This window comes from Streptomyces sp. NPDC051582 (assembly GCF_040681715.1).
Classification (GTDB): domain Bacteria; phylum Actinomycetota; class Actinomycetes; order Streptomycetales; family Streptomycetaceae; genus Streptomyces.
Genome location: NZ_JBFAZJ010000026.1, coordinates 56,283 through 137,833, shown reverse-complemented (window position 1 = coordinate 137,833; position 81,551 = coordinate 56,283). Strand labels below are relative to the sequence as shown.

The 81,551-nt window shown below is 71.9% G+C and carries 83 protein-coding genes and 4 tRNA genes (1 of these 87 only partly in view); 42 read left to right on the top strand and 45 right to left on the bottom strand.

Translation table 11 applies throughout. The annotated features are described in order from the left end of the window. Positions 1-91: 91 nt before the first annotated feature. Positions 92-607, bottom strand: a complete 516-nt coding sequence (locus AB0M92_RS29240) for a PadR family transcriptional regulator (RefSeq protein ID WP_366105300.1) — start codon at positions 605-607, stop codon at positions 92-94. A gap of 98 nt (positions 608-705) precedes the next feature. Between AB0M92_RS29240 and AB0M92_RS29235 the strand changes: the two genes are divergently transcribed. Further along, the gene (locus AB0M92_RS29235; protein WP_366105299.1) at positions 706-1,260 is read left to right on the top strand and encodes a hypothetical protein; all 555 of its coding nucleotides are present in this window, start codon (positions 706-708) and stop codon (positions 1,258-1,260) included. Positions 1,261-1,322: 62 nt separating this feature from the next. Then, entirely contained in the window at positions 1,323-1,727 is a 405-nt protein-coding gene (locus AB0M92_RS29230; RefSeq protein WP_366105298.1) for a helix-turn-helix transcriptional regulator, read from the top strand. A 50-nt stretch (positions 1,728-1,777) separates the two neighbouring features. On the opposite strand, the gene AB0M92_RS29225 is transcribed toward AB0M92_RS29230, so the two are convergent. Beyond that, positions 1,778-3,238, bottom strand: a complete 1,461-nt coding sequence (locus AB0M92_RS29225; RefSeq protein WP_366105297.1) for a helix-turn-helix domain-containing protein — start codon at positions 3,236-3,238, stop codon at positions 1,778-1,780. Positions 3,239-3,477: 239 nt separating this feature from the next. Between AB0M92_RS29225 and AB0M92_RS29220 the strand changes: the two genes are divergently transcribed. The 3 genes from AB0M92_RS29220 to AB0M92_RS29210 all read left to right on the top strand — a co-directional run bounded on the left by AB0M92_RS29220 (position 3,478) and on the right by AB0M92_RS29210 (position 7,633). Next, positions 3,478-4,317, top strand: coding sequence for an FAD binding domain-containing protein (locus tag AB0M92_RS29220; protein ID WP_366105296.1), 840 nt, complete (start codon positions 3,478-3,480; stop codon positions 4,315-4,317). Next, on the top strand, positions 4,314-7,106 hold the full coding sequence (locus AB0M92_RS29215; RefSeq protein ID WP_366105295.1) for a molybdopterin-dependent oxidoreductase: 2,793 nt from the start codon (positions 4,314-4,316) through the stop codon (positions 7,104-7,106). The genes AB0M92_RS29220 and AB0M92_RS29215 overlap by 4 nt, the downstream gene beginning before the upstream one ends. An 80-nt stretch (positions 7,107-7,186) precedes the next feature. Further along, a complete protein-coding gene (locus AB0M92_RS29210; RefSeq protein WP_366105294.1) occupies positions 7,187-7,633 on the top strand; it encodes a molybdopterin-dependent oxidoreductase in 447 nt (148 codons plus the stop codon). 58 nt (positions 7,634-7,691) lie between these two features. On the opposite strand, the gene AB0M92_RS29205 is transcribed toward AB0M92_RS29210, so the two are convergent. The 3 genes from AB0M92_RS29205 to AB0M92_RS29195 form a co-directional block, all read right to left on the bottom strand. Beyond that, positions 7,692-8,111: a TOBE domain-containing protein gene (locus AB0M92_RS29205; RefSeq protein ID WP_366105293.1), complete on the bottom strand. Its 420-nt coding sequence runs from the start codon at positions 8,109-8,111 to the stop codon at positions 7,692-7,694. A gap of 160 nt (positions 8,112-8,271) precedes the next feature. After that, positions 8,272-8,463: a DUF1059 domain-containing protein gene (locus tag AB0M92_RS29200; RefSeq protein WP_366105292.1), complete on the bottom strand. Its 192-nt coding sequence runs from the start codon at positions 8,461-8,463 to the stop codon at positions 8,272-8,274. A 113-nt stretch (positions 8,464-8,576) separates the two neighbouring features. Continuing rightward, on the bottom strand, positions 8,577-9,395 hold the full coding sequence (locus AB0M92_RS29195) for a VOC family protein (RefSeq protein WP_366105291.1): 819 nt from the start codon (positions 9,393-9,395) through the stop codon (positions 8,577-8,579). 105 nt (positions 9,396-9,500) lie between these two features. Here AB0M92_RS29195 and AB0M92_RS29190 point away from each other — a divergent pair, with 105 nt between their 5' ends. Continuing rightward, complete coding sequence (locus AB0M92_RS29190; protein ID WP_366105290.1) at positions 9,501-10,094, top strand: HhH-GPD-type base excision DNA repair protein; 594 nt, start codon at positions 9,501-9,503, stop codon at positions 10,092-10,094. Here the strand turns inward: AB0M92_RS29190 and opcA are convergent. After that, entirely contained in the window at positions 10,091-11,053 is a 963-nt protein-coding gene (gene opcA / locus AB0M92_RS29185) for a glucose-6-phosphate dehydrogenase assembly protein OpcA (RefSeq protein ID WP_366105289.1), read from the bottom strand. The genes AB0M92_RS29190 and opcA overlap by 4 nt on opposite strands. 93 nt (positions 11,054-11,146) lie before the next feature. Next, the gene (locus AB0M92_RS29180; protein WP_366105288.1) at positions 11,147-12,727 is read right to left on the bottom strand and encodes a helicase HerA-like domain-containing protein; all 1,581 of its coding nucleotides are present in this window, start codon (positions 12,725-12,727) and stop codon (positions 11,147-11,149) included. Between the two features lie 88 nt (positions 12,728-12,815). Here AB0M92_RS29180 and AB0M92_RS29175 point away from each other — a divergent pair, with 88 nt between their 5' ends. Together AB0M92_RS29175 and AB0M92_RS29170 are read left to right on the top strand one after the other, a co-directional pair. Further along, positions 12,816-13,115 carry a type II toxin-antitoxin system VapB family antitoxin gene (locus AB0M92_RS29175; protein ID WP_030160221.1) on the top strand — a complete coding sequence of 100 codons (300 nt, stop codon included), beginning with the start codon at positions 12,816-12,818 and terminating at the stop codon, positions 13,113-13,115. Positions 13,116-13,267: 152 nt separating this feature from the next. Then, positions 13,268-13,927, top strand: coding sequence for a LytR C-terminal domain-containing protein (locus tag AB0M92_RS29170; RefSeq protein WP_366105287.1), 660 nt, complete (start codon positions 13,268-13,270; stop codon positions 13,925-13,927). A gap of 70 nt (positions 13,928-13,997) precedes the next feature. Here AB0M92_RS29170 and upp read toward each other — a convergent pair whose 3' ends face one another. Continuing rightward, positions 13,998-14,633 carry a uracil phosphoribosyltransferase gene (gene upp / locus AB0M92_RS29165; protein WP_030160225.1) on the bottom strand — a complete coding sequence of 212 codons (636 nt, stop codon included), beginning with the start codon at positions 14,631-14,633 and terminating at the stop codon, positions 13,998-14,000. A gap of 212 nt (positions 14,634-14,845) precedes the next feature. Here upp and AB0M92_RS29160 point away from each other — a divergent pair, with 212 nt between their 5' ends. The 9 genes from AB0M92_RS29160 to AB0M92_RS29120 all read left to right on the top strand — a co-directional run bounded on the left by AB0M92_RS29160 (position 14,846) and on the right by AB0M92_RS29120 (position 20,825). Beyond that, a complete protein-coding gene (locus AB0M92_RS29160; protein WP_366105286.1) occupies positions 14,846-15,784 on the top strand; it encodes a universal stress protein in 939 nt (312 codons plus the stop codon). A 129-nt stretch (positions 15,785-15,913) separates the two neighbouring features. Next, complete coding sequence (locus tag AB0M92_RS29155; RefSeq protein WP_366105285.1) at positions 15,914-16,108, top strand: hypothetical protein; 195 nt, start codon at positions 15,914-15,916, stop codon at positions 16,106-16,108. A gap of 277 nt (positions 16,109-16,385) precedes the next feature. Continuing rightward, a complete protein-coding gene (locus AB0M92_RS29150; protein WP_366105284.1) occupies positions 16,386-16,931 on the top strand; it encodes a hypothetical protein in 546 nt (181 codons plus the stop codon). Beyond that, entirely contained in the window at positions 16,931-17,422 is a 492-nt protein-coding gene (tadA, locus tag AB0M92_RS29145; RefSeq protein WP_366105283.1) for a tRNA adenosine(34) deaminase TadA, read from the top strand. Before AB0M92_RS29150 ends, tadA begins: the two co-directional genes overlap by 1 nt. Positions 17,423-17,479: 57 nt before the next feature. After that, positions 17,480-17,564: transfer RNA gene (locus AB0M92_RS29140), tRNA-Ser, on the top strand. Between the two features lie 178 nt (positions 17,565-17,742). Continuing rightward, positions 17,743-18,030, top strand: a complete 288-nt coding sequence (locus AB0M92_RS29135; RefSeq protein ID WP_366105281.1) for a hypothetical protein — start codon at positions 17,743-17,745, stop codon at positions 18,028-18,030. A gap of 377 nt (positions 18,031-18,407) precedes the next feature. Further along, complete coding sequence (locus tag AB0M92_RS29130; protein WP_165937499.1) at positions 18,408-18,569, top strand: hypothetical protein; 162 nt, start codon at positions 18,408-18,410, stop codon at positions 18,567-18,569. A 333-nt stretch (positions 18,570-18,902) separates the two neighbouring features. Then, positions 18,903-19,739 carry an RNA polymerase sigma factor SigF gene (locus AB0M92_RS29125; protein ID WP_366105306.1) on the top strand — a complete coding sequence of 279 codons (837 nt, stop codon included), beginning with the start codon at positions 18,903-18,905 and terminating at the stop codon, positions 19,737-19,739. Positions 19,740-19,958: 219 nt separating this feature from the next. After that, positions 19,959-20,825, top strand: coding sequence for an RNA polymerase sigma factor SigF (locus AB0M92_RS29120; protein ID WP_366105280.1), 867 nt, complete (start codon positions 19,959-19,961; stop codon positions 20,823-20,825). Positions 20,826-20,970: 145 nt separating this feature from the next. Here the strand turns inward: AB0M92_RS29120 and AB0M92_RS29115 are convergent, their stop codons facing one another. Then, complete coding sequence (locus AB0M92_RS29115; RefSeq protein WP_366105279.1) at positions 20,971-21,378, bottom strand: hypothetical protein; 408 nt, start codon at positions 21,376-21,378, stop codon at positions 20,971-20,973. A gap of 1 nt (position 21,379) precedes the next feature. On the opposite strand from AB0M92_RS29115, the gene AB0M92_RS29110 reads away from it, so the two are divergent. Continuing rightward, positions 21,380-21,616 (top strand): hypothetical protein, encoded by a 237-nt coding sequence (locus tag AB0M92_RS29110; protein ID WP_366105278.1) that lies wholly within the window; start codon positions 21,380-21,382, stop codon positions 21,614-21,616. A gap of 79 nt (positions 21,617-21,695) precedes the next feature. Here the strand turns inward: AB0M92_RS29110 and AB0M92_RS29105 are convergent, their stop codons facing one another. Beyond that, a complete protein-coding gene (locus AB0M92_RS29105) occupies positions 21,696-21,935 on the bottom strand; it encodes a hypothetical protein (RefSeq protein ID WP_366105276.1) in 240 nt (79 codons plus the stop codon). Between the two features lie 202 nt (positions 21,936-22,137). Between AB0M92_RS29105 and AB0M92_RS29100 the strand changes: the two genes are divergently transcribed. After that, positions 22,138-22,572, top strand: a complete 435-nt coding sequence (locus AB0M92_RS29100; protein ID WP_366105275.1) for a MarR family winged helix-turn-helix transcriptional regulator — start codon at positions 22,138-22,140, stop codon at positions 22,570-22,572. A 13-nt stretch (positions 22,573-22,585) separates the two neighbouring features. Next, complete coding sequence (locus AB0M92_RS29095) at positions 22,586-24,229, top strand: MDR family MFS transporter (RefSeq protein ID WP_366105274.1); 1,644 nt, start codon at positions 22,586-22,588, stop codon at positions 24,227-24,229. Positions 24,230-24,298: 69 nt separating this feature from the next. Here AB0M92_RS29095 and AB0M92_RS29090 read toward each other — a convergent pair whose 3' ends face one another. The 12 genes from AB0M92_RS29090 to AB0M92_RS29035 all read right to left on the bottom strand — a co-directional run bounded on the left by AB0M92_RS29090 (position 24,299) and on the right by AB0M92_RS29035 (position 34,822). Beyond that, positions 24,299-24,985, bottom strand: coding sequence for a TetR/AcrR family transcriptional regulator (locus AB0M92_RS29090; RefSeq protein WP_366105273.1), 687 nt, complete (start codon positions 24,983-24,985; stop codon positions 24,299-24,301). A gap of 90 nt (positions 24,986-25,075) precedes the next feature. Further along, a complete protein-coding gene (locus AB0M92_RS29085; RefSeq protein WP_366105272.1) occupies positions 25,076-27,352 on the bottom strand; it encodes a glycosyltransferase family 39 protein in 2,277 nt (758 codons plus the stop codon). Then, complete coding sequence (locus AB0M92_RS29080) at positions 27,349-28,617, bottom strand: bifunctional glycosyltransferase family 2/GtrA family protein (protein ID WP_366105271.1); 1,269 nt, start codon at positions 28,615-28,617, stop codon at positions 27,349-27,351. Before AB0M92_RS29080 ends, AB0M92_RS29085 begins: the two co-directional genes overlap by 4 nt. A gap of 25 nt (positions 28,618-28,642) precedes the next feature. Next, positions 28,643-30,214: a HAMP domain-containing sensor histidine kinase gene (locus AB0M92_RS29075; RefSeq protein ID WP_366105305.1), complete on the bottom strand. Its 1,572-nt coding sequence runs from the start codon at positions 30,212-30,214 to the stop codon at positions 28,643-28,645. A 23-nt stretch (positions 30,215-30,237) separates the two neighbouring features. Continuing rightward, a complete protein-coding gene (locus AB0M92_RS29070; protein ID WP_048476651.1) occupies positions 30,238-31,005 on the bottom strand; it encodes a response regulator transcription factor in 768 nt (255 codons plus the stop codon). A gap of 101 nt (positions 31,006-31,106) precedes the next feature. Next, positions 31,107-31,985, bottom strand: coding sequence for an amidohydrolase family protein (locus AB0M92_RS29065; protein ID WP_366105270.1), 879 nt, complete (start codon positions 31,983-31,985; stop codon positions 31,107-31,109). Next, positions 31,969-32,307 (bottom strand): antibiotic biosynthesis monooxygenase, encoded by a 339-nt coding sequence (locus AB0M92_RS29060; RefSeq protein WP_366105269.1) that lies wholly within the window; start codon positions 32,305-32,307, stop codon positions 31,969-31,971. The genes AB0M92_RS29065 and AB0M92_RS29060 overlap by 17 nt, the downstream gene beginning before the upstream one ends. 116 nt (positions 32,308-32,423) lie before the next feature. Continuing rightward, positions 32,424-33,305 (bottom strand): DUF2797 domain-containing protein, encoded by an 882-nt coding sequence (locus AB0M92_RS29055; protein ID WP_366105268.1) that lies wholly within the window; start codon positions 33,303-33,305, stop codon positions 32,424-32,426. Further along, positions 33,302-33,736, bottom strand: a complete 435-nt coding sequence (locus tag AB0M92_RS29050; protein ID WP_366105267.1) for an Lrp/AsnC family transcriptional regulator — start codon at positions 33,734-33,736, stop codon at positions 33,302-33,304. The genes AB0M92_RS29055 and AB0M92_RS29050 overlap by 4 nt, the downstream gene beginning before the upstream one ends. A gap of 116 nt (positions 33,737-33,852) precedes the next feature. Continuing rightward, positions 33,853-34,218: a PH domain-containing protein gene (locus tag AB0M92_RS29045; protein ID WP_366105266.1), complete on the bottom strand. Its 366-nt coding sequence runs from the start codon at positions 34,216-34,218 to the stop codon at positions 33,853-33,855. Between the two features lie 187 nt (positions 34,219-34,405). Continuing rightward, positions 34,406-34,478: transfer RNA gene (locus AB0M92_RS29040), tRNA-Arg, on the bottom strand. Between the two features lie 253 nt (positions 34,479-34,731). Further along, positions 34,732-34,822: transfer RNA gene (locus tag AB0M92_RS29035), tRNA-Ser, on the bottom strand. 251 nt (positions 34,823-35,073) lie between these two features. Between AB0M92_RS29035 and AB0M92_RS29030 the strand changes: the two genes are divergently transcribed. The 3 genes from AB0M92_RS29030 to AB0M92_RS29020 all read left to right on the top strand — a co-directional run bounded on the left by AB0M92_RS29030 (position 35,074) and on the right by AB0M92_RS29020 (position 39,648). After that, a complete protein-coding gene (locus AB0M92_RS29030) occupies positions 35,074-35,511 on the top strand; it encodes an SSI family serine proteinase inhibitor (protein WP_366105265.1) in 438 nt (145 codons plus the stop codon). Between the two features lie 119 nt (positions 35,512-35,630). Next, the gene (locus AB0M92_RS29025) at positions 35,631-39,050 is read left to right on the top strand and encodes a PAS domain-containing protein (protein ID WP_366105264.1); all 3,420 of its coding nucleotides are present in this window, start codon (positions 35,631-35,633) and stop codon (positions 39,048-39,050) included. A 13-nt stretch (positions 39,051-39,063) separates the two neighbouring features. Then, positions 39,064-39,648 (top strand): antibiotic biosynthesis monooxygenase, encoded by a 585-nt coding sequence (locus AB0M92_RS29020; RefSeq protein ID WP_366105263.1) that lies wholly within the window; start codon positions 39,064-39,066, stop codon positions 39,646-39,648. An 18-nt stretch (positions 39,649-39,666) separates the two neighbouring features. Here the strand turns inward: AB0M92_RS29020 and AB0M92_RS29015 are convergent, their stop codons facing one another. From AB0M92_RS29015 to AB0M92_RS28975, 9 genes are all read right to left on the bottom strand, one after another. Continuing rightward, the gene (locus tag AB0M92_RS29015) at positions 39,667-41,328 is read right to left on the bottom strand and encodes a long-chain fatty acid--CoA ligase (protein WP_366105262.1); all 1,662 of its coding nucleotides are present in this window, start codon (positions 41,326-41,328) and stop codon (positions 39,667-39,669) included. A 161-nt stretch (positions 41,329-41,489) separates the two neighbouring features. After that, positions 41,490-42,023, bottom strand: coding sequence for a SigE family RNA polymerase sigma factor (locus AB0M92_RS29010; RefSeq protein ID WP_366105261.1), 534 nt, complete (start codon positions 42,021-42,023; stop codon positions 41,490-41,492). Between the two features lie 168 nt (positions 42,024-42,191). Then, positions 42,192-43,358, bottom strand: coding sequence for a lipid-transfer protein (locus tag AB0M92_RS29005; protein WP_366105260.1), 1,167 nt, complete (start codon positions 43,356-43,358; stop codon positions 42,192-42,194). Beyond that, entirely contained in the window at positions 43,355-43,738 is a 384-nt protein-coding gene (locus AB0M92_RS29000; protein WP_366105259.1) for a MaoC family dehydratase, read from the bottom strand. The genes AB0M92_RS29005 and AB0M92_RS29000 overlap by 4 nt, the downstream gene beginning before the upstream one ends. Further along, a complete protein-coding gene (locus AB0M92_RS28995) occupies positions 43,735-44,784 on the bottom strand; it encodes an acyl-CoA dehydrogenase family protein (protein ID WP_366105258.1) in 1,050 nt (349 codons plus the stop codon). The genes AB0M92_RS29000 and AB0M92_RS28995 overlap by 4 nt, the downstream gene beginning before the upstream one ends. Then, a complete protein-coding gene (locus AB0M92_RS28990) occupies positions 44,784-45,779 on the bottom strand; it encodes a bifunctional MaoC family dehydratase N-terminal/OB-fold nucleic acid binding domain-containing protein (protein WP_366105257.1) in 996 nt (331 codons plus the stop codon). The genes AB0M92_RS28995 and AB0M92_RS28990 overlap by 1 nt, the downstream gene beginning before the upstream one ends. Beyond that, a complete protein-coding gene (locus AB0M92_RS28985; RefSeq protein WP_366105256.1) occupies positions 45,776-46,927 on the bottom strand; it encodes an acyl-CoA dehydrogenase family protein in 1,152 nt (383 codons plus the stop codon). Before AB0M92_RS28985 ends, AB0M92_RS28990 begins: the two co-directional genes overlap by 4 nt. Before the next feature lie 203 nt (positions 46,928-47,130). Further along, positions 47,131-47,436: a hypothetical protein gene (locus AB0M92_RS28980; RefSeq protein ID WP_366105255.1), complete on the bottom strand. Its 306-nt coding sequence runs from the start codon at positions 47,434-47,436 to the stop codon at positions 47,131-47,133. A gap of 598 nt (positions 47,437-48,034) precedes the next feature. Then, a complete protein-coding gene (locus AB0M92_RS28975; protein ID WP_366105254.1) occupies positions 48,035-48,415 on the bottom strand; it encodes a DUF6344 domain-containing protein in 381 nt (126 codons plus the stop codon). Between the two features lie 143 nt (positions 48,416-48,558). Between AB0M92_RS28975 and AB0M92_RS28970 the strand changes: the two genes are divergently transcribed. Beyond that, entirely contained in the window at positions 48,559-49,152 is a 594-nt protein-coding gene (locus tag AB0M92_RS28970; RefSeq protein WP_366105253.1) for a GNAT family N-acetyltransferase, read from the top strand. Between the two features lie 24 nt (positions 49,153-49,176). On the opposite strand, the gene AB0M92_RS28965 is transcribed toward AB0M92_RS28970, so the two are convergent. The 6 genes from AB0M92_RS28965 to AB0M92_RS28940 form a co-directional block, all read right to left on the bottom strand. Next, positions 49,177-49,261, bottom strand: a tRNA-Ser gene (locus AB0M92_RS28965). Between the two features lie 39 nt (positions 49,262-49,300). After that, a complete protein-coding gene (locus AB0M92_RS28960) occupies positions 49,301-50,266 on the bottom strand; it encodes a peptidase (RefSeq protein WP_366105252.1) in 966 nt (321 codons plus the stop codon). A 179-nt stretch (positions 50,267-50,445) separates the two neighbouring features. Beyond that, positions 50,446-51,411, bottom strand: a complete 966-nt coding sequence (locus AB0M92_RS28955; RefSeq protein WP_366105251.1) for a putative sulfate exporter family transporter — start codon at positions 51,409-51,411, stop codon at positions 50,446-50,448. Between the two features lie 92 nt (positions 51,412-51,503). Beyond that, positions 51,504-52,058, bottom strand: a complete 555-nt coding sequence (locus AB0M92_RS28950; protein ID WP_366105250.1) for a cysteine dioxygenase family protein — start codon at positions 52,056-52,058, stop codon at positions 51,504-51,506. 98 nt (positions 52,059-52,156) lie between these two features. After that, complete coding sequence (locus tag AB0M92_RS28945; RefSeq protein WP_366105249.1) at positions 52,157-53,062, bottom strand: LysR family transcriptional regulator; 906 nt, start codon at positions 53,060-53,062, stop codon at positions 52,157-52,159. A gap of 117 nt (positions 53,063-53,179) precedes the next feature. Next, on the bottom strand, positions 53,180-54,631 hold the full coding sequence (locus AB0M92_RS28940; RefSeq protein WP_366105248.1) for a trypsin-like peptidase domain-containing protein: 1,452 nt from the start codon (positions 54,629-54,631) through the stop codon (positions 53,180-53,182). Between the two features lie 224 nt (positions 54,632-54,855). Here AB0M92_RS28940 and AB0M92_RS28935 point away from each other — a divergent pair, with 224 nt between their 5' ends. The 3 genes from AB0M92_RS28935 to AB0M92_RS28925 all read left to right on the top strand — a co-directional run bounded on the left by AB0M92_RS28935 (position 54,856) and on the right by AB0M92_RS28925 (position 57,533). After that, the gene (locus AB0M92_RS28935) at positions 54,856-55,653 is read left to right on the top strand and encodes a glycerophosphodiester phosphodiesterase (protein WP_366105247.1); all 798 of its coding nucleotides are present in this window, start codon (positions 54,856-54,858) and stop codon (positions 55,651-55,653) included. 85 nt (positions 55,654-55,738) lie between these two features. Then, entirely contained in the window at positions 55,739-56,341 is a 603-nt protein-coding gene (locus AB0M92_RS28930; RefSeq protein WP_366105246.1) for an ATP-binding protein, read from the top strand. A gap of 217 nt (positions 56,342-56,558) precedes the next feature. Continuing rightward, a complete protein-coding gene (locus AB0M92_RS28925; protein ID WP_366105245.1) occupies positions 56,559-57,533 on the top strand; it encodes a DUF5926 family protein in 975 nt (324 codons plus the stop codon). A gap of 181 nt (positions 57,534-57,714) precedes the next feature. Here the strand turns inward: AB0M92_RS28925 and AB0M92_RS28920 are convergent, their stop codons facing one another. After that, positions 57,715-58,332, bottom strand: coding sequence for a hypothetical protein (locus AB0M92_RS28920; RefSeq protein ID WP_366105244.1), 618 nt, complete (start codon positions 58,330-58,332; stop codon positions 57,715-57,717). Positions 58,333-58,446: 114 nt separating this feature from the next. Further along, positions 58,447-59,151, bottom strand: coding sequence for a bifunctional DNA primase/polymerase (locus tag AB0M92_RS28915; RefSeq protein ID WP_366105243.1), 705 nt, complete (start codon positions 59,149-59,151; stop codon positions 58,447-58,449). 408 nt (positions 59,152-59,559) lie between these two features. Between AB0M92_RS28915 and AB0M92_RS28910 the strand changes: the two genes are divergently transcribed. Beyond that, entirely contained in the window at positions 59,560-61,206 is a 1,647-nt protein-coding gene (locus tag AB0M92_RS28910; protein WP_366105242.1) for a PP2C family protein-serine/threonine phosphatase, read from the top strand. Between the two features lie 113 nt (positions 61,207-61,319). Continuing rightward, positions 61,320-62,786 carry an aminopeptidase P family protein gene (locus AB0M92_RS28905; RefSeq protein ID WP_366105241.1) on the top strand — a complete coding sequence of 489 codons (1,467 nt, stop codon included), beginning with the start codon at positions 61,320-61,322 and terminating at the stop codon, positions 62,784-62,786. Positions 62,787-62,885: 99 nt separating this feature from the next. On the opposite strand, the gene AB0M92_RS28900 is transcribed toward AB0M92_RS28905, so the two are convergent. Beyond that, positions 62,886-63,377, bottom strand: coding sequence for an ATP-binding protein (locus AB0M92_RS28900; RefSeq protein ID WP_366105240.1), 492 nt, complete (start codon positions 63,375-63,377; stop codon positions 62,886-62,888). Between the two features lie 217 nt (positions 63,378-63,594). Between AB0M92_RS28900 and AB0M92_RS28895 the strand changes: the two genes are divergently transcribed. The 9 genes from AB0M92_RS28895 (at position 63,595) to AB0M92_RS28855 (ending at position 73,345) form a co-directional block, all read left to right on the top strand. Next, entirely contained in the window at positions 63,595-64,410 is an 816-nt protein-coding gene (locus AB0M92_RS28895; RefSeq protein WP_366105239.1) for a hypothetical protein, read from the top strand. A 108-nt stretch (positions 64,411-64,518) separates the two neighbouring features. After that, positions 64,519-65,223, top strand: a complete 705-nt coding sequence (locus AB0M92_RS28890) for a YcnI family protein (protein WP_366105238.1) — start codon at positions 64,519-64,521, stop codon at positions 65,221-65,223. Positions 65,224-65,333: 110 nt separating this feature from the next. Continuing rightward, positions 65,334-65,987, top strand: a complete 654-nt coding sequence (locus tag AB0M92_RS28885) for an SCO family protein (protein ID WP_366105237.1) — start codon at positions 65,334-65,336, stop codon at positions 65,985-65,987. Next, a complete protein-coding gene (locus AB0M92_RS28880) occupies positions 65,984-66,469 on the top strand; it encodes a copper chaperone PCu(A)C (RefSeq protein ID WP_366105236.1) in 486 nt (161 codons plus the stop codon). The genes AB0M92_RS28885 and AB0M92_RS28880 overlap by 4 nt, the downstream gene beginning before the upstream one ends. A gap of 22 nt (positions 66,470-66,491) precedes the next feature. Further along, the gene (locus tag AB0M92_RS28875) at positions 66,492-68,474 is read left to right on the top strand and encodes a copper resistance protein CopC (RefSeq protein WP_366105235.1); all 1,983 of its coding nucleotides are present in this window, start codon (positions 66,492-66,494) and stop codon (positions 68,472-68,474) included. A 5-nt stretch (positions 68,475-68,479) separates the two neighbouring features. Continuing rightward, on the top strand, positions 68,480-69,754 hold the full coding sequence (efeB, locus tag AB0M92_RS28870; RefSeq protein WP_366105234.1) for an iron uptake transporter deferrochelatase/peroxidase subunit: 1,275 nt from the start codon (positions 68,480-68,482) through the stop codon (positions 69,752-69,754). Positions 69,755-69,796: 42 nt separating this feature from the next. Continuing rightward, complete coding sequence (pheA, locus tag AB0M92_RS28865; protein WP_366105233.1) at positions 69,797-70,732, top strand: prephenate dehydratase; 936 nt, start codon at positions 69,797-69,799, stop codon at positions 70,730-70,732. A gap of 526 nt (positions 70,733-71,258) precedes the next feature. Then, on the top strand, positions 71,259-72,536 hold the full coding sequence (serS, locus tag AB0M92_RS28860) for a serine--tRNA ligase (RefSeq protein ID WP_366105232.1): 1,278 nt from the start codon (positions 71,259-71,261) through the stop codon (positions 72,534-72,536). After that, positions 72,533-73,345 carry an HAD family hydrolase gene (locus AB0M92_RS28855; RefSeq protein ID WP_366105231.1) on the top strand — a complete coding sequence of 271 codons (813 nt, stop codon included), beginning with the start codon at positions 72,533-72,535 and terminating at the stop codon, positions 73,343-73,345. The genes serS and AB0M92_RS28855 overlap by 4 nt, the downstream gene beginning before the upstream one ends. Before the next feature lie 142 nt (positions 73,346-73,487). On the opposite strand, the gene AB0M92_RS28850 is transcribed toward AB0M92_RS28855, so the two are convergent. From AB0M92_RS28850 to AB0M92_RS28830, 5 genes are all read right to left on the bottom strand, one after another. Further along, the gene (locus tag AB0M92_RS28850; protein WP_366105230.1) at positions 73,488-74,156 is read right to left on the bottom strand and encodes a rhomboid-like protein; all 669 of its coding nucleotides are present in this window, start codon (positions 74,154-74,156) and stop codon (positions 73,488-73,490) included. 85 nt (positions 74,157-74,241) lie between these two features. Continuing rightward, on the bottom strand, positions 74,242-74,961 hold the full coding sequence (locus AB0M92_RS28845) for an ABC transporter permease subunit (RefSeq protein WP_366105229.1): 720 nt from the start codon (positions 74,959-74,961) through the stop codon (positions 74,242-74,244). 14 nt (positions 74,962-74,975) lie between these two features. Beyond that, on the bottom strand, positions 74,976-75,887 hold the full coding sequence (locus AB0M92_RS28840) for an ABC transporter ATP-binding protein (protein ID WP_366105228.1): 912 nt from the start codon (positions 75,885-75,887) through the stop codon (positions 74,976-74,978). Beyond that, complete coding sequence (locus AB0M92_RS28835; RefSeq protein WP_366105227.1) at positions 75,884-76,771, bottom strand: ABC transporter permease subunit; 888 nt, start codon at positions 76,769-76,771, stop codon at positions 75,884-75,886. The genes AB0M92_RS28840 and AB0M92_RS28835 overlap by 4 nt, the downstream gene beginning before the upstream one ends. Continuing rightward, positions 76,761-77,744: an ABC transporter ATP-binding protein gene (locus tag AB0M92_RS28830; protein WP_366105226.1), complete on the bottom strand. Its 984-nt coding sequence runs from the start codon at positions 77,742-77,744 to the stop codon at positions 76,761-76,763. Before AB0M92_RS28830 ends, AB0M92_RS28835 begins: the two co-directional genes overlap by 11 nt. Before the next feature lie 263 nt (positions 77,745-78,007). Between AB0M92_RS28830 and AB0M92_RS28825 the strand changes: the two genes are divergently transcribed. The 4 genes in view from AB0M92_RS28825 to AB0M92_RS28810 are tightly spaced (at most 10 nt apart) and all read left to right on the top strand, a layout consistent with a single transcriptional unit that may run on beyond the window. After that, positions 78,008-78,865, top strand: coding sequence for a M24 family metallopeptidase (locus tag AB0M92_RS28825; protein ID WP_366105225.1), 858 nt, complete (start codon positions 78,008-78,010; stop codon positions 78,863-78,865). 5 nt (positions 78,866-78,870) lie between these two features. Next, positions 78,871-80,679 (top strand): SDR family oxidoreductase, encoded by a 1,809-nt coding sequence (locus AB0M92_RS28820; RefSeq protein ID WP_366105304.1) that lies wholly within the window; start codon positions 78,871-78,873, stop codon positions 80,677-80,679. Further along, a complete protein-coding gene (locus tag AB0M92_RS28815) occupies positions 80,676-80,834 on the top strand; it encodes a hypothetical protein (protein WP_366105224.1) in 159 nt (52 codons plus the stop codon). Before AB0M92_RS28820 ends, AB0M92_RS28815 begins: the two co-directional genes overlap by 4 nt. 10 nt (positions 80,835-80,844) lie before the next feature. Next, on the top strand, positions 80,845-81,551 hold the 5' portion of the coding sequence (locus tag AB0M92_RS28810; RefSeq protein WP_366105223.1) for a MerR family transcriptional regulator. It continues 208 nt past the right edge of the window; the window shows 707 of its 915 coding nt (coding positions 1-707); the start codon lies at positions 80,845-80,847; its stop codon lies beyond the right edge, outside the window.

Here is an 81,551-nt window from a genome sequence, read left to right as displayed (position 1 = left end):
CAGCGCGAACCCCCGCTCTGCCGCGGGCGAACACCGCAATCTGAAACAGGGGACGCCTCACGTGGCGACCCACGACCTCAAAACCAGGTCACTAGGGGGTGATCTGGCCCGCCGCCCACTCGGCCCACTCCCGGCGCATGGCGTTGAACCGCAGGCCGTACTCCAGGGCGATCCTGCCGTGGACCGACAGCGGATCATCGCCCCAGTCGATGGACTTCTCCAGCTGCCGCAGGCCCTCGTACTCGTGCTGGGACATCTCCGTCAGCTCGGTGAGATAGCCCCGCGCCTGCTCCGGCGTGAGCACACCGAGGAAGAAGACCCTCAGCAGGATGTCGCTGCGGGTGTTGCGCTGCGGCTTGGTCCCGGTCAGCCAGTGGCGCAGCTCGGCCAGCCCCTCGTCGGTGAGGGTGTATTCCTTGCGCCCGCGCGGGCCCTGGGCCGAAACGCTGATCATCCCGGCGCCGGCGAGCTTGGACAGCTCTGTGTACATCTGGCTCTGGGTGGCGGGCCAGACGGTGGCCAGCGAGGTTTCGAAGCGCTTGAGCAGGTCGTATCCGCTGGCCGGGCGCTCTGACAGGAGTCCGAGAAGGGCGTGTCGAAGGCTCATGCCCCTTACTTTACCTTCCATTCTTGACATGTCACTTCTGGAACGTCTACTTTCGACATGTCAGAACAGGAACGTCAGTCATCAGCCGGGGGTTTCCGATGTCGTACGTACGCACCTTCCTTCCGTGGATCGTCTTCGCGGTGCTCCCGTCCGGCCAGTGGCAGTGGGCCGCGCTCGCCGGTCTCGTCGCCGCCGTGGCGGTCACCGTCCAGCAGCGCCGGGCCGGGGCCGGCTTCGACGCGCTGATCATCGAGATCGGCTCCGCGGTCTTCTTCGCGGCCCTGACGGCCATCGCCTTCGCCGACCCGCACTCGGGCGTCCACGGCTACTCGGCAGCCCTCTCCTCAACCACGCTGGCCCTCATCGCCGGGGGCTCCCTGCTCGTGGGCAAGCCGTTCACCCTGGGCATCGCCAAGCGCACCACCCCCCGCGAGGTCTGGGGCCTGCGGCCGTTCGTCCGCGCCAACACCGTCATCACGGGCGTGTGGACCGCGGCCTTCGCCGTCACCGCCGGCGCGCTCGCGGCCCTCGCCCACGCCGGTCACGGCCACTCCATGTCCGCCACGCTGGTCCAGGCCGCCGGTTTCGTCGTCCCGATGCTCTTCACCGTCCGCTACGTCGCCGCCGCGCAGGCCAAGGCCGGCGCGCGCTGAGCAACTGCCGCCGCCGGACCGCCGGTCGGGAGCCGACGGACCGGCGGGGGTAGGGTGCGGGCGTGTCGTCGTACTCCATCGGGCAGGCCGCGGGGCTGCTGGGCGTGAGCGCCGAAACCGTCCGCCGCTGGGCCGACGGTGGGCGGCTGCCCGTGCGCCGTACGGCCGACGGGGCCCGCTCCTTCGACGGGGCGACGCTCGCCGCCTTCGCCAAAGCGCGGGCCGGTGATCCGCGGCCGCAGCCCCCGGCGGGCAACGGAACGGCCACCTCCGTACGGAACTCCTTCGCCGGCATCGTCACCGCGGTCCGGCTCGACGACGTGGCGGCCCAGGTGGAGATCCAGTCGGGCCCGCACCGGGTGGTGTCCGTGGTGACGCGGGAGTCGGTCGAGGAACTCGGGATCGCGGTCGGGGTGAGCGTCATCGCGCGGGTGAAGTCCACCGAGGTGTACGTCGACCTCCCCTGACCGCCCACCGCCCACCGCCCGCCGCCCGCCGCCCGCCGCCCGCCCGTGCGCTACGTGCAGCGCAGCGCCGCGTAGAGGTCCAGCTTGTGGTCCAGGCGCGAGAGGTCCCGGCCCGTCAGGGACTCCACCCGCTCGATCCGGTAGTGCACCGTGTTCACGTGCAGGTGCAGGGCCTCCGCCGTGCGGGTCCAGGAGCAGTTGTTGGCCAGGAACACCTCCAGCGTCTCGCGCAGCATGCCGTCCCCGAGCGCCCCGAGCGTCCGCGTCGCGTAGACCGACCGGACCTCCCCCGGGACTCCCGCCAACAGGGCCGACAGGGTGTCCAGTTGCTCCACCCCGCGGACCGGGGTCGTCTCGTCCGCCGCCGTCAGGGCGAAGCGGGCCTGGCGCAGCGACGCGCGTAGTGCCTCGGCGCCCGAAGCCCGCGCACCCGCGCCCAGGCGGAGATCGGCTTCCGGAACCCGGCAGGCCTGGATCAGCGGCCAGACCGGGCGGAGCAGGCCCGGGACGTCGACCGCCGCGTCCTGGTCCTCGTACAGGACCGCGACCGAACGCCCCACCGCGTACGGGACACCGTGCAGATGGGCCAGCGCCTCGGCCAGGGCGTCGCCGTCCGTCGCCGCGAGCACCCGGTACGGGCCGCCCGCCGGGAGTCTCGCCGCGGCCAGCGCCTCCTCCAGCGCCGCCGGATCCGCGGCCTGCTCCTCCGCTTCGAGGAGTACGGCCAGCTCCCGGCCGGCGGCACGGGCCTGGTCGGCGCGCCGGGAGCGGCCGTCGCGGTACTGGGCGAAGACCTCGGCGATCTCGTGGAGCACGCGCGGGGGCGCGGCGTCCGCGTCCGGCACGTGCAGCAGCCAGGCGTCGTACGGGGTGCTCTCGGCCTCGATGCGCAGCGAGAGCCCCTCGCGCAGCGCGCCGGCGCCCGCCCGCCTGGCCGGTATCGCGGGCGCCGACGGGGTGCGGGCGACGGTGCGGCCGCTCGCGGTGAGCAGGTAGCAGGCGACCCTGCCCAGGTGCGCGCAGGCGCGGTCCAGCAACTCGGCGGGGCCCGCGTCGCCTTCGAGGAGGCGGCTGAGCTCGGCGCGCACGTTCTCGGGGAGGGCGAAGAGGCGGTTCGGGCGCCGGCTCAGGTCACCCCACTGGCGCAGGTAGACCGCCTCGGTGACCGCGCGGAAGCTGGTCTGCGCGGGTACGGCCACCAGCGGCACGCGGTGGGCGCGGCAGGCGGCCACCAGCTCGTCGGGGACCCGGCCGTGGGTCTCCTCGCCCGCGAGGAGGGCGGTGGCCCCGGCCTCGGCGAGCGCGGACACGAACCGGTCCGCCTTCACCAGGTCGCCGTCGGTCCACCACACCAGGCCGCTGAGCACGAGTTCGCCGGGGCCCAGGAAGCGGCGCGGGTCCTCCAGGTCGGTGGCGGTGACCCCGCTGACCTCCTGGCCGAGAAGGGCGTCCTCGCCCCAGAGCAGGGTGAGGCCGAGGTTGTCGGACTGAAGCAGGTCGAGGACGTGCATGGCGGGGACTCCTTGGGGTGGGTGGCAGCCCACGGTGGCCACATTCGCCAGGCGAATATGAGAAAGACCATCGTAAATGCAAGGGCAAGTGTCTCATCAGCCTCTTGGTTGATCATCCAGGGACGAGCGCCGGCGGACCGTCCCTTTCCGTGTCCGGCCACAGTCGTCCCGGCCCCGCCCCCGTTGGTTCACTGACTGGAAACGCACGGTCCTCGGACCAGAGAGGCTGGTGGCTCCCCTTGGATCTCAACACCGTGCTCGACGTGCGCGACGCACGCCGCCGCGAACCCTGGCGCCCCGGCGACGCGTGGCTCGGCGGCGGCACGTACCTCTTCTCCGAGCCCCAGCCGCACATCCGCCGCCTGGTCGACCTGTCGCGGATGGGCTGGCCGTCCCTGTCCTGGCAGCCCGACGGCGACCTCGACATCGCGGCCACCTGCACCATCACCGAGCTGTCCCGGTTCGGCCGGTCCCTGCCGGCGACCGCGGCGCCGCTGATCGAGCAGTGCTGCCGGGCCTTCCTGGCCAGTTTCAAGGTCTGGAACATGGCCACCGTCGGCGGGAACCTCTGCAACGGCCTGCCGGCCGGCCCGGTCATCTCCCTGGCCGCGGGCCTCGACGCCACCGTCCTCCTCCAGGGCCAGGACGGTGCCACCCGCCGCCTGCCCGTCACCGACTTCATCCGCGGGGCCGGGGTCAAGGACCTGCGCGAGGGCGAGCTGCTGCGTTCCGTCCGCGTCCCGGCCCGCTCGCTGACCTGCCGTACGGCTTTCCGGCAGGCCTCTCTCTACGGGCTCGGCCGCTCCGGCGCCCTCGTCGTCGGCACCCGCGACCCCCAGGACGGCTCGTTCGCCCTCATGGTCAGCGCCGCCACCACCCGCCCCTTCCGCTTCTGGTTCGCGCTGCCGCCCACCGCCGCCGAACTGCGCGAGGCGGTCGACACCGCCGTCCGGCCGGACGAGTGGTTCGACGACATCCACGGACTGCCCGACTGGCGGCGCCACATGGCCCTGCGTCTGGCCGAGGAGATCCGCCGCGAACTCGCGCCGGCGCCGCTGAAGGAGGAGGTTTCCCGATGAGCTACGAGATCGAGATCAACAGGGAGCGCTTCGACACCGAGCCCCGCGCCGGCCAGTGCCTGCGCACCTACCTGCGCGAGCGCGGCTGGTTCGGCGTGAAGAAGGGCTGCGACCAGGGCGACTGCGGGGCCTGCACCGTGCACGTCGACGGGCAGCCGGTGCACAGCTGCCTCTACCCGGCCGTCCGCGCCGAGGGCCGCTCGGTCACCACCGTCGAGGGCCTCGCCAGGCCCGGCGGCGAACTGCACCCGGCCCAGCAGCAGTTCCTCGACGCCCAGGGCTTCCAGTGCGGCTTCTGCACGGCCGGCTTCCTGATGACCACCGCCGCCCTCCAGGCCGAGGAGGGCACCGCCCACGACGACGGCAAGCTCCAGGACCTCCCGCGCGCCTTCAAGGGCAACATCTGCCGCTGTACGGGCTACCGCGCCATCGAGGACGCCGTACGCGGGGTGAAGCACACCGAAACCCCGGAACAGGGCGCGGCCGTCGGCAAGAGCCTCGGCGCCCCCGCCGGTCCCCTCGTCGTCACCGGCACCGCCCGCTACACCTTCGACGTCGAGGTGCCCGGGCTGCTCCACATGAAGCTGCTGCGCTCCCCGCACCCGCACGCCCGCATCGTCGACATCGACATCCGCGACGCCCTCCAGGTCCCGGGCGTGCACGCCGTCCTCACCCACCACGACGCCCCCGACCGCCTGTACTCGTCCGCCCGGCACGAGCACCCGACCGAGGACCCGATGGACACGCGCGTCCTGGACGACGTGGTGCGCTTCGTCGGGCAGCGGGTGGCGGCCGTCGTCGCCGACAGCGAGCAGGCCGCCGAGGAGGGCTGCCGCCGCGTGGTGGTCACGTACGAGGAGCTCCCGTACGTGATCGACCCGGAGGAGGCCATGCTCCCCGGTGCCCCCGTCCTGCACCCCAAGGGGCCCGAGTCGGGGATCTTCCGCGCCGAGAACAACGTGTGCGGCGAGGTCCACAACACGATCGGCGACATGGCGCAGGGGTACGCGCAGGCGGACGTCGTCTACGAGGAGACCTTCCAGACCCAGCGCGTGCAGCACGCCAGCCTGGAGACCCACGGCAGCGTCGCGTACTTCGAACCCAAGGAGGAGGGCGACGGCGAGCGCATCACCGTCCGCTCCTCCACCCAGGCCCCGTTCCTGACCCGGCGGGCGCTGTGCGCGCTCTACGACCTGAACGAGGACGAGGTCCGCGTCGTCGCGGGCCGCGTGGGCGGCGGGTTCGGTGGCAAGCAGGAAATGCTGACCGAGGACATCGTGGTCCTCGCCGCCCTGAAGCTGCGGCGGCCGGTGAAACTCGAATTCACCCGGGCCGAGCAGTTCTACGGTGCCACCACCCGCCACCCGTTCAAGATCACCATCAAGATCGGCGCCAAGGCGGACGGCACGCTCACCGCCCTGCGCATCCGGGTGCTCTCCAACACCGGCGCCTACGGCAACCACGGCCCGGCCGTCATGTTCCACAGCGTCGGCGAGTCCTTCGCCGTCTACAAGGCGCCGAACAAGGAGGTGGAGGCGTACTCCGTCTACACCAACGGCGTGCCGGCCGGCGCCTTCCGCGGCTACGGCCTCGGCCAGGTCCTGTTCGCCCTCGAATCGGTGATGGACGAGCTCGCCCGCAGGCTGGACATGGACCCGCTCGTCCTGCGCGAGAAGAACGTCATCGGCGCCGGCGACCACCTGGTGACCCCGATCGGCCACGAGGAGGACCTGTTCATCGCCTCCTACGGGATGAAGCAGTGCATGGACGTGGTGCGGAAGGCCGCCGCCGAGGACCGCAGCCACGAGGACGTCCCGCAGGGCTGGGTCACCGGGACGGGCTCGGCGGTCGCGATGATCGCGACCGGCCCGCCGGGCGGCCACTTCGCCGACGCCCGCGTCAGCCTGCTCCGCGATGGTACGTACGACATCGCCGTCGGCACGGCCGAGTTCGGCAACGGCACGACCACCGTCCACAAGCAGATCACCGCGGGCGCGCTGAACACCACGGTCGACCGGATCACGGTCCGCCAGTCCGACACCGACGTGGTCCGCCACGACACCGGCGCGTTCGGCTCGGCCGGCACGGTGGTGGCGGGCAAGGCGGTCATGCTGGCCGCCGACTCGCTCGCGGAACGCCTGCTGACCTTCGCTGCCCGGCACACGGGCGTGGCCCGGCACCTGTGCAGGCTCTCCGCCGAGTCCTTCGACTGCGCGGGCCGGATCGTCACGCTCAAGGAGCTGTACGAGGCCGCGTACGACAAGGGCAAGCTGGAGGAGATGGCCGCGGACGGGCACTGGGGCGGCTCCCCCCGCTCGGTCGCCTTCAACGCGCAGTGGTTCCGCCTCGCCGTCGACCCGGACACGGGGGAGATGAAGATCCTCCGGTCGGTCCACGCGGCGGACGCGGGCAAGGTCATGAACCCGATGCAGTGCCGCGGCCAGGTGGAGGGCGGCGTGGCCCAGGCGCTGGGCGCGACGCTGTTCGAGACCGTACGGGTGGACGAGCGCGGGGAGGTGACCACCGCGGCGTTCCGCCGCTACCGGCTCCCGCAGTACGCGGACGTCCCGCGCACGGAGGTGCACTTCATGGAGACCTCGGACGCGATCGGCCCGCTGGGCGCGAAGTCGATGAGCGAGAGCCCGTTCAACCCGGTGGCCCCGGCGTTCGCCAACGCGCTGCGGGATGCGACCGGGGTGCGGTTCACGGAGATGCCGGTGACACGCGACATCGTCTGGCGGAAGGTGAACCAGCGGTTGCGCGACCTGCAAGGGCAGAACACACGATGAAGCCACATCTGCGGGTTGTATCAAGCCATCAACCTTGCAGATGAGGTTCCGCAATCACGGCCCCCGGGCACAATCGCCACATGGCCAAACTCATGCTGCACGGAGATCTGGACCACCCGGCGACCCTGAGCGTCGCGGACCTGCGGGACTGGGCACAGCACCGGGCCGAGGTCACCTTCGACTGCGCGACGAACGGTCCGCAGCACCATGTCTTCGAAGGCGCGCTGCTGCGCGACGTGGTCTCGGACGCCGGGCCGTCCTTCGACGCTCGCCGGCGCAAGGACCGCAGCCGCTTCCTGCTGGCGGTCAGCGGCGGGGACGGGCACCACACCGTCTTGTCCTGGGCCGAACTAGACGCGGACTTCGGCAACAGTGCGGTGCTGCTGGCGACCCGCCTCGACGGAGAGGACCTCGACGAGGAGGGAGCGCAGCTGGTGGTCCCGTCCGACCGGTGCGGGGCGCGCTACGTCAGCGCCGTCACGCACGTGTGGTTCGGCTCGCTGTCGCCGCCGAACCTGGGCCTGTAGTCCCGGGCCCTGGACCTGGGCCCGCAGACCTGGGCCCGTGACCCGGGAGCCCGGGGCGTCAGACGGTCGCGAGCGAGATCTCGGTGGACTTGATCAGCGCGACGACGGAGGACCCGGCGGCCAGGCCGAGCGCCTCGACCGCGTCCTTGGTGATGGCGGCGGTCAGCCCGCCGCCGTTCACGTCCACCTTGACCGAGGCCATGGCGCCACCGGTGGCCACGTCCGAGACGGTGCCGGCCAGCTGGTTGCGGATGCTGAGGCCTTCGACGGCGCCGGTGGCCAGCGCCACCTCCGTGGCCTTGACGAGCGCCTTGACCGAGGAGCCCTCGGCGATGCCGAGGTCCTTGACGGCGTCGGCGGTGATGGCGGCGGTGATGTCCTGGCCGCCTTCCAGACGGACCTTGACCGTGGCCATGGCCTCGCCGGTGGTGACGGCGGTGACGGTACCGGCGATCTGGTTGCGGATGCTCAGGCTCATGGGTTGTCCGACCTCTTCGGTAGTGACTTCGCGCGGTCCGGGGGAACCGCACAAGATCGACCGTAATCACCCCGGTCCCGACGTGCGTTCGACCCATCGCATCCGCCAGCCGGAACCACCCGTGCGGCTCGCCTCTGCGGTTTCAGGGGTTTCAGAGGTTTCAGGCGTTCTGGGACACCTCCGGCTTCAGCATGCCGCGCAGCGCGTCGCGGAACTCCTGGCTGTCCTCTTCACCGTGCACGGCGACGGCGTGCTGGACCGCCGCCCCCATGACTTCGTCTTCCTCACCCGTGATGGTCAGGGTGCACCCGATCTCGCTGGGGTACTCCCTGCAGTCCATGACCTTGCGCATGACGCGCCTCCCGGTGGCGATGCCTGTGGATCCACTGACCACGATCCTCCGCATCGCCCCGGGGCGAAAGCCGGGCCGTCCTGCCAGCCGCCGCCCGGCCGCGGAGGGGACGGCTACGCGTCCGACATCTTCGGCATCTCGCCCGACGTGTTCTTCAGGTCGATGACCGCGAACGCCGCGCCCTGCTGGTCCGTCAGGGCCGCGAAGCGGCCGAAGGGGCTGTCCATCGGGCCGAAGTGGAGGGTGCCGCCGTGCTTCTTGGCCTTGGCCACGGCCTCGTCGCAGTCCGGGACCGCGAAGTAGACCTGGACGTACGGGGGGATCTCCGGCGGGAACTCCTCGCCCATCTTCATCCGGCCGAGGACCGGGTTCTCCTTGCCGCCGAGGCTGAAGATCTTGAAGTCCATCCCGGCCATCTCCGGGTCGTCACCGGGTTCGATCCTCTGGACCCCGTACGGGAAGACCTGCGAGAGGAACCCGTCCGCCTTGGCCGGGTCACGGGTGAAGACCTCCGCCCAGGCGTACGCGCCCGGCTCGCCGAGCTTCTCGAAGCCCCTGTGCTCGCCCGGCTGCCAGACGCCGAAGACCGCGCCGCTCGGCTCCTTGGCGATGGCCATGGTGCCGAAGGTGCCGACCTGCATCGGTTCCATCATCAGCTCGCCGCCGGCCGACTTGATCTTCTCGGCCGTGGCCGCCGCGTCGGGCGAGGCGAAGTACAGGCACCACTGCGACGGGGCCTCGGCGCCCGGCATCGGCGGTACGACGGCCGCCACGGCCTTGCCGCCGGAGTACGCCTGCGTGTAGTTGCCGTACTCGCTGGACGACTCGCCGAAGGTCCAGCCCAGTACGTCGGAGTAGAAGGTCTTGGCACCCTCCACGTCCTTGAACATCGCGTCCACCCAGCACGGAGCGCCTTCCGGGAACTCAGCCATGATCGATCGACTCCTGTTTCGTTTCGTCGCTTTTGCGCGGTTCTCACGCTAGGCCCGCGGTGCGCCGACCGCGCGGGGAGCGCCGCCGCGCGGGAGGCTGGATCCATGGACATCACGATGCGGCTGGCCCAGCAGCCGGAGGCCGACGAGCTCCTGGGCCGCAGCCCGCTCGCGGCGCTCGTCGGCATGCTGCTCGACCAGCAGGTGCCGATGGAGTGGGCGTTCTCGGGCCCGTACACGATCGCCCGGCGGATGGGGGCCGACGATCTGGACGCCCATGCCATCGCCGCATCGGACCCCGAGTCCTTCGCCGCCCTGCTCTCGCAGAAGCCGGCCGTGCACCGCTACCCGGGGTCCATGGCGAAGCGGGTGCAGCAGCTGTGCGCGTACCTGGTGGAGCACTACGACGGTGACGCCGAGGGCATCTGGCGCGGCGTACGGACCGGGGACGAGCTGCTGAAGCGGCTCAAGGAGCTGCCCGGGTTCGGCGAGCAGAAGGCCCAGATCTTCCTGGCGCTGCTGGGCAAGCAGCTCGGCGTACGCCCCAAGGGCTGGCGCGAGGCGGCCGGCGGCTACGGCCCGGCGAACGTCTACCGCTCGGCGGCGGACATCACCGGGCCGGAGTCCCTGGCGAAGGTGCGGGCGCACAAACAGGAGATGAAGGCGGCCGCCAAGGCCGCCAAGGCGGAGAAGGGCTAGGGGGTGGCCGCAGCCTCGGTGGCCGCCGCCTCGGTGGCCGCCGCCTCGGCCGGGCGCTTGCGCAGCGCCGACGCGTAGACCTCGTCCGCGTCGAGTCGGCGCAGCTCCTCCGCGATCAGCTCGGCCGTACTGCGGATCTTCAGGGCCACCTTCCGGTCGGGGCTGCCCGGCAGGATCAGCGTGGCCAGGGCCCCGTCCGGGCGGTCCACCGTGATCTCGCCCTCCCGGGTCGCCAGCCGGACCCGCGTGATCACCGGCCCGTCCGTCGCGACCCGCTCCACCGGCACCCCGAGGCGGTCCTCCAGCCAGCGGGCCAGCAGCTCGGCGCTCGGATTGCCGGCCTCGCTCTCCACCGCCCCGCCCTTCACCGGCAGCGGCTTCTGGTCCATCGCCGCGGCCAGCAGGGCCCGCCACGGCGTCAGCCGGGTCCAGGAGAGGTCGGTGTCACCGGGGGCGTACGCGGCGGCCCGCCGCTCCAGTACCGCCAGCGGGTCGGCGACGGCCTCGGCGTCCGTGATCCGGCGCTGCGCGAGCGCGCCGAGCGGATCCCGCGCCGGGTCGGCGGGGGCGTCGGCCGGCCACCACACCACCACCGGCGCGTCCGGCACCAGCAGCGGCAGGACCACCGAGCCCGCCTGCTCGGTCAGCGCCCCGTGCAGGCGCAGCAGCACGATCTCCCCGGTCCCCGCGTCGGAGCCGACCCGCAGTTCGGCGTCGAGCCGGGTCTGGCGGAGCTTGTGCGGGCCGCGCGAGGTGCGCTTGATGACCGCGATGATGCGGCAGGGGTGTTCGCGCGAGGCCTCCGAGGCCGCGCGGACGGCGTCGTACGCGTTCTCCTCGTCGGTGGCTACGACGAGCGTCAGCACCAGGCCCATCGTGGGGCTGCCCACGGCGCGGCGGGCGTCGAGCAGGGCCCGGTCGATCTTGCTGGACGTGGTGTCGGTGAGTTCGGTCCGCATGGGCCGCAGTCTGTCAGCGCCGAAGCCCCCGGCGGCACCCCGGCGGTGGCACCGGCCGCCGGAATCCGTCACGTACCGCCTCGCGGCCCCGTCTCATCTGCGCCGCTTCGCCGTCCCGAACACCGACCGCGAGATCTCCCGCCCCAGCTGGGTGCCGATCGACCGCGCCAGCGAACGGAACAGCCCGCTCCCCACCACCTGCTGGGCGAGCGAGGGGTCCGGCTTCGGCGCGCTGCGCGCCGTCTTCGCCGCTTCCTTGGCCTGCTTCTCGGCCTCCGCCTCCGCCGCGGCGGCCTCCGCCGCCGCCTCGGCCGCCACCTGCTCGGCGCTGATCTTCTCGTACGCCGACTCGCGGTCGACCGGCTCCGCGTACCGCGCGTAAAGGAGCGAGGACTTCACCGCCGCGTCCAGGACCGCCGCGTCGAGCGGACCCATCAGCGACTGCGGGGCGCGCAGCCGGGTCGCCGCGACCGGGGTCGGGGCGCCCTTCTCGCTGAGCACCGTGATCACCGCCTCGCCCGTACCGAGCCCGGTCAGCAGCTCCTCCAGGTCGTACGGGGAGTTCGGGAAGGTCTTCACCGTGGCCTTCAGCGCCTTCGCGTCGTCCGGGGTGAAGGCGCGCAGCGCGTGCTGCACCCGGTTGCCGAGCTGCGCGAGCACGTCCCCCGGCACGTCCTTGGGCGTCTGCGTCACGAAGAAGACGCCGATCCCCTTGGACCGGATCAGCCGCACGGTCTGGGTGATGGACTCCAGGAAGGCCTTCGACGCGCCGTTGAACAGCAGGTGGGCCTCGTCGAAGAAGAAGACCAGCTTCGGCCGCTCCAGGTCCCCGACTTCCGGCAGGTCGGTGTAGAGGTCCGCCAGCAGCCACATCAGGAAGGTGGAGAAGAGCTGCGGCTTGTCCTGGACCGCCGGGAGTTCCAGTACGGAGACCAGCCCGCGCCCGTCGGCTGCGGTCCGCAGGAATTCACTGGTGTCGAATTCGGGCTCGCCGAAGAACTCCGAGGCGCCCTGCTGCTCGAACGCGGTCAGGGACCGCAGGATCACCCCGGCCGTCACGGTGGACAGCCCGCCGATGCCCTTGAGTTCGGCCTTCCCCTGGTCGGAGACGAGGAAGGCGACGACCGCCCGCAGGTCCTTGAGGTCGATCAGCTCCAGTCCCTTGGCATCGGCGTAATGGAAGATCAGGCCGAGCGACTGCTCCTGGGTCTGGTTGAGCTGAAGCACCTTCGACATCAGCACCGGGCCGAATCCCGTCACCGTGGCCCGTACCGGAATGCCCGCTCCGATCCCGCCCAGCGAATAGAACTCGCTCGGGAATCCGGTGGCCTCCCACTGCTGGCCGACTTCCCCCGCCCGTTCCGCGACCTTCTCGTTGGCCGTGCCCGGCGCCGAGATCCCGGAGACGTCGCCCTTGACGTCGGCGAGGAACACCGGGACGCCGCCCGTCGACAGCTGCTCGGCGATGAGCTGGAGCGTCTTCGTCTTGCCGGTGCCGGTCGCGCCCGCGACCAGGCCGTGGCGGTTGAGCATCGACAGCGGGATGCGGATCTGGCGGTCCGGCAGACAGGCTCCGTCCCAGAGCAGGGCACCCAGTTCGAGCGCGGGTCCGGTGAAGGCGTAACCGGCGGCGATCTGGTCGGCCGGGGACGCGGGGTCGGTGCTCTCGCTCATACATCACTCCCGAAATAGCCCTGTCTGCCACTTTTGCACCGGCTTGGCAAGGCTGCGCCCGCAGGCACCGGCCCGGTAGGCTTTCCGTGTGATCTTCAAGCGCATCGGAAACGGGCGGCCGTACCCCGACCACGGCAGGGAAACCACCCGGCAGTGGGCGGATGTCGCCCCGCGCCCGGTCCGGCTCGACCAGTTGGTGACGACCAAGGGGCAGCTGGACCTTGAGACGCTGCTCGCCGAGGACTCGACGTTCTACGGGGACCTCTTCGCCCACGTCGTGAAGTGGCAGGGCGACCTGTACCTGGAAGACGGGCTGCACCGCGCCGTGCGCGCGGCCCTGCAGCAGCGCCAGGTGCTGCACGCGCGCGTACTCGAAATGGACTACTGAGCCCCGACACGCCGTAAACGGGCCCGAGAAACGCTCCTGCCCGGGCCCCCCTTGGGTTTCCGGTTCGCGAGGATTGCGCCTTTCGGGTCGGTCTTGCCCTATCAACAGATCATTTGGTGGGCATCGCAGGCGGGCGGTACTACGCTGCGCCCATGAGCATGCTCACTCCCCCCGGCATGGGCGGAAAGTACCGCGTCACGGGAGCGGCCTACCCCCGCATGAGCCGACCGCGGCGGCGCCGCCGGATCGTCCTCACCGTGCTCGGAGCAGTCCTCGGTCTGGCCCTGCTCGGCTATGGATCCGTGCAGCTCATGAACGTGTTCCGAGGTGAGGGCGGCAGCGGCAAACACCAGGCCGCGGGCAAGGACTGCGCGACACCCAAGCCCAGGGCGGGCGCCGCGGCGGCCGCCAGCCCCGCCGCGGCCAAACCGGCCGCGGCCCTGCCCCAGCCCGGCGAGATCACGGTCAACGTCTACAACGCGACCCCGCGCGCCGGGCTCGCCAAGGCGGTGGGCGACGAGCTGAAGAAGCGCGGCTTCACCATCGGCAAGGTCGGCAACGCGCCCGCCGACTTCGACAAGAAGGTCCCGGGCACGGGGATACTGCTCGGCTCGCCCAAGACCGACAAGGCGGCCTTCTCCGTACTGGGCACCCAGCTCGAAGGCGATACGCAGCAGACCGACGCCCGGGAGGGCGCGGACATCGACCTGATCCTCGGCGACGCCTTCAAGGATCTCAGCCCGAAGGAGGCGGCGGACAAGGAGCTGTACCTGCTGGCCAACCCGCAGCCCTCGCCCGCCAAGACCTGCTGACCCGACGACGGACGAACGCGAACAGCCGGCCCCCTCGCAAGAGGCGGCCGGCTGTTTCGTCCCGCGGGTCCTACTCGGCCGAGCCGTACATGCGGTCGCCCGCGTCGCCCAGGCCCGGAACGATGTAGCCGTGCTCGTTGAGCCGCTCGTCCACCGCGGCCGTCACGACCGTCACCGGGGTGCCCGCGAGGTCGCGCTCCATGACCTCGACGCCCTCGGGCGCGGCCAGCAGCACCACGGCGGTCACGTCGTCGGCGCCGCGCTTGATGAGCTCCTGGATCGCCGCGACGAGCGTGCCACCGGTGGCCAGCATCGGGTCGACGACGTACACCTGACGCCCGGAGAGGTCCTCGGGCATGCGCGTCGCGTACGTGGAGGCCTCCAGGGTCTCCTCGTTGCGGACCATGCCCATGAAGCCCACCTCGGCGGTCGGCAGCAGCCGCATCATGCCGTCCAGCATGCCGAGACCGGCGCGCAGGATCGGCACGACCAGCGGGCGCGGGTGCGAGAGCTTCACGCCGGTGGTCGGCCCGACCGGCGTGACGATGTCGGCCTGCTCGGTGCGCACGTCACGGGTGGCCTCGTACGCGAGGAGGGTCACCAGCTCGTCGGCGAGCCGACGGAAGGTGGGGGAGTCGGTGCGCTTGTCGCGCAGGGTGGTCAGTTTGTGCGCCACCAAGGGGTGATCGACGACCTGCAAACGCACAACATCCTCCAAGGCTCAGCTGCCGGGTTTCGACCTGCGACCTGCAAAAACGGCCGCACTTTTCGCGACCCACGGTCAAAAGGCTACGCGGTGCGCGCACCCCCGTGCGTCCGAACCCGCGCCGCCGCCCGCGGATCCGTACCCATCGGTTCCCGATCCGTACCGGATCCCTTGCGGATGCGGCCCGCCCGGGCGCCCAGCACGCTGGACGGATGAGCAACGCACCGGTGGTCGCGGCGGTCGACGGATCCGATCACAGCCTCAAGGCGCTGGAATGGGCGCGGACCGAGGCGCTGCGCCGCGGAGCCCCGCTCGTGGTCGCGCACGTGCTGCCCGACAGCGCCCAGCTGTACGCGGCGCGCCGGTCCTCCCTCGCCGACCCCTCGCAGCCGCAGCAGTACGCCGACCCCGTCGGGGAGCGCGTACGGGACATCCTCGCCGGGACCGCCGAACTGCCGGCCGAGGTGCGGTACGAGTCGCTGGAGGGCTCCGTGCCCGAGGCCCTGCGGGTGACCGCGGAGGAAGCCCTGATGGTGGTGATGGGCTCCCGGGGGCGCGGCGGCTTCGCGGCCCTGCTGCTCGGCTCGAACAGCCGCGCCGTGGCCTCCTCCGCGGTGTGCCCGGTGGTGGTGGTCCCGCACGCGGAGCGCAGCGCCGAGGCCGGGGACGGGCCGTCCAGCGGGCGGGTGGTGCTCGGCCTGCACGCCGCGGAGACGGCGGACGACGTGGTGGCCTTCGCCTTCGCGGAAGCGGCCGCACGGGGGACCACCGTCCAGGTGGTCTCCGCGTACGCGATCCCGCCGGCGCCCGTGATGGTGGTGGACGCCCCCTTCCAGGTGATCCCGCCGGAAGGGCTGGCCGACGACGGGAACGCGGTGCCGGCGGAGCGGGAGATGCTGCGCTCCCAGACGGAGCGGCTGGCGCCGTTCCGGGCCCGCTGGCCGCAGGTGCCGGTGGAGCAGGCGGCGGCCCCGGGCGATGCGGCCGAGCGGCTGGTGACGGCCTCCCGGTCGGCGGCCCTGGTGGTGGTGGGCCGCCACCACCCGCGGCGCAGGGTCGGAGCCCTGATGATCGGCTCGGTGGCCCACGCGGTCCTGCACCACGCGCACGGTCCCGTGGTGGTCGTCCCCACCCTGCCGGACGGCGCGTAACACCCTTCTGAGCTGCGAAGGCGCGAAGAAAGGGTGGCATCAATCGCCCCATCCGGGGGAAGGTGGGGTGCGGGGGGTCTGCTTCGCGCCGGCGGAGGAGGACGACCGGACCAGCCGGGGTGGTGGCCGATGCCCGACACGCAGCCGAGCCGGGGCGACGACGCGCACGAGCAGCCGGAGACGGCGGCGCAGCGCAGAGCGCGCCGCGCGCAGTTCCTGCGCGACCTGATGGAGGCGCGGGCCCTGCGCGACCGCGTCCAGCCCCGGCGCGCCCGCGCGGCCCGCATGCGCCAGCAGATGCGGATGCGCACGTTCCGCTGGTGACCCGCCCCGCCCCGGACGGCGCCGCGCCGACGCCGTCGGCGGGATCGCGGGGCCCCCGCGAGGGCGCCGCAGCGCGCCCCGGCAGCCCCCGTACAACCCGCGGAGCGCACGGCACGGGACGACGCAAGCGCCGAAGACCTCTCGCAAAGCCGCGCTTTCTGCCACGATGCCGATTGGGCGGGGCACGAACGGCGAGCAGGACAGCCGTTCCAACCCTCCCCACCTCCGGCCGGGGGGACCTCCAACCGGCACGCCTATGACCAGTGGGAGAGTCACGGTGTATTTCGCCGCACTGCTCGCGCGCACCGAAGACGGGTGGGAAGCGAGCGACATGGAACTCGACGACGTCGAGTCCCTCAGTGATCTGATCGATCTCGCCCGGTCCGCCGCTGTCGACGACGACACGGTGGTCGCCCTCATCGAGCAGGAGGACGCCTGGTTCGGCGTCGTCCGCGTGGACGGCGAGGAGGACCCGCGGTACTTCGTCTCGAACGCCTCCGCGGCCTCCCGCAGCTCTTACGGCTCGATGCTGACCGACGAGCTGCTGGGCAGCGACGAGGAGGACGACGAACTCGACGAACTGGACCTGGACGGCACCGAGGACGGCGAGGAGGACACGATCGCCGCGTTCGCCGATGCCGACGACGAGGACGAGGAGGACTCGCCCGGTGCGGAACCGGTACCCGCCGGCCCGCTCGGCGACCCCCGGCTGCTGGACGACCTCGGCGTCAGCAACAAACAACTGATGACCCTCGACGGGGACGCCCTCTCGGAGATCGCCGAGTCCCTCGGCGCCACCGAGGTGCTGGAGGCCGTCCGCTAGTGATCACCACGCACCGCCCCCAGCACGGCCCCGATCCCGTACGGGACCCGTGGCGGGACTCCATGCGCCTCGCGCTCGCGGAGGCCGCCCGGGCGGTGCCGGCCGGCGACGTGCCGGTCGGCGCCGTCGTGCTGGGCCCGGACGGGGAACTGCTCGCCACCGGGCACAACGAGCGCGAGGCCATCGGCGACCCGACGGCGCACGCCGAGGTGCTGGCGCTGCGCCGGGCGGCCGCCCGGCTCGGGGAATGGCGGCTTCCGGGGTGCACCCTCGTGGTGACCCTGGAGCCGTGCGTGATGTGCGCGGGCGCGCTCGTGCAGTCACGGGTGGCCCGGGTCGTCTACGGCGCCGACGACGAGAAGGCGGGTGCCGCGGGGTCGCTCTGGGACCTCGTACGGGACCGCAGGCTCAACCACCGTCCGGAGGTGATCCGCGGCGTGCTCGCGCAGGAGTGCGCGCGGCAGCTGACGGACTTCTTCCGCGACCGCTGAGGCGGCTCGGCGGCATCGATTTCATCTGATGCCGATCCTTAGGCTAGGATCCATCTCGGTAGTGTGTCCGAGTGGCCGAAGGAGCTCGCCTCGAAAGCGAGTATGGGGCAACCCATCGGGGGTTCAAATCCCTCCACTACCGCTTCGTTCGAGAGCCCCGCCCCGCAAGGGACGGGGCTCTCGGCGTTTTCCCGCACGCCGCGCCGAGTGCCGCGCCACACGCCCCGCAGCGTGCCCCGCCGCACCCCCCGCCGCGTGCCCACGCGTCTTTACGGATGACCCCCGCGTGACCGCGCACCCCGCTCGGCCGTTGTCACGGCATGACCAAGACCCAGCGCATGCTCGCCGCCTTCGCCCTCGCGGGGGCCGCCGCGGGCCTCGCCGCTCCCGCCGCCTCCGCCGCCGCCCCGGCCCCGATCACCCTCCCGGACCTGCCGCAGGCCGCCCCGGGCATGCCGCAGGGGGCCACGCCCGGTTCCGTCCAGGAGATCGGCGGCAAGCTGGGCGAGCTGGACAAGCTCGGCCGGGTGACGCAGCTGCCGAACGACCTGGAGCCCGTGATCGCCCCCGTGGCGCCCGTTCTGGACCTGCTCGGCGCCATTCAGTAGCCGACCGCGGAACGCCCACCGCAGAAAGCCGAAGAAGGCCCCGACCGGGGTCGGGGCCTTCGACGTACGGGCGGGGGAAGTGGCATCGGGGGGACAAGCCACTTCCCCCGATGAGGACGGAACCTGCCAGTCCGGGCCGCAGTCAGGGGGGAAGCTTGCGGCTCGGACCCCGCAGTGAGGTCCTGTCCCTCACCCACCGATTTCCTGCCAGAACCGGTGGGCTCGCCTTCAATACTGCGCCACCCACACCCCCCGGTACTGCGGCAAAGGACCCGGACCGCCGGGTCATTGGTCCATAAAGGCCTGGTGAGTGTCCGAAGACGAACGGTTAGACTCACCCGACTTGGCAGTACCGGTTGGGGAGGCCGACACCGCTGATGGACACCAAGAAGATGATCATGAGTGGGCTCGTCGTGTTCGTGCTCTTCGTGATCATCACCCAGCCGGTCAAGGCCGCCGACATCGTGAAAATCGGCTTCCAGGGCATATCGGACGCCGCCCACGGCATCGGCGCGTTCATGACCGAATTGGTGCGCTGACCCGTACTCTGACGCGCCCTTTCGACCGACCGGCCCCCCAATCCGACGGATGGGGGGCTTTCACGTTCCCGCACCCCCTCAATTCCCTTGCCCAAAACACCCCATTATGCCCAACTTGCCCTCAACACGGCGATATACGGTGCTTGCACACAGTGCACATGTCTTGTGATGCTATGACCGCTTTTGACGGATGAGTTGACATGAAGGGGTGGCGTGACCGTGCCGGCCAGTACTGCGCCTCAGGTGCCACCCCAGCAGGAGCCCCAGCAGGACTCCTCCCCGCATTCCCCCCGGGGCCCCTCCCAGGGCCCGCCGCAGGGCCCCTCCCCGGACCTGCCCCAGGACTCCCAGGTTCCGCCCCAGCAGGACCCCCCTGCGGAGCCTCCGGCGCCTCCGAGACCGCCGAGCCGGGGCGCGGACACCCGGGCGCTCACCCAGGTCCTGTTCGGGCAGCTGAAGGTCCTTCAGCCGGGCACGAGCGAGCACCACCGGGTGCGCGGGGCCCTCATCGAGGCGAACCTTCCGCTCGTGCGGTACGCGGCCGCCCGCTTCCGCAGCCGCAACGAGCCGATGGAGGACGTGGTCCAGGTCGGCACGATCGGCCTCATCAACGCCATCGACCGGTTCGACCCGGACCGCGGGGTGCAGTTCCCGACGTTCGCCATGCCGACCGTCGTGGGCGAGATCAAGCGGTACTTCCGCGACAACGTCCGCACCGTCCACGTGCCGCGCCGGCTCCACGAGCTGTGGGTACAGGTGAACGCGGCCACCGAGGACCTCACCACCCTGCACGGGCGCACGCCCACCACCCCCGAGATCGCCGAACGGCTGCGGATCACCGAGGACGAGGTGCTGTCCTGCATCGAGGCCGGCCGCTCGTACCACGCCACCTCGCTGGAGGCCGCCCAGGAGGGCGACGGGCTGCCGGGCCTGCTGGACCGGCTCGGCTACGAGGACCCGGAGCTGGCCGGGGTCGAGCACCGCGACCTCGTCCGGCACCTCCTCGTACAGCTGCCCGAACGTGAACAAAGGATCCTGCTGCTGCGGTACTACAACAACCTGACGCAGTCCCAGATCAGCGCCGAGCTCGGTGTGTCCCAAATGCACGTTTCGCGACTGCTCGCCCGCAGCTTCGCCCGACTCCGGTCCGCAAACAGGATCGAGGCGTAGCTGAAACGGGTGGAGCCCGCTCGGCCGTTTCCCACAGAATGGGCTCATTCCGCTCTGTCGCTGGAGTTATATGTCGACTTGGCGCTACAGCGTGTTGCCGACATGTGACATTCTGCTGGAACCGCGTTTGCCGCAGCCCCGCCTCCGGTATTCAGGTGGAGGCTGCGTTCCTCCGACGGGCGCGCAGTACGCGACCGTCCGCGACCTCAAGGGGGTGGCATGTCCGTAGACCAGGGCAGCTCCAAGGTGCTCACGCTCGTCAAGAGCGAAGCACCGGCAGTGCCTGCAGCGCCTGCACTGCCTGCAGCGCCTGTCCGCTCGGAAGCCATCGACACCCGCACCCTCTCCCGCTCCCTCTTCCAGCGACTTGCCGCCCTGGACGTGGACAGCCCCGAACGGGCGTACGTACGCGACACCCTGATCGAGCTGAACCTGCCGCTGGTGCGGTACGCGGCCGCCCGCTTCCGCAGCCGCAACGAGCCGATGGAAGACATCGTCCAGGTCGGCACGATCGGCCTGATCAAGGCGATCGACCGGTTCGACTGCGAACGCGGCGTGGAGTTCCCGACGTTCGCGATGCCGACGGTCGTGGGCGAGATCAAACGATTCTTTAGGGACACTTCCTGGTCCGTGCGCGTCCCGCGCCGCCTCCAGGAGCTGCGCCTCGCCCTCACCAAGGCCAGCGACGAGCTCGCCCAGAAGCTGGACCGCTCGCCGACGGTGCCGGAACTGGCCGCCGTGCTCGGGGTGTCGGAGGAGGACGTCGTCGACGGCCTCGCCGTGGGCAACGCCTACACCGCCTCCTCACTCGACTCGCCCTCTCCCGAGGACGAGGGCGGCGAGGGCTCGCTCGCGGACCGCCTCGGCTACGAGGACACCGCGCTGGAGGGCGTCGAGTACCGCGAGTCGCTCAAGCCGCTGCTCGCCAAACTCCCGCCCCGGGAACGGCAGATCATCATGCTGCGGTTCTTCGCGAACATGACGCAGTCGCAGATCGGCGAGGAGGTCGGCATCTCCCAGATGCACGTCTCCCGGCTCCTGACGCGCACGCTGGCACAGCTGCGCGTGGGCCTGATCGGCGAGTAGCCCCGGCCGAAGGGGTTCCCACCTGACGCAGGGTCAGCAAAACTACGGCGATGCGAGTGGACCGCCGAACGCTCACCCTGACGACCTTGTGCTGCTCTCTGGCCGCCGCATGCCTGACGGGATGCGGCGGCCCGGCACGTGACGGCTACGCGGCCGCCGGCGCCGTGGCCCCGGGCCCGGAGCGCCGGCCGGGCGACAACGTACCGCCGCGGTCCGCGGTGGAACTCCGGCCGCTGGGCGACGGACCCGCCGCCTCGACCTCGGCCGCCGCGTCGGGCTCCGCGTCGGGCTCGGCCTCCGCGTCGGCCTCGACAGGCAGTACGTCGCCCGGTACCCCGGATCCGAGGAGTGCCGCCGGCTCCGCCCCGGGCGGATCCCCGGCCACCCCGCCCGGGAGCGCACAGCCGCCCCAGCCGCCGCCGGCGCAGCCACCGACCACCTCGAAGCCCCCCGCCCCGACCCCGGGGACCACACCCCCGAGCACGCCGGCGAACCTGACCCTGAGCCCGCCGACCCGGGCCCAGGCGGCGGACCGGTGGTGCGAGAGGGTCACGGTGGCGTTCACCAACACGGGAACGAAACCGGCCGCTTCGGGAACGGTCACGTTCTCGACGCACGTCATCGGCGCGCTGGGCATCGACTGGGCCACGATCGCCACGACCCAGCCCCTCCCCGCCCCCGTCCCCGGCGGCACGACGAAGGCGCAGACCTACACGGTCTGCGTCGAATCCTGGCGGGTCCCCCTGGGCATGCACGTGGAAACCCGGAAGGCCACGGCGACCTGGACGTGAGGACGGCGCCGCGCCCTCCCGGCCCTTCCGCCCTTCCCGACCCTTCGCCCCGCCCCGGCCCTTCCGCCCCTCCCGGCGGCTACAGGGCCAGCCAGGCCACCAGTCCGATCAGCACCAGAGCGGCGACCCCCACCCCCAGCCACAGCCCGGTCTTCGATCCGGAGCCCTGCGCGGCCTGGCGCCGACGAGAACCGGGAGCCACGGGCGCCTGCCCCGGCCCGGCCGGCGCGGCCTCCTCGACGAACGCCCGGAACATCTGAGTGCTGCCCGCGGGGTCGTAGTTGCCCTCGGGTCCCTGTGAGTTGTGGTTCGCAGCCATGCCTCAGGACCCTAGCGGGTTTTCCGATTCCTTTACCGCCCCCACCCCCCTATTCATTTGCCTGTAGCAACCAATCGATCCTATGGTTGCCCTAAGCAACAACATCCAGGACGAGGAAGGGAGGGGGAGCCCCATGACCACGGAAGTCCGGACGCCGCAAGCACCACCGGCCCCACCGGCCCCACCGGCCCCACCGGAGCCGATGCCACCCGCGCAGCACACCCCCGCCACCCGCTATGAAGAGCTGGCCCGCCAGCTCACGGGAATCGGTGCGGTCAAGCGCGACCTGGCCCGTCTGCTCCCCCCGGACTGCCCGCCCGGCTCCGCCGCCGTCCTCACCCTGCTCGACCGCCACGGCGAGATCCGGCTCAGCCGCCTCGCCGACCTCATGGCCATCGACATCTCGGTGACCAGCCGCCACGTCGCCCACGTCGCCGACCGCGGGTGGATCACCCGCGACATCGACCCCGGCGACGGCCGCTGCCGCATCCTGCGGCTCACCCCGGCCGGCCACGCCCTCCTCGCAGAGGTCGGCGCCCGCTACACCGGCGCGCTGGAAAAGGCCCTGGCCGACTGGTCCCCGCACGACATCGACGTACTCAACACCTTGCTGACCCGGCTCCGATCGAGCTTCTAGACAAAGGAAACCCATGGCGACCACCGCACCCACCGGTGTGCAGGGAGGCAGCCGGTCGGAGACCACGTCCGACCCCGCGTCCATCCCCGGCTCCGGCTCCCCCGCCCCCATGACCCACGCGCAGATCATGAAGGCGCTGTCCGGCCTGATGCTGGGCATGTTCGTGGCGATCCTGTCGTCCACGATCGTCTCCAACGCGCTGCCCCAGATCATCAGCGACCTCGGCGGCACGCAGTCCTCGTACACCTGGGTCGTCACCGCCGCCCTGCTGTCGATGACGGCCGCGACGCCGCTCTGGGGCAAGCTGTCCGACCTCTTCAGCAAGAAGCTGCTGGTCCAGATATCCCTGGTGATCTACGTCCTCGGCTCCGTCGTGGCGGGCCTGTCCCAGAACACCGGCATGCTCATCGCCTGCCGCGTCGTCCAGGGCATCGGCGTCGGCGGTCTCTCCGCCCTCGCCCAGATCGTGATGGCCGCGATGATCTCCCCGCGCGAGCGCGGCCGGTACAGCGGCTACCTCGGCGCGGTCTTCGCCGTCGCCACCGTCGGCGGCCCGCTGCTCGGCGGAGTCATCACCGACACCTCGTGGCTCGGCTGGCGCTGGTGCTTCTACGTCGGAGTGCCGTTCGCGATCATCGCCCTGATCGTCCTCCAGCGGACCCTGCACCTCCCCGTCGTCCGCCGCGACGTCAAGGTCGACTGGCTCGGCGCCTTCCTGATCAGCGGTGCCGTGTCCCTGCTGCTGATCTGGGTCACGCAGGCCGGCGACTCGTACGACTGGATCTCCTGGACCAGCGCGGCCATGACCGGCGGCGCCGTCCTCCTCGGCCTGCTCTTCCTCCTCGTCGAGTCCAAGGCGAGCGACCCGATCATCCCGCTGCGCCTGTTCCGCAACAAGACCATCTCCCTCGCCTCGGCAGCCTCTCTGTTCGTCGGCATCGCGATGTTCTCGGGCACGGTCTTTTTCAGCCAGTTCTTCCAGTTGGCCCGCGGCGAGTCCCCCACGATGTCCGGAATCCTCACGATTCCGATGATCGGCGGGCTCTTCGTCTCCTCCACGGTTTCCGGTCAGGTGATCACCAAGACCGGTAGGTGGAAGGCCTGGCTCGTCTCCGGCGGCGTCCTGCTGACGGCCGGTCTCGGACTGCTGGGCACCCTTCGGTACGACACCCCGTACTGGCACATCGCGATCTACATGGCGCTGACCGGCCTCGGTCTCGGCATGATGATGCAGAACCTCGTCCTCGCCACGCAGAACCAGGTGGCCCCCGAGGACCTGGGCTCGGCCAGCTCGGTCGTCACCTTCTTCCGCTCGCTCGGCGGTGCCGTGGGCGTCTCGGCGCTCGGCGCGGTCATGGCCAACCGGGTCACCCACTACGTCAAGGACGGGCTGGCCGAACTCGGTCCGAAGGCGGCGGCGATGGGCCAAGGCGGCGCCGCCGGCGGCGGGATCCCCGACCTCGACAAGCTGCCCGCGCCGTTCCGCACGGTCATCGAGTCCGCGTACGGGCACGGCGTCGGCGACGTCTTCCTCTACGCGGCGCCGTTCGCGCTCCTCGGGCTCGTCCTGGTGGTGTTCATCAAGGAGGTCGCGCTGAAGTCCAAGGCGGCGTCCCACGCCCCGACGGCGTCGGCGGCCACGGCCTCCGCGGAATAGCGGAACCGAGCGGTACGCGCGCCCCCGCCGGGCGCCCCTCTTGTGGGAGCGGCGCCCGGCGGGGGTTTTCTACGTCGCCGGCCGGGCGGCGGCCTTTGCCTCGATGCCCGCGATCAGGACGTCGAGCGCGAGGGCGAAGTCCCCGTCGGGCGCCCGCCGGGCGGCGCCCCCGCAGCCGTGCAGGAACTGCGACACGGCCAGGTTCGCTCCGGTCCGGCAGGCACCCGCCAGGCCGGTGGCGTCGAGCAGCCGTTGCACGGCGGAGTCGAAGGCGCGGGCGTGCGGGCCGATGTTGGGGTACGCGGCGGTCAGCGGGGCCACCCACGGGTGCTCCGCCAGCAGCCGCCGGTACCCGCCGGCCAGCGACCGCAGTCGGCCGGGCCAGCCTTCCGCGACCGGATCGGCGGGGGCGACCGGATCGGCGAGGGCCGCGGTCGGCGGCTCGGCGGGGGCGGCCGGGGCGCTGCGGGGCAGCGGGAGCTCGCCCAGGGCCCGGTCCAGGGCGAGTTCGAGCAGATCGTGCTTGGTGTCGACGTACCAGTACAGGGACATCGCGGTGACCCCGAGCCCGGCCGCGAGCCTGCGCATCGAGAACCGGGCCAGCCCCTCGGCGTCCAGCAGCCGGACGGTGGCTCCCGTGATCCGGTCCCGGTCGAGGCCGGAGGGCGCCTCGCTGCGGCGCCTGGCGGGTGCGCCGTGTCCGGGGGACAGCCACACGCTGGTCCGGGTCTCGCCGGGATCGGCCGCGGTCACCATGGAGGCACCCTCCTCACAACAGCTGGATCAGCCCGGAATGCCCGGTCCGCCCACTTGATGCTAGAGGGTGCCTCTCGCGTTTCGGCAGGTTCAGGACGGGGCGGACGTGCCGTTCAGGGGGGCGGTCAGGTCGTAGAGGGTGGCTCCACCGATCGTGGTGGCCCGGTAGTTGGCCTGGATCCAGCTCGTGATGGCACTGCTGGTGCCCCCTCCCGGGCCGCCCCCGGGGCCACCGCCGGCGCCGCCGCGCGCGCTCTGACCGGCCTGCCCCGTCTGCCCTTCGCCGGCGGCGCGGGCGCCCTCGCCGATGAAGTAGTGGATCTTCCCGGAGCGTACGTACTCCTGGAACCGGGCCAGCGTCGGGGAGGGGTCGCTGCCGTTGAACCCGCCGATCGGCATCACCGGCTCGCCCGAGGCCAGCTGGTAGCTCGCCGCGTTCTGCGCTCCGACGGCCGCTGCCGCCCAGGTGTACTTCCCCGCGTCCTTGCGCAGGGCCGCCGTGGCCTGCGTACTGACCTTCGTACCGCCCAGAAGCCCGCCGAAGCCGCCGCCGCCCGGACCGCCCGGACCGCCCGCGAAGTTCTCCGTGCCGCGCGCACCGCGCCCGCCGACGGCCCCCTGGCCGCCCGGGAAGCCCTGACCGCCCGCCGCGCCCTGGCCTCCGGGGAACTGCCGGGACCCGCCCTGCGGACCGCCGCCCTGCTGCCCCTGCTGCGGGCCGCCCTGCTGCGCGCCCTGCGGGGGCATGCCCGGCGGGAGTTCTCCGCCGCCGAAGCGCATGCCCATGCCCATGCCGCCCCGGCCGCCCGAGACCGCGGGCCCGGCCGTCACGATCGATCCGCCGCGCGTGGAGTCCACCGTCGTCAGGCAGTACGCGAGCGGACCGGCCAGCGCCGCCGCCAGCCCCAGCCCCGCGGCGCCCAGCGCGAAACGCCGCCCGAGCCGGGCGCCGGCCAGCAGCCCGGCGGCCGCGACGAGACCGGCCACGAGCACCGTCCAGCGCAGCCAGGGCAGGTAGCCGGTCGAACGGCCGAGCAGGACGTACGACCACCAGGCGGTCAGGGCGAGGGTGCCGGACAGGGTGAGCGCGGCGGCCGTGGCGCCCCGCTCCTCCCACAGCATGGCCACGCCCATGCCGACCAGCGCGGCCACGAACGGCGCCAGCGCCACCGTGTAGTACTCGTGGAAGATGCCCTGCATGTAGCTGAAGACGAGCGCAGTGATCAGCAGGGCGCCGCCCCACACCAGGAACGCCGCCCGGGCCATGCCCTCCAGGGAGTCGGCGGCACGGCGGGCCCGCCAGGTGACCACGAGTCCGGTGACCAGCATGACCAGGGCCGCCGGGAGCAGCCAGGAGATCTGTCCGCCGATGTTGGCCGAGAACAGCCGGTCGATGCCGGTCTCTCCCCAGCCGCCCCCGCCGCCCCCGCCGGGGCGGGCTCCGCCGCCGACGCTGCCGGTCTCGTCCCCGTTGATCCGGCCGAGGCCGTTGTACCCGAGGGTGAGTTCCAGGAAGGAGTTGTTCTGCGAGCCGCCGATGTACGGGCGGGAGGAGGCGGGCCAGAGTTCCACGATCGCCACCCACCAGCCGCCGGCCACCACCATGGCGGCGCCGGCGAGCAGCAGCTGGCCGAGCCGCCGGCGCAGCCCGGTCGGCGCGCAGACCGCGTAGACGAGGGCGAGCGGCGGCAGGATGACGAAGGCCTGGAGGGTCTTGGTCAGGAAGGCGAAGCCGACCGCCACGCCCGCCCAGACGAGCCACTTGGTGTAGGCCCCGTCGAGGGCGCGCAGGACGCAGTAGACGGTGACGGTCAGCAGCAGGGTCAGCAGCGCGTCCGGGTTGTTGAAGCGGAACATCAGCGCGGCGACCGGGGTGAGCGCGAAGACCGTGCCGCTGATCAGTGCGGCCGCGGGTCCGAAGTGGCGGCGTACGGCGGCGTAGAGCACGGCGGTGGTGCCGACTCCCATCAGCGCCTGCGGGACGAGGATCTGCCAGCCGCCGAGCCCGAACAGCCGGACGGACAGCGCCATGGGCCACAGGGCGGCCGGGGGCTTGTCGACGGTGATGGAGTTCCCGGCGTCCGAGGAGCCGAAGAAGAAGGCCTTCCAGCTCTCGCTGCCCGCCTGGACGGCGGCGGAGTAGAAGGAGTTGGCGTAGCCGGAGGCGCCCAGGTTCCACAGCAGCAGAACGGCGGTGGCCAGCAGGAGCGCCAGGTACGCGGGCCGCTCCCAGCGGGGGCGCCCGGCGGTCGCCGTACCGGCCGCGGGGCCCGGGACGGTCGGGGCAGCCGGAGCGGTCGGGGCAGTCGGGGCGGTCGCTCCCCGTTCGGGGAACGGGGAGTCCATGGGTGGTACGGCCGTGGTCATCGGTTGTCGTCCTTCGCGGGAGTGGCGCGCCGCTCGGGGAAGACCCAGGCGCGGAAGAGCAGGAACCTCAGCACGGTGGCGGCGAGGTTGGCCGTGATCAGTACGGCCAGTTCGGTGCCGTGGGAGGGGGCGGAGGTGGCCGCGCCGAGGGCGGCGAGCGATCCGCTGGTCAGGGCCAGTCCGACGCCGAACACCACGAGGCCCTGGGCCTGGTGCCGTACGGCCTGGTCCCGGCCGCGGACCCCGAAGGTGAGCCGGCGGTTGGCGGCGGTGTTGGCGACGGCGGAGGCCAGCAGGGCCCCGGCGTTGGCGAGCTGCGGCCCGGCGCCGAGCCGGAACAGGGAGTACAGGGCGAGGTAGGCGAGCGTGGACAGCACCCCGACGGCGCAGAAGCCCAGGAGCTGGCGGGCCAGCCCGCGCGGCACCCCGGGCAGGGCGCTGCGGTCGCGCGGGTCGTCGCCGAAGGGGCGGGAGAGCCGGTCGAGCGGCAGGGCGCCGACGGCGAGGGCCCTGCCCACCCGCCACATGCCCTTGAGGTCCTCGGTGGCGGTGCTGACGATGTGGACGGTGGAGTCCGGGTCGTCCACCCAGTCCACGGGCACCTCGTGGATCCGCAGCCCGGCCCGCTCGGCGAGGACCAGCAGTTCGGTGTCGAAGAACCAGCCCGAGTCCTCCACCAGCGGCAGCAGCCGCTCCGCGACCTCCCGCCGGATGGCCTTGAACCCGCACTGGGCGTCGCTGAAGCGGGCGGCGAGGGAGGAGCGCAGGAGCAGGTTGTACGCGCGGGAGACGAACTCCCGCTTGGCGCCGCGCACCACGCGCGAGGAGCGGGCGAGGCGGGTGCCGATGGCGAGGTCGGAGTGCCCGGAGATGAGCGGGGCGACCAGCGGAAGCAGCGCGTTGAGGTCGGTGGACAGGTCCACGTCCATGTACGCGAGGACCGGTGCCTCGGAGTCGGACCAGACCGTCCGCAGCGCACGGCCGCGGCCCTTCTCCTCCAGCCGGGTGCTGCGTACGCCGTCGACCGCGGCGGCGAGGCCGGCCGCGACCTCGGGGGTGCGGTCGGTGCTCGCGTTGTCGGCGATCGTGATGCGGAACGGGTACGGGAACGTACGGGTGAGGTGGTCGTGGAGCCGGCGCACGCAGGGGCCGAGGTCCTTCTCCTCGTTGAAGACCGGGATCACCACGTCGAGTACGGGCTCGCCGGGCACGGGCGCGAGGTGCGCCCGTGCCGGAAGGGCGCCGCAGGAGGTGTCGGTTCGCATGTACCGACCTTCTCCGGGCGGGCTGTCACCGCTGTGTGGTGAGCCTGTGCCCCGTCTGTGAGTCCGTCCGGAAGCCCGCCCGGGGGCTCTGCCTCGGGGGCTGGTCCGGGGCCAGCGGGAGCAGGACCTCGAAGCGGGTGCGGCCCGGCTCGCTCTCTACGTCCACCTGTCCTCCGTGCGCCGTCACGACGGCCTCGACGATGGCCAGGCCCAGCCCGGTGGAGCCCGCGGCCCGGGAACGGGAGGCGTCTGCGCGGGCGAACCGTTCGAAGACGTGGGGGAGCAGGGCGGCCGGGATTCCGGGCCCGTCGTCCTCGATCCTCAGCCGGACGGCGGATGTTTCACGTGAAACACGAGCGGTGACGGTGGTGCCGGGCGGAGTGTGCGTACGGGCGTTGGCGAGCAGGTTGACCAGGACCTGCTGGATCCGTGCCGGGTCGGCACGGATGGGCGCGGGCTCGTCGGGGAGCTCAAGGCGCCAGTGGTGCTCGGGTCCGGCGGCCCGGGCATCGCTCACGGCGTCGACGACGAGCGGGGCGAGGTCGGTGTCGTCGGAGCTGAGGGGACGTCCGGCGTCGAGCCGGGCGAGCAGCAGCAGGTCCTCGACGAGGCCGGTCATCCGGGTCGCCTCGGACTCGATGCGGCCCAGGGCGTGGCGGGTGTCGGGACCGGGCTCCTCCCGTCCCCTGCGGGTCAGTTCGGCGTACCCCCGGATGGAGGCGAGGGGCGTGCGCAGCTCGTGACTGGCGTCCGCGACGAACTGCCGGACCCGGGTCTCGCTCTGCTGGCGGGCCGTGAGGGCGGAGGAGACGTGCCCCAGCATCCGGTTGAGGGCGGCGCCGACCTGTCCCACCTCGGTACGGGGATCGGCCTCGGCGTCCGGGACCCGCTCGTGGAGGGCCGGCTCACCGCTGTGCAGGGGGAGTTCGGAGACACGGGTGGCGGTGGCCGCGACCCGGCGCAGCGGGCGCAGGGCCACCCCGACCAGGGCCTGCCCGGCGAGGGAGGCCGCGATCAGCCCGGCGAGGGTGACGAAGACTTCCACGGCGATCAGCGTGCTCACGGTGGAGTCGACCTCGGCGAGCGGGAAGCCGAGGACGAGGCTCCCGTCCGGAGCGGTGAGCACCCGGTACGCCCCGAGATCCGGCAGGTCCAGGTTCACGGCGCCCGGCATGCCCTGACCGGCGGCCCTGCGGGCGGCCCTCGCCAGGGCCTCGGTCTGGGCCGCGGTCAGGCGCTGGATGTGGTCGTACCCCGGCCCGCCGATGGCGGCGCTGCGGGCCGTGCTGGCGACGGTGCCGTCGGCGAGGAGACGGATCCCGGCGGCGCCCAGCGGGGACCCGGGGGCCAGGACGAACTTGTCGTCCTTGTCCCGGACCGCCTTCTCCCCGAGGGGCTTGCGGGTGCCCATCTCCACGGAGACCCTCAGCTGGTCGTCGAGCTTGTCGACCAGGTACGAGCGCAGCGCGAGGGTGGTGACGGCCCCGATGGCCGTGCCCACCACGGCGATCAGCGCCACCGCCGAGACGACGAGCCGGGCCCGCAGGGACCAGGAGCGGACCGGGCGGAAGAGGCGGGGCGGGCGGAATGCGCGCAGCGGCCGCGGCGGGCGGTGGGCCACTACTCGGCCGGCTTGATCAGGTAGCCGGCGCCGCGCCGGGTGTGGATCATCGGCGGGTAGCCGGGGCCGCTCTCCAGCTTGCGCCTCAGGTAGGAGATGTACAGCTCGACGACGTTGGCCTGGCCGCCGAAGTCGTACGACCACACCCGGTCCAGGATCTGCGCCTTGCTCAGCACGCGCCGCGGGTTGCGCATGAGGTAGCGCAGCAGCTCGAACTCCGTGGCGGTCAGGTGGATCTCCCGGCCGCCCCGGGACACCTCGTGACTGTCCTCGTCGAGCCGCAGATCACCGACGGCCAGGACGGAGCCCCCGCGGGCCGCCTGCGCCGCGCCCGAGCGGCGGACCAGGCCGCGCAGCCGGGCCACGACCTCCTCCAGGCTGAACGGCTTGGTGACGTAGTCGTCGCCGCCCGCCGTCAGGCCCGCGATGCGGTCCTCGACGGAGTCCTTCGCGGTCAGGAACAGCACCGGGAGCTGCGGGATCTCCCGGCGCAGCTGTCCGAGGACGGCGAGTCCGTCCATGTCGGGCAGCATGATGTCGAGGACCACGACGTCCGGGCGGAACTCCCGCGCGGCCCGCACCGCGCCGGCCCCGTCGCCCGCGCTGCGGACTTCGCAGCCCTCGTAGCGCAGGGCCATGGAGAGCAGCTCGGAGAGCGAGGCTTCGTCGTCGACGACGAGCACCCGGCAGGGGCCGCCGTCCGGCCGGACGAGGGCCGTCGGGTTGCTGGTGGACGTGGACGCGTGGGCGGTGGTCGTCGCAGTCATGCGACCACGCTGGCCGCGGCCTCTGAGAGCGTTCTTGTCCCAACCTGTGAATTCCCTGAGAAACCCCGGCGCCAGTTCGGAGGCACGGCCGGGCACCCCGCTCAGACCAGGCGGAACAGCCGGGCCCCGTTGTCGTGGCAGACCGCGCGCAGCCAGTCGTCACCGAGGCCGAGCCGTTCCAGGGCCTCCAGCTGGTGCTCGTACGGGTACGGGATGTTCGGGAAATCGGTGCCGAGCAGGATCCGGTCACCGAGGTCCGCGAGCCGCCCGAGCTCGGTGTCCGGGAAGGCGCGGAACCGCTCGGAGAAGTCGGTGAAGGCCATGGTGGTGTCGAGGCGCACCGCGGTGTGGCGGTCGGCGAGGTCCAGGAAGTCGGCGTACTCGGGCATTCCCATGTGCGCGACGATCAAGGGGAGCCGGGGGTGGCGGGCGAGCAGCCGGGCGATCGGCTCGGGTCCGGTGTGCTTGGCCGGGACCGGCCCCGACCCGCAGTGGATCACCGTCGGGACGCCCGCCTCGGCGAGCAGCCCCCAGACGGGGTCGAGCAGGTCGTCGTTCGGGTCGTACCCGCCGACCTGGAGGTGCGCCTTGAAGACCCGGGCCCCGGCTTCGACGGCCTGGCGGACGTACGCCCCGGCCCCCTCCTCCGGGAAGAAGGTCGCGGTGTGCAGGCAGTCGGGGGTCCGGGCGGCGAAATCGGCGGACCAGGAGTTGAGCCAGGCGGCCATCGCCGGCTTGTGCGGATAGAGCATGGAGGTGAAGGCCCGCACGCCGAACTCCCTCAGGAGCGCGACCCGCTGCTCCTCCTCGTGCCGGTAGGTGATGGGCCACTCGACGCCGTTCAGCGGTCCGAAGGCGTCGAAGTAGTCCCACACCTTCGTCAGCACCCGCTCGGGCATGAAGTGCGTGTGGACGTCGACCAGTCCGGGCAGCCCCAGCCGCTCCCGGAAAGCGCGGACCGCGTCAGCCGTTGCGGGCAAAGCCGTGGCTCCGTTCGACGGTCGCGACGTGCAGGGTGTAGCTCTCGTACCAGTCGGCGCGGCCCTTCTTCATGGCCGCCTGGTGCTCCAGGTCCTGCCGCCACTCGCCAAGGGACTCGTGGTCGCGGAAGTAGGCGACGGTGATGCCGAGACCTCCGGGGGTCCGGGCCGACTCGTAGCCGAGGAAGCCCGGGTTGGCGCTCACGATCTCCTTCATCCGGTCGAGGACTTCCGGGTATCCGGTGTCGTCAGGGGTGCGGATGTTGGTGAAGACCGCCATCACGTAAGGCGGTTCGAAGGCGGGTACGGGCTGGATGCTCATGCCCACCACCTTCCGCAGCAGCCCCCCGGCATGTCCACCGGAACGAGGCCCTGGAGCCCAAAGGGATCCAAGTTTTGACCTTGGACGCCCCCTGCCGCGAGGACGGCCTCGGTGGTTCAGAACAGCCCGTCCTGCCCGCCGGGAGCGGCGAGCGGCGGCAGTTCGGCGACCGGCACCGCGGTCGTGGCGTCGGCGTCGGGGGCGATGAGCTCCCAGCCCGCGAGCAGCCGGCTGTCCACCACGAGGCCGTCGGCGAAATGCAGATCGGGACCGGCCGCGCCGGCGAGCCGGCCCGCGACGGCCCCGCCGGGGACCATCGCGGTGACCACGCGCGCGGGGGCGGGCAGCCCGTCCAGCCCGAACGACCCGGCATGATCGGCGATTTCGCACTCCAGCCGCTCCAGCGAATCCGGCCACCCCGGCAGGGCCGCCGCCCGGGCGTGCAGCTCCGCGACCTCCCGGGCCCGCTCGGCCGCCGCCGGCAGGTGGCCTCGTACGGCGCGCTTGCGGGCGTACGCGATCCGGTCCGGCACACCCAGGGCGGCCCGCAGCAGCTCCTCGGTGCGGCGGGTGGCCATCAGCGGTCCCCGCCCCAGCCAGGTCCAGGTCACCGCCCCCTGCTCCAGCAGCCGGGCCGGGCCGCGCTCCTCGGCGGTGATGCCGACCTTGACCATCTCGGGCCCGAACCAGGCCAGGTAGACGCGATAGGTGCGCGGATCGGCGGCGTTGGTGTCGGCTGCCACCGAGAAGGACCGGTCCAGGCGGGCGCATTCGGGGCACTGGGCATTGCCGGCCCGGCCGGCAACGGTGGCGGCCGTGGGGCAGGGGGTCCGCTTCCCGGCCCGCCGCACACCGAGGCACCGCCGCTCCCCGCGGGCAGCGAACGCCAGCTGCTGGCCGTACGCGAGCGGACTGCCGCGCTCGCCCCGTCCCTCGGCGCACCACCCGACGGCGGGAACGCCGTCATTCCACCGGATGCCGGTGCACCGCCAGGTCACAGCGGGAGCGGGCGCTCGAAGAAGGTGTCCAGCACGACGGTGGCGTGCGTACCGCTGACGCCGTCGACCGCGTAGAGGCGGCGCAGGACGTCCTGGAGCTGCTCGGTCGTGGCCGTGCGCACCTTCACCAGGAGCGAGGCGCTCCCCGCGATGACGTGCGCCTCCTGGATCTCGGCGATCGCCTCGAAGGCCTCCTTCGAGTCCCCCATCCAGGCGTTGGAGTCGACCATCACGTAGGCGAGCACCCCGCTCCCGACGGCCGCGGGATCCACCTCGACCGTCGTGCGCCGGATGACCCCGCGCTCGCGCAGCTTGCGCACGCGCTCGTGGGTGGCTCCGGCCGAGAGCCCCACGGCGGCGCCGAGGGCGGCGTACGACTGGCCCGCGTCCTGCTGCAAGAGCCGGACGAGCGCCCGGTCGATGTCGTCCACGCGATCTTCCTCCCACATCCCCTGAAAACCTGGGGCCGACGGTACAGGATCCTCAAATCCCACCCCAAGGCCGAATCAGGTTCAGCAGGGAACCGCGCCAGGCGGAAGAAGTCCCTCTACCGCGCGACGTACTGCGTCAGGACGGCCTGCACCTCGTAGATGTCCACACCCTTGGTGAACGTCTTCTCTATCGGCGCCGCGCTCCCCGACAGCCAGATCTTGAGCTCGGCGTCGAGATCGAAGTGCCCGGCGGTCTCCACGGAGAAGTGCGTGATGCTCCGGTACGGGATGGAGTGGTACTCCACCTTCTTCCCGGTGAGCCCCTGCTTGTCGACGAGCACGAGCCGCCGGTCGGTGAACAGGATCGTGTCGCGTATCAACAGGTACGCGGCGTGCACCTGCTCCCCCTGGCCGAGCAGCCGCGCGTAGTCCCGCTGCGCCGACACCGGATCGACGGTGTGCGCGTTCCCGAACAGCCCCATGACGGTCCCCCTCTCGCGGCCCGACCCTGCTGCGAACCGTCTCCAAGACCGTATCCACCCCCGGGCCGGCGATCATCCCCCACAGGACCGACCCCACCCCCGAAGAACCCCGAGACCCCCCTCCCCACCAAGAAGGACCCGGACAACGCAAGAGGCCCCCCGGCGAACCGGGGGGCCTCTCAGGCTGTGCACTCGGCAGGATTCGAACCTGCAACCTTCTGATCCGTAGTCAGATGCTCTATCCGTTAAGCTACGAGTGCTTGGGCTTCTCGGGGTTTTGCGCCCCGTTGGCCTTGCGAGAACAACAATACATGGACCTCGGCGGGACGCGAAATCCATTAGCCAAACCAGCTCTGACCTGCGGAAACACCCCAGATGAAGATCATCTGGAGGGGTTGGCACCGATGCCGGGGCGGGATGGGGGTGGTGGTCGGCCTGGCCGGAACGCGTCAAAAGCAAGACCCCGGAACGCACCGAAGCCCCGGTCCGTCAGGACCGGGGCTTCGGCAGGTGCGGAGGCGGAGGGATTTGAACCCTCGATGGGCTTTAAGACCCAAACCGCATTAGCAGTGCGGCGCCATAGACCGGACTAGGCGACGCCTCCAGCACACCCCCGCGTACGAGGGTGCGTGCAGATGATGACACAGCCACAGGGCCGCTCACCAATCCGCTCCCACGGTACAAGGACAGCCGCCGCCAGAGCAAAGCCTTAAGCCGCCCGGTACGCACCCCTCGCCTCCGTCCGCACTCTCGTACGTTCGCACTCCCATGCGTCCGCTCTCCCGTGCGTCCGCAACGTCGGCGGGCGCACGTCGTTGGTCAGGCGTACGACGTACGGACGACCTGGAGTGCCCCATGCTGCGTCTCGCCGCCTTCGCCGTCACTTCCGCCCTGGCCGCCTCGGCGGCCACGGCCGCCGGGCCGCTGCCCCCGCTGGCGCCGCTGAGCCGGCTGCTGGCCGCGCCCGACCGCCTCACCATCGCCGTGTCCGCCACCGGCAACCCCCGGGCGAACGGCGAGTACCTGCTGGAGTGCAACCCCGTCGGCGGCAACCACCCGGAGGCCGAGGGGGCCTGCGAGCGCCTCGACGTCCTCGCGAAGCAGGACAAGGACCCCTTCGCCCCGGCCGCCAAGCGGCAGATCTGCACCATGCAGGACGGAGGTCCGGCCACCGCGCACATCACCGGAACCTGGCAGGGCCACAAGGTGGATGCGACGTTCCGGCGGACCGACGGATGCGAGATCGCCCGCTGGAACAACCTGGAACCTGTGCTTCCGGGTGGGCGCTCCTGACCTGCGAGGATGCGAAGGATGCACGGTATCCCCCGAACATCCGCCACCTCGGGCCGGGGCAGTGCCCTTAGACTCCTCCCGTGACATGCCGGTAGTTGTGGTCAGGGAGGAAGCTCGTCGTGAGCAGCAGGCCATCCCGAGGCGCTGCTCGCCTCGCAGCAATACTCGACGCTCTTCCGGACGCGCTGTTGCTCGTCAACGCCAACGGCACGGTCGTCAACGCGAATTCGATCGCCCTTGAGGTCATGGAGAGCCCGGGCACCGGTCTCGTCGGCCGCGGCGTGCTGGACCTCCTCCCCGAGTTCGACTCCAAGCTGATCCCCGGCTCCATGCGCCGGCCCGGCGAGGACGAGGGCGGCAGGGCCAAGCCCAAGCGGATGGTCGCGCGCCGAACCGACGGCTCCGAGTTCCCCGTCGAGGTCACCGCCGCCCACCTCGACGGCCGCGACGCCTACCGCGAGCCGCAGCCCGCGTACACGGGCGACGAGCTGCTGATGCTCGTCGTGCGCGACCTCTCCGAGACCATGGACACCGAGGCCGAGCTGGCCCGCTCGCAGCGGCAGACCGAGATGATCCTGCGCGCCGCCGCCGAGGGCGTCGTCGGCACGGACACCGACGGGCGGGTCGTGCTCGTCAACCCGGCCGCGGCCCAGATCCTCGGCTACCGCGCCACCGATCTCGGCAACCGTGAGCTGCACGGGCTGATCCAGCACTCGCGCTCCGACGGCTCGCCGTTCCCGTTCGAGGAGTCCCCGCTCGCCGACACCCTGCGCAGCGGCCGCAAGCACCGGGTCCGCGGCCAGGTGCTGTGGAACAAGGCCGGGCAGCCGGTCTCCGTCGACCTGACCACCTCGCCCGTACGGGACGGGGAGCTGCTCGTCGGCGCCGTCATGACGTTCACCGACCGGCGTCCCTACGACGCCCTGGCCGCTCGGCACGCCCAGCTCCTGGCCGTTCTCGGCGACTCCCTGCGCGGCCCGCTGGAGGAGCTGCGCGGGGAGCTGGCCACGCTGGCCGCCGATGACGCGGGGCAGCTGTGGCCCGAGGCCAACCAGCTGCTGCACCACCTGGCCGCCGGGTACTCCCGGATGACCGCGCTGGTCGACAACGTGCTCGGCTTCCAGCGGCTGGACGCGGGCACCGAGAAGCTCAAGAAGAAGAAGGTCCTGATCGACGGGGTCGTCGCGGCCGGCATCGACGGCGCCGTCGAGCTGATCGGCCCGGGCCGCGTGCAGTTCGCCGTCCACGCGCCGACCATCGAGGCCGAGGTGGACGCCGAGCGGATCGCCGGCGCCCTCGCGCACCTGGTCGCGGACGTCGCCGGAGTGGACGCCACCGGCAAGACCCGCCAGGGCAGCGGATACGGCGATTCGACGATCGTCGTGGCCGCCGCGCAGCGGGGCGAGGTCGTACGGATCGAGGTGCGCGGGCCGTACGAGGGCGGCAACCCGGTGCACGAGCCGATCGTGCGGGGTGTCGTGGCCGCGCACGGGGGCGTGCTGCAGACGGTGGAGGTGCCGGGCGCGCCCGGCGGTGCGTACGTACTGGAGCTGCCGCTCGGCGCCGGAGCCGGAACGGTGACGCTGCCGGAGCCGAAGCCCGAGCCGGCGAAGGAGCCGGCGGCAGCCGAGGGCGCGGGCAAGAACCCCGCCGGCCGGCGCGCCCGGCGCGGGGTGGACGCGTTCCTGGAGGACGCGGCCGAGGAGGCCGAGGCGAACGGCGCCGCCGAGGGCGGGAGCGCGCTGGCGCTCCCCTCCGGGCGGCGGCGTGCGGGCGAGGCCGGTGCCGTCGACGCCGCGAGCCCCGAGCTCGCGCAGTCCCCGGTGAACCCGGCGGGCCTGGGCACCGGGCGCCGGCGCGGCCGGGACGGCGACGGCAGCGGCGAGGGCGGCCCCGGCCGTCCCGTGCCCCCGCAGGGCACCGCCATGCCCGCGCTCCCGCCGGTGCCGCAGGGGCCGCCGCCCGGTCCGGGTCCCGGTGTGCCCCCGGTGCAGCAGGGCGCGCCGGTGCCGCCCGTACCTGCGATGCCCGCCGTGCCGCCGGTTCCGGTGACCGAGCATCCCGCCGGTCGGCGGCGCGCGCTGGGTACGGCCGCCGCGCCGCAGCCCGGCGGCCCGGTGCCCGCGACGGGCCTGGGCCCGGCTCCGGCCGCCGCCCCGCAGGCCCCCGTACGGCCCATCGCTCCCGAGGGCGGCTTCGCGCTGCCCGCCGGCCCGACCCCGGCGGCGGTTCCCGCGCCGGCCCCGGCGCAGGACCCCGCGCAGAGCCCGGCCCTCGCCGGTCCGGTCCCCGTGCCCGGTGACGCCGAGGGCGAGACGCCGGCGGGGCGTCGTGGACGCCGGGTCCTGGGTGCGCCCGCCGCCGAGCCCGCGGCTCCCGCCGCGCAGCCGGCACCGGCCGCCGAGGAACCCGTACCGCCGACCGGCCGGCGTCGTGCGCTGCCCGCCACCCCGGCCTGGCCCGTCCCGGCCGCCCGGACCGCTCCCGAGGACGAGGACGCCGCCGGCCCCGTGGCCGTGCCCGGCGCCCGGCAGCCGCAGGACGCCCCGGCCGAGGCGGCACAGCCGATCAGCGTGCGCGCCCTCGGCACGCTCGGCCAGGGCATCTCGGTCGACTCCGGATCCACCAACGGCGCGGGCGGTACGGGCGGCTCGGGCCGTCGGCGCCGGCTCGCCGAGCCCGCGCCCCAGGGCCGGGCGTTCGCGATAGGAGCCCCCGAGGCGGGCGCCGACGAGGGACCCGAGCCTCTGGACGGGCCCGGGGGCGCCGTCGAGGTCGTGAACCGGCCCGTACCGCTGCCGGTCGACGACGAGCTGCCTCCGGAGCCCCTGGACAACCCGCGCCGCCTGCTCGTGTGGCCGGCGCCCGATGTGCAGACCCAGCAGGCACTCAGCGACCGCGGCTACCGCCCGGTGATCGTGCACTCCCGCGAGGAGGTGGACGCGCAGATCGCCGCGTTCCCCGCGGCGCTGTTCGTGGACCCGCTGACCGGGCCGATCACCCGGACCGCTCTGCAGTCCCTGCGCCAGGCCGCGGTGGCCGCCGAGGTCCCCGTACTGGTCACGGCCGGGCTGGGGCACGCCACGCGCGAGGCGGCGTACGGGGCGGACCCGGCCGTCCTGCTCAAGGCGCTCGCGGCGCGCGACAGCGAACAGCACCCCTCCCGGGTGCTGCTGATCGAGGAGCAGGACGCGATCGCGACGGCGCTGACGGCCGCCCTGGAACGGCGCGGCCTCCAGGTCGCGCGGGCCGGCGCGGACACCGACGCGGTGGAGCTGGCGACGCGGATGCGGCCGAACCTGGTGGTCATGGACCTCATGCAGGTCAGGCGCAGGCGGGCCGGGATCGTGGACTGGCTGCGCGCCAACGGGCAGCTGAACCGGACCCCGCTGGTCGTCTACACGACCACGGGGATCGACCCGGCCGAACTGCCGCGGCTGGCCTCCGGGGAGAGCGTGCTCTTCCTCGCCGAGCGGTCGACGACGGCGGACGTCCAGGGCCGCATCGTGGACCTGCTGGCCAAGATCGGAACGAACTAGTCATCCTGGCCCGATGGCCATCATCGACACGAGCGAGCAGACCGTCCCCGCCGACAGCGGGGAGGTGAACCTGCTGATCGCCCGACAGGTGGAGCCGGGCCACGAGGAGGCGTTCGAGGCCTGGGCCCACGGCATCCTGGAGACGGCCGCGACCTTTCCAGGGCACCTGGGGTACGGGTTGTTCCGTCCGGCGGCGGACGGCGGTCCGTGGTTCCTGGTCCACCGCTTCCGAGACCACGAGGCCTTCCAGCGCTGGCAGGACTCCGCCGAGCGGGCCCAGTGGTTCTCCAACTGCCTGGGCCACCACCACACCGAGATAGCCCGGCGGGAACTGCACGGCATGGAGACCTGGTTCGCCAAGCCGGGTACGACCCGGCCAGCGCCGCCGCGCTGGAAGATGGCGATCAGCTCGGGGCTGGCCATCTTCCCGATCTCGCTCGTCGGCAACGCGGTGCTCGGGCCGTACCTGGTGAACCTGCATTTCGTGCTGCGGACGGCCGCCTTCGCCGTCGTCTTCAGCACGCTGATGACCTACCTGGCGATGCCGGCCGTCAGCAGGCTGCTGCGGCCCTGGCTGACCAAGGGGGGCCAGGGCTGAGCATCAGGCCTTCTCGCTTCAGTCCAGCTTGGTGACTTCCAGCTCGCCGTCCGCGTACTGCCTCCGGATGACCTTCTTGTCGAACTTGCCGACGCTGGTCTTCGGGACGGCCTCGACGGTCGTCCAGCGCTCGGGCAGCTGCCACTTGGCGATGGACTGGCCGAGGAAGACGTGCAGCTCCGCGTAGTCCACGCTCGCGCCCTCCTTGAGGACGACGGTGGCCAGCGGGCGCTCGCCCCACTTGTCGTCCGGGACGGCGACGACCGCCGCCTCGGCGACCTCGGGGTGCGCCATCAGCGCGTTCTCCAGCTCCACGCTGGAGATCCACTCGCCGCCGGACTTGATGACGTCCTTGGCGCGGTCGGTCAGCGTGAGGAACCCGTCGGGGCTGATCACGCCGACGTCTCCGGTCTTGAGCCAGCCGTCCGCGCTGAACTTGTCCTCGGGACGCAGCGGTTCGCCGGCCGCTCCGCCGTAGTACGAGCCCGCGATCCAGGTGCCGCGTACTTCGAGCTCGCCCGCCGACTCTCCGTCCCAGGGCAGGATGTCGCCCCCGGGGCCCACCAGGCGGGGTTCTACGCCCGCCGGGAAACGGCCCTGGGTGATCCGGTACGGCCACTGCTCCTCGGCGCTCAGGCCGGCCGGCGGGTGCGCCATGGTGCCCAGCGGGGAGGTCTCGGTCATGCCCCAGGCGTGGCAGAGGCGGACGCCGAGCTTGTCGTAGGCCTCCATCAGGGAGGGCGGACAGGCCGCGCCGCCGATGGTGACCTGCTTCATCGAGGTCAGGTCGCGCGGGTTGGCGGTGACCTCGGCGAGCAGCCCCTGCCAGATGGTGGGGACGGCCGCGGCGTGCGTGGGCTTCTCCCGCTCGATCATCTCGGCGAGCGGGGCGGGCTGGAGGAACCGGTCCGGCATCAGCAGGTTGATGCCGGTCATGAACACCGCGTGCGGCAGGCCCCAGGCGTTGACGTGGAACTGCGGGACCACGACGAGGCTGGTGTCCTTGTCGGTCAACCCCATCGACTCGGCCATGTTGACCTGCATGGAGTGCAGGTAGATGGAGCGGTGGGAGTAGACGACGCCCTTGGGGTCACCGGTGGTGCCGGAGGTGTAGCACATGGCGGCGGCCTGGCGCTCGTCCAGCTCCGGCCAGTCGTACGAGGTCGCGCGGTCCGCGATCAGCTCCTCGTAGTCGTGGACGCGCAGGCCGCGCTCCTGCGCGAGGGCTTCGAGACCGGAGCGGTCGCCGATGCCGGAGACGACCACGTGCTCGACGGTCGGCAGGTGCGGCAGCAGCGGGACCAGCAGCGGCAGCAGGGTCCCGTTGACCAGCACGACCCGGTCGACCGCGTGGTTGACGATGAAGACCAGCTGCTCGGGAGGCAGGCGCAGGTTGAGGGTGTGGAGTACGGCGCCCATGGAGGGGATCGCGAAGTACGCCTCGACGTGCTCCGCGTTGTTCCACATCAGGGTCGCCACCCGGTCGTCCTGCTGGACGCCCAGTTCGTCGCGCAGGGCGTTGGCGAGGCGGGTGGCGCGGGTACCGATCTCGGCAAAGCTGCGGCGGTGCGGCTCGGCCTCCCCGGTCCAGGTCGTGACCTGGGATTTACCGTGGATCGTCATCCCGTGCTGGAGTATGCGGGTGACGAGGAGCGGTACGTCCTGCATGGTGCTCAGCAAAGCGTCCTCCCGGTGAGCGCTGCGGCGCTGCGGCGGCTACGGATGCAGCCGATTCTGCGCACGTACCGGTCGGCATGTCACTACCCGGAAGTACAAACACGGCAACTCATCGCGGACGTTTCACGTGAAACGCCGATGTTTCACGTGAAACACGGGCCCGTTCAGCGGACCGGGGTGAGCTCCGGGTCCTCACGGAGCTTGACCAGAGCGCGCGAGACGGCGCTCTTGACCGTGCCGATCGAGACCCCGAGCAGCTCGGCGGTCTGCGCCTCGCTCAGGTCCTCGTAGTAGCGCAGGACGACCATCGCGCGCTGCCGGTCGGGAAGCCGGGTCACCGCCCGCCACATCGCGTCGCGCAGCGCCTGCGCCTCGGCCGGGTCGCACGCGGGCGTCTCCTCGGGCTCCGGCAGCTCGTCACAGGCGAACTCGTCGACCTTGCGCTTGCGCCACTGCGAGGTGCGGGTGTTGACCAGGGCCCGGCGGACATAGCCGTCGAGGGCACGGTGGTCCTCGATGCGGTCCCAGGCGACGTACGTCTTGGCGAGGGCCGTCTGGAGCAGGTCCTCGGCATCGCACGGGTTGGCGGTGAGCGAGCGCGCGGTGCGCAACAGGACCGAGCCGCGGGTCCGGACGTACGCCGAGAACGACGGGTACGGCGTCGGGTTCGAGGCGAGCGTGCACACAGGCGTGGTCATGGCTCCACGCTAGAAGCGCCGACCGAGCCTGGGATCGGCCGCAGGTGCCGAAGCGGGGTCCGTCTCAGGTTGTAGGGGTGGGGCCCGCCCCACCTCCTGAAGGTGGAGGAGGCGGGCGGCCCCGGGCGGTCCGGAGGACCGGTCGCAGACCGGTCCGCGGCTTCGGACTCAGCCGTCGGCGCCGAGGATCAGGCCGGACGTCGGTACCCCGGTCCCTGCCGTGACCAGGGCGCGGGCGGCTCCGGCCACCTGGTTCACGGAGGTGCCGCGCAGCTGGCGGACGGCCTCGGCGATGCCGTTCATGCCGTGCAGGTACGCCTCCCCGAGCTGACCGCCGTGGGTGTTGAGCGGGAGGGCGTCCGCGGCGACGAAGTCGGCGGCCTCACCGGGCTTGCAGAAGCCGAACTCCTCCAGCTGCATCAGGACGAACGGGGTGAAGTGGTCGTAGAGGATGCCGACGTCGATGTCCGAGGGCCGCAGTCCGCTGGTCCGCCACAGCTGACGGGCGACCACGTCCATCTCCGCCAGGCCGGTGAGGTCGTCGCGGTAGAAGGAGGTCATGCCCTCCTGGCGGCGGCCGGCGCCCTGTGCGGCCGCGGTGATCACGGCGGGCGCGTGGCGCAGGTCCCGGGCCCGCTCGGTACTGGTGACGATCAGCGCCTGGCCTCCGTCCGTCTCCTGACAGCAGTCCAGCAGCCGCAGCGGTTCGACGATCCAGCGCGAGGCGGCGTGGTCGGCGAGGGTGATGGGCTTGCCGTGGAAGTAGGCGGCGGGGTTGTTGGCGGCGTGCCGCCGGTCGGTGACCGCGACATGGCCGAAGGCCTCGGGGGTCAGGTTGTAGGCGTGCAGGTAGCGCTGGGCGGTCATGGCCACCCAGGAGGCCGGGGTGAGCAGGCCCCAGGGCAACGACCAGCCGAGCGCCGCGCCCTCCGCCGAGGGCTCGCGCTGCTGCACGCCGGAGCCGAAGCGGCGGCCGGAGCGTTCGTTGAAGGCGCGGTAGCAGACCACGACGTCCGCGATCCCGGTGGCGACGGCGAGGGCGGCCTGCTGGACGGTGGCACAGGCCGCGCCGCCGCCGTAGTGGATCCGGGAGAAGAAGGAGAGGTCTCCGATCCCGGCCGCCTGGGCCACGGTGATCTCGGGGCTGGTGTCCATGGTGAAGGTGACCATGCCGTCGACGTCGTCGGGGGTGAGCCCGGCGTCGTCGAGGGCGGCCTGCACGGCTTCGACGGCGAGCCTCAGCTCGCTGCGGCCGGAGTCCTTGGAGAACTCGGTCGCGCCGATGCCGGCGATGGCGGCGCGTCCACCGAGCGTGTCGCGGTGCAGGACGCTCATGCCGCCACCTCCGCCGTGGCGGTGCCGGTGACGTGGTGTCCGAGGGAGTTGGCGCCGACGACCCGGATCTCCACCCGGTCCCCGTCGACGGCGGCCACCGTGCCGGTCAGGACCATCGTGTCGCCGGGGTAGTTGGGGGCGCCGAGCCGGATGGCCACCTTGCGCAGCACCGTGCCCGGCCCGAGGCGGTCGGTGATGTACCGGCCGACCAGGCCGTTGGTGGTCAGGATGTTCATGAAGATGTCCGGGGAGCCCTTCTCGCGCGCGAGCGAGGCGTCGTGGTGGACGTCCTGGTAGTCGCGGGAGGCGATCGCGCCCGCGACGATCAGCGTGCGCGTCACCGGTATCTCCAGCGGCGCCAGTGTGTCGCCGACGTTCATGCGTCGTCCCCCTCGGGTGCGGCGTGTTCGGACAGGAGCGCGCCCAGCTCGGCCAGCAGCTCGCTGCCGCAGCCGAGGTAGGCGTCCAGCTGGCGCCCCCAGAGGAAGTGCCGGTGGACGGGATGGTCCAGGTCGGCGCCCATTCCGCCGTGCAGGTGCTGGCCCGCGTGCACGACGCGCTTGCCGGCCTCGGAGGCCCACCAGGCCGCGGTCAGGGCGTGCTCGCGGGCGGGAAGTCCCTCGTCGATCCGCCAGGCCGCCTCGTACGCGGTGACCCGGATCGCCTCGGTGTCCATGTACGCGTCGGCCGCGCGCAGCATGACCCCCTGGTTGGTGGAGAGCGGCCGGCCGAACTGCTCGCGGGTGGAGGTGTACTCGACCGCGCGGGCCAGGGATCCCGCGCACACGCCCGCCTGGAGACCCGCGAAGGCGGTGCGGGAGGCGGCCAGGACCTCTTCGTAGGCCGTACCGTCCCCGAGCCGTTCGCCCTCGGCCCCGGCCAGGGTGAGGCGCCCCGCCGACCACGGGGCGGTGGTCTCCACCTCGGGCGTCCCGACGCCGGGCGCGTCCGTCCGTACGAGCCACAGGGCCCGGCCGGCGTCCGGGACCAGCACGTGCGTGGCATCGCGCAGCCAGGGCACGACGGGGGCCGTCCCGGTCAGCCGGCCGTCCGGCGAGGCGGTGATGCGACCGCGGGCCGGGAAGGCGCCGGTGGCGACCGCCTCCCCCGAGCCCAGGGCGGGCAGCAGCCGGGCGCGCTGCTCGGCGCTGCCGTGCGCGGCGACGGGCAGGATTCCGTAGGCGCAGGTGGCGGCGTAGGGGACCTGCGCGGTGGTGCGGCCCTGCTCCTCCAGCAACAGCACCAGCCCGAGCAGGCCGATCTCCTCCACGGCCGCGGTCAGTCCGGCGGCGGTGAGGGCCTTCCACAGCTCGGCGTCGCTGCCGGTGCCGGCCGCGGCGAGGCGTTCGTGGGTGGCGAGATCACGGAAGATCCGGGCGGCGAGACCGGCCGCGGCGGCCTGCTCCTCGGTGGGGTGGAAGTCCATCAGCCCTCGCTCCCCCGGAAGACCGGCAGTTCCAGGTCCTCGTCGACCCGCAGGAACTCCAGCCGCACGGGCATCCCGATGCGGACCTTGTCGTACGGGACTCCGGTGATGTTGCTGACCATCCGGACGCCCTCGGCGAGTTCGACGAGCGCGACCGCGTAGGGCGGGTCGAAGGCGGGGAACGGCGGATGGTGCATCACGACGTAGCTGAACACCGTGCCGGCGCCGCACGCCTCGACGGTGTCCCAGTCCAGGCTCGCGCAGGCGTTGCAGCCGGGCAGCCAGGGGAATCGGAGGGTCGCGCAGGCGGCGCAGCGCTGGATCAGCAGCCTGTGCTCCGCGACCCCGTCCCAGAACCCCTGGTTGTCGCGGTTGACCACCGGGCGCGGGCGCCGGGCCGCGGGCTTCTTCTCGCGGGAGGCGGCGGGCGCGTACTTGAGGATCCGGAAGCGGTGGGTCCCGGCGAGCTCGCCGTCCGCGCGGACGTCCATGCGGGTGGTCACGAAGTGGCCGGTGCCCAGCTTGGTCGTCTTGCGCGGGGACACGGACTCGATGACGGCGTCATAGGTGACCGTGTCCCCGGGGCGCAGCGGCCGCAGGTACTCCTGCTCGCAGTCGGTGGCCACGACCGAGGTGCACCCCGCGGCGTCGAGCAGCGCGAGGAGCTCGTCGTAGGCGGAGGAGCGGTCGCCGTGACCGGAGAGCCCGCCCATCGTCCAGGCCTGGAGCATGGTGGGCGGGGCGATGGCGTCCGGGCCCCCGTAGGCGGGGTTGGCATCGCCCATCGCCTCGCACCAGTGGCGGATCATCGGCTGGTTGACGGGGTCCTTCCCCCGGCCCGCGGTGGCGGCGGGCCGGCCTTCGAAGGCCTGGAGCAGGGCGTGGAACCGCGCGGCCTCCTCGGCGCCCCCACCCGCTCCCGCTCCCGCTCCCCCTCCGGCACCCGCTCCCGCGTCCGCACCCGCACCCGCTGCCTGGTCCGCCGTGGCGGTCATCGCTTCCTTCCCTTCATGCCGAGCCGCATCATGGCGACGATCTCCCGCTGGACCTCGCTGACCCCGCCGCCGAAGGTGTTGATCTGCGCGGCCCGGTTCATCCGCTCCAGCTCTCCGCCCGCGAAGGCGGCGGGTCCCCGCACGAGCGCCTCCTCGCCCACCACCTCCTGGCACATCCGGTACACCTCGACGGTGGACTCGGTGCCGAGGAACTTCACCCCGCTGGCGTCGCCGGGGGCCAGGGTTCCTCCGCCCACGTCCTGGACGAGGCGCCAGTTGAGGAGGCGTACGGCGGCCAGCCGGGCATGTGCCTCGGCGAGCCGGGACTGCACCCAGGGCCGGTCGGCGGGGCGTTCACCGGTGACCGGGTCGGGGGTGCGGGCGTGGCGCAGCGCGCTCGCGTAGAAGTCCTCGGCCTGCATGCCGATGGCGGCGAGGGCCACGCGCTCGTGGTTGAGTTGGTTGGTGATCAGCCCCCAGCCGCCGTGCTCGGGGCCGACGAGGTTGCCGGCGGGGACGCGGAGCCCGTCGTAGTACGTGGACGTGGTCGTGAGGCCGCCGACGGTGTCGATCGGGGTCCACGCGAAGCCGGGGGCTTCGGTGGGCACCAGGATGATCGAGATGCCCTTGTGCTTGGGGGCCCCGGGATCGGTGCGGCAGGCGAGCCAGATCCAGTCGGCGTTCTGGGCGTTGGACGTGAAGATCTTCTGCCCGTCGACGACCCAGTCCGCTCCGTCGCGTACGGCACGGGTGCGCAGCGAGGCCAGGTCGGTGCCCGCCCCGGGCTCCGAGTAGCCGATGGCGAAGACGAGTTCGCCGCCGAGGATCCGCGGGAGGAAGTATTCCTTCTGCTCCGGGGTCCCGTACTTCATCAGGGTCGGGCCGACGGTGTTCAGGGTGACCATGGAGACGGGGGCACCGGCCCGGTACGCCTCGTCGAAGAAGACGAACTGCTCCTCGGGACCGCGCCCTTGGCCGCCGTACTCGACGGGCCAGCCGAGGCCGAGCAGCCCGTCGGCGCCGATGCGGCGCAGCAGCGCGCGCTGCGCGGCGGGGTCCTCGGGGGGCCCGTCCGGCAGCAGATCGTGGAAGTAGTCCCGCAGTTCGGCTCGGAGCCGCAACTGGCCTTCGGTCGGGGCGAGGTGCACGGCGCTGGCCTCCCGGCATCACATCATCGAGGGAACCTGACTGTCCGTCAGATTCCCTGTGGATGTCAAGGTCGGGAGGGCCCGGAAGAGCCGTGCCCGCTCGATGCGCGCGGGCGCGAATGCGCGAGGGCGCCCGCCCCACCGGACCCCAGCCGGTCCGGTGGCGCGGGCGCCCTCAAAAACTCAGAGGACTCGGGGAGCGTCTACCACCAGGGGTGGAAGTTGACCGCGACGTTGCCCTGCTGGATCGCCGTGAAGGCCGAGCCGTTGACCTGCGCGGTGTTGTTCTGGTTGGACGCACCGGAGCCGGTGGCCACCTGCTGCGAGGTGGACGAGTTGCCGCTGTTGTTCCCGCCGACACCGCTGCCGATGATGCCGGCGGCGCTCGCATTCGATCCGTCGTTCGCGAGGGAGCCGTTGTCGGCCGAGGCCACGCCGCCGAAGAGGCAAACGGCGAGGGGGAGGGCGGCGACGGTGGCGATGACGCGGGCGGTACGGATGCTTGCCATGTGTGGATCCTCCAGAAAAGCGAAGTGGGGCTTGCTCCAAGGCAGTTGGCCGACCGCCCCGGTCGTTGCGTGGTGACGACGCCGCGAGACCAGAGTTGCCCACCGAATCCCCGGCGAACCAGCCCGGAGCCCACGATTCCCCCGCAAGTATGAGCAACATCGGATAAACCCCATTCGCACCCCAACGCCCCAGGTCAGCGCAGTGGAGGACGCTGAAACCACCGCCGGAACTGGGCTGAAACCTTTCCTCAAACTCATGTGCGCCGGGCATGCCGAAAAGGGCCGCTCCGTCCGGGAACCCCACCGTCTCCCGGGCCTGCGGCCCTGCAATGCCGGGCTTCACGCCCCCTGCACGCCCCCGGCACCCGCCGGGGCCATCCCACCGTGCCCCCACTCCGGGGCACACCACCGGCGCGATCCGCGGCCGCGACCTGCCGACCGGGCTCCAGCGCCTGCTGCTGCCGTTACCGCTCTGGACTGTCTGCTGCGCGTACCACTGCGCAGTGCGCGCTGCTCTGCTGCCTCGCGGCCGTTGCCGCGGCCGTTGCCGCTGCCGTTGCCGCTGCCGTTGCCGTTGCCGCTGCCGTTCGTACGGGCGCTACGCGACCAGGTCGAGCCCGTCACGGCCGGCCCCGGAGCCGGCCCCGGCCATGGATGCGGCGGCGGCGGACGCGGCGGCGGTGGTCGAGCGGCGGACGGACGGGGCCTTGCCGTGTGCCTCGGCACGGATCCGCTGCTTGATGGTCGGCGGGAGCGAACCGCCCCGCATCATCGCCCGCCAGCTCCGCCGCCCCATCGGACGGACCGGCCGGCGTGCGGCGGCCGCCGCACGGCGGGAAGGAACAGGAGGAACAGGAGCGCAGGCATCGGTGGCGGCGGCCGGCGCGACCTTGGCGCCGAACCCGAGGGAGGCGAGGAGCGCGACCACGACGGCGACGACTGCGGTCCAGATCGACGTGACGGTGATGCGGTGAGCCATGACGAGGTCCTTCGTTTCGCGATGTTCCGACGGGCGGATCTGCATACATTCGTCATGATGTGACCGCAACCGCAGCACCCCCACCACGCGCGCCGATCTTCCGACAAACACCACTCGGAAGGCCCAGCGCCTACCGTGACGGCATGGACGCTTCCCCTCTCCGGCTCGTGCCCTGGGCAGAAGACGACTTCTGGCTTCTGCTGCGCAAGAACGAGCCCGTCATGACGGAACACCTCGGCGGCCCGGAGACCGAGGCCAAGCTCAGAGACCGCCATCGGCGGTATCTGGCGCTGAGCGCCCGCGAGCCGGGGGCCGGACGGGTGTTCCGGATCGTCACCGGGGGCGAGAGCGTGGGCACGATCGCCTTCTGGGAGCGCGTGTGGAAGGACGAGGAGGTCTACGAGACCGGGTGGGGCATCCTCCCCGAGTTCCAGGGCCGCGGCCTCGCCGCGGAGGCGGCCGGCGCGGTCATCGCCCACGCCGCGGCGCACGGGACGCGCCGACACCTCCACGCCTTCCCGTCCGTCGCCCACGGGGCGTCCAACGCCGTCTGCCGCAAGGCGGGCTTCGCGCTGCTCGGCGAGACCGAGTTCGAGTACCCGCCGGGCCAGTGGCACACGAGCAACGACTGGCGGGCGGTGCTCGCCCAGCCCCTCGGATCGGCGAGGCGCCACGGCCCGAACACCGGCGCCGAGCAGAGAGGGCGGGTCCCCCGAATCGGGGGACCCGCCCTCTGAACCGCTACTTCCCTGACCTGCAAGCGGTGGGTGTGGGATTTGAACCCACGGTGACTCGCGCCACGACGGTTTTCAAGACCGTTCCCTTAGGCCGCTCGGGCAACCCACCTGGCCGGTACAGAGTACCGGCAGGCGGGGGGCGGCCGGGTCAGGAATTCTGGGCCTTGTCGTAGGCGGCCTTCGCCTCGTTGCCGAAGTACGGGCCGAACATCCGGTTCGGCAGGAAGGTATAGCCGAAGCTGTTCACCGACACCTGGGTGCCCAGGCCCGTGGCCTCGTTGAAGTCCTGGAACCAGGGGCCGCCGCTGGAGCCGCCGGTCATGTTGCAGCCCAGGCCGTGGTCCTTGGTCAGCAGGAAGTCCTTGCCGCTGTTCCCGCTGCAGTAGACCAGCTTGGTGCCGTCGTACGGCGCGGCCGCCGGGAACCCGAACGAGTACATCTTCTTGTTGTAGCCGCCGTTGAACAGGATCCCCTGGGCGCCGACGACCTGGCTGAGCTTCTGGCCGTTCAGCGGGGCGACGACGGCGAGGCCGACGTCCATGTTCATGTCCTCGCTGGCGGCCCACTGGTCGGTCGCGAAGGTCTTGGTGGCCGACCACTGGCCGTAGGGCGCGTTCCCGTTCTCGTACCCGGGAACGAAGATCCAGTTGGTGTGCCAGGTGCCCTGGTACTTCACGCAGTGGCCGGCGGTGATGACCGTGCTGCCGTTGGCGCTGGTGATCGAGTCACCGGAGCAGGACGCGGTGCGGTCACCGAAGGTGAAGAAGACCCGGCCCGAGGTCTTGACCACCGCTCCGCCGCCCGTCCACGCGCCGCCCGCCTGCGGGAACGACGCCACAGAGGCCGCCGCGGCGGAAGCCGCCGTCGGGGCGATCGCCGTGGGCGCGGCGGTGGCGGTGGCCGCGACCGGCGCCCGTCCGGTCCCCGGCGCTGCCGTCACGTCCAGCGGGGTGGCGCCGCGCATCCGCTCGGCGCTCCAGAAACCCTGGGTGTGCTGCTGCTTGAACGAGGCCGGGGAATCGGCCGCGGCCGAGGGGGCGGCCGCCGTCAGCGCGCCCGCGATCAGGGCACCCGCCGCCATGAGGACCGATGCTGCCGTGCGATGACGATTCACGCAGGACTCCTTCTGCCGTGCCCGGTCCCGTCGGAACGGGCAGGGTGGGGGTGAAGAGCTGTCGGTGCGGATCGGCCGCAGGTTCGCACGCGCGGCGCAAGAAGTCAGGAGACGGTCGGAACGTTCGGTCGGTTCCGGCCAGGAATTGGCCAACTCCTGTCCGTGGCCATGCCCTGCGCTCACATCGTCAACAGCACGCCCGCGTACGAGACCCCCGCCACCACCAGCCAGGCCGCGAGCCCCAGTACCGCGGCCCGCCCGCCGGTCCGGGCGAGCCGGGGGAGGTCCACCGCGCTGCCCAGCCCGAACAGGGCCGCCGCCAGCAGGAGCTCCTGTGCGGTGTGCGCCCAGTCCAGTGCCGCCTCGGGCAGCAACCCGGTGGCGCGCAGCGCGGCAGCGGCCAGGAACCCGGCCACGAACAGCGGGACCGGTGCCGGGCGGCGCCCCGAAGGCATCCGCACGCCTTGGCGCCGCGCCCGTACGGAGAAGGCCACCGCCGCCACCAGCGGCGCCAGCAGGGCCACTCGCATCAGCTTGACCAGGACGGCCTCGCCGAGCGCACCCGGCCCGGCGGTCTGGGCGGTGGCCACCACCTGGCCGACGTCGTGGACGCTCGCGCCGACCCAGCGCCCGAAGGCCGGGTCCGAGAGCCCCAACGGACCCTGGAGGAGCGGGAGGACCGCGATCGCCAGGGTTCCGCAAAGGGTCACCAGCGCCACCGAGGAGGCCACGTCCTCCTCGTCGCTGCCCGACACCTGGCTCACGGCGCCGATGGCCGAGGCCCCGCAGATCGAGTACCCCGTGGCGATCAGCAGGGGCTGGTCTCCCGGCAGCCCGAGCCTTCGGCCCAGCCAGAGCGTGCCGAAGAAGGTGGCGGCGACGACCGCGGCCACCATCGCCACCGTGGCCCAGCCCAGCCGGAGCACCTGGTCCAGGCCGAGGCCGAGGCCCAGAAGGACGATGCCGATCCGCATCAGCCTCCGCCCGGCCAGTGAGAGCCCCGGGCGGCCCGCGCCCCGTACGAGGCCCCGTACGCCCGGAAGGTGGGCCACCGCGATGCCGAGCACGACCGACGCGGTCAGCATGGGCACCACGGGCACCAGCCGGTGTACGCACCAGGCCACCAGCACTCCGGCGACCGCCATCCCCAACCCCGGCCAGGACGAGGATGTTTCACGTGAAACAGGCTCGGCCCTCTCGGTCTCCGCCCCGCGGACCGGGCGGTTCAGCAGGGCCATCAGTCGGTGGGGAGCGTGTAGACGCGGCGGACACTGCTGCCCAGGCGGATGACATCGGCTCCGTAGACGTGCAGGGATATCGCCGTGGTGCGACAGGAGTTGTAGACCTTGTGGATATCCCCGGGCGGGGCGAATCCGCAGACGTCGCCGGGGCCGTTGACCACGTGCTCGGTCGCCACCAGCCGGGCACAGGCGTCACCGGTCGCGGGGGCGAGCCGGTAGCGGAGCTCGCTCTCCTCGCCCTCGTGCACCCCGGCCACGCACCAGGAGACGTGGTCGTGGATGGAGGTCTCCTGACCGGGCAGCCACACCAGCGCGACCACCGAGAAGCTGCCGTCGGGCTCGGCGTGCAGGACGTGCTGCCGGTACCGGTCGGGGTCCCCCGCCCGCTGCTCGGGCGTGAGCAGGTCGGGTGTGCCCAGGTGCGGGGCGACGCGCTCGCCGACGAGGTAGGCGGTCAGGTCCGGGGCCAGCCCCCGGTCCACGACCGTGCGGATCTCACTGACGAGGGCGGCCATCCTCGCGGTCGTACGGGCCGGCGTAGTGGTGGTCATGAACGCAGCGTCGGACAGCCGATCCATCACGTCCAACGACAGTTCTCACCTGAAATCCCAAGTAGCGCTTATGAATTCAAGTGAGGTGCAGCCGGCGGTCAGCAGCCCACACGGTTCGCGGCCACCTGCTTGAGCGCGTCGAGGACCACGGCGGTCGCCGGGATGCGCAGGTGGTCGCGGTAGACGTACGCGGCGATGTGCCGGCGCGCGGCGGGCTGCAGCGGCCGCCCGCACACCTTGTTCAGGGAGAGGGAAGGCAGTACGAGCGCGGGCATCATCGCGACGCCGAGTCCTTGTCCGACCATGCTCTGCACGACCAGATTGTCGTCGGTGGCGAACCGGATGTCGGGTACGAAGCCCAGCTCGGCGCACTCGTGCAGCAGGTTCGCCCGGCAGCGCGGGCAGCCGGCGATCCACCGCTCCTCCGCGAGGTCGGCCAGGTGCACGGCCCGGCGCCGCGCCAGCGGGTGCCCGGTCGGGAGCAGCACCGTCAGCTGGTCCTCCAGGAGCCTGACCTCGGCGACCTCGTCCGGTATCTCCTCGTGCAGCCCGGGATAGGTGAAGGCCAGGGTGATGTCGCACTCCCCGCGCTCCAGGCGGCGCAGCGACTCCGGGGGCTCCCCCTCCAACAGCTCGACCTGGATTCCCGGATGGTCCTTGGCCAGATCGCTCAGGGCCTCGGGGACCAGGGTGACGTTGGCGCTCGGGAAGCCGCAGAGCCGGACCCGTCCGGTGCGCAGGCGCGCGTACGCCTTGAGCTGTGCCTCGGCGGCGGAGAGGCTGCCGAGGATGGACTCGGCGTGCCGGGCCATGGACTCGCCGGCCTCGGTGAGCTGCATCTTGCGGCCGACCCGGGTGAAGAGCGGGGTGCCGACGGCGCGTTCGAGCGCCTTCATCTGCTGGGTTATCGCGGGCTGGGTATACCCCAGGGCACGGGCGGCCGCCGAGTACGACCCGGAGGCGACCACTTCGTGGAAGGTGCGTATGTGCCGCGAATCGAACACAAGGGAAGCATAAGCGGACGTTGGGAGGGGCCGTAGGCGGATTCGCCCACGGCCCCTCCCCATCGAGCCGACCGGTGGTCCCGGTCCGTCAGGTACCGGGTCGGCCGTCGGCCCCCGCTACTTGTCGCCGACCCGCGAGCCGAGGGTGATGTCGACGGTGTTCGGCTTGCCGTCGCGCAGGTAGGTCAGCTTCACCACGTCGCCCGGCTTGTGCGTCCAGATCTCGCTGATGAGGGTCGGGCCGCTGTCGATCGGCTTGTCGCCGAACCGGGTGATGACGTCGCCGGGCTTCAGGCCCGCCTTGCCGGCAGGACCGTTCGGGTCGACCAGGTCGTTGGCGGCGGCGCCCTGCTCGGAGATCTTGGCGCCGTCGGTCTTGGACTGGAGGTCCACGGAGACCGAGAGGATCGGGTAGACCGGCTTGCCGGTCTTGATCAGGGACTCGGCGACGTTCTTCGCCTGGTTGATCGGGATCGCGAAGCCGAGGCCGATGGAGCCGGCCTGACCGCCGCCGAAGCCGCCGTTGCCGGCCGACTGGATGGCGGAGTTGATGCCGATGACCGCTCCGCGCCCGTCGAGCAGCGGGCCGCCCGAGTTGCCGGGGTTGATCGAGGCGTCCGTCTGGAGGGCGCTCATGTACGAGTTCTTGCCGCTGGAGCCGTCCCCGGAGGCCACCGGGCGGTTCTTGGCGCTGACGATGCCGGTGGTGACCGTGTTGGAAAGGCCGAAGGGGGCGCCGATCGCGATGGTCGAGTCGCCGACCGCGACCTTGTCGGAGTCGCCGAGCGGCAGCGGCTTGAGGCCGGACGGCGGGTTCTTGAGCTTGAGCACGGCCACGTCGTAGCCCTGCGCCCGGCCGATGACCTCTGCCTCGTACTTCTTGCCGTCGGAGAAGGTCGCGGAGAGCTTGCCACCGTTCGCGGCGGAGGCCACCACGTGGTTGTTGGTGAGGATGTGGCCCTGCTGGTCGTAGACGAAGCCGGTGCCGGTGCCGCCCTCGCCGTCGCCGGCCGAGGCCTCGATGGTGACGACGCTGGGCAGCGCGCCCGCGGCCAGGCCCGCGATCGAGCCGGCCTCCCGCTTGAGGTCCTTGGGGGTGCTGCTCGCGGCGACCGTGGTGGTCGAGCCGACGCCCTTCTCGCTGCGCTCGGCGGCCCAGAAGCCGATGCCTCCGCCGACGCCGCCGGCGAGGAGGGCCGCCACCAGCACGGCCGCGACCAGGCCGCCCTTGCCCTTCGGCTTGGCGGGCGGCATGCCGTCGGCGGTCGGGGGCGCGCCCCAGGTGCCGCCGCCGTCATGGCCGCCGGCCGAGCCGTACGCCGGAACCGCGGGCGGCGGGGGCGGCCAGCCCTCGTCGCCGTACGCGGCCGGCGCCTGCGGCGCCGGGGCCTGGGCGTAGGCGGGGGCCTGCGCCGGTGCCGGGCCCGCGGGGCCCGCCGGGGTCGGCGGGATCTGCTGGGTCGGCTCCGTACCGGGGGCGGGCGTCTCGGGGGCAGGAGCGGCCACCGGGGGTGTGGACGGGGCCGCGGGGGGCGTCGGGGCCGCGGTGCCCTCGTTCTCGGTGCTCACAGCGCTCTTCTCCTCGTCACACACGGCTTCAGAAAAACTGGCGATTCGGCCCGGCCGAACGTTCGACGTGCCGCACAAGTTCCTGGGAAAAGCCTTCCCCATGACCCGTCAGAGCACTGTAAGCCGGACCTGTGCGTCTTCCCCATCCTTTATATCCGGCATTCCGGGCACATCCGCACGGCGGAGCCCGACATCCGGGGCCGTACCGGTGGCACCATGACCCGGTGACCCACGCACTGCCGCCCATCCAGGTCGTCGCCCATCGCGGCGCCTCGGAGGACGCCCCCGAACACACCCTGGCCGCCTACCGCAAGGCCATCGAGTACGGCGCCGACGCCCTCGAATGCGATGTCCGCCTCACCGCCGACGGCCATCTGGTCCTCGTCCACGACCGCCGGGTCAACCGCACCTCCAACGGCCGCGGCGCCGTCTCCGCCCTTGAGCTGGCCGATCTCGCCGCCCTCGACTTCGGTTCGTGGAAGGACCGCGAGGAGTCCCCCGACTGGGACGCCGACCCCGAGCGCACCTCCGTGCTCACGCTGGAGCGCCTGCTGGAACTGGTCTCGGACGCCGGCCGGCCGGTGCAGCTCGCCATCGAGACGAAGCACCCGACCCGCTGGGCCGGACAGGTGGAGGAGCGCCTCCTCTTCCTCCTCAAGCGGTTCGGGCTGGACGCGCCGCCCGCCGAGGGGCCGCACCCGATTCGCGTCATGAGCTTCTCCGCGCGCTCCCTGCACCGGGTGCGGGCGTCCGCGCCCACGGTCCCGACCGTGTACCTGATGCAGTTCATCTCGCCCCGGATGCGCGACGGGCGGCTGCCGGCCGGGGTGCGGATCGCGGGTCCGGGGATGCGGATCGTGCGCAACCACCCCGGATTCATCCGCAAGCTCCAGAGCGCGGGCCATTCCGTGCACGTATGGACCGTGAACGAGGCGGAAGACGTTCAGCTCTGCGCTGATCTGGGTGTGGAAGCGATCATCACGAACAGGCCGCGACAAGTTCTGTCACAGCTGGGGCGCTGACGTCCCGTTTTGCCCACCCGTCTCGCGCGTCACGTACGTGACAGGGTGTGCACCGGCGCATCCGCTCCGCAATCGTCCGTCGTGAATGCGTCAGGGGTCTCCGCTTGACCGGTTTCCGGTCCAGGCCATTGGGGCATCCAGACCATGGCGTGGGGCTAAGGAGGTTCCGGGGGTGGCGTTGGTGGTGGCACAGGAAGTGCCCACGTCTTCGTGCATGGACGTATGCCATGGTCCTGCGGGCGTGGGTGAGGCGAGGCGCCGCATGCGTGAGCAATTGCGCATGAGCGGAGTGTCCGAATCGGTCGTGGACGATGCCGTACTGATCCTTTCCGAACTGCTCAGCAACGCCTGCCGGCACGGCAGACCGCTGGGCGCCGGTGCGATCGGGGACGGGGAGATACGCGCCGCGTGGCGCATCGACAAGGCGGGGCGTCTGACGGTCGAGGTCACGGACGGAGGCGGTCCCACCCGCCCGGTTCCGGCCACGCCATCGGTCACCGCGCGCGGCGGCCGGGGGCTGAACATCATCAGCGCCCTCGCCCAGGACTGGGGTGTCCGGGACGGAGCGGCGGGCGAGGTCACCGTATGGGTGACCGTTGCGTGCGGGGCCCGGCACGAGGATTTCGCTACGCGCGTTGCGCCCCCGGCGATCGACTTCAGCAGCGCCTTCGACGATCTCCATCCGTGACGGGATCACGGCTCGGATCCCCGACCCGGATCCCGAACCCGATCCGCCGCCGCGGCAGCTGCAAGCAGGACCCGCAACACCGGCCGTCCGAACGAGCGGCCGCCGGGAGCGCACGCCGACCGTGCTCCCGGCCGCACCCTCCCGGTTGTGGCGGTACGAACGGCTAGGCTCGCGCCCAGACACAACGCCGTACCGCCGCAACCGGGAGACACCCACGATGGCCAAGAAGCGCCCCGCAGCGAAGACTGCAAAGCCGCAGCTCAAGAACGGGGAGATCCCGGTGGTGGGCGCACGCGAGCCCTGCCCCTGCGGATCCGGGCGCCGTTACAAGGCCTGCCACGGCGCAGCCGCAGCGCACGCCGTCACCGAGCACGTGGCGCGCCCCTTCGAGGGCCTGCCCGGCGAGTGCGACTGGGTGGCGCTGCGCGAGCTCGTGCCCGCGGCGACCATCCCCCTCACGCTCAAGGGCGGTCTGCCCGAGGGCGTCCCGTCCGTCACGCTGGTGACCGTACTGCCCATGGCCTGGCCGGCGCTGCGCCGCGAGGACGGCTCCGTCCTGCTCGGCCTCCAGAACGACTCGACCACCGGGGACCTCGCCCGGGACATGGCCGACACCCTGGAGCGCGCGCTCACCGCGGAACCGGGCACCCCGGTGGCGGCCCGCCGCGTTCCCGCCGAGGGTCCCCGACTTCAGGATCTCCTGGACACGGACGGCGTTTTCGAGCCGGTTGTGCACAGCGGGTTCGAATTCTGGATTCCGGATGCGGAGAGCGCCCAGAGCGCCTCCCCGGAGATCGCCGCCTCCCTCGAACGCGCCAACGCCGCCGCCATCCCGACGGTCAAGCTGGCCGGCGTCGACGCGGCCTACTGGTGCGAGACACCGGACAAGAACCACCTGCGCTGGGTCATGCCGCACCCCGAGGAGAAGCTGCTCGACGCCCTCGCGCGGCTGCACGCCGCCGGCACCTCCTCGCTCGGCGAAGGCACCCGACTGGTCGGTTCCTTCCGGGCGCACGGTCTCGTGGTCCCCGTCTGGGACCTGCCGACCGGAGTGAGCGCCGACGACGTGGAGAAGCCCGCGGCGGAGTTCGCGGAGCGGCTTGCCACGGCCCTGGCCTCGGACGCCCCGCTGACCGCCGACGAGCGCCGGTCGCGCGGCGGGCTCACCAACCGCCAGGTCACGCTGAGCTGACCTCCGAGCACCCTCAGGACCGGTGACTGGGGTCACAACTCCCGCTAATCGCCTGCAAATCGGTGTCTGAATATCAGAGATCGAATTTGCGAACAGGCGATCTCTTGTTACCGTTCTTGTAGCCCGGTCGCTGGTGCATCCCCCGTCGCCAGCGACCGGGCCCTTGCTTTTCCGCCGTCGTTCAACCGTCGGCCGGTGCCGGTGAGTTGCTCCCGGACCGCAGCAACAGCTGCCCTTCATCATCCGGAACTGCAAACTCCGCAACTGCCGAGTAGGCGTCCGGCGCCCCCGCCGAGTCCTCACGCGGCGTCTCGCACAACCCCGGCTCGTCGCCGGCCCCGACCGCGCAGCGGATCTGCACCGTGCGCCCCGCCGGTCCCATCACCGTCAGAACGGCGTCCAGTGCGCGCCCGCTCGTGTTGCGGTAGTAGCTGCGGCCCCACGTCCGGCCCTCTCCCGCGAGGACGCAGGTCTGCGCCTCCAGGCCTTGCGGGGAGGAGAGTTCGGGTCCGCACCTCGAATCCGTACGGGGCTGCTCGGACGGACCCGGTTGCGGTTCTTCGGCGGGCGGGCGCCCGGGCTGCCCCGGACGCGGCGGCCCGGCCCGCCGCCCCGCCCCGGCGGCGGACGCCGGCGTACGGGATCCGCCCGCCGGGTCGGCCAGTCCGAGCGAGGAGAGCAGCCCGCCGCCTTTTCCGTCGTCCTGACCGGTGAAATCCGGTCCGGCGATCGCCCCTGCCAGCGGGAGCGACAAGATGATCAGCACACCGGCGCTGATACCGATCAAGCGGAGATTCATTCGGCGAAGATAGCGATGCGGGAATGGGGCGCGGAGATCCCCGCGCCCAATTCCCTTGGAAACTGGTCGTGCTGGCACCCGTACGAGTGATCGGCGCGCTCGCGGAGCACCGGTTCAGTACGCGAGCCGGCTGCCGCCGCCCGAGGCGCCTGTGCTCGCCTCGACCAGCGCGTGCACGACGGCCTCGATCTCCGGCAGCCACGGATCGCCGTCGCCCGCCGGTTCGCGCTCCCACCGCACCTGGCCGCCGCCCGACGCGGGGGAGGGCGGGAGCAACAGATAGCCGCCCTCGCCGTGGAAGCGCAGCGCGGAGGGCACGTGGTCCTTGGCGTACAGGAGTTCGCCGAGCCGCTCCAGCGAGTAGGGCGCGACCAGCAGTGCCCAGCGGGTGGGCGTGGCCACGATCGGCCCGAGCCGCATGCCCTGTTCGTCAAGCCGTACGACGGCCCGTGCGGCGGCGTTGGCCGGCAGGCTCACGGCGCACGGGGCGGACCCGCCCGTGGCGAGCAGCAGGGGAGCGGTGGGCCGGTTGGTCCACCACCAGGTCACCATCCGGGGGTCGGTGGTGGCCGCGAGCAGCCCGGGGTCGAAGGGGTGGGCGCCGGGCACGACGCAGTCGGGGTCCGGGCAGGCGCACCGGCTGCTGTCGGCGCCGGAGCGGCCGACGCCGGGAAGCACCGGCCACTGCCGGGTGGTGGCGCAGTCGAGCGCCGCGTCGAGGAGGGGGAGCGCCGGGTCACCGCTCTGCCCGGGGGCGGGGCGGAGGGTTTTCAAGCGATCGCGGAGCCGCTGGAGACGCCTTCCGAGGATCTCGCGCATGTGCGCTCGTTCCTTTCCGTTGAACGCCGAGGGCCACATCACACCATGTAACCGGTGTTTCACCACACGCACACGTTTCGCGTCACTGTCCGCCTTGAAGCAGGTTCACACGGTTCGTGCAGTTTTCTTACGGGTCCATGAAACGTCCGGCGGGGGCGGAACGCGACCCGCGCCAGTGCCGAGACCGGCTGCCGCCGCTAAGGACGACGGCCCGCGCCGGGCGGTTCCCGGCGACCGCCGGGCTGCGCCAACTCTCCCCGGGCACCACGGATTAGGTACCCGGAGCCACTCCGGCGCCCGACCAGTCGATCGCAAAAACCGTCCGCTTCCGGCTTTTTCCAGCCAAGTTCTAGCCTTGGCTGGACAGTGAGTTGCCGTCCCACGGACACCAGGATTCCCACCTGGGCAATGCTGGACATCGATCCTCGTGTGCGTGTAGATGTGGATTCATTGATGGCGGCGCAGCACGATCTGGGGGTTTGCGATGCTATATGGCGAATCGCACCAGGTGGAAAGGCGGACGCCATGAGCGCCCCGCATCTGCCGAAAGTGGCTGGAATCGATCCAGCAGTTACCGCGGTCCCGCAGACTGCGGCGCCCGTGTCCGCCCGAACCGCCCCCGCAGCGGCCCCGGCAGCGGTCCCCGGGCCGAGCACCGTGATCCAGGACCGGCTGGCGGGGATGGTCTCCGACCTCACCACCCTCCACGAGCTCACCGAGTGCCTGGCCCGCGCCCGTGACCTCGACTCCTCCCTTCACGAGTTCCTGCGCGCCGGCGCCGTCCTCGTCGGTGCCCGGCGCGGCCTGATCGTCCTGGAGCCCTCCGACGGGCTCGGTCCCACGACCACGATCGGCCTCGGCCTCGGCCGCGCGGACCTCGGGCACATCGAGACCGTCCCGCGCGCCGCGACCTCGTACGGCCGGATCCTCGACGGACTCCCGGACGCCCGGGGCGGCTCCGACGTGCTCCCCGAACCCGACGCCGCCCCCGGCTCGGGCGGGTACGGCACCCCCGTCGACCCCCGCCACCGCGAGGTCGCCGCCCGGCTCGGCTACGCCGCGAGCTACGCGCTGCCGCTGACCGCCGAGGCCACCGGACGGCTGGGAGCCGCCGTCTGGCTCTATGACGAACAGGCCGAGCCGAACGAGCGCCAGCGCGACCTCGCCGGGCTCTACGTCCGCCACGCCGCCGAGCACCTGGCCCGGATGCTGGAGGTGGAACGCTCCCGCAGCCGCCTGGCCACGGTCGCCGAGGAGCTGCTGCCCAGCCGGCTCCCCCGGATCCCCGGGGTCCAGCTCGCCGCCCGGCACCACACCGGACCGCGCGGCGGGGGCGACTGGTACGACGCGCTGCCGCTGCCCGAGGGCGCCCTGGGACTCGCCGTCGGCTCCGTCACCGGGGCCGGGCCCAGCGCCGTCGCCGCGATGGGCCGACTGCGGGCCTCGCTGCGCGCGTACGCCGTCATGGAGGGGGAGGACCCGGTCGCGGTCCTGTCCGACCTGGAGCTGCTGCTGCGCCTGACCGAGCCCGCGCGCTGCGCGACGGCGCTCTTCGCGTACTGCGAGCCCGCCGGGGCCCCGCACGCGGGCGGCCAGGGGCGGAAGATCATCCTGGCCGGGGCGGGGCACGCTCCGCCGCTCCTGATCGGCGAGCACCGCACGGAGTACGTGGAGACCACGCTCTCCGCGCCGCTCGGGATGCTGTCGTGCTGGGAGGCTCCGAGCGTGGAGATCGAACCCGCGCCTGGAGAAACGGTGCTGCTGTACACCGACGGGCTCCTGCGGCGGACCGGCGACCCCATGGACCGGGCCTACGCGCGGCTGCACGCAGCGGCCGCGGGAGTGCCCCGGGGCATCCGGGACGACCCGGCGGCCATCTGCGACCACATCCTGCGGGCCGTGCTGCCGGCCGACGATCCGGCGGTCGCACCCGTCGGCGAGGCCCTCGCCACGGCGGCCTCCGCCGCTTCCGCCACCACCGGCGCCACTGCCGCCATGGCCGCCACCGAGGACGGAGTGGAGGATATCGTCCTGCTTGCTGCCCGTTTCGACTGATTCATCACACCCGCCGCCGGGCGTCTTCCCCTCGCACATACGATGGATACGGTCCTACCCGGTCCAGTAGTAGCTGTAGTAGCTGTCGTAGGTGTCGTAGCTGAGGAGAAGACGTGGCTGACGAGCTCACCCCGGAGACCCCGGAAGAAGAGCAGCCCCAGAAGAAGCACAAGCAGCGCAAGAACGGGCTGTACCCGGGCGTCAGCGACGAACTCGCGGAGAGCATGCGCACGGGCTGGGCCGACACCGAACTGCACGGGCTGGAGCCGATCGCCCAGGCCGGGTACACCGCCGCCCGCCGCGCCGCACTGTCCGCGCGCTTCCCCGGCGAGCGCCTGGTCGTGCCCGCGGGTCGCCTCAAGACGCGCTCGAACGACACCGAGTACCCCTTCCGCGCCTCGACCGAGTACGCGTACCTGACCGGCGACCAGACCGAGAACGGCGTGCTGGTGCTGGAGCCCTCGGGCGAGAGCGGCCACACCGCCACCGTGTACCTGCTGCCCCGCTCCGACCGCGAGAACGGCGAGTTCTGGCTGTCCGGCCAGGGCGAGCTGTGGGTCGGCCGCCGCCACTCCCTCACCGAGGCCGAGCAGCTGCTGGGCATCCCGGCGAAGGACGTGCGCAAGCTGGCCGACGAGCTGGCCGAGGCCGAGGGCCCGGTCCGCAATGTCCGCGGCCACGACTCCGTCGTCGAGACGGCCCTGACCGACAAGGTCACCAAGGAGCGCGACGAGGAGCTGCGCGTCTACCTCTCCGAGGCCCGCGCCGTGAAGGACGCGTTCGAGATCGGCGAGCTCCAGAAGGCCGTCGACTCCACCGTCCGCGGCTTCGAGGACGTCGTGAAGGTCCTGGACAAGGCCGAGGCCACGTCCGAGCGCTACATCGAGGGCACCTTCTTCCTGCGCGCCCGCGTCGAGGGCAACGACGTCGGCTACGGCTCCATCTGCGCCGCCGGCCCGCACGCCTGCACCCTGCACTGGGTCCGCAACGACGGCGACGTCCGCTCCGGCGACCTGCTGCTGCTCGACGCCGGCGTGGAGACCCACTCCCTCTACACCGCCGACGTCACGCGCACGCTGCCCATCAACGGCGCGTACACGGACATCCAGCGCAAGATCTACGACGCGGTGTACGAGTCCCAGGAAGCCGGCATCGCCGCCGTCAAGCCGGGTGCCAAGTTCCGCGACTTCCACGACGCCTCGCAGCACGTGCTCGCGGAGAAGCTCGTCGAGTGGGGCCTGCTGGAGGGCCCGGTCGAGCGGGTCCTGGAGCTCGGCCTCCAGCGCCGCTGGACCCTGCACGGCACCGGCCACATGCTCGGCATGGACGTCCACGACTGCGCCGCGGCGCGCACCGAGGCGTACGTCGACGGCACGCTGGAGCCGGGCGTGTGCCTCACCGTCGAGCCCGGTCTGTACTTCCAGGCCGACGACCTGACCGTGCCCGAGGAGTACCGGGGCATCGGTGTCCGGATCGAGGACGACATCCTGGTCACCGAGGACGGCAACCGGAACCTGTCGGCCGGACTGCCCCGCACCTCGGCCGATGTCGAGGCCTGGATGGCGCGCCTCAAGGGCTGACGCCCGAGGGCCCCTTGCCGGGCCCCCGAGTTCGGTTCCGATGGGCGGGATCTCGTACGCGAGTCCCGCCCATCGGCGTATCCGGAAGTCCTTCGGCCGCTACGACACCTTCAGCAGCGCTCCCTCACGCCATTTCAGGATCTTGTCGAAGCTGACCACGGCGCCCTGGCCCGGCCGGTTGCGGAGTCTGACGTGGTCGGCGAGCTCCGCGATCAGCCACAGTCCCCGGCCGTGCTCGCTCTCCGAGGGTTCGGAGGGGCCGGCCGGCGGGGGTCTGCGCCCCGTGACCGTCGCCGCCGGGAATCCCGGACCCGAATCGGTCACCTCGATGCGGCAGCGGTCCCCGTCCAGGTACGCGGTTACGCGGTACTCCGCGCACGCCTCCGGGACGGACTCCGCGCCGGCACCGGCCTCGGCCGCCGGACCGCCGTGCTCCACCGCGTTCGCGCAGGCCTCGCTCAGCGCCACCGACAGATCGAAGGAGATGTCCGGGTCCACCCCGGCGGTCTCCATCGTCCCCAGCAGCAGCCGCCTGGCGAGCGGCACGCTCGCGGCTTCGCGCCTCAAGTGGAGAGACCACCAGATGCTCATACGGTTACGTATTGCCGCCCGCGGCGGGGCGTAAGCCCCCGGCGGACGTCACAGCCCTCATTCGGCCGATGCGGCACTCCGAAGCAGCGGTGTATGCGGCGGCGTACGGGCCCGTACCCGGCGCGGACACCCGGGTGAAGCCCGCGTACGGGGGCACTCACGACCTTCCGGACCTGCCGTATGGACGGTGTGAGGGCAGTGCGATGATGACCCGGCCATGACTGTCCCCCACGCGACGCCCGCCGGAGCCGGACTCCGGCTGTTCCGGGCCGCGGTGTTCACCGCGGTCTGCGTCGTGCTGTCCGCGGCCGGGCACGCGTTGGCGTCCTGCGCCCCGGTGCCGTGGTGGGCCCTGGTCATCGCCTTCCTCGCCGTGTTCGCGATCGCCGCCCCGCTCGCGGGCCGCCGGCGCTCGCTGCCCGGCATCGCCGCCGGCCTCGCCTTCGGACAGCTCGGGCTGCACGCGGTGTTCGGCCTCGGCCAGCACGGCGCCGCCGCGGCCCAGGCACCCGCCACCGCCGACACCTCGCTCGCGGCGCTCGCCGCCCGGCTGGTCTGCGGGGGCAATTCCGTCCCGCTGAGCCCGGCCGACGCCCGGCAGATCCTGGAGACCGCGGGTCTGGATCCGGTGGCCCTTTCCGCTGCGCAGGGCGCGGCGCCCGTCCATGCCGGGCACGCGCACCTCGCGCAGGCCTCCGCGGCGCCTGCCACCGGCCTGTTCAGCACCGGAATGCTCGTCGGACACCTGCTGGCCGCACTGGTCGCGGGCTGGCTGCTGGGGCGCGGCGACGCCGCCCTGCTCCGCCTCGTGGAGCTGTCCCGCAGTTCCACCGAAGCCGATCCGGTACGTCCGCTGCGCGCCGCGCTGGCCTTCGTACGCGCCCTCGGCGCCGGGCTCGCGGGCACGCCCGCAGGCACCCCGCAGGCGGCCGGTACCGCCGCCGAACCCGCCGCGCACACCGGCCGGGACGCACTCCAGCACACGGTGATCAGGCGCGGGCCGCCCCTCACGGCGCTCGTCCTCGCAGCCTGACGCGGCACCCCCTCCCCGGAGCAACCGGCGGAAGCACCGGTGCCGCGGACTCCGCGCGCACCCGTGCGCGGACTTCACCGTCACCCTGCCCCAGTGGAGTGTTCCGCCATGAAGACCTCTCGCGTCTCCTTCGCCGCCGCCCTTGCCGCCGGCACCGTCCTCGTCCTGTCCGGCACCGCGTTCGCGCACGTCAGCGTGCAGTCCGCGGATGCCGCCAAGGGCGGCTACGCGACCATCAACTTCAAGGTCCCGAACGAGCGCGACAACGCCTCGACCACGCAGCTGGAAGTCAACTTCCCCGTGGACCAGCCGCTGACCTCCGTCATGCCGCAGGACATCCCCGGCTGGACCGTGACGATCGAGAAGAGCAAGCTCGACAAGCCGCTCACCGTCCACGGCAAGCAGGTCAACGAGGCCGTCACCAAGGTGACCTGGAGCGGCGGCAAGATCGAGCCCGGCAAGTTCCAGCAGTTCCCGGTCTCCGTCGGCAAGCTGCCCGACAACGCCGACCAGATGGTCTTCAAGGCGATCCAGACGTACGACAACAACGAGGTCGTCCGCTGGATCGAGGAGACGAAGGCGGGCGCGGCGGAGCCCCAGAACCCGGCTCCCGTCCTGAAGCTGGCCGCCGCCAAGGTCGCCGACGACCACCACGACGACAAGAGCGCCGCGGCGACGAAGGACGACAAGGGGCACGACGAGGCCGCCAAGAGCACCTCCGACACGACCGCGCGCGCCCTCGGCGTCGCGGGCATCGTCGTCGGTCTCGGCGGTGTCGCCTTCGGTGTCGCCTCGCGCCGCCGCGCCTCCTGACCCCGAGCGGCCGCAGGCCGTATCCCCTTGTCCAGTAACGCGTGCGCAGCCGGGCCTTCTTCGCAGCCGGCCCGCCGCACCCACATCCCCGATCCCAGGGACACCTCTTCATGCGCACCACTCGTGTGACGGTCGCCGCCCTCGTGGCGGCGGCCGCCCTCACCCTCACCGCTTGCGGCGGTGAGACCGCCAAGCCGAACACGGTCACCCAGATCGCCGGCGGCCAGACCAAGGCCGGCAAGGCCACGGTTCTCGACCGCCCCTTCGACAAGCCGGAGCTGGTCCTGACGGACACCACCGGCAAGCAGTGGAACCTGCGCGAGCAGACCAAGGGCAAGCCGACGCTCATCTATTTCGGCTACACCAACTGCCCCGACGTGTGCCCCCTGACGATGAGCAACATCGCCGTCGCCAAGAAGGCACTGCCGAAGGCCGACCAGGACAACCTCCAGGTCGTGTTCGTCACCACCGACCCCGAACGGGACACCCCCGACTCCCTCGGCGCGTGGCTCAAGGCCCAGGACCCGTCCTTCACCGGACTGACCGGGGACTTCGCCACCATCCAGGCCGCCGCGCGCAAGCTCGGCATCGGTATCGAGGCACCGAAGAAGGAGGCCGACGGAAGCGTCGTCTCCATGCACGGAGCCCAGGTCATCGCGTTCTCGCCCAAGACCGACGAGGGTTACCTCCTCTACGGCGAAGGCACCACCGTCGACGACTACACCAAGGACCTGCCGAAGATCGCCAAGGGAGAGAACCCGTGAACGCCCGCACCACCCGCACCCTGGCCGCCGCCCTCTCCCTGACGGCAGCGCTCGCCATATCCGGCTGCTCCTCGGACTCCGACGCCAAGGCCGGCGCGGACAAGCCGAAGATGACGGTCAGCGGCGCGTTCATGCCGGAGCCCGTGAACGACAAGATGGCCGGCGCGTTCATGGTCATCAAGAACGACTCCAAGACGGCCGACAAGCTCACGGCCGTCACCAGTCCGCTCTCCGACGATCTTCAGATCCACGAGACCAAGGACCAGAAGATGCAGCAGGTCGCGGCCATGGACGTGCCTGCCAACGGTGAGCTCCGGCTGGAGCGCGGTGGCAGCCACATCATGCTCATGGGTCTGAAGAACCTGCCGAAGGTCGGCGACAAGGTCACCTTCGAGCTGCGCTTCGAGAAGGCCGACCCGGTCAAGGTCGAGCTGGACGTCAAGGAGCGTACGTACGACGGCCAGAACACCAGCGCCCACTGACGGACCGAGGTACTGACACGCCATGACGGCCATCGCCCCCTCCCCGGCCCGCGTCCGGGCCACGGCACTCCTGCCGCGGCTCGCGCTGGTCCTCGCAGCTCTGCTCGCGGCCCTGTTCACCGCGGCCGGCCCGGCCTCGGCGCACGCCGCGCTCACCGCGAGCGACCCCCAGGACGGGGCGGTGGTCGCCACGGCCCCCGCCCAGGTCACCCTCTCCTTCTCGGAGCAGGTCGCCATGGGCGACGACTCCATCCGCGTCATGGACCCGCAGGGCAAGCGGGTGGACACCGGCGAGCTGCGCGACATGTGCAGCGGGACCACCATCCGCTACGGCACCGCGCTGCACTCCGGACTGCCGGACGGTACCTACACCGTCGCCTGGCAGGCCATCTCCGCGGACAGCCACCCCGTCTCCGGCGCCTTCACCTTCTCCATCGGCGCCCCCTCGGCGACCACCGTAGCCCTGCCCACCGCGCAGGTGGGCGGCGGACCGGTCGGCATCGTGTACGCCATCGCGCGCTACGCCGCCTACGCCGGTTTCACCGTCCTCATCGGCGGGGCGGCCTTCATCCTGTTGTGCTGGCGGCGCGGCTCCGCGCAGCGCCCGCTGCAGAAGCTCATCGTGCGCGCCTGGGTCACGCTCACCGCCGCCACGCTCGCGATGCTGGTGCTCCGCACTCCGTACACGGGGTCGGGGAAGTTCAGCGACGCGCTGGACCTCGACGGCCTGAAGGCCGTCCTGGAGACCAAGACCGGGGCCTCCCTCGTTTCCCGGCTGCTGCTCCTCGGCGCCGCCGCGCTGTTCATCGCCGTGCTGTTCGGCGCCTACGCCCGCAAGACCGCGGAGGCCGGGGAATCGGCCAAGCGCAAGGGCAAGGAGAAGGGCCGCGGGGCGGACACGGGGCCGGGGGCGGGCAAGGAAGCCGACGACCTGCTCTTCGGCCTCGGCATCGGCGGAACGGTCGTGGCCGGTGGTATCGCCGCCACCTGGGCGCTCTCCGAGCACGCCTCGACCGGCATCCAGCCGGGTATCGCGATGCCCGCCGACATCCTGCACCTGCTGGCCGTCGCCGCCTGGCTCGGCGGGCTCACCGCACTGCTCGTCGCCCTCCACAAGATCCCGGGAATCGAGCGCGAGGCGGTCCGGCGGTTCTCGCGGGTCGCGTTCGTCAGCGTCCTGGTTCTCGCCGTCACCGGCGTCTACCAGTCCTGGCGCCAGATCGGCAGCTGGTCGGCCCTCACCGGCACCAGCTACGGGCAGCTCCTGCTGGTGAAGGTCGGGCTCGTCGCCGTCCTCGTCGGCATCGCCTACGTCTCCCGCTCGTGGACCGCACGGCTCACCGATGCCCCCGCCGGGAAGCCGGGCAAGATCGCCCGGCAGCGTGATGTTTCACGTGAAACATCTCCCGCCTCCGTCACCGTCCCCGAGGATCCCAAGCGGGCCGCCCAGCTCGCCCGGCAGCGTGCCGCCCGTGAGAGCGCGCGTGAGAAGCAGGTCCGCGACGCCGATCCGGCCCGGGCGGGACTGCGCCGCTCCGTCCTCGCCGAGGCCGGGGTCGCCATCGCCCTGCTCGCCGTGACCACCGTGCTGACCAGCACCGAGCCGGGCCGGACGGCGGAGCAGGCGCGCGGGCGGGACTCGGCGGCCACCGCCGTCCCCAACCGCGCCATCAAGGTCACGCTGCCGTTCGACACCGGCGGCCCGAACGGCAAGGGGTCGGTCCGGGTCGAGGTCGACCCGGGCCGGGTCGGGGCCAACTCGCTCCACGTGTGGGTCGACGACCCCCAGGGCCAGCCCCTCGACATCCCGGAGATCAAGGTCGCCTTCACCCTCCCCGCCAAGGACATCGGCCCTCTGCCGCTCCTCCCGGAGCGGGCGGCCCCCGGGCACTGGAGCGCCTCCGGCGTCCAGCTGCCGCTGGCCGGGGAATGGCGGATCGACGTGACCGTCCGTACCTCCGACATCGACCAGACGACCGTGCAGAAGAACGTGAAGATCGGCTGACCAGCGTGACCGAGAGCAACCCCGACATCGAGATCTCCCGGCGCCGACTGCTGGGCACCGTCGGCGCCGCGGGCGCAGCCGGGCTCGCGCTCGGCGCCACCGGCGGCGCCCTCGTGCACTCCGCGCTCGACGACTCCCCGGCCGGCGCCTCCGGGGCCACCGGGAGCCTCGCCTCGCTCGGCGCCGCCCTTGTGGCCTTCGACGGCGAGCACCAGGCCGGCATCACCACCCCGCTCCAGGCCAAAGGGCACGTCCTCGCCTTCGACCTGGCCCCCGGGGCCGGCCGCAAGGAGGCCGCCGCCCTGATGCGGCGCTGGTCCGACACCGCCCGTCTGCTGATGGCGGGGAAGCCCGCCTCGGGCGCGGACTCCGGTATCGCCCTCGACGCCGGGCCGTCCTCCCTGACCGTCACCTTCGGCTTCGGCCACTCCTTCTTCGAGCGCACGGGGCTCACCTCCCGCCGTCCCACCGCCCTCGACCCGCTGCCCGACTTCTCCGCCGACCGGCTCGACGCCCAGCGCAGCAACGGCGACCTGTGGGTCCAGATCGGCGCCGACGACGGGCTCGTCGCCTTCCACGCCCTGCGCGCCCTGCAGAAGGAGGCCGGGGAAGCCGCCCGGGTCCGCTGGCAGATGAACGGCTTCAACCGGTCCCCCGGCGCCACCGCCGCCCCGATGACCGCCCGCAACCTCATGGGCCAGATCGACGGAACCGGCAACCCGAAGCCCGCGCAGCCCGACTTCGACAAGCGGATCTTCGTCCCCGCCGCCGGCCCCGGCCCGGCCGAGCACGCCTGGATGGGCGGGGGCTCGTACGCCGTCGTACGGCGCATCCGGATGCTCCTCGACGACTGGGACAAGCAGTCCCTGGCCCAGCAGGAGCAGGTCATAGGCCGTACGAAGGCCACGGGCGCACCCCTGACCGGCGGCACCGAGACCACGAAGATGGCCCTCGACAAGATCGGCCCCGACGGCAAGGCCGTCATCCCGTCGAACGCGCACGCCCGGATCTCCGCCCCTGAGCAGAACGGCGGGGCCGCCATGCTCCGGCGCCCGTTCTCCTTCCACGACGGGATCGCCGGCGACGGCACTCCGGACGCGGGTCTCCTCTTCATTTGCTGGCAGGCCGATCCGCTGCGCGGTTTCGTCCCCGTGCAGCGCAAGCTGGACCGGGGGGACGCCCTGTCGGAATTCATCCGGCACGAGTCCAGCGGGCTGTACGCGGTCCCGCCCGGCCCCCGCGACGGGGAGTACGTAGGGCAGCGGCTGCTCGAAGGATGAACAGCGACGCGGCCGTCGGGGACCCGGCATTAGGCTGATCACATGTCGGCCACCCGCTTCACCTATCTCGGTCCCGAGGGCACCTTCACCGAGGCCGCCCTCCGCACACTGCCGGAAGCCGCGACCCGGGAGCTCGTCCCGATGGTGTCGGTCCCGGCCGCCCTGGACGCCGTACGCAACGGGGAGGCCGCGGCCGCCCTGGTGCCGATCGAGAACTCGGTGGAGGGCGGGGTCACCTCCACCCTCGATGAGCTGGCCTCCGGCGAACCGTTGATGATCTACCGCGAGGTGCTGCTGCCCATCGCGTTCGCGCTGCTGGTGCGGCCCGGGACCAAGCTGTCGGACGTCAAGACCGTCACCGGGCACCCGGTCGCCCAGCCCCAGGTGCGCAACTGGCTGCGGGCCCACCTGCCCGACGCGGTGTGGGAATCGGCCGCCTCCAACGCCGACGGGGCCCGGCTGGTCCAGGAGGGCCGCTTCGACGCCGCCTTCGCGGGCGAGTTCGCGGCCGCCACGTACGGTCTCGTCCCGCTGGTCACCGAGATCCACGACGCGGAGAATGCCGAGACGCGGTTCGTGCTCGTCGGCCGGCCCGCCCGACCGGCGGCGCCGACCGGCGCCGACAAGACCTCCGTCGTGCTGTGGCTCGGCGACGACCACCCCGGTGCGCTGCTGGAGCTCCTCCAGGAATTCGCCGTTCGCGGGGTCAACCTGATGCTGATCCAGTCCCGGCCGACGGGCGAGGGCATCGGCAACTACTGCTTCGCCGTCGACGCCGAGGGCCACATCTCCGACCGCCGGGTCAGCGAGGCGCTCATGGGCCTCAAGCGCACCTGCCCCCAGGTCCGCTTCCTCGGCTCCTATCCGCGCGCCGGCGTCGCTCAGGGTGACGTGCGCGCTCCGCGGCCCGGAACCTCCGACGGTGACTTCATGGCCGCTTCCGACTGGCTGACGCGCTGCCTCGACGGCCGGGCGTAGCTCTCCCTCCACTGTCCACAGAGTTATCCACAGGCGGAGATGGGGACCTGTGGACTAGTCGACATCATGACGCGACAAGGTCGACAAATCGGTCGGGGGGCCCAGGTTTCGCGCTGGGGAGCGGAAGGTGAACGGCGTCACCCCCGCATCGCCGATCAACTCTTTGGAGCGAGCCATTCCCACCCGAATGAGTGTGTGAGGGTGGTTTGAACCCTGAATGGTCCCGACGGGCCGCGGGTGGGGATTGATCTATTTCCGTGTCCACAGATGCGGCGCACAGCCTGTGGACAAGTCCCTCCGGTGGACAATTCCTGTGGACAAGGAAGACCCTCCCGCCCTGCTCAGAGGGCGCCCGGATACCGCGCTTGTGCCCCTTTTCAGGGAATGGGCCGCTTTTATTGACCGCCGGGGAGCGAGCACTTCCAGCCAGCGCGTTCACCGTTTTCCATTCTCCACAATTGGGACATAGTGACACGCAGCGTGATATCGGTGCGAGCCCAGGAAGCCAGCCCGGTAGCCTGGAGGGGTGATTGACCTCCGGCTGCTCCGTGAAGACCCTGACCGTGTCCGCGCCTCGCAGCGCGCCCGTGGAGAGGACGTCGACCTCGTCGACGCACTGCTCTCCGCCGACGAGCGCCGCAGGTCCTCCGGCATGCGCTTCGACGAACTGCGCAATGAGCAGAAGTCGCTCGGCAAGCTCATCCCCAAGGCCTCCCCGGAGGAGCGGGCCGAGCTGCTGAAGAAGGCCGAGCAGCTCAAGACGGACGTCAAGGCCGCCGAGGCCGAGCAGAACGAGGCCGACGAGGCCGCCAAGCGGCTGCTGCTCCAGCTCGGCAACATCGTCCACGAGGACGTCCCGGTCGGCGGCGAGGAGGACTTCACCGTCCTCGAAACGCACGGCACGATCCGTGACTTCGGCGCCGAGGGCTTCGAGCCCAAGGACCACCTGGAGCTCGGCGAGTCGCTCGGCGCCATCGACGTCGAGCGCGGCGCCAAGGTGTCGGGCTCGCGCTTCTACTACCTGACCGGTGTCGGCGCCCTGCTGGAACTCGCCCTGGTCAACGCGGCGATCGCACAGGCCACCGAGGCCGGCTTCATCCCCATGCTGACCCCGGCGCTGGTCCGTCCGCGCGCCATGGAGGGCACCGGCTTCCTCGGCCAGGCCGCGGAGAACGTGTACCACCTGGAGAAGGACGACTACTACCTGGTCGGCACCTCCGAGGTCCCGCTCGCCGCGTACCACATGGACGAGATCATCGACGCCGAGAAGCTGCCGCTGCGGTACGCCGGCTTCTCGCCGTGCTTCCGCCGCGAGGCCGGTACGTACGGCAAGGACACCCGCGGCATCTTCCGCGTCCACCAGTTCGACAAGGTCGAGATGTTCTCGTACGTCGCGCCGGAGGAGGCCGAGGCCGAGCACCAGCGCCTCCTGGAGTGGGAGAAGCAGTGGCTCACCAGCCTGGAGCTGCCCTTCCAGGTGATCGACGTCGCCACCGGTGACCTGGGCGCCTCCGCCTCGCGCAAGTTCGACTGCGAAGCGTGGATCCCGACGCAGGGCAAGTACCGCGAGCTGACCTCGGCCTCGAACTGCAACGGCTTCCAGGCCCGCCGCCTGTCGATCCGTTACCGCGACGGCAAGAAGACCGCGCCGCTCTCCACCCTGAACGGCACCCTGTGCGCCGTACCGCGCACGATCGTGGCGATCCTGGAGAACCACCAGCAGGCCGACGGCTCCGTGCACGTGCCGGTGGCGCTCCGCCCGTACCTGGGCGGCCGTGAGGTCCTGGAGCCGATCGCCAAGTGAGCCCGGCCCCGTTCCCGTACAAGCTCGTCGCGACCGATCTCGACGGCACGCTGCTGCGTGGCGACGACACCGTCTCGGAACGCACCCGTGAAGCGCTCGCCGCGGTCACCGCGGCGGGCGCGGCGCACATCATCGTCACCGGCCGGGCCGTGCCCTGGACCCGGGGCGTGCTCGACGATCTCGGCTACAAGGGGATCGCGGTGTGCGGACAGGGCGCACAGCTCTACGACGCGGGCGCGCACCGGCTGCTGACCTCGGTGACGCTGGACCGGCAGCTGGCCGGTCTGGCGCTCTCGAAGCTGGAGGCCGAGATCGGTCCGCTGGCGCTCGCCGCCAGCCGGGACGGGGTGGACGGCGACGTCCTCTTCGGACCCGGCTACCAGGTACAGGAGGGCCTCCCGGCGCTCTACCTGGAGGACACGGCGGCGGTGTGGACGGCTCCGCTGAACAAGCTGTACATCCAGCACCCGGAGCTCGGTGACGACGCTCTGGTCAAGGTGGCCCGGCAGACCGTGGGCTCCCTGGTCGACATCGTCATGGCCGGTCCGGGGATAGTGGAAATCCTGCCGCTGGGGCTGACGAAGGCCACCGGCCTTTCGCTGGCCGCCCGCCGGCTGGGCGTGAAGGCGGCGGAAACGATCGCCTTCGGTGACATGCCCAACGACATCCCGATGTTCGGCTGGGCGGCGCACGGGGTGGCGATGGCCAACGCCCACGCCGAGCTGAAGGCCGTGGCCGACGAGGTGACGACCTCCAACGAGGAGGACGGCATCGCGGTGGTGCTGGAACGCCTGCTGGGCACCGCCTGACGGCACGCCCGAAAACGGGGAAGGTCCGGAACAGCCCGCGCCGCGAGGCGCGCTCGAAGTGGCTGCTCCGGACCTTTTTGTTGCTCCCCGCGCGACTCACTCTGCCCGGGGCGCAGGTCCCGTACCAGTCAATTTCCACGGCTCAGTCGTGGTCCGGGTGATGCTCTGTTTCACGTGAAACATGCCGGGGGTGCGGATGGCGGGTGAGCGGCCAGGCGAGCAGGCCGACCGCGAGCGAGATGGCGTGCCCGAGGTCGGTGAAGGTTCCTCCGGTGAGGAGGGGCAGCCCGAAGAAGGCGACGACGCCGGCGAGGTAGAGCCAGCGCAGGGGGTTCGGAAGCCGGTACGTGAGGACCCCGATCGAGGCCGCGAGGCCGTAGCTGACGCCCACGTCGACGACGTGGACCATGCTGTGCGGGGCCCGGTGGTCCTGAATGGCCATCAGGACCACCTTCTGGCTGATCAGGGTGGCCGTGATGTGGGCGGTCGCGACGATGGCGAGCCAGCGCAGGGTGCCGAGCCAGCGTTCCACGGGCGCGTGGAAGAGCTCGAAGAGGACGGCGTACAGGGCGAGCGAGGCCGGGTTCTCGATCCAGAAGGCACTGGAGATCAGGGCCCGCACGGGGTGCCGGGTGAGCTCGTGGATATTGCTGCTGTGGCGGTGGAGCAGGACGTGGTCGAGGTGGTCGGGCGCGATCGCCACGATGATGCTCGTGACGGCGAGAAGCAGCAGCCATATGTGCGTACCCGGCGAGGAGCGTATCCAGGACCGTACGGGCCTGGACGGCTCGGGCTCGGGGTGCTCGACCATGCCCTGATTTTGCCCCGTACGGCAGTGCCCCGCCCGGCCTGTGGGCCGGGCGGGGCACCGGGCGTGGAGCCGGTACGGCGGGGTCCTACTCCTCGCCCGCCAGGGTGAGGCGGCGCAGCTTCTGGCCGGCGTAGACGGTGGCGCCGACGGTCACCACGCTGAGCAGGATCACCGCGGTGGTCAGGCCGACGGTGGCGTCGACGTAGCCCTCGCCGGCGATCTTCTCGGCGAGGGACAGGGCCCACTGCTGGACGCTGAGGGTCTTGGCGCCCGAGACCAGGCTGCCGAAGAGCGACTCCCAGATGAGGGCGTAGACGAGGCCGAAGACGACCGCGTGCCGACTGACGGTGCCCAGCAGCAGGAACAGTGCGCTGTAGGCGATCGAGGCGACGAGTGCCGCGACGGTGTAGGCGACGGCGATCTGCTGGCCGTTGCCGTTGAGGATGAACCCGGCGATCAGGGTCGGGATCGCCGAGAAGGCCATCGTGACGCCGATCGCGACGATCAGTTTGGTCATGATGATCGTCGGGCGCTTCACCGGCTTCGAGAGCAGGTAGACGATCGAGCCGTCGTCGATCTCGGGGCCGATGGCGCCCGTGCCGGCGATGACGCCGATCAGCGGAACCATGGTGGCGAGGGCGAAACCGCCCAGCAGATCTGCGGCGACCTTGTCGTCCAGGCCGGTGAAGGCGCGGACGGCGATCGAGAGGACGATCAGCAGGACGGGCAGTCCGCAGAGGATCAGAGCGCGGCGGCGGCCGAGCAGAGCGCGGTAGGTGAGCCGGGCGACGGTGGGGTTGTACATGGGTGCCAGCTCCTTCAGGCCGCGACGAGATAGGAAAAGACCGACTCAAGGGACTCGTCGGAGGGCGAGACCGTCAGCAGCCGGATGCCGTGCGCCCGGGCGACCTGGGGCAGCAGCTCGGTGAAGCGGCCGAAGTCGACGGCCTGGATGCGCAGGACGCCTTCCTTGAGGTCGACCTCGATGCCGGCGGTGGAGGGGTCTGCGATCAGGGCAGCGGCGAGGGCCCGGTCGTCGGAGGAGCGGATCACATAGCGGTGCGGGCGGTCCGTCATCAGGCGGCGGATCTTGCGGAAGTCGCCGGATGCGGCGTGCCGGCCGGCGACGACCACCTCGATGTGGGAGGCGAGCTGTTCGACCTCTTCCAGGATGTGCGAGGAGAAGAGCACGGTGCGGCCGTCGTCGCCCATGCGCCGCAGCAGGTCCATCAGCTGCATGCGCTGGCGCGGGTCCATGCCGTTGAACGGCTCGTCCAGCAGCAGCACGGACGGGTCGTGGACGAGGGCCGAGGCCATCTTCACGCGCTGCCGCATGCCCTTGGAGTACGTGGAGATCTTGCGGTCCTGGGCGTACTCCATCTCGACGGTGGCGAGCGCCCGCTGGGCAGCCGCGTCGTCGAGGCCGTGGAGCTCGGCGTTGGCGACGACGAACTCCCGGCCGGTGAGGAAGTCGTACATGGCCTCGCGCTCGGGCACGACGCCGATCTGCTTGTAGACCTGCTCGTTCTGCCAGATCGGCGTGCCGTCGAGGGTGACGGTGCCCGTGGAGGGGGCGAGGAAGCCGCCCATCATGTTGATGAGGGTGGACTTTCCGGCGCCGTTGGGCCCCAGGAGCCCGGTGACCCCGGGGCCGATGTGCATGGTCACGTCGTTGACGGCGACGACGTTCCCGAACCAGCGGGAGGTGTGGTCGATGTCGATGGTGGTCACAGCCCGGCCTTCCGGTAGCGGGCCATCAGGGCGGCGTAGGAGCCGGCGATGAGGGCGAGGACGACGAGCAGGTAGACGACTCCGACACCGGCCGAGGGGCCGTCTCCGCCGGGGAAGGCGGACGTGGCACCGAGGAAGGCCGTCTGCACTCCGTCGATCAGGGTGATCGGGGAGAACAGGCCCATCCACTCGATGGCACCGGCCGCGCCAGTGCTGTACGCGATGCCCTGGACGGCGGTCACAGCGCCGTAGGGGATCACGAGCAGGGCGATGATGGCGGCGACGCCGAAGCCGCGGCGCGGGGTGAGCGCGGCCATGATCAGGCCGAGGCCGGCGAACAGCACCGAGAGCAGCAGCACGGAGACCAGTCCCTGGGCGAACCCCTTGGTCTGGTCCGCGAAGTCGAATTTGGCCAGCAGCGCACCGGCCCACAGGACCAGCAGTGGTGCGGCGGTGAGGATGAACAGCGCCGAGGCCATCGCCGCGAACTTGGCGATGACGTAGTCGACGCGCTCGATGGGCCGCGAGAAGTAGAGCGGCACGGTCTTGAAGCGCAGGTCCCGGGAGACGGACTGGGGGGCCTGGGAGGCGAGGTACAGGCCGATGATCACCTGGGTGGTCAGGGCGTACGTCGTGTACTTGATCGGCAGGTCCGTGGAGCCGGGCACCATGATGGCGACACCGTCGATGATCACCGCGGGGATGCACATCACCGCGAAGAGGAGCATCGGCAGGACCTTGGACTTGGCCGAGCGGCCCAGTCCGTACGCCCCGCGCAGGGACTGCGAGAACAGCGACTTGCGGGCGTAGGCGCGGCCGAGCCGGGCTCCCTCGTAGGAGCGGTAGCCGATGTTGTGGATCTGGGTCGAGGTGTCAGGCGCCATCGGAACCGGCTCCCTTCCGGACGAGCTGCTGCTGGTCGTTGTCGCGGAAGACCTCCGCGATGTGGTGGCGGCGCTGCTCCATGCGGACCAGGCCGAGGCCGAGGTCGGCGACGGTGTCGCGCACGATGTCGTAGGTGTCCTCGCCGGTGGCTTCCAGCAGCAGGATGTGGCCGGCTCCGGGCAGGCCCTGCTCCTCTCCCGCGTGCAGGGTCAGGCCCGCCTCGGCGAGCGCCTTGCGCAGGGCGGCGGTGCCGTCCGGGTGGTCGTCGGTGTCGGTCACCTCGACCGCGAGGGTCGTGGTGATCTGCGTGAAGTCGCTGGTGGAGCTGGAGCGCAGCAGCTTGCCGCCGTCGACGACCACGACGTGGTCGCAGGTCCGCTCCAGCTCACCGAGGAGGTGGGAGGTGACCAGGACGGAGATGCCGAAGTCGGTGTAGACGCGGCGGATGAGGCCGAGCATCTCGTCGCGGCCGACGGGGTCGAGGCCGTTGGTGGGCTCGTCGAGCAGGACCAGCTGGGGGTCGTGGACGAGCGCCTGGGCCAGCTTGACGCGCTGCTTCATGCCCGTGGAGTAGCCGCCGATGGGGCGGTAGCGCTCCTCGTACAGGCCCACGTGGCGCAGGGTGTCGGCGGTCCGCTCGCGGGCGGCGGTCGGCGGGAGCCCGGACATGCGCGCCATGTGCACGACGAACTCGGTGGCCGAGACGTCGGGCGGCAGGCAGTCGTGCTCGGGCATGTATCCGACGCGTTCACGGATGGCGCTGCCATGGGTGGCGACATCGAGTCCGAGCACGGCGGCGCGGCCCTCGGTGGCGGGGGACAGTCCAAGCAGGATCTTGATCAGCGTGGACTTGCCGGCTCCGTTGGCACCCACGAGGCCGGTCACTCCCGGCCCGATGTCCAGGGAGAGCCGGTCGATTGCGGTCACTCGGGGGTACCGCTTGCTCAGGCTTTCGGTCGCGATGACAGTCACGGCTTCGACGTTAGTGGCGCGGATCGCGCCGATCGTCAGACCAGGAGCGTCATCCGGTCTCCGCCTTCAGGACTACACACCCTGACGAAAGGCTGATGCGGACCGGTCAAAGAGCCCCGACGAACCGGACCGTAGGCGGTGGATCGGACAAGTTGTCCACAGGTCCGTGCACGACCCTTGACGTGATCTCCGGTCATTGTCACATTCATCAGTGTCAAGTTACGGGCGCGTAGCGCGTACGGCTCTACGGACGGACGGCTGTCATGGCTGCGGACACCAGGCAACGCACCGCGCAACTCTCGCCGGACCTGCGCGGGTTCAGGGAAGTGCAGCGCCTCTCGTACGAGTGCGCGGAGACCGTCGCGGCGCAGCTGCGGCCGGGGGTGACCGAGCGCGAGGCGGCGCGGATGCAGCGCGAGTGGCTGCGCGAGCGCGGGGTGCGGGACTGGTTCCACCTGCCGTTCGCCTGGTTCGGGGACCGCACCGCCTTCGCGGACTTCAAGATCCCCCTCCAGTTCTTCCCGACGAACCGCAAGCTGGAGCCGGGGATGCCGTTCATCCTCGACATGGCGCCCGTGTACAAGGGGTACGCGGCCGACATCGGGTACTCGGGCAGCCTCGGGCTGAACCCGGTGCAGGACCGGCTCATGTCCGATCTCCGGGTGCACCGCGAGCTGATCCTGGACCAGGTCCGCGAGCGCCGCCCGCTGCGCGAGATCTACGAGAACGTCGAGCGGCTGATGATCCGCCAGGGGTACGCCAACCGGCACCGCGCCTACCCCTTCGGCGTGATCGCCCACAAGATAGACCGGGTCAAGGAGCGGCGCTGGGCCCCGACCGCCTTCGGGTTCGGGACGCAGTCCCTCAAGGGGCTGGCCTCCGACGCCCTGCACGGACACCGCGAGGGCTGGTCCCCGCTGTGGAGCCCCTACCGCTTCTCCGACCACCCTCCGCAGCCCGGGCTGTGGGCGGTGGAGCCGCATCTGGGCTTCCGGGGCACCGGTGCGAAGTTCGAGGAGATCCTCGTGGTCACCGACTCACGGGACCCCGGGGAGAGCGCGTTCTGGCTGGACGACGATCTGCCGCACGTGCGGCGCTGGGCCGAGGAGAAGGCAGCATGAGCGGCATGAGCGGAGCGTTCGGCGACAAGGACAAGGGCGGCATCACGGGAGCGGGCCTCGCGGGGGCGCGCGAGCGCCGGGTGAGCACCGGCGGCATCGAGCTGTGCGTCGTCGAGCTCGGCGAGGCGGACCGGCCGACCGTGGTGCTCGTGCACGGGTACCCGGACAGCAAGGAGGTCTGGTCGGAGGTCGCGGAGCGGCTGGCGGCCCGCTTCCACGTGGTGCTCTACGACGTACGCGGCCACGGTCGCTCCACGGCTCCGGTGCCCCTGCGCGGCGGATTCACCCTGGAGAAACTGACCGACGACTTCCTGGCGGTGGCGGACGCGGTCAGCCCCGACCGCCCGGTACACCTGGTCGGCCACGACTGGGGCTCGGTGCAGGGCTGGGAGTTCGCGACCGTCGCCCGTACGGAGGGCCGGATCGCCTCCTTCACCTCGATCTCGGGCCCCTCCCTGGACCACTTCGGGCACTGGATCAAGAAGCGGATGACCCGGCCCACCCCGCGCCGGGCGGCGCAGCTCCTCGGCCAGGGCGCCAAGTCCTGGTACGTGTACATGCTGCACACCCCCGTGCTGCCGGAGCTCGCCTGGCGCGGGCCGCTCGGCAAGCGGTGGCCGCGGATGCTGGAGCGCGTGGAGAAGGTCCCTTCCGGTTCCTACCCGACGGCCTCGCTGCCCTCGGACGCCGCGCACGGGGCCTGGCTCTACCGCGACAACGTACGGCCCCGGATGCGCCGGCCGCGCCCCGACGCGTACGCGCACGTACCCGTCCAGCTGATCACCCCGACCGGGGACGCCTTCCTCTCCGAGCGGCTCTACGACGACCTGGAGCTGTGGGCCCCCGACCTGGTGCGGCGCACCCTGCCCGCCAAGCACTGGGTGCCGCGGACCCGGCCCGACCAGCTGGCCGCATGGATCACCGAGTTCGTCGACGCCCGGGAGGAGCCCGCCACCCGGGCGCCGGAAAAGAAGGCTCCGGGCAAGTACGCCGACCGGTTCGGCGGCCAGCTCGTTCTGGTCACCGGCGCCGCCAGCGGCATCGGCCGGGCCACCGCGTTCGCGTTCGCCGAAGCCGGAGCCCGGGTGGTGTGCGTGGACCGGGACGCCGAGGGCGCGGCCCGCACGGCCGACATGGCACGGCTCGTCGGGGCTCCCCAGGCCTGGGGCGAGTGCGTCGACGTCAGCGACGAGCAGGCGATGGAGAAGCTCGCGGCGAAGACCGCAGCCGAGTACGGCATCGTGGACGTCCTGGTCAACAACGCCGGGATCGGCCTGTCGGGACCCTTCCTGGAGACCGGTTCGGAGGACTGGAAGAAGGTCCTCGACGTCAACCTGTGGGGTGTCATCCACGGCTGCCGGATCTTCGGCAGGCAGATGGCGGAGCGCGGCCAGGGCGGGCACATCGTCAACACCGCCTCCGCCGCCGCCTACCTGCCGTCCAAGACGCTGCCCGCGTACAGCACGTCGAAGGCGGCGGTGCTGATGCTGAGCGAGTGCCTGCGCGCCGAGCTCGCCTCGCGCTCGATCGGGGTCTCGGCGATCTGCCCCGGCATCGTCAATACCAACATCACCGCCACCTCGCGCTTCGCCGGGGTCGACGCGGCGGAGGAGAAGCGCCGCCAGGAGCGCTCCTCGCGGCTGTACGGGCTGCGCAACTTCCCGCCGGAGAAGGTCGCCGAGGCGATCCTGCGGGCCGTGGTGCGCAACGAGGCCGTGGTGCCGGTGACCCCGGAGTCCAAGGGCGCCCTGTGGATGTCCCGGTTCGCGCCGGGCACCCTGCGCCGGCTCGCGAAACTGGAGCCGCGGCTGTGAGCGGGACCGAGCCCGGCACGGCCATATCCCGCTCCTTCCGGCGGTCGTACCATCCCTCGCAGGAGGGCTCGCTGCGCAGGGCGGTCGAGCACCTTGCGGCTTCGCCTGCCGCCCGGGCCGCGGCGGCCGCGGGCGGCCGAGCCGCCATGTCGTAGGGAGCCGGGATTGTCAGAACAGGCGGTGGCCGAGTACCGGATCGAGGATCTCGCGCACCACAGCGGGGCCACGGTGCGCACGATCAGGGCGTACCAGGACCGTGGGCTGCTGCCGAAGCCGGAGCGGCGCGGCCGCTCCAACGTCTACCGGGACACTCATCTGGCGCGGCTGCGCCAGATCGCCGATCTGCTGGACCGCGGCTACACCCTGGCCTCCATCAAGGAGCTGCTGGAGGCCTGGGACGCCGGGCGCGGGCTCGGCGGCGTGCTGGGGCTCGTCGCCGAGGTGCACGGACCGTGGACCGACGAGGAGGCCGCCCGGATCAGCCGGGCCGAGCTGAACGACCGGTTCGGGGGCCGGCCCGACGACGACGCGGTGGGTGAGGCGTGCGAGCTGGGGGTGCTGGAGGCGATTCCGGGGCGCCCGGACGAATTCCTGGTGCCCTCCCCGCAGGAGCTGGCGGTGGCCGCCGAGCTGTACGCGGCCGGGGTGCCGCTGACGGCGATCACCGGCCACCTGAGGGAGCTGCGCGGGCAGGTGGAGCACATCGCCTCGCGGTTCCTGGAGTTCACCACCGAGCACGTCTTCGCCCGCTACCTCGGGGAGGTCCCGCCGACGGACGCCGACGCGGCGGAGGCGGCGACGATGGTCCGGAGACTGCGCCCCCTGGCCCAGCAGACGGTGGACGCCGAGCTGGCGCGGGCGATGCGGCTGTT

What these genes read in the sequence shown, in the direction of transcription:
- AB0M92_RS29240 (WP_366105300.1), bottom strand. Translation starts at nt 607, where the DNA reads ATGAGCCTTCGACACGCCCTTCTCGGACTCCTGTCAGAGCGCCCGGCC.
- AB0M92_RS29235 (WP_366105299.1), top strand. Translation starts at nt 706, where the DNA reads ATGTCGTACGTACGCACCTTCCTTCCGTGGATCGTCTTCGCGGTGCTC.
- AB0M92_RS29225 (WP_366105297.1), bottom strand. Translation starts at nt 3,238, where the DNA reads ATGCACGTCCTCGACCTGCTTCAGTCCGACAACCTCGGCCTCACCCTG.
- AB0M92_RS29215 (WP_366105295.1), top strand. Translation starts at nt 4,314, where the DNA reads ATGAGCTACGAGATCGAGATCAACAGGGAGCGCTTCGACACCGAGCCC.
- AB0M92_RS29210 (WP_366105294.1), top strand. Translation starts at nt 7,187, where the DNA reads ATGGCCAAACTCATGCTGCACGGAGATCTGGACCACCCGGCGACCCTG.
- AB0M92_RS29205 (WP_366105293.1), bottom strand. Translation starts at nt 8,111, where the DNA reads ATGAGCCTGAGCATCCGCAACCAGATCGCCGGTACCGTCACCGCCGTC.
- AB0M92_RS29200 (WP_366105292.1), bottom strand. Translation starts at nt 8,463, where the DNA reads ATGCGCAAGGTCATGGACTGCAGGGAGTACCCCAGCGAGATCGGGTGC.
- AB0M92_RS29195 (WP_366105291.1), bottom strand. Translation starts at nt 9,395, where the DNA reads ATGGCTGAGTTCCCGGAAGGCGCTCCGTGCTGGGTGGACGCGATGTTC.
- AB0M92_RS29190 (WP_366105290.1), top strand. Translation starts at nt 9,501, where the DNA reads ATGGACATCACGATGCGGCTGGCCCAGCAGCCGGAGGCCGACGAGCTC.
- opcA (WP_366105289.1), bottom strand. Translation starts at nt 11,053, where the DNA reads ATGCGGACCGAACTCACCGACACCACGTCCAGCAAGATCGACCGGGCC.
- AB0M92_RS29180 (WP_366105288.1), bottom strand. Translation starts at nt 12,727, where the DNA reads ATGAGCGAGAGCACCGACCCCGCGTCCCCGGCCGACCAGATCGCCGCC.
- AB0M92_RS29170 (WP_366105287.1), top strand. Translation starts at nt 13,268, where the DNA reads ATGAGCATGCTCACTCCCCCCGGCATGGGCGGAAAGTACCGCGTCACG.
- AB0M92_RS29160 (WP_366105286.1), top strand. Translation starts at nt 14,846, where the DNA reads ATGAGCAACGCACCGGTGGTCGCGGCGGTCGACGGATCCGATCACAGC.
- AB0M92_RS29155 (WP_366105285.1), top strand. Translation starts at nt 15,914, where the DNA reads ATGCCCGACACGCAGCCGAGCCGGGGCGACGACGCGCACGAGCAGCCG.
- AB0M92_RS29135 (WP_366105281.1), top strand. Translation starts at nt 17,743, where the DNA reads ATGACCAAGACCCAGCGCATGCTCGCCGCCTTCGCCCTCGCGGGGGCC.
- AB0M92_RS29130 (WP_165937499.1), top strand. Translation starts at nt 18,408, where the DNA reads ATGGACACCAAGAAGATGATCATGAGTGGGCTCGTCGTGTTCGTGCTC.
- AB0M92_RS29120 (WP_366105280.1), top strand. Translation starts at nt 19,959, where the DNA reads ATGTCCGTAGACCAGGGCAGCTCCAAGGTGCTCACGCTCGTCAAGAGC.
- AB0M92_RS29105 (WP_366105276.1), bottom strand. Translation starts at nt 21,935, where the DNA reads ATGGCTGCGAACCACAACTCACAGGGACCCGAGGGCAACTACGACCCC.
- AB0M92_RS29100 (WP_366105275.1), top strand. Translation starts at nt 22,138, where the DNA reads ATGCCACCCGCGCAGCACACCCCCGCCACCCGCTATGAAGAGCTGGCC.
- AB0M92_RS29095 (WP_366105274.1), top strand. Translation starts at nt 22,586, where the DNA reads ATGGCGACCACCGCACCCACCGGTGTGCAGGGAGGCAGCCGGTCGGAG.
- AB0M92_RS29090 (WP_366105273.1), bottom strand. Translation starts at nt 24,985, where the DNA reads ATGGTGACCGCGGCCGATCCCGGCGAGACCCGGACCAGCGTGTGGCTG.
- AB0M92_RS29085 (WP_366105272.1), bottom strand. Translation starts at nt 27,352, where the DNA reads ATGACCACGGCCGTACCACCCATGGACTCCCCGTTCCCCGAACGGGGA.
- AB0M92_RS29080 (WP_366105271.1), bottom strand. Translation starts at nt 28,617, where the DNA reads ATGCGAACCGACACCTCCTGCGGCGCCCTTCCGGCACGGGCGCACCTC.
- AB0M92_RS29070 (WP_048476651.1), bottom strand. Translation starts at nt 31,005, where the DNA reads ATGACTGCGACGACCACCGCCCACGCGTCCACGTCCACCAGCAACCCG.
- AB0M92_RS29060 (WP_366105269.1), bottom strand. Translation starts at nt 32,307, where the DNA reads ATGAGCATCCAGCCCGTACCCGCCTTCGAACCGCCTTACGTGATGGCG.
- AB0M92_RS29045 (WP_366105266.1), bottom strand. Translation starts at nt 34,218, where the DNA reads ATGGGGCTGTTCGGGAACGCGCACACCGTCGATCCGGTGTCGGCGCAG.
- AB0M92_RS29030 (WP_366105265.1), top strand. Translation starts at nt 35,074, where the DNA reads ATGCTGCGTCTCGCCGCCTTCGCCGTCACTTCCGCCCTGGCCGCCTCG.
- AB0M92_RS29020 (WP_366105263.1), top strand. Translation starts at nt 39,064, where the DNA reads ATGGCCATCATCGACACGAGCGAGCAGACCGTCCCCGCCGACAGCGGG.
- AB0M92_RS29010 (WP_366105261.1), bottom strand. Translation starts at nt 42,023, where the DNA reads ATGACCACGCCTGTGTGCACGCTCGCCTCGAACCCGACGCCGTACCCG.
- AB0M92_RS29005 (WP_366105260.1), bottom strand. Translation starts at nt 43,358, where the DNA reads ATGAGCGTCCTGCACCGCGACACGCTCGGTGGACGCGCCGCCATCGCC.
- AB0M92_RS29000 (WP_366105259.1), bottom strand. Translation starts at nt 43,738, where the DNA reads ATGAACGTCGGCGACACACTGGCGCCGCTGGAGATACCGGTGACGCGC.
- AB0M92_RS28995 (WP_366105258.1), bottom strand. Translation starts at nt 44,784, where the DNA reads ATGGACTTCCACCCCACCGAGGAGCAGGCCGCCGCGGCCGGTCTCGCC.
- AB0M92_RS28990 (WP_366105257.1), bottom strand. Translation starts at nt 45,779, where the DNA reads ATGACCGCCACGGCGGACCAGGCAGCGGGTGCGGGTGCGGACGCGGGA.
- AB0M92_RS28980 (WP_366105255.1), bottom strand. Translation starts at nt 47,436, where the DNA reads ATGGCAAGCATCCGTACCGCCCGCGTCATCGCCACCGTCGCCGCCCTC.
- AB0M92_RS28975 (WP_366105254.1), bottom strand. Translation starts at nt 48,415, where the DNA reads ATGGCTCACCGCATCACCGTCACGTCGATCTGGACCGCAGTCGTCGCC.
- AB0M92_RS28970 (WP_366105253.1), top strand. Translation starts at nt 48,559, where the DNA reads ATGGACGCTTCCCCTCTCCGGCTCGTGCCCTGGGCAGAAGACGACTTC.
- AB0M92_RS28955 (WP_366105251.1), bottom strand. Translation starts at nt 51,411, where the DNA reads ATGGCGGTCGCCGGAGTGCTGGTGGCCTGGTGCGTACACCGGCTGGTG.
- AB0M92_RS28950 (WP_366105250.1), bottom strand. Translation starts at nt 52,058, where the DNA reads ATGACCACCACTACGCCGGCCCGTACGACCGCGAGGATGGCCGCCCTC.
- AB0M92_RS28930 (WP_366105246.1), top strand. Translation starts at nt 55,739, where the DNA reads ATGCGTCAGGGGTCTCCGCTTGACCGGTTTCCGGTCCAGGCCATTGGG.
- AB0M92_RS28925 (WP_366105245.1), top strand. Translation starts at nt 56,559, where the DNA reads ATGGCCAAGAAGCGCCCCGCAGCGAAGACTGCAAAGCCGCAGCTCAAG.
- AB0M92_RS28920 (WP_366105244.1), bottom strand. Translation starts at nt 58,332, where the DNA reads ATGAATCTCCGCTTGATCGGTATCAGCGCCGGTGTGCTGATCATCTTG.
- AB0M92_RS28915 (WP_366105243.1), bottom strand. Translation starts at nt 59,151, where the DNA reads ATGCGCGAGATCCTCGGAAGGCGTCTCCAGCGGCTCCGCGATCGCTTG.
- AB0M92_RS28910 (WP_366105242.1), top strand. Translation starts at nt 59,560, where the DNA reads ATGCTGGACATCGATCCTCGTGTGCGTGTAGATGTGGATTCATTGATG.
- AB0M92_RS28900 (WP_366105240.1), bottom strand. Translation starts at nt 63,377, where the DNA reads ATGAGCATCTGGTGGTCTCTCCACTTGAGGCGCGAAGCCGCGAGCGTG.
- AB0M92_RS28895 (WP_366105239.1), top strand. Translation starts at nt 63,595, where the DNA reads ATGACTGTCCCCCACGCGACGCCCGCCGGAGCCGGACTCCGGCTGTTC.
- AB0M92_RS28890 (WP_366105238.1), top strand. Translation starts at nt 64,519, where the DNA reads ATGAAGACCTCTCGCGTCTCCTTCGCCGCCGCCCTTGCCGCCGGCACC.
- AB0M92_RS28885 (WP_366105237.1), top strand. Translation starts at nt 65,334, where the DNA reads ATGCGCACCACTCGTGTGACGGTCGCCGCCCTCGTGGCGGCGGCCGCC.
- AB0M92_RS28875 (WP_366105235.1), top strand. Translation starts at nt 66,492, where the DNA reads ATGACGGCCATCGCCCCCTCCCCGGCCCGCGTCCGGGCCACGGCACTC.
- pheA (WP_366105233.1), top strand. Translation starts at nt 69,797, where the DNA reads ATGTCGGCCACCCGCTTCACCTATCTCGGTCCCGAGGGCACCTTCACC.
- AB0M92_RS28850 (WP_366105230.1), bottom strand. Translation starts at nt 74,156, where the DNA reads ATGGTCGAGCACCCCGAGCCCGAGCCGTCCAGGCCCGTACGGTCCTGG.
- AB0M92_RS28845 (WP_366105229.1), bottom strand. Translation starts at nt 74,961, where the DNA reads ATGTACAACCCCACCGTCGCCCGGCTCACCTACCGCGCTCTGCTCGGC.
- AB0M92_RS28835 (WP_366105227.1), bottom strand. Translation starts at nt 76,771, where the DNA reads ATGGCGCCTGACACCTCGACCCAGATCCACAACATCGGCTACCGCTCC.
- AB0M92_RS28825 (WP_366105225.1), top strand. Translation starts at nt 78,008, where the DNA reads ATGGCTGCGGACACCAGGCAACGCACCGCGCAACTCTCGCCGGACCTG.
- AB0M92_RS28820 (WP_366105304.1), top strand. Translation starts at nt 78,871, where the DNA reads ATGAGCGGAGCGTTCGGCGACAAGGACAAGGGCGGCATCACGGGAGCG.